General features: G+C 44.7%; 86 protein-coding genes, 2 tRNA genes, 1 rRNA gene and 1 riboswitch. Of the genes, 55 read left to right on the forward strand and 34 right to left on the reverse strand.

Translation table 11 applies throughout. From position 1 onward, the window contains the following. The first annotated feature begins 22 nt into the window (after positions 1-22). A tRNA-Asp gene (locus L3V37_RS19990) sits at positions 23-99 on the forward strand. 743 nt (positions 100-842) lie between these two features. Here the strand turns inward: L3V37_RS19990 and L3V37_RS19995 are convergent. Beyond that, positions 843-2,174, reverse strand: coding sequence for a sodium:proton antiporter (locus tag L3V37_RS19995; RefSeq protein WP_104979770.1), 1,332 nt, complete (start codon positions 2,172-2,174; stop codon positions 843-845). A gap of 191 nt (positions 2,175-2,365) precedes the next feature. Between L3V37_RS19995 and metH the strand changes: the two genes are divergently transcribed. Beyond that, positions 2,366-6,046, forward strand: coding sequence for a methionine synthase (metH, locus tag L3V37_RS20000; RefSeq protein WP_237306858.1), 3,681 nt, complete (start codon positions 2,366-2,368; stop codon positions 6,044-6,046). A gap of 86 nt (positions 6,047-6,132) precedes the next feature. Here metH and lysC read toward each other — a convergent pair whose 3' ends face one another. Next, positions 6,133-7,485, reverse strand: coding sequence for a lysine-sensitive aspartokinase 3 (gene lysC / locus L3V37_RS20005; protein ID WP_237306861.1), 1,353 nt, complete (start codon positions 7,483-7,485; stop codon positions 6,133-6,135). Positions 7,486-7,586: 101 nt separating this feature from the next. Further along, positions 7,587-7,765: riboswitch (Lysine riboswitch) on the reverse strand. Between the two features lie 220 nt (positions 7,766-7,985). Here lysC and L3V37_RS20010 point away from each other — a divergent pair. After that, positions 7,986-9,107 (forward strand): alanine--glyoxylate aminotransferase family protein, encoded by a 1,122-nt coding sequence (locus L3V37_RS20010; protein WP_017821323.1) that lies wholly within the window; start codon positions 7,986-7,988, stop codon positions 9,105-9,107. A gap of 59 nt (positions 9,108-9,166) precedes the next feature. Here the strand turns inward: L3V37_RS20010 and L3V37_RS20015 are convergent, their stop codons facing one another. The 4 genes from L3V37_RS20015 to L3V37_RS20030 all read right to left on the reverse strand — a co-directional run bounded on the left by L3V37_RS20015 (position 9,167) and on the right by L3V37_RS20030 (position 15,664). Then, positions 9,167-10,948 (reverse strand): PglL family O-oligosaccharyltransferase, encoded by a 1,782-nt coding sequence (locus L3V37_RS20015; RefSeq protein WP_237306864.1) that lies wholly within the window; start codon positions 10,946-10,948, stop codon positions 9,167-9,169. A 67-nt stretch (positions 10,949-11,015) separates the two neighbouring features. Beyond that, entirely contained in the window at positions 11,016-13,838 is a 2,823-nt protein-coding gene (uvrA, locus tag L3V37_RS20020) for an excinuclease ABC subunit UvrA (RefSeq protein WP_054575329.1), read from the reverse strand. Positions 13,839-13,987: 149 nt separating this feature from the next. Further along, on the reverse strand, positions 13,988-14,860 hold the full coding sequence (galU, locus tag L3V37_RS20025) for a UTP--glucose-1-phosphate uridylyltransferase GalU (protein WP_005381239.1): 873 nt from the start codon (positions 14,858-14,860) through the stop codon (positions 13,988-13,990). A 159-nt stretch (positions 14,861-15,019) separates the two neighbouring features. Further along, positions 15,020-15,664, reverse strand: a complete 645-nt coding sequence (locus L3V37_RS20030) for a LuxR C-terminal-related transcriptional regulator (RefSeq protein WP_237306866.1) — start codon at positions 15,662-15,664, stop codon at positions 15,020-15,022. A 277-nt stretch (positions 15,665-15,941) separates the two neighbouring features. On the opposite strand from L3V37_RS20030, the gene L3V37_RS20035 reads away from it, so the two are divergent. The 26 genes from L3V37_RS20035 to tldD all read left to right on the forward strand — a co-directional run bounded on the left by L3V37_RS20035 (position 15,942) and on the right by tldD (position 47,179). Beyond that, the gene (locus L3V37_RS20035) at positions 15,942-16,481 is read left to right on the forward strand and encodes a single-stranded DNA-binding protein (protein WP_005381235.1); all 540 of its coding nucleotides are present in this window, start codon (positions 15,942-15,944) and stop codon (positions 16,479-16,481) included. A 242-nt stretch (positions 16,482-16,723) separates the two neighbouring features. Continuing rightward, positions 16,724-18,733: an RNase E specificity factor CsrD gene (csrD, locus tag L3V37_RS20040; protein WP_237306869.1), complete on the forward strand. Its 2,010-nt coding sequence runs from the start codon at positions 16,724-16,726 to the stop codon at positions 18,731-18,733. Between the two features lie 11 nt (positions 18,734-18,744). Further along, the gene (locus tag L3V37_RS20045) at positions 18,745-20,190 is read left to right on the forward strand and encodes an MSHA biogenesis protein MshI (RefSeq protein WP_130545223.1); all 1,446 of its coding nucleotides are present in this window, start codon (positions 18,745-18,747) and stop codon (positions 20,188-20,190) included. Then, positions 20,187-20,837: a type II secretion system protein GspM gene (gene gspM, locus L3V37_RS20050; RefSeq protein ID WP_005381197.1), complete on the forward strand. Its 651-nt coding sequence runs from the start codon at positions 20,187-20,189 to the stop codon at positions 20,835-20,837. Before L3V37_RS20045 ends, gspM begins: the two co-directional genes overlap by 4 nt. Continuing rightward, the gene (locus tag L3V37_RS20055) at positions 20,830-21,162 is read left to right on the forward strand and encodes an MSHA biogenesis protein MshK (RefSeq protein WP_130545224.1); all 333 of its coding nucleotides are present in this window, start codon (positions 20,830-20,832) and stop codon (positions 21,160-21,162) included. The genes gspM and L3V37_RS20055 overlap by 8 nt, the downstream gene beginning before the upstream one ends. Positions 21,163-21,182: 20 nt before the next feature. Continuing rightward, positions 21,183-22,823, forward strand: a complete 1,641-nt coding sequence (mshL, locus tag L3V37_RS20060) for a pilus (MSHA type) biogenesis protein MshL (RefSeq protein ID WP_237306872.1) — start codon at positions 21,183-21,185, stop codon at positions 22,821-22,823. 44 nt (positions 22,824-22,867) lie between these two features. Continuing rightward, complete coding sequence (locus L3V37_RS20065) at positions 22,868-23,713, forward strand: ExeA family protein (protein ID WP_005381192.1); 846 nt, start codon at positions 22,868-22,870, stop codon at positions 23,711-23,713. After that, positions 23,710-24,804, forward strand: coding sequence for a lipopolysaccharide assembly protein LapB (locus L3V37_RS20070; RefSeq protein WP_237306875.1), 1,095 nt, complete (start codon positions 23,710-23,712; stop codon positions 24,802-24,804). The genes L3V37_RS20065 and L3V37_RS20070 overlap by 4 nt, the downstream gene beginning before the upstream one ends. After that, positions 24,801-26,525, forward strand: coding sequence for a GspE/PulE family protein (locus L3V37_RS20075; RefSeq protein WP_104979762.1), 1,725 nt, complete (start codon positions 24,801-24,803; stop codon positions 26,523-26,525). The genes L3V37_RS20070 and L3V37_RS20075 overlap by 4 nt, the downstream gene beginning before the upstream one ends. An 8-nt stretch (positions 26,526-26,533) precedes the next feature. Beyond that, positions 26,534-27,757, forward strand: coding sequence for a type II secretion system F family protein (locus L3V37_RS20080; RefSeq protein WP_005381186.1), 1,224 nt, complete (start codon positions 26,534-26,536; stop codon positions 27,755-27,757). A 3-nt stretch (positions 27,758-27,760) separates the two neighbouring features. Continuing rightward, positions 27,761-28,222 carry a hypothetical protein gene (locus tag L3V37_RS20085; RefSeq protein ID WP_031781206.1) on the forward strand — a complete coding sequence of 154 codons (462 nt, stop codon included), beginning with the start codon at positions 27,761-27,763 and terminating at the stop codon, positions 28,220-28,222. A gap of 291 nt (positions 28,223-28,513) precedes the next feature. Continuing rightward, positions 28,514-28,981, forward strand: a complete 468-nt coding sequence (locus L3V37_RS20090) for a type II secretion system protein (protein ID WP_005381181.1) — start codon at positions 28,514-28,516, stop codon at positions 28,979-28,981. Positions 28,982-29,052: 71 nt separating this feature from the next. Next, positions 29,053-29,286: a type II secretion system protein gene (locus L3V37_RS20095; protein WP_005381152.1), complete on the forward strand. Its 234-nt coding sequence runs from the start codon at positions 29,053-29,055 to the stop codon at positions 29,284-29,286. Between the two features lie 115 nt (positions 29,287-29,401). Next, positions 29,402-29,950 carry a type II secretion system protein gene (locus L3V37_RS20100; protein ID WP_237306878.1) on the forward strand — a complete coding sequence of 183 codons (549 nt, stop codon included), beginning with the start codon at positions 29,402-29,404 and terminating at the stop codon, positions 29,948-29,950. After that, positions 29,947-30,546 (forward strand): prepilin-type N-terminal cleavage/methylation domain-containing protein, encoded by a 600-nt coding sequence (locus L3V37_RS20105; protein WP_237306879.1) that lies wholly within the window; start codon positions 29,947-29,949, stop codon positions 30,544-30,546. The genes L3V37_RS20100 and L3V37_RS20105 overlap by 4 nt, the downstream gene beginning before the upstream one ends. Next, a complete protein-coding gene (locus tag L3V37_RS20110) occupies positions 30,546-31,259 on the forward strand; it encodes a PilW family protein (protein WP_237306881.1) in 714 nt (237 codons plus the stop codon). The genes L3V37_RS20105 and L3V37_RS20110 overlap by 1 nt, the downstream gene beginning before the upstream one ends. Beyond that, positions 31,249-31,683 carry an MSHA biogenesis protein MshP gene (locus L3V37_RS20115; protein WP_237306883.1) on the forward strand — a complete coding sequence of 145 codons (435 nt, stop codon included), beginning with the start codon at positions 31,249-31,251 and terminating at the stop codon, positions 31,681-31,683. Before L3V37_RS20110 ends, L3V37_RS20115 begins: the two co-directional genes overlap by 11 nt. Before the next feature lie 5 nt (positions 31,684-31,688). Then, positions 31,689-36,191, forward strand: a complete 4,503-nt coding sequence (locus tag L3V37_RS20120; RefSeq protein ID WP_237306884.1) for a DUF6701 domain-containing protein — start codon at positions 31,689-31,691, stop codon at positions 36,189-36,191. Positions 36,192-36,342: 151 nt separating this feature from the next. Continuing rightward, a complete protein-coding gene (locus L3V37_RS20125; RefSeq protein WP_005381144.1) occupies positions 36,343-37,386 on the forward strand; it encodes a rod shape-determining protein in 1,044 nt (347 codons plus the stop codon). A gap of 150 nt (positions 37,387-37,536) precedes the next feature. Further along, positions 37,537-38,433 (forward strand): rod shape-determining protein MreC, encoded by an 897-nt coding sequence (mreC, locus tag L3V37_RS20130; protein ID WP_237306885.1) that lies wholly within the window; start codon positions 37,537-37,539, stop codon positions 38,431-38,433. Then, positions 38,423-38,911: a rod shape-determining protein MreD gene (gene mreD, locus L3V37_RS20135; protein ID WP_005381141.1), complete on the forward strand. Its 489-nt coding sequence runs from the start codon at positions 38,423-38,425 to the stop codon at positions 38,909-38,911. Before mreC ends, mreD begins: the two co-directional genes overlap by 11 nt. 4 nt (positions 38,912-38,915) lie before the next feature. Beyond that, a complete protein-coding gene (locus tag L3V37_RS20140; protein ID WP_005381139.1) occupies positions 38,916-39,485 on the forward strand; it encodes a nucleoside triphosphate pyrophosphatase in 570 nt (189 codons plus the stop codon). Positions 39,486-39,503: 18 nt separating this feature from the next. Further along, positions 39,504-40,973 (forward strand): ribonuclease G, encoded by a 1,470-nt coding sequence (rng, locus tag L3V37_RS20145; RefSeq protein ID WP_005381138.1) that lies wholly within the window; start codon positions 39,504-39,506, stop codon positions 40,971-40,973. A 12-nt stretch (positions 40,974-40,985) separates the two neighbouring features. Next, positions 40,986-44,867: a YhdP family protein gene (locus L3V37_RS20150; RefSeq protein ID WP_237306886.1), complete on the forward strand. Its 3,882-nt coding sequence runs from the start codon at positions 40,986-40,988 to the stop codon at positions 44,865-44,867. Positions 44,868-44,900: 33 nt separating this feature from the next. Beyond that, positions 44,901-45,722 carry a carbon-nitrogen hydrolase family protein gene (locus tag L3V37_RS20155; RefSeq protein ID WP_053350608.1) on the forward strand — a complete coding sequence of 274 codons (822 nt, stop codon included), beginning with the start codon at positions 44,901-44,903 and terminating at the stop codon, positions 45,720-45,722. 11 nt (positions 45,723-45,733) lie between these two features. Further along, on the forward strand, positions 45,734-47,179 hold the full coding sequence (tldD, locus tag L3V37_RS20160) for a metalloprotease TldD (protein WP_005381134.1): 1,446 nt from the start codon (positions 45,734-45,736) through the stop codon (positions 47,177-47,179). 66 nt (positions 47,180-47,245) lie between these two features. Here tldD and L3V37_RS20165 read toward each other — a convergent pair whose 3' ends face one another. Beyond that, on the reverse strand, positions 47,246-48,622 hold the full coding sequence (locus L3V37_RS20165) for a PhoH family protein (RefSeq protein ID WP_005381133.1): 1,377 nt from the start codon (positions 48,620-48,622) through the stop codon (positions 47,246-47,248). Between the two features lie 561 nt (positions 48,623-49,183). Here L3V37_RS20165 and rapA point away from each other — a divergent pair. Continuing rightward, positions 49,184-52,093 (forward strand): RNA polymerase-associated protein RapA, encoded by a 2,910-nt coding sequence (rapA, locus tag L3V37_RS20170; protein WP_005381132.1) that lies wholly within the window; start codon positions 49,184-49,186, stop codon positions 52,091-52,093. A 109-nt stretch (positions 52,094-52,202) separates the two neighbouring features. On the opposite strand, the gene L3V37_RS20175 is transcribed toward rapA, so the two are convergent. Next, the gene (locus L3V37_RS20175; RefSeq protein ID WP_237306887.1) at positions 52,203-53,468 is read right to left on the reverse strand and encodes an NRAMP family divalent metal transporter; all 1,266 of its coding nucleotides are present in this window, start codon (positions 53,466-53,468) and stop codon (positions 52,203-52,205) included. 342 nt (positions 53,469-53,810) lie between these two features. Between L3V37_RS20175 and L3V37_RS20180 the strand changes: the two genes are divergently transcribed. After that, positions 53,811-54,563: a pseudouridine synthase gene (locus tag L3V37_RS20180; protein WP_237306892.1), complete on the forward strand. Its 753-nt coding sequence runs from the start codon at positions 53,811-53,813 to the stop codon at positions 54,561-54,563. Between the two features lie 103 nt (positions 54,564-54,666). Beyond that, the gene (locus L3V37_RS20185; RefSeq protein WP_130545239.1) at positions 54,667-55,629 is read left to right on the forward strand and encodes a D-2-hydroxyacid dehydrogenase; all 963 of its coding nucleotides are present in this window, start codon (positions 54,667-54,669) and stop codon (positions 55,627-55,629) included. An 89-nt stretch (positions 55,630-55,718) separates the two neighbouring features. Here the strand turns inward: L3V37_RS20185 and yjgA are convergent, their stop codons facing one another. Then, positions 55,719-56,246 carry a ribosome biogenesis factor YjgA gene (yjgA, locus tag L3V37_RS20190; protein ID WP_005381124.1) on the reverse strand — a complete coding sequence of 176 codons (528 nt, stop codon included), beginning with the start codon at positions 56,244-56,246 and terminating at the stop codon, positions 55,719-55,721. 110 nt (positions 56,247-56,356) lie between these two features. On the opposite strand from yjgA, the gene pmbA reads away from it, so the two are divergent. Beyond that, positions 56,357-57,700, forward strand: coding sequence for a metalloprotease PmbA (gene pmbA / locus L3V37_RS20195; protein ID WP_054577139.1), 1,344 nt, complete (start codon positions 56,357-56,359; stop codon positions 57,698-57,700). Between the two features lie 64 nt (positions 57,701-57,764). Here pmbA and mgtE read toward each other — a convergent pair whose 3' ends face one another. From mgtE to L3V37_RS20250, 11 genes are all read right to left on the reverse strand, one after another. Beyond that, complete coding sequence (gene mgtE / locus L3V37_RS20200) at positions 57,765-59,123, reverse strand: magnesium transporter (RefSeq protein ID WP_005381121.1); 1,359 nt, start codon at positions 59,121-59,123, stop codon at positions 57,765-57,767. 148 nt (positions 59,124-59,271) lie between these two features. Continuing rightward, a complete protein-coding gene (locus L3V37_RS20205; RefSeq protein ID WP_237306893.1) occupies positions 59,272-59,547 on the reverse strand; it encodes an HPr family phosphocarrier protein in 276 nt (91 codons plus the stop codon). A gap of 2 nt (positions 59,548-59,549) precedes the next feature. Beyond that, the gene (gene rapZ / locus L3V37_RS20210; protein ID WP_005381118.1) at positions 59,550-60,413 is read right to left on the reverse strand and encodes an RNase adapter RapZ; all 864 of its coding nucleotides are present in this window, start codon (positions 60,411-60,413) and stop codon (positions 59,550-59,552) included. A 14-nt stretch (positions 60,414-60,427) separates the two neighbouring features. Next, entirely contained in the window at positions 60,428-60,874 is a 447-nt protein-coding gene (ptsN, locus tag L3V37_RS20215) for a PTS IIA-like nitrogen regulatory protein PtsN (protein WP_005381116.1), read from the reverse strand. Between the two features lie 2 nt (positions 60,875-60,876). Continuing rightward, positions 60,877-61,164 carry a ribosome hibernation promoting factor gene (gene hpf, locus L3V37_RS20220; RefSeq protein ID WP_005381114.1) on the reverse strand — a complete coding sequence of 96 codons (288 nt, stop codon included), beginning with the start codon at positions 61,162-61,164 and terminating at the stop codon, positions 60,877-60,879. Positions 61,165-61,188: 24 nt separating this feature from the next. Further along, on the reverse strand, positions 61,189-62,658 hold the full coding sequence (locus L3V37_RS20225; RefSeq protein WP_005381112.1) for an RNA polymerase factor sigma-54: 1,470 nt from the start codon (positions 62,656-62,658) through the stop codon (positions 61,189-61,191). A 50-nt stretch (positions 62,659-62,708) separates the two neighbouring features. Next, on the reverse strand, positions 62,709-63,434 hold the full coding sequence (gene lptB / locus L3V37_RS20230) for an LPS export ABC transporter ATP-binding protein (RefSeq protein WP_005381111.1): 726 nt from the start codon (positions 63,432-63,434) through the stop codon (positions 62,709-62,711). A 1-nt stretch (position 63,435) separates the two neighbouring features. After that, positions 63,436-63,930 carry a lipopolysaccharide transport periplasmic protein LptA gene (lptA, locus tag L3V37_RS20235; RefSeq protein ID WP_005381109.1) on the reverse strand — a complete coding sequence of 165 codons (495 nt, stop codon included), beginning with the start codon at positions 63,928-63,930 and terminating at the stop codon, positions 63,436-63,438. Next, positions 63,911-64,474 (reverse strand): LPS export ABC transporter periplasmic protein LptC, encoded by a 564-nt coding sequence (gene lptC, locus L3V37_RS20240; protein WP_005381106.1) that lies wholly within the window; start codon positions 64,472-64,474, stop codon positions 63,911-63,913. Before lptC ends, lptA begins: the two co-directional genes overlap by 20 nt. 86 nt (positions 64,475-64,560) lie before the next feature. Further along, positions 64,561-65,532 (reverse strand): arabinose-5-phosphate isomerase KdsD, encoded by a 972-nt coding sequence (gene kdsD / locus L3V37_RS20245; protein ID WP_005381104.1) that lies wholly within the window; start codon positions 65,530-65,532, stop codon positions 64,561-64,563. Positions 65,533-65,561: 29 nt separating this feature from the next. Further along, on the reverse strand, positions 65,562-66,527 hold the full coding sequence (locus L3V37_RS20250) for a calcium/sodium antiporter (protein WP_005381102.1): 966 nt from the start codon (positions 66,525-66,527) through the stop codon (positions 65,562-65,564). A 374-nt stretch (positions 66,528-66,901) separates the two neighbouring features. Here L3V37_RS20250 and mlaF point away from each other — a divergent pair, with 374 nt between their 5' ends. From mlaF to L3V37_RS20290, 8 genes are all read left to right on the forward strand, one after another. Then, entirely contained in the window at positions 66,902-67,705 is an 804-nt protein-coding gene (mlaF, locus tag L3V37_RS20255) for a phospholipid ABC transporter ATP-binding protein MlaF (RefSeq protein ID WP_005388422.1), read from the forward strand. Then, positions 67,695-68,486 carry a lipid asymmetry maintenance ABC transporter permease subunit MlaE gene (mlaE, locus tag L3V37_RS20260; RefSeq protein WP_005381100.1) on the forward strand — a complete coding sequence of 264 codons (792 nt, stop codon included), beginning with the start codon at positions 67,695-67,697 and terminating at the stop codon, positions 68,484-68,486. The genes mlaF and mlaE overlap by 11 nt, the downstream gene beginning before the upstream one ends. Before the next feature lie 2 nt (positions 68,487-68,488). Beyond that, positions 68,489-68,977, forward strand: a complete 489-nt coding sequence (gene mlaD / locus L3V37_RS20265) for an outer membrane lipid asymmetry maintenance protein MlaD (RefSeq protein WP_005381099.1) — start codon at positions 68,489-68,491, stop codon at positions 68,975-68,977. A 2-nt stretch (positions 68,978-68,979) separates the two neighbouring features. Continuing rightward, positions 68,980-69,618 carry a phospholipid-binding protein MlaC gene (gene mlaC, locus L3V37_RS20270; protein WP_033907408.1) on the forward strand — a complete coding sequence of 213 codons (639 nt, stop codon included), beginning with the start codon at positions 68,980-68,982 and terminating at the stop codon, positions 69,616-69,618. After that, positions 69,618-69,938: a lipid asymmetry maintenance protein MlaB gene (locus tag L3V37_RS20275; RefSeq protein WP_005381093.1), complete on the forward strand. Its 321-nt coding sequence runs from the start codon at positions 69,618-69,620 to the stop codon at positions 69,936-69,938. Before mlaC ends, L3V37_RS20275 begins: the two co-directional genes overlap by 1 nt. A 3-nt stretch (positions 69,939-69,941) precedes the next feature. After that, positions 69,942-70,196 carry a BolA family iron metabolism protein IbaG gene (gene ibaG, locus L3V37_RS20280; protein ID WP_005381092.1) on the forward strand — a complete coding sequence of 85 codons (255 nt, stop codon included), beginning with the start codon at positions 69,942-69,944 and terminating at the stop codon, positions 70,194-70,196. Positions 70,197-70,205: 9 nt separating this feature from the next. Further along, positions 70,206-71,462, forward strand: a complete 1,257-nt coding sequence (gene murA / locus L3V37_RS20285; protein ID WP_130545244.1) for a UDP-N-acetylglucosamine 1-carboxyvinyltransferase — start codon at positions 70,206-70,208, stop codon at positions 71,460-71,462. A gap of 155 nt (positions 71,463-71,617) precedes the next feature. Next, positions 71,618-72,343 (forward strand): 1-acylglycerol-3-phosphate O-acyltransferase, encoded by a 726-nt coding sequence (locus L3V37_RS20290; protein ID WP_005381088.1) that lies wholly within the window; start codon positions 71,618-71,620, stop codon positions 72,341-72,343. An 85-nt stretch (positions 72,344-72,428) separates the two neighbouring features. Here L3V37_RS20290 and L3V37_RS20295 read toward each other — a convergent pair whose 3' ends face one another. The 6 genes from L3V37_RS20295 to arcA form a co-directional block, all read right to left on the reverse strand. After that, positions 72,429-72,818 (reverse strand): RidA family protein, encoded by a 390-nt coding sequence (locus L3V37_RS20295; protein ID WP_005381087.1) that lies wholly within the window; start codon positions 72,816-72,818, stop codon positions 72,429-72,431. 130 nt (positions 72,819-72,948) lie between these two features. Beyond that, positions 72,949-73,410 (reverse strand): aspartate carbamoyltransferase regulatory subunit, encoded by a 462-nt coding sequence (gene pyrI, locus L3V37_RS20300; protein ID WP_005381086.1) that lies wholly within the window; start codon positions 73,408-73,410, stop codon positions 72,949-72,951. Positions 73,411-73,425: 15 nt separating this feature from the next. Next, positions 73,426-74,355, reverse strand: coding sequence for an aspartate carbamoyltransferase (gene pyrB / locus L3V37_RS20305; RefSeq protein WP_137282515.1), 930 nt, complete (start codon positions 74,353-74,355; stop codon positions 73,426-73,428). Positions 74,356-74,441: 86 nt separating this feature from the next. Next, on the reverse strand, positions 74,442-74,537 hold the full coding sequence (locus tag L3V37_RS20310) for a hypothetical protein (RefSeq protein ID WP_005381084.1): 96 nt from the start codon (positions 74,535-74,537) through the stop codon (positions 74,442-74,444). 99 nt (positions 74,538-74,636) lie between these two features. Continuing rightward, positions 74,637-75,641: an ornithine carbamoyltransferase gene (locus tag L3V37_RS20315; protein ID WP_213871932.1), complete on the reverse strand. Its 1,005-nt coding sequence runs from the start codon at positions 75,639-75,641 to the stop codon at positions 74,637-74,639. Positions 75,642-75,797: 156 nt separating this feature from the next. After that, entirely contained in the window at positions 75,798-77,018 is a 1,221-nt protein-coding gene (arcA, locus tag L3V37_RS20320) for an arginine deiminase (RefSeq protein ID WP_005381082.1), read from the reverse strand. Positions 77,019-77,601: 583 nt separating this feature from the next. Here arcA and rraB point away from each other — a divergent pair. Together rraB and L3V37_RS20330 are read left to right on the forward strand one after the other, a co-directional pair. Next, the gene (rraB, locus tag L3V37_RS20325; protein WP_005385523.1) at positions 77,602-78,015 is read left to right on the forward strand and encodes a ribonuclease E inhibitor RraB; all 414 of its coding nucleotides are present in this window, start codon (positions 77,602-77,604) and stop codon (positions 78,013-78,015) included. Positions 78,016-78,169: 154 nt separating this feature from the next. Then, positions 78,170-78,970: a hypothetical protein gene (locus L3V37_RS20330; RefSeq protein ID WP_237306899.1), complete on the forward strand. Its 801-nt coding sequence runs from the start codon at positions 78,170-78,172 to the stop codon at positions 78,968-78,970. A gap of 19 nt (positions 78,971-78,989) precedes the next feature. Here L3V37_RS20330 and L3V37_RS20335 read toward each other — a convergent pair whose 3' ends face one another. From L3V37_RS20335 to pepA, 5 genes are all read right to left on the reverse strand, one after another. After that, positions 78,990-79,895, reverse strand: coding sequence for a bifunctional helix-turn-helix transcriptional regulator/GNAT family N-acetyltransferase (locus L3V37_RS20335; protein ID WP_017636182.1), 906 nt, complete (start codon positions 79,893-79,895; stop codon positions 78,990-78,992). A gap of 115 nt (positions 79,896-80,010) precedes the next feature. Next, positions 80,011-80,415, reverse strand: coding sequence for a DUF2061 domain-containing protein (locus tag L3V37_RS20340; RefSeq protein ID WP_237306902.1), 405 nt, complete (start codon positions 80,413-80,415; stop codon positions 80,011-80,013). A 202-nt stretch (positions 80,416-80,617) separates the two neighbouring features. Next, positions 80,618-83,476: a valine--tRNA ligase gene (locus L3V37_RS20345; protein WP_237306911.1), complete on the reverse strand. Its 2,859-nt coding sequence runs from the start codon at positions 83,474-83,476 to the stop codon at positions 80,618-80,620. A 96-nt stretch (positions 83,477-83,572) separates the two neighbouring features. Then, complete coding sequence (locus L3V37_RS20350; protein WP_031777270.1) at positions 83,573-84,022, reverse strand: DNA polymerase III subunit chi; 450 nt, start codon at positions 84,020-84,022, stop codon at positions 83,573-83,575. A gap of 115 nt (positions 84,023-84,137) precedes the next feature. Next, positions 84,138-85,646, reverse strand: coding sequence for a leucyl aminopeptidase (gene pepA / locus L3V37_RS20355; protein ID WP_005381073.1), 1,509 nt, complete (start codon positions 85,644-85,646; stop codon positions 84,138-84,140). 200 nt (positions 85,647-85,846) lie between these two features. Between pepA and lptF the strand changes: the two genes are divergently transcribed. Both lptF and lptG read left to right on the forward strand, forming a co-directional pair. After that, entirely contained in the window at positions 85,847-86,947 is a 1,101-nt protein-coding gene (lptF, locus tag L3V37_RS20360; protein WP_005381072.1) for an LPS export ABC transporter permease LptF, read from the forward strand. 3 nt (positions 86,948-86,950) lie between these two features. Then, entirely contained in the window at positions 86,951-88,021 is a 1,071-nt protein-coding gene (lptG, locus tag L3V37_RS20365) for an LPS export ABC transporter permease LptG (RefSeq protein WP_005381071.1), read from the forward strand. An 87-nt stretch (positions 88,022-88,108) separates the two neighbouring features. Here the strand turns inward: lptG and L3V37_RS20370 are convergent, their stop codons facing one another. Then, the gene (locus L3V37_RS20370) at positions 88,109-88,588 is read right to left on the reverse strand and encodes an RDD family protein (RefSeq protein WP_005381070.1); all 480 of its coding nucleotides are present in this window, start codon (positions 88,586-88,588) and stop codon (positions 88,109-88,111) included. A 184-nt stretch (positions 88,589-88,772) separates the two neighbouring features. Then, positions 88,773-90,041, reverse strand: coding sequence for a DUF2254 domain-containing protein (locus tag L3V37_RS20375; protein WP_005381069.1), 1,269 nt, complete (start codon positions 90,039-90,041; stop codon positions 88,773-88,775). A gap of 227 nt (positions 90,042-90,268) precedes the next feature. On the opposite strand from L3V37_RS20375, the gene L3V37_RS20380 reads away from it, so the two are divergent. Then, positions 90,269-90,934, forward strand: coding sequence for an SDR family NAD(P)-dependent oxidoreductase (locus tag L3V37_RS20380; protein WP_005381068.1), 666 nt, complete (start codon positions 90,269-90,271; stop codon positions 90,932-90,934). Positions 90,935-91,124: 190 nt separating this feature from the next. Beyond that, positions 91,125-91,209: transfer RNA gene (locus L3V37_RS20385), tRNA-Leu, on the forward strand. Positions 91,210-91,454: 245 nt separating this feature from the next. Here the strand turns inward: L3V37_RS20385 and L3V37_RS20390 are convergent. Next, a complete protein-coding gene (locus tag L3V37_RS20390; RefSeq protein ID WP_237306914.1) occupies positions 91,455-92,738 on the reverse strand; it encodes a carbohydrate-binding protein in 1,284 nt (427 codons plus the stop codon). Between the two features lie 247 nt (positions 92,739-92,985). Here L3V37_RS20390 and L3V37_RS20395 point away from each other — a divergent pair, with 247 nt between their 5' ends. The 8 genes from L3V37_RS20395 to L3V37_RS20430 form a co-directional block, all read left to right on the forward strand. Beyond that, complete coding sequence (locus L3V37_RS20395; protein ID WP_025767645.1) at positions 92,986-93,291, forward strand: PTS sugar transporter subunit IIB; 306 nt, start codon at positions 92,986-92,988, stop codon at positions 93,289-93,291. 88 nt (positions 93,292-93,379) lie between these two features. Beyond that, the gene (locus L3V37_RS20400) at positions 93,380-94,714 is read left to right on the forward strand and encodes a PTS sugar transporter subunit IIC (RefSeq protein WP_005381064.1); all 1,335 of its coding nucleotides are present in this window, start codon (positions 93,380-93,382) and stop codon (positions 94,712-94,714) included. Between the two features lie 51 nt (positions 94,715-94,765). Continuing rightward, positions 94,766-95,077 carry a PTS lactose/cellobiose transporter subunit IIA gene (locus L3V37_RS20405; RefSeq protein WP_031777269.1) on the forward strand — a complete coding sequence of 104 codons (312 nt, stop codon included), beginning with the start codon at positions 94,766-94,768 and terminating at the stop codon, positions 95,075-95,077. A 12-nt stretch (positions 95,078-95,089) separates the two neighbouring features. Beyond that, entirely contained in the window at positions 95,090-96,412 is a 1,323-nt protein-coding gene (locus tag L3V37_RS20410; protein WP_047103609.1) for a 6-phospho-beta-glucosidase, read from the forward strand. An 18-nt stretch (positions 96,413-96,430) separates the two neighbouring features. Then, entirely contained in the window at positions 96,431-97,186 is a 756-nt protein-coding gene (gene chbG / locus L3V37_RS20415) for a chitin disaccharide deacetylase (RefSeq protein WP_237306916.1), read from the forward strand. 104 nt (positions 97,187-97,290) lie between these two features. Continuing rightward, the gene (locus L3V37_RS20420) at positions 97,291-98,289 is read left to right on the forward strand and encodes a LacI family DNA-binding transcriptional regulator (protein ID WP_130545252.1); all 999 of its coding nucleotides are present in this window, start codon (positions 97,291-97,293) and stop codon (positions 98,287-98,289) included. A gap of 130 nt (positions 98,290-98,419) precedes the next feature. Continuing rightward, positions 98,420-99,673, forward strand: a complete 1,254-nt coding sequence (locus L3V37_RS20425; RefSeq protein ID WP_005381029.1) for an HD-GYP domain-containing protein — start codon at positions 98,420-98,422, stop codon at positions 99,671-99,673. A gap of 550 nt (positions 99,674-100,223) precedes the next feature. Next, a 16S ribosomal RNA gene (locus tag L3V37_RS20430) occupies positions 100,224-100,316 on the forward strand; the annotation flags it as partial.

Raw genomic sequence — 100,316 nt, forward strand, 5'->3', positions numbered from 1 at the left:
TTAAAGCGAGTGATACCACTGCGGAGTGGTAGTTCAGTTGGTTAGAATACCGGCCTGTCACGCCGGGGGTCGCGGGTTCGAGTCCCGTCCACTCCGCCACTTATATTAAGCCTCAGTCGAAAGACTGGGGCTTTTTTCGTTTTGGTTACCCGACTTACCTTAAACCCACTTTCATATTGAAACCTTGCATCTAGAGTTACACTACCCTCTTCACATGGTTTTAATATCGTCGTGAACGAGCTAGCATGTAACTCTGTGCCTTAGTCTTAGCCTTATTCCGATACCAAGCTCTAACCAAAGCTCCTTTTATTCGATATTAGAAAATCTAGTTATATGACAGAGCTTAATTGTTTGAGTTGTCGCTTGTTTCTAATTTGAAAACAGGAGGACTTTGAATACAAGTTTAGTCTCACTGAGTTCAAGAGGGAGGGATTTAAACTTCCGTTAAGGCTTTGCTACCTGGGTGCCAGCTCAGTTTTATCTCGATGAGGTTTCCAACCCGTTTGGGTTCTGAACGCACTCACCCTAAATGTCTCTTTCTCATAAAAATACAAACTCGCTCATTGCTAAGTATTGTGGAAGTTTAGCTTTGATATTTGCGAGGAGCCTATATTGCCAAGGGAAGAGAAGGATACAGATGAAAATGGGTAAATTAAAAGGCTCGTCTATGAATATTATCTATCGGCAATAGTTAGTATCTATGAAAATGTAGCGTAGCGATTCTTAGTATATTTGAAGGTATATCAAAGAATAAGGAGCATTCGTCCTTGAAGGGGAGTCTGAAAATTAGTTATGAAAAAAGCAGCTAGGTAGCTGCTTTTTATTTATTAAGTTACGTGTCTTTAAGAGTCCACTGGCTCCGTATGCTCTGGAGTGGTTATTGCTTGGTTGTCCTCTTCCATCTTCTTCTCTTCAGCTTTTGCTTTTTCAATCATTGGGGTGATTGTTGAGCCTTGAATGAGGATAGAGAAAACAACGACGGAGTAGGTCATCACAAGAATAATCTCTTTTACATCGATTAACTTATCTTGAATCACCCAAATACCAGATGGAATGGAAAGTGCCATTGCCAATGCAAGGCCCCCGCGTAAACCGCCCCACGTCAAAATACGTACTGACCATGGATTATATTTTCTGTAACGTTTAAAGCCTATGTAAGAAAGAAATACACTTAGATAGCGAGCTGCTAGTACAAGAGGGACTGAAATAGCCATCATGATCCAGTCTTCTTTGTGGAATTCAAATAGCAGCATCGACATACCGATCAGTAGGAATAACACGCCATTCAAGAATTCATCAACAAGCTCCCAAAAATGGTCAAGGTGATCTTCACTCTCTTTTGAAAAGCCAATAAAGCGTGTCCAGTTGCCAATCATAATACCGGATACAACCATTGCGAGTGGGCCTGATACATGGATGTATTCAGCAAATGCGTAACCTGCCGTTGGGACACCAATGGTAAGTAACAATTCCATTGAGTGATCATCGGTGGCACTGATCAAGTAGTGGAATAGCAAACCGAGGACGAAACCATATGTTATACCACCGATAGCTTCTTGGATGAAGAGTAAGGTGACACTACCTACAGTTGGTGCCTCAGTGCCAAATGCAATCGTAAATAGAGTGACGAAGATAACCAAACCGAAGCCATCATTGAAGAGCGATTCTCCTTCAATCTGAGTGGAGATACGTTTGGGAGCATCGAGTTTTTTAACAATAGCCAATACAGCGATTGGGTCAGTTGGCGATATTAGAGCACCAAATAGTAAGCAGTAGACCAAATCAAATTGGATGCCAATTAACTGACAAAACCCATACAGCGCAAATCCAATAAAGAACGTGGAAAACAGTGTGGCTCCAAGGGCTAAAACAGTGATCTCCCACTTTTGATCTTTAAGGTTCGGGAGTTTGATGCCTAGTCCACCAGCAAATAGTAAGAAGCCAAGAATGCCTTTGAGCAAGAAATCTTCGAAGTTAATCCTTGTGACCGTCTCCGTCGCAATTTCGGTGAGATGGAACCAGTTGTTTTGACCCGCAATTAAGATTAGAAGTGAAAGCACCATTGAACCTGCGGTAATCGCAATGGTGGTTTGCATCTTTCCTATCTTGCTGTTTACAAAAGCAATTAGCATCGCAGCTGCGGATAGAAAACATAAAGTATGATAGACCGACATAGAGCTCTCTATTTGTAACATTTTATGAATGGAATTCTCGGCTGATGCTGCTTAAATAGCAAACATTTTTTCGTGATTATTTTGCAAGTTAAGAAGGAGATAAAATAATCATTAATTCTACGTTTAGACGTCTAGACTCCTGAAGTTTGTGTGATAGGATGGAAAGATAACTAAAGGAATGAGGCTGTACTGTGGGAAGTAACGTAAGACAACAGATTGAAGCTCAATTGAAGCAACGTATTCTTTTGATTGATGGTGGTATGGGAACCATGATTCAAGGGTACAAACTTGAAGAGCAAGACTATCGAGGAACGCGCTTTGCGGATTGGCATTGTGATCTAAAAGGTAACAACGACCTGTTGGTTCTAAGTCAGCCTCAACTTATCAAGGAAATTCACGCTGCATATTTAGAAGCGGGTGCAGATATTCTCGAAACCAACACGTTTAACGCAACAACCATTGCGATGGCTGACTACGAGATGGAAAGCCTGAGTGAAGAAATTAACTTTGCAGCAGCCAATCTTGCACGTGAAGTTGCAGATGAATGGACCGCAAAAACACCCGATAAGCCGCGTTATGTCGCAGGGGTTTTAGGGCCGACGAACCGAACTTGTTCTATTTCTCCTGATGTAAATGACCCCGGATATCGAAATGTTTCTTTCGACGAGTTAGTTGAGGCTTACTCTGAATCGACTCGTGCTCTAATTAAAGGTGGTTCTGACCTTATTCTTATCGAGACCATCTTCGATACGCTTAACGCTAAGGCTTGTTCATTTGCTGTTGAAAGTGTGTTTGAAGAGATGGGTATTGAGTTACCTGTGATGATCTCGGGGACTATTACTGATGCTTCCGGTCGGACATTATCCGGGCAAACCACAGAAGCGTTTTACAACTCATTACGTCATGTTAAACCGATTTCGTTTGGTTTGAACTGTGCACTTGGCCCAGATGAACTGCGTCCTTATGTTGAAGAGCTCTCTCGTATATCAGAATCTTTTGTTTCCGCTCACCCAAATGCTGGGCTTCCGAATGCATTCGGCGAATACGATTTGTCGCCAGAAGATATGGCTAAGCACGTTAAAGAGTGGGCTCAAAGTGGCTTTTTAAACTTGATTGGTGGGTGTTGTGGTACAACTCCAGAGCACATTCGCCAAATGGCACTCGCGGTTGAAAATATCGCCCCTCGTCAATTACCTGAACTTCCCGTTGCTTGTCGCTTGTCTGGCTTAGAGCCGCTCGCGATTGATAAAGACTCTTTATTTATCAATGTCGGTGAGCGTACGAATGTAACCGGTTCTGCGCGTTTTAAGCGCTTGATTAAAGAAGAGCTGTACGATGAAGCGCTCGATGTGGCTCGTCAACAAGTTGAAAATGGCGCTCAAATTATCGATATCAACATGGATGAAGGCATGTTGGATGCACAAGCTTGTATGGTTCGCTTTTTAAACCTTTGTGCGTCAGAACCTGAAATCTCAAAAGTACCAATCATGGTTGACTCTTCCAAGTGGGAGGTTATTGAAGCCGGTCTTAAGTGCATCCAAGGCAAAGGCATTGTTAACTCGATCTCTCTCAAAGAAGGCAAAGAGAAATTCGTTGAACAAGCTAAGTTGATCCGCCGTTACGGTGCGGCTGTGATTGTGATGGCGTTTGATGAGATTGGGCAAGCAGATACACGTGAGCGCAAAGTAGAAATTTGTACCAACGCTTACCGAATTCTTGTTGATGAAGTGGGCTTTCCACCAGAAGACATCATTTTTGACCCAAACATTTTTGCCATTGCTACGGGGATCGAGGAGCATAATAACTACGCGGTGGATTTCATTGAAGCCGTTGGCGATATCAAACGTGATTTACCACACGCGATGATCTCGGGTGGTGTTTCTAACGTCTCATTCTCTTTCCGTGGCAATAACTATGTACGTGAAGCGATTCACGCGGTGTTCCTCTACCACTGTTTTAAAAATGGTATGGATATGGGGATTGTGAATGCGGGTCAGTTAGAAATCTACGATAACGTGCCTGAAAAATTGCGTGAGGCTGTGGAAGATGTCGTTCTTAACCGTCGTGATGACGCCACTGAGAGATTGTTAGATATCGCGGCGGAATATGCAGGCAAAGGGGTAGGTAAAGAGGAGGATGCCTCTGCACTTGAGTGGAGAACTTGGCCTGTTGAAAAGCGTTTAGAGCACGCGTTAGTGAAAGGAATAACTGAGTTCATCGTTGATGATACCGAAGAGGCTCGTGTCAACGCTTCAAAGCCATTAGAGGTGATTGAAGGCCCACTAATGGATGGGATGAACGTCGTCGGAGACTTGTTTGGTGAAGGTAAAATGTTCCTTCCTCAGGTCGTAAAATCTGCACGAGTGATGAAGCAAGCAGTCGCGCATCTGGAGCCCTACATCAATGCAGAAAAGCAGGTGGGACAAACAAACGGTAAGATTTTGCTAGCGACGGTCAAAGGTGATGTACATGATATCGGGAAAAATATCGTTGGCGTTGTATTGCAGTGCAATAATTATGAAATTATTGATCTTGGTGTCATGGTTCCTTGCGAAAAGATCTTAAAAGTAGCGCAAGAAGAAAACGTCGATATTATTGGTTTATCAGGGTTGATCACGCCTTCATTAGACGAAATGGTGCATGTTGCAAAAGAGATGGAGCGTCTCGACTTTAACTTACCTCTTCTCATCGGTGGCGCAACAACGTCAAAAGCCCATACAGCAGTTAAGATTGAGCAAAATTACAAGCATCCAGTGGTTTACGTGAACAACGCCTCACGTGCAGTGGGCGTATGTACTTCTCTATTGTCAGATGAACGTCGCCCTGAATTTGTTGAAAAACTTGAAGCTGATTACGAACGAGTACGTGATCAACATAATCGAAAGAAACCGAGAACCAAACCAGTGACATTAGAAGCGGCTCGAGCGAATAAAGTTGCGATCGATTGGGAAGCTTATACTCCTCCAGTGCCTGTTAAGCCTGGCATTCGTATCTTCGATGATTTTGATGTGGCTATATTACGTCAATACATCGATTGGACACCATTCTTTATGACTTGGTCACTTGTGGGTAAGTATCCAACAATTTTCCAACATGAAGAAGTTGGTGAAGAAGCAAAACGTTTATTCGAAGATGCCAACGAGTTACTTGATCGAGTTGAGCGAGAAGGCCTGTTAAAAGCGCGTGGAATGTGTGGCTTATTCCCTGCTGCGAGCGTGGGGGACGACATTGAAGTTTATGCTGATGAAACTCGTACCGACGTTGTGAAAGTATTACGTAACTTGCGACAACAGACCGAGAAACCAAAAGGATTCAACTATTGTTTATCCGACTACATCGCACCTAAAGAGTCGGGTAAGCATGATTGGATAGGGGCATTTGCTGTCACTGGTGGTATTGGTGAACGAGAGCTTGCTGATGAATACAAAGCACAGGGAGATGATTACAACGCAATTATGATTCAAGCGGTGGCGGATCGCCTAGCCGAAGCGTTTGCTGAGTATTTGCATGAGCGTGTCCGTAAAGAAATTTGGGGTTATGCAGCTGATGAAGATTTATCTAACGATGATCTCATTCGTGAAAAATACCAAGGTATTCGCCCTGCGCCAGGTTATCCAGCGTGCCCTGAGCATACTGAAAAAGGACCGCTTTGGGAGCTACTTAATGTGGAAGAGAATATTGGCATGACGCTAACCTCCAGCTATGCAATGTATCCGGGCGCGTCAGTCTCTGGTTGGTATTTCTCTCATCCTGACTCACGTTACTTTGCGATCGCACAGATCCAAGAAGATCAGCTAGAGAGTTACGCCGATCGTAAGGGGTGGGATAGGATCGAGGCTGAAAAATGGTTAGGGCCAAACATTAATGGTTAAATTGATGTTTACCTCGTCCAAATGTAACAACTATTGAAACAATAAAGGGCTGCAGATACGCAGCCTTTTGTTTTATTGAGTTGAACTTACTTCTCAAACAACTCAGTGTGGAGTTTTTGTATGGCTTGTTTCGATACCGATTCATGGAGCAAGAAGCATAAGTTGTGAGGGCTAGCGCCATAACAAATCATGCGTAGGTTAAAATCTTCTAGCGTGCCAAAAACCTGTTTCGCGTAGCCTTTACTCTCACTCATGTTGTTACCAATGAGAGCAACGAGGCATAGGTCATGTTCAACTTCTACCTTACATAACTCTTCTAACTCTTCTCGTGCAGCTTGCGGCAGCTGTGGTGCTCCGCCAGAGGTATCAGTTTGATCAAGTGTTAACGATACACTGATTTCAGATGTCGTGATCAAATCGACAGAGATCTTATGCTTTGCAAGGATCTCAAAAACCTTCGCTAAGAATCCGTATGCGTGGAACATATTGGCGCTGCGTAGCGTTACCATGGTTTGGTTACAACGCAAAGCTAGCGCACGGAATAACGGTGAGCTTTCGACTTGGTGGCGAATCCAAGTTCCCCCTTTTTCTGGCTCTTTCGATGACCCTACAAATACCGGAATGTCGTGGCGTAATGCGGGTACTAGCGTAGAAGGGTGAAGGATTTTAGCGCCAAAGTTAGCCATTTCTGAAGCTTCACTAAAGCTGATCTCAGGAATTGGTGAGGCTTTTGGCGCAATTCGCGGGTCTGTTGTGTAGATACCCGGAACATCAGTCCATATTTCTAACCCTGCCGCTTTGACGCTCTCAGCAATTAAGGCGGCGCTGTAATCGCTGCCTCCTCGACCTAGTGTTGTTGTATTACCGGCTTCATCAGATCCTATGAAGCCTTGAGTAACAACAACGGATTGTTGGCAAAGTGGTACGAGTTTATCTTGCGCAAGCGTCGAAATTGCTTCAATGTTTGGCTCCGCGCGACCAAAGTTGTCATCAGTACGCAGCACATCGCGGATATCAAAGCGCACAGCTTGAATGCCTCGCTCACACATTAACTGAGTTAGAATATGCGTCGATATGAGTTCGCCACATGCGACTAAATGATCGGTTAACTTCGCACTAGCTTGGATAGATGCAGCCTCGGCCAGGCTGGTTACGGTATCTAATATGCCATACACCTCGGCAGCAGTTTTCGTGCTGTCTTCGAGCTGAGTTAAAATGGCGTCATGAATGTTGGCCAGATTTTGCAGCAGCTCAGTACGGTGCGTTTGATCCTGAACACCGTTGGCGAGTTCTACCAATAGGTTGGTGACGCCAGAGCAAGCGCTGCTCACGACCAAGCGAGTATTTGGATTGTTTTCGATAATGGTGGCGCAACGACTCATTGCCTCAAAGTTGGCAACACTGGTTCCACCGAATTTAGCTACGTTAAATGCGCTCACTGCGTTCTCCCACGACTTCCTAAAAAATTGTACATCCAATGTTTAGTGAGAAAAGGAACAGAGCAAAAAGAGAGGTATTTAGAATGCTATTTGAAAAATTTACCCTCAGAAGCCCTTCATCAGACTGCGCTGATGACAGTTGATGGGATTCAGCCCAATTCAACCGACAAGTCAAATCCTGCAACTTTGACTTACCTCGGCACTACTCCCCCTCAATGATTGGTGTTGGAATTGCGGTTCCACAAATCATCTACCTGGGTAGCGCTCCTCTTCTACATAAAGCTCAAACATTGAACGGTTTTGAGGCCTTAATGTCAATCAATATTTCAACCTTTATGGTGTTTTTTATTAACGATTTTGTGACACTGGTTTGACCTCTATACTTACGGCTAATTGCTGATAGAGGAAAAATCTATTAGGGTGAAGAACCCTACACCTGAGCCATGTTATTGAATAGAACTTTTAGAATGCTCAGGATAAAAGATAATCAAGGAGCTGACATGTCGATCCAAAGCTTTATTCCACCTCACCGTATTTTAATGGGACCTGGTCCTTCTGATATTTATCCTCAAGTGTTACAAGCGCTAAGCCGTCCTACTGTAGGTCACCTTGACCCTCTATTTATCGGTATGATGGATGAGCTCAAGCAGCTATTGAAGTATGCCTTTCAAACTGACAATGAATTCACTATTGCGGTTTCAGCGCCAGGTAGTGCAGGGATGGAAACCTGCTTTGTAAACTTGATCGAGAAAGGTGATAAAGTGATCGTTTGCCGTAACGGTGTATTTGGTGAACGCATGCGCGAAAATGTCGTCCGTGCTGGTGGCGAAGTTGTTATCGTCGATGATGAATGGGGGACGCCTGTTTCCATTGATAAAGTCGAGCAAGCACTCGAACAGCACCCAGATACAAAAATTCTTGCTTTTGTGCATGCGGAAACCTCAACTGGTGCAGTCAGTGATGCTCAAGCATTGGGTAAGCTGGCGAAACAGCATAATGCATTATCTATTGTTGATGCGGTGACATCGCTTGGTGGTGTGCCGTTAAAAGTGGATGAATGGCAACTGGATGCGGTTTACTCTGGTAGTCAAAAATGTTTGTCATGTGTACCTGGACTCTCACCAGTGACGTTTTCTCCTGCCGCGATTGAAAAGATTCAAGCAAGAACAACACCAGTACAGAGTTGGTTCCTCGATCAGAGTTTAGTTTTGGGGTATTGGAGTGGAGAAGGCAAGCGTAGTTACCATCATACGGCGCCAGTTAATAGCTTGTATGCGCTTCATGAAGCTTTATTGATACTGAAAAATGAAGGATTAGAAAACGCTTGGGCTCGTCACCAACTGATGCATGAAAAACTCAAAAATGGCTTACAAAAGTTAGGCTTTGAATTTGTTGTGGACGAAGCCCATCGGTTGCCACAATTAAATGCGATTTACGTGCCTGAAGGAATTGATGAAGCAAAAGTTCGTGCTCACTTGCTAGAAACCTATAACCTAGAAATTGGTGCAGGCCTTGGGGCATTAGCTGGTAAAGCGTGGCGTATTGGCTTAATGGGTTACGGCGCTCGATCTGAAAACGTTGCGCTGTGCTTAAAAGCGTTAGAAGAGTCACTCACTGAATAAAATCATACAGCAATGAGATAAAGAAAAGCGAAGGCCATCCCTTCGCTTTTTGGTATTTATTACTCAGCTCCTGAAGTGGGGGCTGGTGAGGCAGAGATTGCTTGAGAAGGTGGTTGGTAATTGACGTCACTGAAATCAATCTTCGGGAACAAAAACTGCGCTTCAGCTCTAATTTGCTCCGCTTTACTTGAGTCATCTAAGCCTTGGTAGGCCAAAATCAAATTATTATAAAATGCAGGGCGAGGCTTATCTTTGATGATTTTTAGCGACCAATCGATATAAGGCTTGATCAAGGTTGCGTCTTGTTGGTACAGCCCAAGGTTTAAAAACGTGCTATAGACATCCCAATCAAATCTGTCTTTCCAAACTACAGGGTTACTGACTTGATTCAGAATATCAGGGTTAGTTGGTCTAGTGGTCTCAAACTTCGTCAATACATAGTTCGTATGTAATGCGCTTACCATGTAAAACGTAAACGCAACGGGAAGTACCAAACTAAAAACACGCAGCAAGCTTTTGGTCACATTACTAAAGCCGACTTGTCGATAACGAGAGACGCGCTGATCGACCCAGTACAGTAGGATAACGAAGATCAACCAATGCACGAGAGAGTGGTAGAAAGGGTATTCCAGTTGTGAGTGCAATACGATAGGTATAAACAAGGCCAGCAACGCAAGACGAGTTCCGCGTTTGGCTTGATAGATTCGATACAGTACCAGTGCCATCGCTAAGAAGATGCCGAGTATTGGCAGTAAGCCACCTTCTACTCCCCAGTAAAGCAGCTCGTTATGCGGATGATCCATGGCAGGCAAACCTGCTGGGTAATTCTCATTAAGGGCATGTTGACGAGCCGTATACAGCATGTACTCAGATTCAAACTTGCCATATCCATAACCAGTAAAAGGCTTTTCAATCACCATGTCTAATGTTTGCGGAAAAGTATACGCTCGAGGAGACTCCATATTTACTTTTTCTGCGGCTAACCCACCTCCATCAGGAAAGGCAAGATGCATGACAACGACTGAGAGTAAGAGCCCACTTACAAGTGACACAACCCAGCGGATAAAGCGCCCTTTGGTTGCAAAGCGGTACATGTATGGAATGACCAACAACACGGCGATGACCGAGGCTAACCAACCAGTGCGTGAAGCCAACGCCACAATTAGTGGTAAAGTTAAAACTGGTACGGCATAGAGAAGGTAAACATCGCTTAACTTACGGTCGTATTTGTAGGGCTGACGTGCAAGTAAATAGCTGGCAATCACCAACCCTGTCGCAAGAAAGCTGGCCATTACATTGGGCTGTTGGAAAATACCATAAGGACGATTGGCCACCGTGTCGTAACCAAACGGATTGCCTGGTTTGAGATACAGATATTGTGTCAAACCAAAAATGGCTTCGATAACAACCGCAAGGACAATGAACCATAATAGGCGTTGGCGATGTTTATTACTGAAATGAAATTGTTGTAAGACAATAAAGAACAGGACACCACACCACAGGCCAATGAGCTTATTGGCTGCCAAACTGCTATTCGCATTTGGGTACAGAATGGGCACCGTCATGATAAGAGCACTAATGAACAAGCCGATGGTTAGTTTTGAGTAACGTAGTACTCGATTATTCGCAAGTTGGTAACACCCAATGCCTAATGCAAAGCTAAAAGCAATCCAAGTTGTCGCATTGAACGAAAGCGAAAGCCCCGAACCGCCGGGGTTGGGCATGAAAAAGTGCATTGCCAACACAAATAGTGTTGCCAAGGCAATGAGAAACTTGCGATTGAGGGGAACCTGTACTTTTTCGGGAGAAAGCTTTGTTCCACTTACATGTATAGTAGCCATAGTTATTGCGTTGTTTTGAATGAAAAAAGACCAGCACTTGCTGGTCTCGATACTTTACCTGTTTTTTCTACTTCAACATAGGCTTGAGGAAGTGAGCTGTGTGCGAACCCTCGATTTGCGACACATCTTCCGGAGTGCCTTGAGCAATTATCTCGCCGCCACCCTGACCCCCTTCAGGACCAAGATCGATAATCCAGTCCGCAGTCTTAATGACGTCCAGGTTATGCTCGATCACCACGACAGTATTTCCGTGGTCGCGAAGTCTGTGCAGTACAGTGAGCAACTGCTGGATATCATGGAAGTGCAAGCCGGTTGTTGGTTCATCCAAAATGTACAAGGTTTTTCCTGTATCACGTTTGGATAGCTCTCGCGCCAGTTTCACACGCTGTGCTTCACCACCGGAGAGTGTTGTTGCCGCTTGACCCAATCGTATGTACGACAAACCCACATCCATCAGTGTTTGTAGTTTGCGAGCGATGGCAGGAACTGGATCGAAGAAGGTGCGTGCATCTTCGACCGTCATTTCTAGTACTTCATCAATAGTTTTACCTTTGTAACGTACTTCGAGCGTTTCACGGTTGTAGCGTTTACCTTTACACACATCACATGGCACATAAACATCTGGTAGGAAATGCATTTCTACTTTGATAACACCGTCACCCTGACAGGCCTCACAACGACCACCGCGTACGTTAAAACTAAAACGGCCCGGCTTGTAACCGCGAGAACGCGACTCCTGTGTGCCTGCAAACAGTTCACGGATTGGTGTAAAGATCCCCGTATAGGTTGCAGGGTTAGAGCGAGGTGTACGGCCAATTGGGCTTTGATCGATATCGATGACTTTATCGAAGTGCTCTAGACCTTTAATCGATTTATAAGGTGAAGGCTGAGCCGTTGTCGCTCCGTTAAGTTGGGTATGCGCAATTTTAAAGAAAGTATCATTAATCAGCGTTGATTTACCTGAGCCAGATACCCCTGTAATACAGCTGAATAACCCAACAGGAATTGAAAGGTTAACGTTTTTAAGGTTATTACCTGTTGCGCCTAATAGCTCAACCGTTTTTTTCGGATCTCGCGGCGTGCGATCTTTCGGTACTGTGATTTCTTTAACACCACTTAAGTACTGACCTGTCAGAGAATTCGGATTCGCGACTATCTCTTCCATGGTGCCTTCCGCAACAACATTACCACCATGTACGCCAGCACCAGGACCAATATCTATGACATGATCTGCACAGCGAATCGCATCTTCATCGTGTTCTACCACAAGTACGGTATTACCTAAATCGCGCAAATGAGTCAGTGTTTTTAGGAGTCGTTCGTTATCACGCTGGTGGAGGCCAATCGACGGTTCATCTAAGACGTACATGACACCAACAAGACCTGCACCAATTTGGCTTGCTAAACGAATACGTTGAGCTTCACCGCCTGATAAGGTTTCAGCACTGCGTGATAAGTTTAGGTAGTTCAAACCGACGTTAACTAAGAATTGCAGACGGTCGTTGATTTCCTTCATCACTTTTTCAGCGATTTGGGCGCGTTGACCTTCCAGTTTCAAGGAATGGAAGAATTCCAATGCATCAGCAATGCTGAGTTCAACAATCTCAGGTAGTGTCGTATCAGCAATAAACACGTTACGTGCTTCAAGGCGTAGACGAGTACCGCCACAGCTTGAACAAGATTTAGTGGAGATGTATTTTGCAAGCTCTTCACGGACAGAGTTGGATTCTGTATCACGATAGCGACGTTCTAGGGTATTCAGAATACCTTCGAATGGATGGCGTTTAACGCGAATATCGCCACGATCGTTGATGTATTTAAACTCAATCTCAGTACGACCTGAGCCCTTTAGAATGACATCTTGCGTTTTCTTTGGCAGAGAATTAAAAGGGGCATGGAGGTCAAAACCATAATGATCGGCCAATGAGGTGAGCATTTGGAAGTAGTAGTAGTTCTTTTGATCCCAACCGCGAATCGCACCTTGTGCCAAGCTTAATGAATCATCTTGAATGACTCGGCTTGGATCGAAGTATTGTTGAACACCCAAGCCATCACAAGTGCCACATGCACCAGCAGGATTGTTGAATGAGAAAAGTCGCGGCTCTAACTCTTGCATGCTGTAACCACATTGTGGACAAGCGAAGTTGGCGGAGAAAATAATCTCTTCACCGTCGCCATCCATTGGCGCGACAACCGCAATTCCGCCTGATAATTCGAGCGTGGTCTCGAAAGATTCGGCCAAGCGCTGTTGTAAGTCTGGACGAACTTTAAAGCGGTCTACCACCACTTCAATGGTGTGCTTTTTATGTAGTTCAAGGGTTGGAGGATCGGAAAGATCGCAAGTTTCTCCATCAATACGCGCACGAATAAAGCCTTGAGCCGCTAAGTTCTCAAGCGTTTTAACATGCTCACCTTTACGTTCTTTGACAATAGGCGCCAATAGCATCATTTTGCTGCCTTCCGGCATCTCTAGGACTTTGTCCACCATTTGGCTGATGGTTTGCGCGGCAAGAGGGGCATGATGCGTTGGACAGCGGGGTTCGCCCACACGAGCATACAATAGACGTAAGTAGTCGTAGACTTCGGTAATTGTACCGACGGTTGAACGCGGGTTATGAGAAGTAGATTTCTGTTCAATAGAAATCGCAGGTGATAACCCTTCAATGTGGTCGACATCGGGTTTTTCCATCAGAGACAAAAACTGACGAGCGTAGGCAGAGAGAGACTCTACGTAGCGTCGTTGGCCTTCTGCATACAATGTATCGAAAGCGAGAGAGGATTTACCGGAGCCACTTAGTCCAGTAATGACAATCAGTTTATCGCGAGGGATTGTAAGATTAATGTCTTTAAGGTTATGGGTTCGGGCACCGCGAACTTCTATTTTATCCATCGTTTTTGCTCTATGTATAACCAAGTGGGGCAAGTATTACATAGTGTGAGAAATGTGCAAAGAAAATTACTGGATAAAAAAACAGTAAAGTAAAAAGCCCAGCGTTGTGCTGGGCTTTCGATACAGTAATTTCGTACTAAGACGATGCTTTATACTGCTTTTTGTGTTGCGTGCTTACCTAGCTCAGAGGTTTTTTCATCTTTTAGATACAGGTTTTCAAAACAATAGTTAGTTGCTTCGATGTAACCTTCAACGCTACCACAGTCAAAGCGTTTGCCCTTGAATTTGTAAGCCAATACACAGCCCGCTTTTGCTTGTTTTAGCAGCGCGTCAGTGATTTGAATTTCACCACCTTTACCTGGTTCAGTGTTTTCGATCAGTTCAAAAATATCGGGAGTCAGGATGTAGCGGCCAATGATAGCAAGGTTGCTAGGCGCCGTGCCTTTCTCTGGTTTTTCTACCATGTCGTCTACGCGGTAGATGTCGTCTTTGATCATTTCACCAGAGATAACGCCGTATTTGTGCGTTTCTTCGGCTGGTACTTCTTGCACTGCAACGATAGAACAGCGGAACTGCTTAAATAGTGCCACCATCTGAGCCAGTACGCCCTCTTGCTCGTTCACACAAAGGTCATCTGCAAGAACAACAGCAAATGGCTCATCGCCTACCAATTCTCGTCCAGTTAGAATCGCGTGGCCCAAGCCTTTCATTTCGCGTTGACGTATATAAGTGAAGTTTGCAGATTCAATGATTTCACGGATATCTACCAACAGCTCTTCTTTGTTGGTACCGCTAATCTGATGTTCCAGTTCGTAGTTCTTATCAAAGTGGTCCATGATCGAGTGCTTGCCACGACCTGTCACAATACACATGCCGTTCATACCAGCTTGGATTGCTTCTTCGACACCGTATTCAATAAGCGGTTTGTTCACGACTGGCATCATCTCTTTTGGCATAGATTTCGTTGCCGGTAGGAAGCGAGTGCCATAGCCTGCAGCAGGGAACAGACATTTTTTTATCATTGGGGGAATATCCTATCTCGTTTTTATCAAGAATCTGCGCATAACTTTAACACGAGAGGTATCAATGAATCATGAATAAAGTAGGAAAAAATGTGAGACTCGGTGCGGAAAAAAGATGAGCGACTCGTCATTTCAGTTATCAGAGCCGCTCACATTGCATCATGACATTAAGTTTTGGTCTGCCCAGGCGATTGCCTGTACTCGGTTCTTTACGGATAGCTTTTTGAATATCTGATACAAGTGCGATTTGATGGTGAATTCACTGACGAATAACTCCTCGGCCATCTGACTGTTCGAGGCGCCAGCTTGTAGGCAACGCAGTACTTGTAGCTCACGAATGGTTAGGTCTACCGTAGCTGGTGCAGTATGAGTATTAATGACATTGCGGTAATAGTGTAAAAGTTGACTGGTTACATTACGCGGCAGCCAGTTTTGACCGTTAACAATGCCTTTTAACCCTTCTCCAATTTGCTCTAGCGTATCTTCAGAATAAAACACACCTTTTAATTGACCAAATGAAAGAAGTTCATCCGTGGTTAGTCTTTTAGGCACGTTGAAGACAACGGTTTCAAAGTTTTTCCATACAAGAGGCAAGTTTTTGATCGATTGAACAAGTGATTTATGTTCACTGAAGTCGATCAGTAGAATTTTATTACGGTGTTGTGGCTTGGCTTCCATGAGTGCTGCGGTTGAAATCACCGGGATGCTCATATCAACGTACTTTTCGAGTGTCGCCACTTTTTTTTGCGCATTATCTTCCATACTGATCAGAAATAGCTTTCTTGCGTAAGCCGACTTTCTCACGTGTTCCAATCTCCCTGGGTTCAATAGAAGCCATAAACTGGCATTAAAGAGAGGCCATAACCATCGCTTTACTGAATAAATGCGTTCGAATTCAAAGCTTCACGAAACGATGTCTGCAACGCGAATCAAAAATGCTACACACGTAAGTTGAAATACGATTTGGGTTCTAGAGGATGACTCAATAGATCACAATGGTATTAGACTTTAATCAAAACATTAAAGCGTGCTATTCTAATGCGCTAAAATTTTATATATCCAGAGTGAAACGGAGCACATCATGGCCAGCCGTGGAATTAACAAAGTTATTTTGGTGGGGAATCTAGGTAACGACCCTGAAATTCGTTACATGCCGAATGGCGGTGCAGTAGCAAACATTACTATTGCGACTTCTGATTCATGGCGTGATAAAGCGACTGGCGAACAGCGCGAAAAAACGGAATGGCACCGTGTTGTGTTGTTCGGCAAACTTGCGGAAGTAGCAGGTGAGTATTTGCGTAAAGGCTCTCAAGTTTACATTGAAGGGCAACTGCAAACTCGCAAATGGCAAGATCAAAGTGGTCAAGATCGCTACTCAACTGAAGTCGTTGTTCAAGGCTTCAATGGTGTGATGCAAATGCTTGGCGGTCGTGCTCAAGGTGGCGGCGCACCTATGGGCGGTCAACAGCAGCAGCAAGGTGGATGGGGTCAGCCTCAACAGCCAGCTCAGCAGCAGTACAATGCGCCTCAGCAACAGCAACCACAACAACAGGCTCCGCAGCAATCACAGCAGCAGTACAATGAGCCACCAATGGATTTTGACGACGATATCCCGTTCTAAATTCTGCTTATGCTTGAATCGAAAAGGCCGCGAATATCGCGGCCTTTTTTATTGTCGCAATCTGATGATCTCACAGGCTTATCTTGGCAAGGTTAGGCGTAACAATAAAACTTATCAATGAGTGTGATTTTCTTTATGCTCCAGCCTCTCACTATCAGACTAATCCGATTGTTTGATGAACTCTTATCAAGTATAAATATTTCAATAAGGTATATGATGAATAAAAAAGGAATTTGGTATTCATGAGGTATACCCCAACTCTTAAGTTAAGCACACGGCTGGTGGCCTTTGTCACCATGATCGTTATCTGCGCCATGTTTATCTTGTTTGTCGGTGGCACCCTCTCTTTTAAACGTCTTGGGCAGGAATATCTCACCCATTATTTAGAAGGGATCGTAGAGGTGGTCGACAAGGAGATGGAAGATCCTGACGCCGCTTATTCTATGCAGCGCTGGATGCCGAAAATGCTGCAGGCTTCCAATATTGTCGAAATGACGTTGTCGACCAACAACGCCGTTGTTTATCGCTTCAAAGATACTTCTCATCAAATGGAAGCGTCAGTCTTGTTTGAGGCTGAGTACCAGTTGACTCACAATCAAGATTACACGATTCACTTTAAAGCAATTCCCCCTTACTTAGGTTACAGCTACTCAATGCAGGCGCTTTGGTCGATCACGCTTGCCGTTGTATTGATCATCTTCTGCTTAATGCGCGGCGTGGCATGGCTTAAGGAGCAATTAGAAGGCTCCGAAATGCTCGAAGAGCGAGGCAGAATGATCCTAGCTGGTAGGGTGGAGCAGTATGCCAAAGGTGACAAAAAAGAATGGCCTTACACCGCCAGTGAAGCGCTCGATGTATTAATCGAAGAGTTACAAGATGCGCGTCAAGAGCGAAGCCGATTTGATACCTTTATTCGAACTCAAACTTTCCTTGATAAGCTAACCGGTACCGCTAACCGAGTGTTATTTGATAGCAAGTTGGAATCGGCGTTACTAGAAAGTGGGGCTCGCGGCGCCGTGTTGCTAGTGCGTATTCAAGACTGGAAACTGGTTGAAGAAGAGCAAGATAAGCAAATTACGGATGAGTTTATTGTTGAAGTTGGGAGTTTATTGTCCAATTTAGTTCAACGATACCCAGATGTTGTATTTTCCCGTTATTACGATGCTGATTTTGCGCTTTTTCTACCGCACCAAAGTGCGAAAGATGTGGCTAACCTTGCCTCGCAATGCATTCGCCAGTTAGAAAAGTTAATGCCGCCAGAGCCACTTGATCCAGACAACTGGTGCCATATTGGCATCACCATTTATAAAGAAGGTGAGCGACACAGCCAAATCATTGATGAAGCCGAGACTGCTTTGCGTAGTGCGCAACTACAAAATAACAATAATTGGAGTCGCTTCAAAAAATGGAACCACGATGAAGAAGCTCGCGGAAGTGTGAGGTGGAGAACGTTATTTGACACAGCACTTACACCTGAAAGTGTGATACTCTACGCACAATCTGTGCACCCAATAAGTGATGCGACGCATAAAAAATCATTATATGAAGAGTTAACATGTCGGATTCGCGATCCTGAGAATGGGATTGTTAAAGCGTCTCGGTTCATTTCTGCGATCAGACAGGTTGGTTATGAAGCGCAAATGGATAAGTCGGTTATTAATAAATTCTTAAGAGAGTTTAAGGATAATTTTGATAACTCAAGATCGTATGCGCTCAATTTGAATGTAACGCCATTTTCTAACCGAGAGTACTTTAAATGGTTTCGTGATGAACTCTTACAGTTGTCACGTGAGCAGAGAAAGTGTCTCAGTTTTGAGTTTGTTGAAGCACAATTTGTAAGACACTTAGACTTTATGCGACCAGTCGCTAAAATGCTGGCCGGTTTAGGGTGCCACTTAATGGTTGGGCAGGCTGGGCGTACCATCGTCAGCACTCACTATTTAAAAGAAGTGGACATTCGTTACCTTAAACTTCATCGCAGTTTAGTAGCAAAAATCGACCAACGACATGAAAACCAGCTATTTGTCCGCAGTATGCTAGGTGCGGCGGCAAACAGTAAAACTAAAATTATAGCAGTGGGAATTGAGAATCAGAACGAGCTCAACACATTAATTGAGCTCGGGGTTTATGGTGGGCAAGGGCGTTACTTTTCTGCGGAGCAGCAGTTTCTTCCTCGTCCCCAAGCGTTGCCGAATTCTCAATCAGAATCCCAAGTTAAATTGGGAAGACGAAATCGCTGGCGGAAAAAATAAAGATAATAATCATGGATTTCAAAGCACTATTCGACAAGCTTAAGCGATCATCTAGTGGTGGTCGCTCCTGCTTTTTGGTTATTCAGCCAGACGCCGTTTATTTATCATCTTCAATCAAAAGTAGTCGTCCATACCAATTTGATATTTCTGAGTCCAATTGGGAAAAAGCCGTTGAGCAAGCATTGAGCGTTGCAGCGAGTGCGTATGATTCATTAACGGTTGTTCTTTCTCATAACTATTACCAGATGTACCAAATCGACAAACCAGTCATGCCGCGTCAAGAATGGCCAGCCGCATTACCGTTTTTGTTGAAAGAACTGATCTCTGAGCGCGCCATCGACATTATTGCCGATGCGGTCGAGTTACCGAATTCAACCAAAGTGCAAGCATACGTCTTATCGCGAAAAATATTGGATAAGATTGTGTTACTGGCCAGCCGAGCCCAGTTACCATTAGAAGCCATTCTTCCTGAAGACGATATTTGGGGAGAGACTGCGGGTGAATTAGGAAATTTCCTATTATTACAACGCAGTGTGCGTGGTCATTTCCGTATAAGCGCTTTTGTCGAAAATACTATTGCGTTCCACCGCTCTATTCGCAGTGTGACGCCACCGTTAACGGGAGTTCCGTCTAGCGATTTACAGATGGACAGTCTGTCGTTAGAACTGCAACGTTCGATTGACTATCTTTCATCTCAGTTACGCCACGTGCAATTACATCAATTGAAAGTGTGCTGTGATGAAGAGGATGAGAGCGAGCTTGTTCAGGCTCTGAATTACCGTTTAAGTACTAAGGTTTCACCGTTATTACCACCAGAACATGAGCTATCAGGACATGTTTTGGCTGACACTGCGGCTACTTCAAATACTCGACGCGTCAACTTATATCCCGATTACTTAAAGCCGAAAAAAGAGCTCCTGACGCTAAAAAATATCGCGTTATCTTGGGGCGTTTCGGCGGCTGCAATTCTATTTTCTTACGGCTATGTGACTTGGCAGAGTAGCGGTTTGGAAGATGAGATTGCTATTGTAAAAAGTAAAGGCGATATCATGAAGTCAGAGCTTGAACGTTATCAAGTCAAGCTACGTAAGCATCAACCTGACAATAATAAGCTGGCAGCTAAAGCCCGCTTAGAGCGTGAAGTCAAGGCGAAGCGAGACTCGCTTAAAGCTGTCGGGAAATACGATGACTCGCAACGCACGGGTTACTCTGGCGTGATGCAATCATTAGCGAAGCTAGGAAACCAAGAAATTTCTTTGTCCGAAATTCGAATCAATACCCATACCTTAGACCTGAAGGGGCTAGCGAAAAAACCGAGCTCAGTGCCAAATTGGGTCAGCCAATTTAAAAACGAAATTAGCTTGGTTGGTCGAACGTTTGACGACGTCAAAATAGGTCGAAATGATAAGGATATTGTGACGTTTGAACTAAAAACGCGCGAGGATAAAGAGAAATGAACGAATTCTGGCTCTCATTAGAAGGGCGCTTTGGCGAAATGAGTACGCGTGAAAAAGTGCTCACTGCATTGTGCGGTTTAGTTGTCGTAATCATGTTGCTCTTTACGCTGGTATTGGAGCCAAAGCTTAACGAGATCATCAGTAATGAGAGGCAACTAAGTAATTTAAAGCAAGCCAATCAAAAGATTGAAATCGATACGCTACGTATTCAGGCGCAACTTAAGAAAGATCCAAATGCTGAGATTGATCGCGCGATATCTAATCTGTTAGCTGAGAGTCAGCATCTTTCGATGCAATTAGCGGAGATCATCGAGCATCTTATTACACCTTCGCAAATGGCTGAGCTGCTTGAAAATGTGTTGGAGCAGCAAAGTGGCATTCACCTTTTGTCTCTGCAAACCTTGCCATCTGAGCCAATAACGGAAGATAAAGAAGCATCGCAATACTCTGGTTACTACGTGCATCCTGTTCGTATGGAACTAACTGGTGACTATTTTTCTATTGCTAATTATCTGAATAAATTGGAGAGCCTTCCTGCGAGTTATTACTGGCGCAGCTTTAGTTATAAAGTCGAAGAGTACCCGAAAGCGAAGCTTGTGTTAGAAGTCTACACACTAGGATCTAGAGAGGAGTTTATTGGTGGTTAACAAACTCATCATCTCATTGCTTGTTATGGCAGCGGCAGGAACCGCTTGGGCAAACCAAGACCCAACGGCCCCACTTGGTTGGGAAAAGTCAGCGGTTGAAACGTCAGCGAAACCAAAAGTTAAACGGTATCGACTGCCTAAGCTCAACAGTATTGTGTGTAAGCCAAGTACTGATTGTATCGCGATTATGGATAACAAACTTGTCGAAAAAGGCGAGCTATTTAAGGGTTATCGCGTCGCGAGCATTAATAGTGAATTTGTAACTTTAAAGCGTGGTAACCGTCAGTGGGACCTAGAGCTTTTTGATTTAAACGTAAAACAATAATAACCAGAGCCCGATCAGATATGCGCAAATTAGTTGTAGGAATAACGATTGCTTCTTTAATGGGATGTTCAATGGGTCATCGGAATCCAGTGGAAGTTAAAGAAGCGCTCAATGAATCGATCAATCAAGCGAACAGCCGCACATTGGAAGAAATCCCTTCTTCTGTTGAGGCAGACTTGATGCCAAATTTAGACTCGAACGTTGCAGCAGAGCAAGGCACCTCGAAGCGTTTTCGTATTCAAGCGAATGCGGTCGATGCAAGAAGCTTTTTCGCCTCATTAGTGAAAGGCACAGAGTACAGTGTGGCGATTCACCCATCGGTACAAGGTAATATCACTGTCAACTTGTCAGATGTGACATTGGATGAAGTTCTGAATGTCGTACAGAATATGTATGGCTATGACGTGGTGAGGTCTGGCAAAGTTATTCAAATCTACCCAGCAGGTATGCGTACTGTGACCATTCCAGTCGATTACCTGCAGTTCAAGCGTTCTGGTCGCTCATTAACCAGCATTGTTACGGGCTCTGTAACCTCGGCTGGTACGTCTAATTCTGGTGGTAGCTCAGACAGTTCTGACTCGTCAGACTCTAACAATGGAAACAACAACGATAGCTCGACCACATCTACGGGTGGTACACGCATTGAAACCATCACTGAAAGTGACTTCTGGCCTATGCTGCAGCAAGCTGTTGCGAATCTAATTGGTTCAGGCAAAGGGCAAAGTGTGGTTGTAACGCCACAAGCGGGAGTTATTACGGTTCGAGCATTTCCAGATGATATTCGCGAAGTACGCGAGTTCTTAGGTGTATCGCAGGAGCGCATGCAGCGCCAGGTCATTCTTGAAGCTAAAATCCTAGAAGTGACGTTGAATGATGGCTACCAACAAGGCATCAACTGGTCAAACTTATCGGCGTCAATTGGTAACTCGGGTAGTATCGTAGTCAACCGCCCTGCATCGGCATTACCACCATTGGATGCGATTGGCACGCTCTTGGGCGGTCAAACCAACGTGACTATTTCGGATGGTAACTTCAATGCAGTGTTGAGCTTTATGTCTACGCAAGGTGACTTGAACGTCCTTTCGAGCCCTCGTATTACCGCTGCCAACAACCAAAAATCTGTCATCAAGGTCGGTACCGATGAGTACTTTGTTACAGAGCTATCGAGCAATGCAGGCAACGGTGAAAACTCAAATGCAGTTCCTGAAGTGGAACTGACGCCATTCTTCTCGGGTATTTCCCTCGATGTGACTCCGCAAATTGATAACAAAGGCAATGTGTTCCTGCATGTTCACCCCGCAGTTATTGAAGTTACAGAAGAAGTGAAGCAATTGAACTTGGGCGGAGATTTCCAAAACATCCAACTGCCATTAGCGAAAAGCTCTATTCGTGAATCAGACTCGGTTATTCGTGCTAAAGATGGCGATGTTGTGGTTATCGGCGGGTTGATGAAACAGCAAAATCGTGAGCTTGTTTCTAAAGTCCCATTTTTGGGCGATGTACCAGCACTGGGGCATTTGTTCCGCAACGTGAATAACGTAACTGAGAAAACAGAATTGGTCATCTTGCTAAAACCGACCGTAGTTGGCGTGAACTCTTGGCAGAAAGAGCTAGAGCGCTCTCGTGATCTGCTGCAAGAGTGGTTCCCAGATGCGCAATAAGTGCTGGGAAAGGTTCTGTTTTTCAATAGGTTTGTGATTCGAGTATGTACTTGTCACACTTTGGATTCCGAGTTCAGCCTTTTTCGTTAACCCCAAATACAGAAATGTTCTTGGGGTTAGTCCCTCACTATGAGGCGATCCAAACCATCCTAGCTGCCGTGCAAATGGGAGAAGGGGTGATTAAGGTGACGGGAGAAGTCGGCACTGGAAAAACCATGGTATGCCGTAAGCTGATCGAGCAGATTGAATCTGAAGTTGAGCTTATTTACTTACCCAATCCAGTGTTGAATGGGGAACAGTTGCAGTTTGCTGTCGCCAGAGAGTTAGGTATCGAGAACGATGATCCGCTGCGCATCGTTTCCCTCATTCAAGAGCACTTGATTCAAGTACATGCCTTGGGAAAGAAAACTGTCTTGATCGTTGATGAAGCGCAAGCTCTTTCCCCACAAGCTTTAGAAACATTGCGTCTATTTGGCAATCTAGAAACGGAACAAGATAAGCTCATTCAATTGGTGTTATTCGGACAACCTGAGTTGGATGAAAGATTGGCTAACCATGAGCTAAGGCAATTTCGTCAACGCATTACGTTTAGTTGCCAGTTACGTCCTCTCTCTATCGATGAAGGCGTGGCTTACATCAATAATCGTTTAGATAAAGCAGGCAATGGGGCGCACATTTTTTCTATTGAACAGAAAAAAGCGATTTGGCGTTCATCCATGGGGATTCCGCGCTTGATAAACCAAATTAGCCACAAGTCGTTGCTTGCTGCATTTAATGATCGTTGCACACTATTAAAAAATCATCACGTTTACGCCGCTATGCACGATACGTTTGATGCCCGTAAACCTAAGTTTAAAACACCCGTATTTTGGGGATGGAGTCAACCTTGAGTGCCATCAATAAAGCATTATCAGAACTTGCTGAAAAAACATCGCCGTCAGAGCTTACTCGTGCGGAGATTCCAAGTGTCTCACGCAGTAAACCTTGGCTTTGGCTTGTGGCCGGTTTTTCGTTAAGCCTTGCGGTCGGAAGCTGGGCGGTTTCTCGCGGTCCTGTCCCTTCAGGCGAGCTATCACAATTTCAAACCGATGCTATGCCATTGTCGTCTGTGAATGTCTCACCAATTGTTTCATCGGAGCGCACTCACTCGCCAACGAGTAAAATGACGCCCGATACAACTCAAGTGGTTTACACCAAACCAGCCACACAGCCGGTAGCGCAACAGCCTCACATGCAAGAGACTGATAGGTTCACGCCAAGATCTGAGATAAATACCGCCTCTGAAGAGGCAGTTTTACTCGCGCAGTTAGCAACGATGCCGAGCGAGGAGCAATACGATCACGTAACCCACACAACATCAGAAAACAGTTCAATGCGTATTGAGCAGGTTGAGCTTACACATCGTCAGCTTTCTCTTAAGGCAGTTAGTCGAGCGGAAAAAGCACTCGATGCTAACGATATGCAAACAGCGTTGTCGGCTTATGCCGAGGCGTTGCGTTATGAGCCAATGAATGCAGGCACGCGTCAAAAGCTATCAGCGTTGTACTTTGGTAAAGGTGACACGCGTAAAGCATATGAGATTATTCAAGAAGGTATCAACCTAGATACGAACAACCAAGTACTTCGCTTGGCCTTGTCTAAGTTGTTAGTGAAAGCTAATCAACCTGAAGCGGCGCTGAGCCCGCTTGTTCATTTGCCTCCAGTACCAAGTCGAGATTACTTGGCGATGCGTGCGGCATTGGCACAAAAACACAAGCAAAATGACATTGCGCTTGAGAGCTATCAACTCCTCACTCAGCGTGAACCGGAAAACGCGCGCTGGTGGTTAGGTTTGGCTATTCAACAAGAGCGCGCCCTGGCTTTTACTGCCGCGATTAACTCTTACAACCAAGCTCTGGGTAAAGTTGGCATTTCGAATCAATCGCAAGCATTTATCCGTGACCGTTTGAGCATCTTGAAAGAGTTGGAGAGCGCACAATGAAAATTCAGTTGAGAAAACGCTTGGGCGATCTTCTGGTTGAGGAAGGTATCGTCTCTGAAGAACAAATCCAGCAAGCACTAAACGCACAACGCAGTACCGGGCAGAAGCTAGGGGATGCGTTAATTGACCTTGGCTTTATTACCGAAAAGCAAATGTTGGACTTCTTGTCTCAGCAGCTTGGTTTGCCACTGATCGATCTTGGTCGTGCGCCTGTAGATGCCGAAGCCGTGCAGATTCTACCTGAGGTACACGCACGTCGCTTACGTGCGATGGTCGTTGCTCGAAATGGGGACACACTGCGCGTTGCTATGAGTGACCCTGCGGACTTGTTCATCCAAGAATCATTGATGAACTTGTTAGGTCAATACAACCTTGAGTTCATTGTGGCTTCAGAGCGTCAGCTTATTTCAAGCTTTGACCGTTATTACCGCCGTACTAAAGAGATAGCTTCCTTTGCTGAACAGCTGCATGAAGAGCATAAAGATGTACAAAGCTTTGATTACGGTATTGATGAGGCCGACAGTGAAGAGGTTACCGTTGTAAAGCTGGTTAATTCCATGTTTGAAGATGCGGTACAGGTTGGAGCTTCGGATATTCATATTGAGCCAGACGATCAAGTGTTGCGTTTGCGCCAGCGTATTGATGGCGTATTGCATGAAACGCTCTTAAATGAAGTGAACATTGCATCGGCTTTGGTTCTTCGACTGAAGTTGATGGCACACCTAGATATTTCTGAAAAGCGCTTGCCACAAGATGGCCGATTCAATATCAAAGTTCGTGGCCAATCAATTGATATTCGTATGTCGACGTTACCAACGCAGTACGGAGAATCTGTGGTAATGCGTCTGCTTAACCAGTCCGCTGGTTTGCGTCCGTTAGAAGAGTCAGGCTTGCCGCCAGACTTGCTTGCTCGCTTACGTCGACAACTGGCGCGTCCGCACGGCATGATTTTGGTTACCGGGCCAACAGGTTCCGGTAAAACCACCACGCTTTACGGTGCATTGAGTGAGCTCAACGAACCTGGGAAAAAGATCATTACAGCAGAGGACCCGGTTGAATATCGTCTGCCTCGCATCACTCAGGTACAGGTTAACAGCAAGATCGATCTAACTTTCTCGCGTGTTCTTAGAACCTTTTTACGTCAAGACCCAGACATCATTCTTGTTGGTGAGATGCGTGATCAAGAGACGGTAGAAATTGGTCTGCGAGCTGCACTAACGGGGCATTTAGTATTGAGCACTCTTCACACCAACGATGCTGTCGACAGTGCGTTACGTATGATCGATATGGGTGCGCCGGGTTACTTGGTTGCTAGTGCAGTCAGAGCTGTGGTGGCGCAGCGTCTTGTGCGCCGAGTTTGCCCAGATTGTAAAACAGAAGACCACTTAGATGAGTCTCGCCAACAGTGGTTAGCTGGGCGTTTCCCAAACCAAGTGGGCACCACTTTTTATAAAGGTGCAGGCTGTCAAAACTGTAACTTGACTGGCTATCGAGGCCGAATCGGTGTGTTTGAAATGCTCGAACTGGAGCAAGAAATGATGGATAAATTGCGCGCCAATGATGCGGTTGGCTTTGCCCAAGCCGCGCGCCGCTCAGAAAACTATAAGCCACTGCTTGCTTCTGCAATGGAACTGGCGCTACAAGGCACCGTCAGTTTGGACGAAGTGATGACCCTAGGTGAGGGTGATGCTTCTGGTAAGACTGATCCCATTTTCATATAGGTAAGTGAATGCCAACTTTTCGTTATCAAGGCCGCACGCTAGACGGCTCATCCACTAACGGCAAAATCGAAGCAGTGAACTCAGAAGCTGCGGCGGAAGCATTGATGAATAAAGGGGTCATCCCGCTCAATGTACGGTTAGAGAAAGAGTCGGCAAAAAGCCAAGTGAGCTTATCTAAGCTGTTTGTGCCTGCTATTCCGTTGGAAGTAATTATTCTTTTCTCTCGCCAGTTGTTTAGTTTGACTAAAGCTGGCGTACCTTTGCTGCGCTCTATGCGTGGCTTGTTGCAAAATTGCGAAAACAAACAGCTCAAAGAGGCGCTAGAAGATGTCGTTTCTGAACTGAGTAATGGCCGAGGTTTGTCTTCTGCGATGCAGCAACACAGTAAAGTATTCAGCCCACTGTTCGTTTCTATGATCAACGTCGGTGAGAATACGGGTCGGCTTGACCAAGCGCTATTGCAACTGGCGAATTACTACGAACAGGAACTTGAGACTCGCAAACGCATTAAAGCGGCGATGCGTTATCCGACGTTTGTCATTATCTTTATCACCATCGCCATGTTTGTATTGAATATCTTGGTGATCCCTGAGTTTGCATCGATGTTCACGCGCTTTGGTGTTGAGCTACCATTGCCGACGCGTATTTTGATCGCGACTTCTAATTTCTTTGTTAATTATTGGGTGTTGCTGGTTGTGGCAATGATTGGCGCGTTTACGGTGTTCAGAGCGTGGGTGGCGACGGCTGATGGTCGGGAGAAGTTCGATAAGTTTCGGCTTCGGCTGCCAATTGTAGGCGATATCGTTAATCGTGCGCAGCTTTCTCGTTTTGCCAGAACCTTTTCGTTGATGCTGAAATCAGGTGTGCCACTTAACCAGTCTTTGGCTTTGGCCGGGGAAGCCTTAGGGAACCGTTTTTTAGAAAACCGAATTCTTGAGATGAAGTCCGCAATTGAAGCGGGTAGCACCATTTCAGTGACGGCCATCAACAGTAAAATATTCACCCCATTGGTGATTCAGATGATTGCAGTAGGTGAAGAAACTGGCCGTATTGATGAGTTGCTGCTGGAGGTGTCGGACTTTTACGATCGAGAAGTCGATTACGATCTAAAAACGCTGACCGCAAGAATAGAACCATTACTTTTGGTGATTGTCGCAGGCATGGTCATGGTGCTGGCATTGGGTATCTTCTTACCAATGTGGGGAATGCTCGACATCATCAAAGGCGGCTAATAGGTGGTTGAAAATCAAAGCCGAGCAACGCTTATTGTGTTTGGGGTTATTGCTACGATTATGGCGGTGGGTTTGGCGGTCAAATTACGTCCTGTTACCGAGCAAGCACAAGTAACTGGAGCGAAGTTAGCGAGAGTTTGGATGCAAGACAGTGTTCAGCGTTATCGTCAAGCTTGGCTAGTACAAGGCGAGCCAGAACATATGCTGATGGATGGTTTTAACCTTACTATGACTGAGGACGGGTTAGTGTCTCCCTTTACTCAGCAAGGTGTATTAGATTGTGGTTATTGGCTAGCGGTGCATTACCCCCAACGTAAAATAATGACCAACAAGTTAATAGATATCAGTGGAGCCATCAAAACTGATCGTTATGTCTGTCACTACACTTATGAAAATGGTCAGTCGATTGTAGTTATCTCAACTGCTAATCAACTGAAAATAGACGTCGAAATGTCGGCGGAGTGAATTTTTTGACACCTAATCACTATAATTGGTAATGAAAGTCGGTATAATGCAATCATTACCATAAGTAACAAGCTGTAATCGTGGGTAAACAATAATGTGTTTTTCTCATTGCAGCATGAACTGAATAATGGCGAATCGTCATTCTGCTCAAGCGGTAGATACAGTATCCACTTCACGGTCAGTTTTAGTGAAGGTTGCTGCCCCAAACCGTTTTGACAATATCCAAAATGGTCGCGTGACCTAAACGAAACTTTGCAGTTGTACTGCATGCTTACATAGAGAGAGTAAACAATGAAAAGACAAGGTGGTTTCACCCTTATCGAATTGGTAGTGGTAATTGTAATCCTAGGTATTCTAGCGGTAACTGCAGCACCACGTTTCCTTAACCTGCAAGATGATGCTCGTGATTCAGCTCTTGATGGTTTGAAAGGTGCTATGACTGGTGCTGCTGGCATTACTTACGGTAAAGCTGCAATTGAAGGTCAAGAGGCAACAGCTGACGGTGCAATCAGTATCGGTACTTCAACTTTAAACCTAGAGTTTGGTTACCCAGAAGCAACTTCGGCAGCGCTATCTCTAGTTGTTGATGGTCTATCGGAAGATTGGGTTGTTAAGAAAGTAGATACTAATGCTGACCCTAAATACATTTCATACGGTTTCGATAACTACGACACGAAATGTGTTAAATACACTCAAGCTAAAGACAAAGATACTCCAGCAACAGTCGCTGTTACTAAAACTGCGAATGAGTGTAAGTAATAAATATTACTCAAAAGGCCAGCTAGTCTGGCCTTTATCTCTTTATTTTGATTAATTTCGGAATAGTTCATATGCGTAAATCATCGGGTCTTAGTGCAATAGAGTTTGTAGTTGTACTGATTATCTTAGGTATGATCGGTTATGTGGTATTACCAAGATTTATCAGCTTTGAACCAGAAACTTACGAAGCGAAGTGGGAGCAAACCAAGCAGACCGCTGAGCACGTTTCTGAGACGCTAAGCAACAAAGAAACTTACGATCGAATTGAAGAAGAGATTAGTCGTTCAAAAGGGCAAAATAACTAGATATTGGTTATTTGTTCGTCTGTTCACACTTCGAATCGAAAAATTATAAACCTATCATTAATCTCATAATTTCATCGTATACTTATCTCGCTTGTTCTAAGCCTAAGGTTGGGTTATGAAAATTCGCAGCTCTGCATTAGGGTTTACGTTAATGGAGTTAATCCTCGTGATTGTTCTCCTCTCTATCCTTTCACTTTTTGCAGCCAGCCGTTTTATGGGCTCTGGCAGTTTCTCTGCATATGCATTACAAGAACGCGTGATTTCTGTTATTCGCCAAGTGCAGGTGAATCGTATGCAGTCGAATATCAGCATCCCAAACAAGTCTTATCCTGAAAGGTGCCTACCTAGTAGCTACAAAGCTGGAGAGGACTCTAGCTACACAAACTTTTGTCTATCGATTACGAGTACTTGTATAGGATCTAGTGCAGCGTGCAATCTGGCTAGTAAGGAACGAGATGCTCGAAGCGATGTTGTTGTCGATAACTCAGCACAGTTTTCTATTATTAATGGTGCCTCTAGTCCCATTGAATTTGATCTATTGGGTAATCCTCTCAATGTTTCTTCTGCTGGTATTTCTATTCTTATTCAAGATAAAAACAGCCAAAGCCAGTGCCAAGTATTGATTAACCCTCAAGGTTATGTTTCGGAGGGAGCATGTTCATGAGAAAGCATATTGGTATGACGCTTATTGAGATGATCATTGCCATCATTCTTATGGGGATTGCGATGGTAGCATTTACGTCTTTTTTAGTTCCTCAAATTCGTGATTCAGCAATGCCTCATTATCAAATGCGTTCAGCAGCCTTAGGGCAGGGTTTTATGTCGCAAATATTGGCACGTGGCTTTGACCAGTGGAGTGATTTTGATGGTGGAGTTATTCGTTGTGAGGAGCCTAGTTTTAACCCTCATCCAGATAACCCCTCTAACGGTTGTTCGGCAACATTGGGTGTCGATACAAAATATGGCGAAATTTCTAATAATCCGAGTACTTTTAATGACGTGGATGATTACATAGGTTGTTGGAGTACACCGACGACAATAGGTCAGTGCCAAAGTGCGAAGCGTGGGAGTATTGCTGATGTATTAGGAAAGAGCGGTGAAGATAAATATCGCAATTTCCGTGTTGAGGTCGGAGTTGCGTACGACAACTTATCTGCGGCGAAAACGACAGGAATCACTAACTATAAAAAAGTCACGATTACGATTTTTGCTAGTAACACTCAACCCCTCACACTGACTGCAATAAGAGGTAACTACTGATGAAAGTTCGTGGTTTCACCTTAATGGAAATGATCGTCACCATCGTAATCGGCAGCTTCATCATGCTTGGTATTGCGGGTTACGTACAGCTAGGTATGAAGGGATACGCAGACACGATTGATCGCCAACGAATGCAAACGCAAGCGCAGTTTGTGCTAGAGAAAATGTCGCGAGAAATTCGTCACGCAGTCCCAAACAGCTTTCATGTCCCTACCGGAACTACCAATTGCTTGGAGTTTATGCCGATTGAATATTCTGGTTTTTACACGCTGACGAATAACAATTTAGAGTTTCTGTTAGGCAATGACTCTACATTGAATCCTATTCCAGCGGATCGTTGGATGGTGATCAATCCAAGTCGCTATGAAGATTTGCAATCTGCCTCTCCTCAGAGTTTGGCGATTGGCAATCTAGCGAAAACTGGTGATGTTTTTATTGTCAGTGGTGCAGCTAGTACGATTGGCGGGTCTTCCATTTCGAGCCGTCATTATATCTATCAAGATAACTCTGAAGTACGTTACTGCTTCGACAATGGTCTAATCACACGGAATGATATTACTGTCGCGGACAGTGTAGATACTTCCGTTAGCGATATGCATTACCTCGAGCCAACACTTCAACGTGGCGGTATCGTGCATATCAATTTAGAGTTCACTCAAAATGGGGAGCGTAGTGTTTACCAACAAGACGTACAGGTGCTCAATGTTCCGTAAAAAAGCTCTGCAAGGTAATGTCCTGATCGTCGTATTGTTCGTCATCATTGTGATGGGCTATCTAGCCGCATCTTTAATGAAGGTGAGTTGGTCAAACCAAAGTACGTTAACCAGAGAATTCTTAGGAACGAAAGCTTGGTTTATTGCGCAATCTGCCAATGAGTGGGCACTAACCCAGCTCTATCCTTTAAACGACACTACTCCAGATGTGGCCGATTTTTGTGCCAATACGGTAAGTGGCGCTACACCAAATGTTACACAAGGCACTAGTTGTCAATTACGTGCTATGACATGTTCAAACATTGGTACCTTTAATGCAGGTACCTCTGAAGCTGAATCTCTATTTAGGGTGCAAGCCACAGCAGTTTGTGGTTCCGGGGTTGCACAAGTACAGCGACAACAAGAGGTTTGGGTTAAGGAATGAATTATATGATTCGTAAAAAAATACTAGTGATGATTACATTGTTGCTCTTTTCTAGCATCTCTTGGGCCAGTCAAAGTTGTAACGTTAAAAGTAACAAAGATTCGTGGGACATAAAATTTAAAATAACCAATGCTGAGATGTCTGAAACCGTTACGGCAAAAAAGAAAAATGGAGCCTCGGAAACAATCGTTTTCTGGACAGATGCACTAAGTGAAAAGGCAAGCGCGATATTTGCTGATAATAAAGTGTTGAAAAACGAAGACTATGAAGTTTGGATTTTTTATGATCCTGAAAATGCTGAAGCCCACAAAGCTGGATTAGCAACGTATTACATCAAATCTGGAACCGATTGGGAGTTCGTTGAGAGTGAAGAAGCTGATTTTACGTCATTGAATGGCGCTAATATTACTCTTTCGTCATCCTCTCCGAGAATTACGTCCTTAAGTTGTCACGAAAATATAGAACATCCTAACATTATTAACCGTTCTCCTAAATTTGAATTTGGCACGATTGATTGCTCTTCTGGGACTGAATGTACAATCAAATTCGATAAAAAATTTAACACGGTACCCCTAGTCTTTGTTATGCCCGTTATTGATGCAAATTTAACGTCTAGAGATGATGGGGAAAGGATTACAGAATATCCATCTACCGTCGGAGTAAAGGACGTAACCAGATCAGAAGCCACAATTTATCAAGATTTTGCTCCGGCTGATAAAGCTGATGATGATGTTGATTTTATTGATAAGGATAAAACACCAGTAGGTAAAATTGACTACTTTGCCATTGAGCAAGGTGTCCTCGAGCTTGAAAATGGCTCGAAAATTGTGTCAGGAACCCTTCCTATTGGAGTGGGGGATGACTATATCGGGGACGGTGTGGCATCACATTATAGTTGCAAGAAGAATGGCTGTAATGAGACCGAGCAAAATGATGGCATTGAAATTAACTTTTCTAACTTTGGTTTATCAGAAGATTTTACTGAAAAGCCCGGAGTGTTAGTCCAAACTCAAACGACAAACAACAAAAATGCTGGAATTTCAGAGTATTGGGCAACCGCTTTGGCTCGTGATGTAACACTAAGGAGTGCTGTTATTGCCTTAGATAAATCCGAGGTTTATAAAACATTGCGAAACAAAAAACTAGATGCCAGTTTTAACCCTGTTTCTGAGCCCGAAGTCGTTGCTTTTGTTGCAGGACAAGGGGAGGGGTTTAAGGATGGTTTGAAGTTTTGGTTGGGGTACGGTGTGACGGAATACACTTTGAAAAAGGATGACCCAGTCATTTCTCCAGTCTTGGATGGGTGTAAGGTTTACACCGATTTTCCTGAAGGTGTAGTTTTCGATGAACCTCCTGTTCTAGTTGCCAACAAGAACTCTCGTAAAGGTAGCAATGGCGGTTGGCTGCGTCGATGCGATGTCAGAACTTCAAGTGTCGCACTTATTAATGAAGAGGATATGCAGCGAGATAAAGAGAGAGGACATACTGATGAGCAAGTTGGCTGGTTTATGTTTGAAAAGGCTAACCCTAACCCTATTTGTTCAGTTTTTACTTCCCCTTTGCAAACCTGGGCTGAGTATGATGATCAGGATAATATCATCGATGGTAACGGGACACTAAGTATTCAAAATGCAACAGTTAAAATCATAGGTACAAAAAAAAATAGTTCTGGAGAACGACTCGTTGGCTTTGAACAGAATAATATATCAGTTGCAAACCCCCAAACAATGAAAGTCTGTGATGGGCAAGCCTGTGTTGGAGATGCAGGGATGATACAGCCTAAAGAAGCATTGGGTGCTTTTTTAGGGGGGACTAATTCGCTGAATTTAGCTGGATACACCGGTTATACCCAAAGTAAGGAATTGAGCGGTAGCGCGGAATACAAAAGTGTTAATATTCAAGAAGGTGGTACCCTCATTTTAAAAAACGGAACCTACTGGTTTGAATCAATATCCATGAATGGGAAGAGCGCCATAGTGGTGCCTGAGGGTGAAGAGGTTGTCGTCCATACTAAGAAACTTTATATGACAAATACAAGTTTTATTGGCACCGTTTCTGACGATGTAATGCAAAGCAATACATCTAAAAATCCTGAAATTTATAGATCCAGTTCTCTAAACGTGGTTAAAAATGGCGGCTGGTTTGCTGATGACAGCTATCTAAGGATAAATGTACATAAAGACAGTTCGTTAAATGGTTCGGTGCCATTTAAGATGGATAGCAATGCTATTTTTATTGGTATGGTTTATAACGAAAGTAACACATACCTAACCTCTAATGTTCAGTTTTATGGGGCATTGACGACAAAGGATATTAAGCTTGATAGTCATTCCCAAATAATTCGGTCATCAGGTTGTCTAGCACCGGTTAATAGCTATGAGCTTGGTATAACGCCAAGTACTCAATTAGCGTTGATGTGTGGCGAGGATACTCCAACATTCGATATCCTTACTCAAAACAACTCTGTTGGTGAAAGTTTAGAAGTCATTATTTCTATTCCTGATGCTGATAGTGTTGCATTTATTTTAGAAGCATCAGTTGGAAGCGGGAATGCTTGTTCGATAACGAGTAGTGCAGATCGTTGTAAGTTTATAAGCAATCGTAATGGTGAGCTTACGATTAGCGCAAAGGTGGACAACTTTGATGCTAATTTGGCTAAAACACGTTATCAGCTTAAAGCCATGCTTCTAGAAGATACTGATAATTCAAAAAGTGTCGATTTTAGTTTTGTCCCTTATAAATTTGATATCAAGTCTAGCAATCAAGATGAATGGGATAACTCTGCTATTTCAATGATTGCAAACAAACCTGTTGATATAGATGTTCGAGTACTTGCGTGTCCGCCATCGTCAGATCCGTCTTCTCCGGTCGTGCTCAAATATAATCATTCATTAAAGGGTGATGATGTATCTTCTCTAATTACAATGCCATCAGCGAATCAATCCGGTTCTATCTCGCTGTCTGGTCTAGATTTTAAGGACGGCCTAGCAAAATCTTCAGTTACGTTTACGGATTCAGGGGAAGCAACGATAACCCTAAAGGATTCAGAGTTTGATTGTGATAGTTTTGATGAGCTAAAAGACCCCGATACAAAAGAATGTCAAATCGACGGCGGTATCTTAAGTGGGGAGTTTTCTGTTAAATCGCGTCCATGGAAGTTTTCTGTTTGCCCTCAGAGCACTGAAGGTGAGTATGTTTCCGCAAATGGTAACAGTAAGAGTGGTAATGCTTTTGTTGCCGCTGGTCAGCTCTTTTCTGTTCGAGTCGCACCGCTAAAATACAATAGCCCAGAGTGTAGCGAGCAAGAACAGTTAACCCACAATTACTTTTTATCTGAGGCGTCTGCTGAGTTATCGTATACGCTCGATTCTCCAGTCGGTGGTATTTTAGGCAACTTGAGTGGCACATTGGTACGCAATGTGTCTGATGATAAAAAAATGGCCTATAGCTATGTTTTTTCCGATCTAGCCTATTCAGAGGTTGGAAGCATAAATTTGTCTGCCTTGGAAACTGGGGCTTTTTATTCTTCAATAGAAGTTGATGGAGATAAAGGGGTCAAAGGTTCTCGTAAGATAGGGCGCTTTTACCCTGATAGCTTTGTGATCAATTCAACGAAATGGGATGCGCCAAAAAATCAAGGAAACATTTCGTATATGGGACAGAATTTCGATTTGGCAGAAGTATCGATACTCCCATACGGTATGGGCAGTAGTGCGCCATTGAAAAACTACCACTTAATTGATGGCGGTTATCAAGCTAAGCTTGCCGTTCTGGGGGATGGAAAAGTATCAAACAGTTTAATTCTTGATACATCGCTAGGTGATTGGCGAGAGAACCCCGATGTATCGGAGACTTCACAGTGGTATTTGCAGGACGCTTTTGCATATGTGACTAAGCCCCTTGACGAAAATGGACCTTTCAACACAAATGATCGACTCTCAAAAGCTACAGAGTTTAGTCTTGAAATATCGGGTAAAGACCCTGTTAGATTGAAAAATAGTTCTTCCGAGAGCTACAGTATATCTGCTGTACTTCCTAGCCAACCTCCCGTTAGGTTTGGGCGAATGATGTTATCTGACGTGGGGGGATATCAAGGGCAGAAGTTGACAGTTCCTCTTTCTGTGGAATTTTGGAACGGTGAGCGTTTTGTAACTAATGCAGAAGATAACAATACCTCAGTGATTAACTTCATTCAGAAACAAACACCAATTTGGCCTGATGATGGAACTGCTTGTTCAGTTCTTTTAGAGGGGAATGCTACTGTTTCTGGAGGAAAAACACGGAAAATTAAAGCCCAACAAGACTTAGCTACATGTCAATCTTCGGTTCGTCAGCAAACAGAAGTTTGGCTAGGGCTCGACTCGAATGGAAGCAATGTCCCATGGCTCAAATACGACTGGGATAAAGATGGCTCCGAAGAAAACCCATCCTCCGTCGTCACCTTTGGTATTCATCGAGGTAACGATCGCGTGATTTACCGTGGTGAGCCAGGGTTAACCGGACAGTAACAACTTAGGTTTTTGCCCTTAAGTTAGGAAACTGCAAGAAATTGAGGCTTTCTGCTCATGTTTGTGTACCAATACCTTGCTGTGACAGCGAGGCATTGGTACATTTAGAGCAATTTTTGTCTTCTATATTTTTGCAGGATGAGCGAAGAGTATGTTTAAGAAACTTCGTGGCATGTTTTCTAACGATCTATCTATCGATTTAGGTACAGCCAACACTCTAATTTACGTAAAAGGGCAAGGAATTGTCCTTGATGAACCTTCTGTAGTTGCTATTCGTCAAGATCGTGTAGGTTCTGCAAAAAGCGTTGCTGCAGTCGGTCACGCAGCAAAACAGATGCTTGGTCGTACACCTGGCAACATTTCCGCTATCCGCCCAATGAAAGACGGCGTAATTGCTGATTTCTACGTAACCGAAAAAATGCTTCAGCACTTTATCAAACAAGTGCATGACAACAGCATCCTAAAGCCAAGCCCACGTGTTCTTGTTTGTGTTCCTTGTGGTTCTACCCAAGTTGAGCGTCGCGCAATTCGTGAATCAGCACTTGGTGCTGGTGCCCGTGAAGTTTACCTAATCGACGAGCCAATGGCGGCGGCAATTGGTGCTGGTTTACGCGTATCTGAGCCGACCGGTTCAATGGTGGTCGATATCGGTGGTGGTACAACTGAAGTTGCCGTTATCTCTCTAAACGGTGTGGTTTACTCATCGTCTGTACGTATCGGTGGTGACCGCTTTGATGAAGCTGTGATCAACTACGTACGTCGTAACTACGGCAGCTTAATTGGTGAAGCAACGGCTGAAAAGATCAAACACGAAATCGGTTCTGCTTACCCAGGTGATGAAGTTCAAGAGATTGAAGTTCGCGGTCGTAACCTTGCAGAAGGTGTGCCACGAAGCTTTAGTTTGAACTCAAACGAGATCCTAGAAGCGCTTCAAGAGCCGCTATCTGGCATCGTATCAGCAGTCATGGTTGCACTAGAACAGTGCCCACCAGAGCTTGCTTCAGACATTTCTGAAAACGGTATGGTACTAACAGGTGGTGGTGCACTACTTAAAGACCTAGACCGTCTACTAATGGAAGAAACTGGTATTCCTGTGGTTATCGCGGAAGATCCACTAACGTGTGTTGCGCGTGGTGGCGGTAAAGCTCTAGAAATGATCGACATGCACGGTGGCGATCTGTTCTCTGAAGAATAAAGGTTTAGGTGAAGCTCATGTCGGGCTTCACCTTCATTTCTGCTCTCTCTGTAATTCAAACATGCTCCATACCTAAAAGTATTTATTTAAGTATTTTTAGGTTGCCAAGTAAGGCTCAATAATCATGGAAGCAATCAGGTCAAAAACAAGATGAAACCGATTTTCGGCAGAGGTCCGTCTCTGCAATTACGTCTGTTTTTTGCTGTCATCGTGTCGGCGAGCTTAATGCTGGCCGATAGTCGTCTAGATACGTTTTCCAACGTTCGATACCTACTAAACAGTATGGTTGCACCGATTCAGTACGCAGCGAATTTGCCTCGTAGTATGTTCGATGGCGTATTTGAACGTTTTAATTCTCATCAGGCATTAGTTGAAGGCAATCGCAGCTTAAAGCGAGAAGTGTTACGCCTGAAAAGCGAGCTTATCTTGCTCGACCAATATAAAGAAGAAAACCAACGCCTACGTAAGTTGTTAGGATCTTCATTTGTCCGTGATGAAAAGAAAGTCGTGACAGAAGTAATGGCGGTTGATACTTCACCTTATCGTCATCAAGTGGTGATCGATAAAGGCCGTATTGATGGTGTTTACGTTGGTCAGCCTGTTATCAACGAGAAAGGCATCGTTGGTCAGGTCACGTTTGTCGCAGCGCACAACGCACGTGTTCTGCTGCTAACGGACGCGAAAAATGCAATTCCTGTCCAGGTGATCCGCAATGATATCCGAGTGATCGCATCGGGCAATGGTGAAATGGATGAAATCCAACTGGAGCACATTCCAACCAGCACAGATATTCAGGTTGGTGATTTCTTGGTGACATCCGGTTTAGGTGGCATTTACCCTGAGGGATATCCAGTCGCGACGGTTACCAATGTGGATCACGATACGCGTCAAGAGTTCGCCTCAATCAAGGCTGAGCCGGTTGTGGAATTTGATCGCTTACGCTACCTACTGCTGATTTGGCCGAATGAAGACCGTCAACACAAAGTACTGCGGTCCAATGTAGATGAAGGGTTAGAGCAAGAACAAGAGGTAACCGATGGCCAATAATGTATTGAGTAGCCGAATGGTGATTGGCGTCAGTTTCTTCGTTGCGCTGGTACTGCAAACCATTCCATGGCCTGGTGTGTTAGATGTGTTGCGTCCTTCATGGTTGTTCCTTGTCACGTGTTATTGGGTGTTGGCACTACCGCACCGAGTAAACGTCGGAACTGCGCTAGTGTTGGGCTTATTGTGGGACATTTTGATCGGCTCAACGCTTGGAATTCGTGGCATGATGATGTCGATCGTTATCTACCTTGTGGCGCTGAATTTCCTGTTGATTCGCAACATGGCATTGTGGCAACAGTCGATTTTAATTGCCTTTTTTACTGCGTTATTGGAAGTTTTGATATTCTGTGGGGAATATTTGAACCAGGACGTAGTATTTAATCCATTATCTCTGTGGACGGCGGCAATAAACTGTATACTTTGGCCATGGATGTTTTTATTAATGCGACGAGTTCGTCGTGCATGGCACGTAAGGTAAAGCGGTGAAGAAAAGCTTATCTCTCGTTCTCGCATCGGGTTCTCCGAGAAGAAAAGAGCTGCTTGCTCAACTGGGTTATGATTTTGAGATCGTATTGCCTGATATTGAGGAAGCCAAACAGGCTCATGAGCAAGCACGAGATTACGTGTTGCGTCTTTCTTTGGAAAAAGCTCAGGCAGGCTTAGCGTTGGCTAAGCCTGATTCCGTTGTATTGGGCTCTGATACGGTCGTAGTATGCGATGACCGTGTGCTAGAAAAACCAAAAAGTTTTGAAGATTCAAAGCGTATGCTTACTGACTTATCGGGTCGTCGTCATCAAGTGATGACTGCGGTGAGCGTTGTATCATCGGAACAACAACATTCAGTGGTCGTTACCACTGACGTGTGGTTCAAACCACTGACTCACGAAGAAATCGAACAATATTGGCAGTCAGGAGAGCCATGCGATAAAGCTGGAAGTTATGGTATTCAGGGACTCGGAGGGCGATTTGTCACCCGAATCGAAGGCAGTTATCACGCTGTAGTAGGCTTACCTTTGTTCGAAACCGATCAGCTAATTCAAGAATTTTTATAATTGTTTTGAGGTGTGCACATGAGTGCAGAATTGCTGCTTAACGTGACCCCGAGTGAAACTCGTGTGGCCATGATTGAAGGTGGAGTACTACAAGAAATACATATCGAGCGCGAATCGCGTCGCGGTATTGTGGGCAATATATACAAAGGCAAAGTAAGCCGAGTGTTACCAGGCATGCAGGCGGCTTTCGTCGACATTGGTTTAGATAAAGCGGCGTTTTTACATGCGTCAGATATTGTTCCCCATACCGAATGTGTGGCAGAAAACGAAAAACAGCAGTTTCAAGTCCGTGATATCTCTGAGCTGGTACGCCAGGGACAAGACATTGTTGTTCAAGTGGTCAAAGATCCGCTCGGCACGAAAGGTGCGCGTTTAACGACGGATATCACCTTACCTTCGCGTTATCTTGTTTTTATGCCGGGGGCCAGCCATGTCGGTGTTTCGCAGCGTATTGAAAGTGAAAAAGAGCGCGAGCGTTTGAAAAAGGTGGTGAACCATTACTGCGATGAGCACGGTGGTTTTATCATTCGTACCGCGGCAGAAGGCGCTGATGAAAAAGAGCTATCTCAAGATGCGGCATTTCTAAAGCGTTTGTGGCTAAAAGTCATGGAGCGTCGCTCAAAATACAAAACGCGTTCAACACTTTACGGTGAACTCGGCTTAGCTCAACGCATTCTGCGTGACTTTGTTGGCACAGAGCTCGATAAGATCATGGTCGACTCTCGCCTTGAATACGAGAACCTGAAAGAATTCACTTCTGAGTATGTACCGGAGTTAACAGATAAGCTTGAGCTTTACGAAGGTGACAAGCCAATCTTTGACATGTACGACACCGAAAACGAAATTCAGCGTTCTTTAGAGCGCAAGGTCGAGCTAAAATCGGGCGGCTATTTGATCATCGATCAAACCGAAGCCATGACCACCATCGACATCAACACGGGTGCATTTGTCGGTCGTCGTAATCTCGAAGAGACTATCTTCAATACCAATATAGAGGCAACGCAAGCTATTGCGCGTCAGCTACGTTTACGTAACCTCGGCGGTATCATCATTATTGATTTTATCGATATGGCATCCGAAGAGCATCGTCAGCGAGTACTTACCTCACTGGAAACGGCGCTGGCGAAAGACCGAGTAAAAACCAACATCAACGGCTTTACCCAGCTTGGCTTAGTTGAAATGACGCGTAAGCGTACGCGAGAAAGTATTGAACATATCTTGTGCTCTGGCTGTCCTACTTGTGAAGGCCGTGGCAGCGTGAAAACAGTCGAAACCGTATGCTTTGAGATATTACGCGAGATTACTCGTGTGAACCGTGCTTACGACGCCGATAATTTTGTCGTGTACGCATCGCCATTTGTTGCTGAAGCACTATTGGGCGATGAGTCTCATGCGTTGGCTGAGCTCGAAGTATTTATTGGCAAGCAAGTGCGAGTTCAGGCTGAACCCCTGTACATTCAGGAACAGTTTGACGTCGTAATGATGTAATTTGGAACATTTGTGAATTCTGGTGTTAACCGTTTTGGGCGTTTTTGTGCGTGGAGTTTAGTTACTGTATTGGTGTTATTAGCCATATTAGTAACCACGCTTCGCGTCACACTGCCGCAACTTAACCATTTCCAAGATGAGATCAAAACCTGGGTCAAACAAGGCACAGGTTTTGACGTTTCTATTGCCAATGTCGCAGGGACGTGGCGCAATAATCATCCCTCAATTGCGTTACTGGGTTTAGAGGCAAATCTACCAAACGTGCAAGATGCACGCTTCGCTGTTGAAGAAGTCCAGATTGAGTTCGATCTTATTCAATCTCTTTTTCAACTTAAACCTGTAGTTGCAGACCTTACCATTCATAACCTCGCTTTAGATATTCACACTGTAGACATTCTGCCGACTTCTAATCGTCAAGAATCGAAGCCTGAAGTGGATAAGAGCGAAGTGAAACTCATTGACCAACTCGACTCACTTCTTTTACGTCAGTTCGAAGACTTCACTATTAGCGATTCACGGATTTGGTATAAGTCTGTGTCAGGTGAAACTCGCCGTTTAGATATTGAGCAGCTTCGTTGGAGCAATCAAGGGAAACGTCACGTAGCCGAAGGCACGGTTAGCATTGCCGATGTTCGCCTGAACTCATTGTTAGTAAGCGCTAACTTTAAAGATCATGGCTCGTTGCGCGATGTATCTGGTGAGTTTTACGTGAGTGCTCAAGATGTCTCGGTCACACCTTGGCTGACCACTTACATGCAAGAAGAGTCAGGAGCAGAGTCGGGTAAAGTCAGCTTAAATACTTGGCTAACGCTCAAACATAGCCAACCGCATGATGCTTATGTTGAATTGCTGCCTTCCGAGTTGGTGTGGAATGAAGATGGACATCATGAGTTGTTTATTGAGTCTGGAATTTTCAATCTTCGACCAGATAAACAAGGCTGGAAAGTAAATGGCCACTCACTTCAGATCAGAACCGATAATACCCCTTGGCCAGAGCTAGACGTCGCGTTTGATTGGCAACCAAACGGCTGGATGCTTAATCTCTCTCAACTCGACATCGAAGCACTTATTCCGCTCATCAAATTGGCTCCAGAGTCGGAATCGACCAGTGACCTTATCAACAAATTGGCACCGAAAGGCCGAGTTGAAGATGTTCGCTTGTCCATGAACGGCGGTTTAGACACCTTACGCTACTCCGCGGAACTGGATGAACTTGCAATGACGCAATGGGAACTGCTACCAGGATTCCATCATGTACAGGGCAGTGTATCTGGTGATTTAGATCAGGCAAAAGCGAAAGTAACCGTCATTGATGATGTATTTCCGTACGGCGATGTATTCCAAGCTCCGCTGAATATCAAACAAGGTGAAGTCGATATTATCTGGCAGCAAGATGAGAGCGGCTGGCGCTTGTGGTCGGATAAAGTGACGGCAGCAACGCCTGATCTTCAAGTCCTGGGGGCATTCCGTCTTGATTTTCCAAAAGAACAAAGCCCATTTTTATCGTTCTATGCCGAAGCGGATCTCTACAACGCGGGTGAGACATGGCGCTATCTACCGACTCTGGCACTTGGACAAGACTTGACCGACTATCTTTCGACCGCGATTCAGGGCGGAAAAGTGAATACAGCGAAATTGTTGTGGTATGGCGAGTTAGGTGATTTTCCTTACAAAGAACATAATGGCATGTTCCAAGCTTGGGTTGGATTAAAAGACGCGAAATTTAGCTTTGATACGGCATGGCCAACCATCACGGATTTGCAGCTAGACTTGCTGTTTGAAAATGATGCCATGTATTTGGATTCAAAATCAGCCACACTAAATGGCGTTCATGCCAAGCGTATCACTGGGCGAATCCCTGAGTTGGCAGAAGGTGGACACATCGAGATTGAAGCGAAAGCAAGCGCGCCGGGTAATGAAGTCCGTGACTACATGATGGCGACGCCATTAGTGGATTCAGTCGGTGCCGCATTGACAGCGCTGCAAGTGAGTGGTCCCGTTTACTCTGAGTTTCAACTCAACATACCGTTTGATTTTGAGAAAGAGTCTCGCGCTTGGGGTTATGCCGATTTAACAGAAAATCGTGTTGATATTGAAGCGCCGCCAATGACGCTTGAAAACGCCACAGGACGTATCACCTTCGACAATGATGTGGTTACCACATCGGGTTTGTCGGCCGAATTATTGCAACAGCCTATCTCTCTTGATTTCCATGGAGAGAGTGCGGAGCAAGGCTACAACGTGACAATTAATACACTAGGAGATTGGGATGTCGAGCCGCTCAAACCCTATGTCGGTGAGCGTTGGTTAAACCTTGTTTCTGGCCATGCGCCGTGGCAAATGGACATTGACTTGCAACTCAATGATGTTGGTTTCACTTATCAGCTTGAAGTGCTGGCGCAGCTAAATCGTCTGACTAGTCAATATCCTTATCCTTTAGCGAAACAAATTGGCGAGTCTGGGCAAGCGAAACTGCAAGCATCCGGCAACCAAGAGAGTATTTCAGCAAGACTACAGATCCCAAATGTGAAGTATCAAACTGAGATAGATATCGCTGGCGATGTCCCGGTTCTGACTGCGACTCATTTAATGGTTGGCAAAGGTGGCTTCCGGATTAGTCCTATTGTCGGGCACGATGCTTCGGTGCGTGTCGAAGAACTGAATTTAGACCAATGGGCGGAGCTTGCGCAGGTCTCTGAGAGCAAGCCTTCATCGTCTGTTTTGGCAAGCATGAAAACGCCGACCATTCCATTGCCGACACGCATTGAAGTTGAAACGCCAAACTTACAGCTCGGTGGGATTGAGTTTCATGATGTGGATTTTTCAGCAAGCAAGAAAAATTTGAGTTGGCAACTCGATGTGGACAGTCAAGAGGTTAAAGGGAAAGCTAACTATCTGAAACCCTATGATCTATCGGTCTCTCTAGAGCACTTGCATCTGTACATCCCAGGGTTTGAAGAGATGACCAAAGAGCGCAGTTCAATCTTTGCGAGTGAAGATCAAAACGCACCTTTGATTACCAATTTTGACCGCAAGTTTCACGCAGAGATGCCAAACTTAACTTTGAACATCGATGATTTTTGGCTGCAAGGCTACAAAGTGGGCAAAGTGAATGTTGATTTGCAGCGTCGCGAGAACCGCTTGGAGTGGAAAAATATCACCTTTAGTAGCGGCAAAAACCGCATTGATATGAGTGGTTGGTGGGACCTGACGAAAGAGAGTAGTCATTCCAACTTAACCATGAAAATGAAAGGTGATAACAACACCGATCTTATGGAGCGCTTTGGTATTACATCAGGCATTCAACAAGCACCATTTGAGATCAATGCCAATATGGAATGGGACGGCGCACCTTGGTCAATGAAGACACAAACCTTGCAAGGAAACGTCTCAACGGAATTTGGTAAAGGCGTGATCAGTGAAGTTAGTGGTGCGGCACGCTTGTTAGGCTTGTTCAGCTTGGATTCTATCATCCGTAAGATGCAGCTCGATTTTACCGATGTATTCGATAAAGGCATGGCATTCAACTCGATCACGGGAACGGGCAAAATCCAAGACGGTGTGTTTATCACCAATGATATCGTAATGGATGCGTTAGCAGGGGAAATGCAAATCCGCGGCATCGCTAATATGAACAGCAGAATGGTTGATGCGGAAGTGAAATTCACACCAGACATCACGTCAGGCCTACCAATGCTGACCGCGTTTGCCGTTGCGCCTCAAACTGCTTTGTATGTCTTGGCCATCTCTACGGTGATATCTCCGGTGGTTGAGGTCTTCACTCAAGTCAATTATGAAGTGAAAGGCCCACTAGATTCACCAACGGTGAAAGAAATTTCGCGAAGTAAAGGTGAATACAAGCTGCCAGAAAAACTGCGTGAACAGGCCAAATAACTCACCGAATATAATGGAATAGGGAGGAAACACATGGAGCGTGTTGGCATTATTCAAATGACTTCGGGTCCGGATATTAACGCGAATTTGGACTTCATTGAAAAACAGTGTGCTTTAGCGAGCAAGCAAGGTGCCAAACTTGTTCTTACTCCTGAAAATACAGTGCTATTTTCCAGTCGCGAAGCTTATCATCAACATGCAGAGCCACTTGGCAGTGGCATGATTCAACAGCGGCTCTGTGAAATCGCTAGAAAGAACCAGTTAACGCTAATTGTCGGAAGCATGCCCATTCAAACCGCAAAAGGTGTCACGACAACAACACTTGTATTGCCGCCGCACGGTAAATGCATTGCTCACTATGACAAACTGCATATGTTTGATGTCGACGTAGCCGATGGTTATGGTAGTTATCGTGAGTCGGATACGTTTATGGCGGGTAATCAAATAGTCGTTGCGGAAACTGATATCGGCAGTGTTGGATTGAGTATTTGTTATGATTTACGTTTCCCAGAACTTTATAAAGTATTGCGTCAAGAAGGGTCGGATATCATTGTGGTGCCCGCTGCGTTTACCGCTGTGACGGGGCAAGCTCACTGGGAAATACTATTGCGAGCTAGAGCGATTGAGACACAATGTTGGATTTTGGCAAGCGGACAAACTGGAACGCATCCATGTGGACGAAAAACATGGGGACACTCAATGGTCGTTGACCCTTGGGGACGTATCCATAAACAGCTTCAGGATGAAGTAGGTTTATTGGTGACTGAGATAGATTTGTCACAAAGCCAACAAGTAAGGCAGAATATGCCGCTGACTCAACACAGTCGCTTTCAAAATGAATTGAGACGGAAATAAAAGAGCTAACTATGAGCACAAACCAAATAGAACAGGCACTCCTTGCCCCAAATGGTCTGACAGAACAAGACATTGCTGACACGCTTGCCAGCATTGCGACGCGCCAGATCGATTATGCGGACATTTACTTTCAGTCCAGCTGGCATGAGTCTCTGGTTCTAGAAGACAGCATCATCAAAGATGGCTCTTTTAACATTGATTGTGGTGTTGGTGTCCGTGCAGTAACTGGCGAGAAAACCGGCTTTGCCTACTCTGATCAAATCCAGCCTGAAGGCCTGAAGCAGAGTGCAATGGCGGCGCGCGGTATTGCTCAGCAAGGGCAGAATGGTAAAGTCCAAGCGTTTAAACGCACCGAAAACCAAGCGTACTACGCCGCTGTGAATCCACTAGCTGAATGGGAAAAGCAGCAAAAAACAGAATTGCTCAAATCTCTAGATGCTTACATCCGCACTAAAGAACCATTGATTAAAGAAGTCTCGATCAGCATCAGCGGTGTGCATGAGCAGATGCTTGTTGCGGCAACAGACGGTACTTATGCAGGCGATATTCGTCCTTTGGTGCGTTTGTCTATTAGCGTGCTTGCACAAAAAGGTGAACGACGTGAACGCGGTAGTGCTGGTGGCGGCGGCCGTTTCGGTTACGATTTCTTTTTAACGGAAAGCAATGGAGTGAAACAAGCTTTCCATTATGCAGACGAAGCGATTCGCATGGCGTTAATCAACCTTGAAGCAGAAGCAGCACCAGCAGGCATGATGCCAGTGGTATTGGGCTCTGGCTGGCCTGGCGTGTTGCTACACGAAGCGGTAGGTCATGGACTAGAAGGTGACTTTAACCGCAAAGAGTCGTCAGTGTTCTCTGGAAAAATGGGTCAACAAGTGACGTCTTCACTGTGTACCATCGTCGATGACGGCACGTTAAAAGACCTTCGTGGTTCACTGAATGTGGATGATGAAGGGGTAAACGGTCAGTACAACACGCTTATCGAGAATGGTGTGCTGAAAGGCTATATGCAAGACAAGCTAAACGCGCGGCTAATGGGTGTAAATCCAACGGGTAACGGTCGTCGTGAATCGTATGCACACTTGCCAATGCCTCGTATGACCAACACCTACATGCTTCCAGGTGAACATACGCCAGAAGAAATCATCTCGACGGTCGAGAAAGGGTTGTATGCGCCAAACTTTGGTGGCGGCCAGGTGGACATTACTTCGGGTAAGTTTGTGTTCTCTGCATCGGAAGCGTACTTGATTGAAAACGGTAAAATTACGCGCCCTGTTAAAGGTGCGACGTTGATTGGCTCAGGTATCGAAGCAATGCAGCAAGTCTCTATGGTCGGTAACGACCTAAGTATCGACAAGGGCGTTGGCGTATGTGGTAAAGCAGGTCAAAGTGTGCCAGTTGGGGTTGGTCAGCCGACCTTGAAACTGGACTCACTGACAGTAGGTGGCACTGAGTAACTCAGTTGAATCGTTATAAAAAGAGCGCTCATTAGAGCGCTCTTTTGCTTTGTGAGTCGGTGTCAATTACAGGTTTTCTTCAGCAAATTCCGCCAAGCGGCTACGAACCACGCCGTTGAGGTGAATATTCGCGCTGCCTTCAAAGTTCTTGAAGCGTTCAACCATGTAGGTCAAACCAGAGGTCACTGGGGTGAGGTAATGGGAGTCAATCTGCGCCAAGTTACCGGAGCAGACGATTTTGGTTCCTTCACCACAGCGGGTAATGATGGTTTTGATTTGTGATGCAGTGAGGTTTTGACACTCATCAAGCAGTACAAACGCATTTTGAATCGAACGGCCACGCATAAAGTTGATGGATTTAAATTGAATGTTGGCTTTATCGCAGATGTACTTCAATGAGCCTTCAGTGCAGTGATCGTGTTTATGTAGCGCTTCCAAGGTATCGGTCACCGCCGCTAACCACGGCATCATTTTCTCCTCTTCGGAGCCGGGTAAGAAGCCGATGGATTCACCGATATCTGGCGTGTTACGTGTTACGATAATTTTATCGAACATGCTTTTTTCAATGGTTTGCTCCAATGCTGCTGCCATTGCCAGTAATGTCTTACCACTACCCGCCGCACCCGTTAGAATCACCAAGTCAATTTCTGGATCGAGTAAGGCATCTAACGCCATTCCCTGGTAGATATTTTTAGGTGTGATGTCCCAAGCCTTACGATGCATTAGACGTTCGCGGCTCAGGTCGAGAAGCGTTAGCTTGTCTTCATTGATGGTTTCTACGCGACCAGCAAAGTCACTGTCTTCATCAATAACGTATTGGTTGATAAAGGTTGGGTCGAAGGGTTCGCGACTGAGTTTGTGGTAAGTTTTTCCGCCCAGTGCATAGCTTTCTACTTCCTCAATACCGCTCCAGAAATCACCTTCACGCAATTGAAAGCCTTTGGTTAGGTATTGAATGTCGTCAATCAGTTGGTCGGTTCTATAGTCCTCAACAAAGCGTACACCAGCCCCTTTGGCTCGCAGACGCATGTTGATGTCTTTCGTGATCAGTACCACTTCACGTGGTGCACGTTTATTTTGCAGATAAAGCACCGCGTTGAGAATACGGTTGTCACCGGCTTTGTCGGCGAAGGCTTTGACGGTTTCCTGCAGTTCAAAATCCGCCAAAATGGAAATAGTACCCTGGTCGGGGTTGTCTTTAGAAACAGGAATGCCTTCAGAGATTTCATCTGGCGTTGCTTCTTTAAACAAATCTTCCAAGGTGCGAATAGCCACGCGCGCATCTCTTGCAACGTCGCGCTTACTGTCTTTGATTCGGTCGAGTTCTTCCAACACGGTCATGGGGATAACGACATCGTGTTCTTGGAAAGAGAAGATGGCAAAGGGTTCATGAAGAAGAATGTTGGTATCGAGTACAAACAGTTTCCGATCGGTATCGCCCATAGCGTCTCCTTGCCGTAGTACGGCTCTGCATGCGAGTTGTTAGGTCGTTTCCAAATAGGTGTGAAGTGACCTAACTCTGATTGCTTGCAATAGAGGTTGTCGGGCTGATGTCGGCTAGTGTGCAACCGAGTAGCAAGACAACTTACTGCAAACCCGTGTTGATCCTAATCGTGTACTAACGCGCTTAAATCATATGCAATGGTTTTAAACGCCCCTCATTAGAAGTATACGTAATATTTACGTTCTACAACTTAATAATTGGCATGAGTATTTTACAATTTGATTGCATTTAGAGTTTGGGAAAAAAAGTTTCTGCTTGGTGCGGTTTCGGCGTGACCTAAATCACAGCTTCAAGTAAGATTAGCGACCTTTTTCTGCGTATAGGCTACGTCCGATTTATCATGTTGAGCTGGCTTAAAAAATACTCAGTTCATACTGAAATGACGAATGCTATCGGCATAGCAGAAGCCAGAATCAGATCTAAACTATTATCCATGCCCACGGGCATGAGTAGACCAACAAGAAATACGAATCAAGAACTAATAACGAGGTAGTCAATTCATGACATTTGCTTTGGGGCAGCGCTGGATTAGCGATACGGAAAGCGATTTAGGTTTAGGTACCGTTGTAGCAATGGATGCTCGTACTGTGACATTGATGTTTGCAGCGTCAGAGGAAAACCGAGTTTACGCACGTAACGATGCACCTGTTACCCGAGTCACCTTTAATGTTGGGGATGTCATCGATTGCCAAGAAGGTTGGTCTCTAAAAGTAGAAGAAGTACTGGAAGATGAAGGTCTTTACACCTATTTCGGTACTCGTGAAGACACGCAAGAAACCGCTGTTGTTCTGCGTGAGATTTTTCTTAGCAACCAAATTCGTTTTAACAAACCTCAAGATAAGTTGTACGCCGGTCAAATCGACCGTATGGACAACTTTGTTCTGCGTTACCGTGCGCTAACCAACCAGTTTGAGCAGCATAAGAGCCCAATGCGTGGCCTATGTGGTATGCGTGCAGGTTTGATCCCTCATCAGCTTTACATCGCGCACGAAGTTGGCCGTCGTCACGCGCCACGCGTCTTGTTGGCGGATGAGGTAGGTTTGGGTAAAACCATCGAAGCGGGCATGATCATCCACCAACAAGTTCTGTCTGGTCGTGCCGAACGCATTTTGATTGTGGTGCCTGAAACACTGCAGCATCAATGGCTGGTTGAGATGATGCGTCGTTTCAATCTGCATTTCTCTATCTTTGACGAAGAGCGCTGTATCGAAGCTTTTGCGGATGCAGAAAACCCATTTGATACTCAGCAATATGTGCTGTGTTCTTTGGATTTCCTACGTAAGAGCCGCAAGCGTTTTGAACAAGCACTGGAAGGTGAATGGGACCTACTGGTTGTCGATGAAGCGCATCACCTTGAATGGAGCCAAGATAAACCGAGCCGTGAATACCAAGTGGTAGAAGGCTTGGCTGAACGTACTCCAGGTGTGTTGCTACTGACTGCAACGCCAGAGCAGCTTGGTCGTGAGAGTCACTTTGCTCGTCTGCGTTTGTTGGATCCAGACCGCTTCTATGATTACGAAGCATTCGTTGAGGAAGAAGAGCAATACGCGCCCGTAGCAGATGCGATTACTTCACTCTTTTCCGGTGAAAAGCTACCTAATGAAGCAAAAAACCAGATCACTGAGTTGTTGTCTGAACAAGACGTAGAACCACTTTTCCGTATTATCGAAAGTGAAGCGGACGAAGAAGCTAAAGCGTCGGCACGCCAAGAGCTAATCGATAACTTGATGGATCGTCATGGTACAGGGCGTGTTCTGTTCCGTAACACGCGCGCGGCCATCAAAGGCTTCCCTAAGCGTAACGTGCATCTGATGCCAATGGATATTCCACCGCAATACACTACATCAATGCGTGTTGCTGGGATGATTGGCGGTAAGATGAGTTCTGAAGCACGTGCGATGAAGAACCTTTACCCGGAAGAAATTTTCCAAGAATTTGAAGGCGATGACGCAAGCTGGTGGCAGTTTGACTCGCGTGTGAATTGGTTGCTTGAAAAAGTAAAAGAGAAGCGCAGCGAGAAAATCCTCGTGATTGCTTCTCGTGCGAGTACCGCACTGCAATTGGAGCAAGCACTGCGTGAGCGTGAAGGTATCCGCGCCACCGTTTTCCACGAAGGTATGTCGATTCTTGAACGTGACAAAGCGGCGGCTTACTTTGCGCAAGAAGAAGGTGGAGCACAAGTTCTTATCTGTAGCGAAATCGGCTCTGAAGGTCGTAACTTCCAGTTTGCCAACCAACTTGTCATGTTCGACTTGCCATTCAACCCAGACTTGCTTGAGCAACGTATTGGTCGTTTGGACCGTATCGGTCAAAATCGCGATATCGACATTCATGTTCCTTACCTGAAAGGCACATCGCAAGCGATCTTAGCACGTTGGTTCGATGAAGGCCTGAACGCTTTTGCGGAAACCTGCCCAACAGGCCGTGCTGTTTACGATAAGTACTCCGATGATCTGATTGAAATTCTTGCCTCTGGTGATACCAGCACGCTAGATGAGATCATTGAAGCGTCAGCAAAAATGAATAAAGAGCTGAAATCCCAATTGGAGCAAGGCCGCGATCGCCTATTAGAAATGCATTCAAATGGCGGGGAAAAAGCACAACAAATCGTTGAGAAAATTGAATCAACCGACGGCGATACCAATCTGGTCACCTTCGCACTTTCTCTTTTTGACACGATTGGCTTGAATCAAGACGATAAAGGTGAAAACGCCCTGATTGTGACCCCATCTGAGCACATGATGGTGCCAAGCTACCCAGGTCTGCCATACGAAGGAGCGACGATCACGTTTGATCGTGATACAGCGTTATCTCGTGAAGATATGCACTTTATCAGTTGGGAACACCCAATGATCCAGGGGGGTATCGATCTTCTTATGAGTGAAGGGGTGGGGACGTCTGCGGTATCTCTATTGAAAAACAAAGCGTTACCAGTCGGGACTATTCTTCTTGAGTTGATTTACGCGGTAGATGCGCAAGCGCCTAAACGCAGTGGTATCGCGCGCTTCTTACCGAAAACGCCAATCCGTTTAATGATGGACTCGCGTGGTAATGATTTGTCTGCTCAAGTGGAGTTTGAAAGCTTTAACCGCCAGCTCAGCCCTGTAAACCGTCACTTAGGTAGCAAGTTGGTTACGTCGGTACAGAAAGACGTACACCGCTTAATTGAAGCTGGTGATGTTCTTATTGAAGAGAAGGTCGAAGAAGTACGCAAACAAGCTCATCAAGATATGCAGCACAGTTTGAATGCAGAGCTTGAGCGTTTGCAAGCACTGAAAGCGGTGAACCCAAATATTCGTGACGAAGAAATTGAAGCTATCGACGCACAAATTAAAGAGCTCACTGGTTACATCAACCAAGCTCAAGTTCAGCTCGACTCGCTGCGTTTGATTGTGGTGAGCCACAACTAAGTAAGTGTTTATTGCTCATTAAAAAAAGGTCTTCAGTTGAAGACCTTTTTCTTTATTTGCGGTTTAGTTTCTTTATGCGGAATGCATTAATCACTGATAGCTACCTCATTTACATCAACCACTTCCACCAGATAAATACAGCCAAGAAGCCAAACAAGTAAATCAGGCCTGCAATCGATAACCACTTCAGTTTAGGTCCAACAGCCAAAGGCTCAGGTAACTTGGTTTTGCTCACTAATGTGTAATTTAGCAGAGCAAAGAATGGCGTGGTCATAAAGGCGAGGATCATCGCAAAGTTCAGCATAGGCAATAACGCAGAAGCCCAGAAAACCACAATACCCAATGCAAGTAAAGAGACTACCAGCATGATCGCTGAAGTGGTTTTAGGGTTAGTGTCTGGTTGCGAGCGCAGTAAGCGTTGAGAATCCGAAATAACGCGCGAATAGCCATCAATAACGGTAATCGTGCTGCCAAAGATACAGAAAAACGCAATTACCGCGATCAAGTAACGAGACCATTCGCCAATCGTTGCCGCATATAAGCCAACCAATTGGTGGGAGAAGCCAACACCAGAGCTTTCAAGCGCAACGCCAGATCCATAAAGCATCAAAGAGCCTAGCGATACAAAGATAATGGCAAGAAACGCCGTGCCAATATAACCGACATTAAAGTCAAATAGAGCAGAGCGGTATGTTACTTCTTGCTGGCTTGATTGGCGTTTTAGCCACGCTGAGGTTAAACAGGAGATCTCAATCGGTGCAGGCATCCACCCCATTGTCACGACGATAAAACCAATAGCCGCAATAGACCAAGGTGATGGCGGCTCGAAGTTGGCTACTTGCTCAACAGGGTTACCAACGGCGATAGAAACAGAGAGTAAAGTCGCGATGGTTAACACCGACATGATCACCTTAGATAGCGTATCGAGCGCTTTGTAATGGCCAGCAAATAATATGATCAGGCAGGTGACAATCACAATGATGCTGAGTGATGCCATTGATAGTGAAAACGGAATGAAGTAGCCCAGCAAGCTAGCGCTAAACATCAACAAAGCGGCGGTATTGATGACGGCCGATACCACGCTAAGAAATAGGAATAGCCATAGATAAGGCCGACCTAATTTCGCGTAGCCCTCAACCAAGGTCAGCCCTGTCCCCATGGTGTACTGTACGCCCGCTCGGAAAAAAGGGTATTTAAACAGGTTTACGAGCAGAATCAGTGCAGCCAATTGCCAACCATAAATCGCACCAGCCTTGGTTGATGCCACGAGGTGAGAGCCACCGACCGCAGCAGATGCCATTAATATGCCGGGGCCTAGCGAACGAAAAAATAAGGAAAGTTTGGATTGGGGTTTATCTATAACGGCGGAGTCCATTGCTTATTGTCCTTTTTATCTTATGTATCTTTCTAAAGAGATACATACCGCAGTACATGACAAGCTGAGCGCTCGCCCTATACTGCGCAACGGTAATGTCTTTTAAATGCTGTGTTTTGGTGTATTTATTTTAAGTATTCTTTGCGAATATCATGCTGTGTGCATCTAGCACTCTATTCAGTTATGCGTCTTGTTGTCAAACTAAATTTACAACGTGCTATTTTTAGTTTTTATGCTAAAGGATTGACTTTGTTTTATTGGGTTGAACTTTTCTTCAGAATCCTGCATCTGGGTGCTATTTGGGTATATAATCGCGGCGTTTTTATTTTGTAGAGATCTCCCATGGCAATGCTTGAATATACCCCTCCCACCGACCCTTGGGTTGATATCGTTTTTGAGGATGACGACATTCTGGCAGTGAATAAGCCATCAGGGCTGCTGTCTGTCCCTGGTCGCCTTGCAGAGCATTACGACAGCATGTGGAGCCGCCTCAAAGAGTTGCATCCAGAAATTCAAGTTGTGCATCGCTTGGATATGTCGACATCAGGGTTGATGTTGCTGGCGAAAAACAAACCCGCGGAGCGAGCATTAAAAAAGCAGTTCCAATATCGCCTCACTCACAAGGTGTATTACGCACGTGTTTGGGGGCATGTTGAGTCGCAAGAAGGGAATATTGATCTTCCATTAATTTGTGATTGGCCAAATCGTCCACGACAAAAAGTATGTTTTGACGACGGCAAACCATCTCAAACTTTATTCCAAGTAGTGAAGCGTGAAGTGCACCCTGATGGCACCCATACGACCGTTGTGCGACTACTGCCCATTACTGGTCGATCGCATCAGTTACGCGTGCATTTGATGGCGATTGGTCATGCGATTATTGGTGATGAGTTTTATGCAACTGAAGAGGCGTATCAGTTTTCAGAGCGTTTAGAGTTGCACGCTGCGGAGTTAAGTTTTTATCACCCAGTCACAGAACAGTTGAGCAGTATTTTTGTACCCTGTGACTTTTATCCTGAAGCCGAGGCGATGATCTTTAACTATTTTTCGCCAGAGCGTACATTGCCTGATTATAAAACGTTGCCACACCCTTAATGCCAATTGCACTCAACAGCGGTTCTTTCTAGTTCGCTATTTTTGGCTATTTCGTTACTGTGGTTGATGTATCCTGTCTTTCAGCCGTGAACAAGGAGTTGTTATGTCTTTGCCAAGCATCGTATTTTTAGACCGAGCGACCATCCCAGAACATATTGAGGTCCCACGACCTGGCTTTCCGCACCACTGGCGTGAGTACGACCTAACTGCGCCTGAGCAGGTAATAGAAAGGTTAGCAGATGCCGATATCGTGATTAGCAATAAAGTCCTGCTTGACCAACATGTATTAGAGCAACTACCAAAATTACGGATGATCGCGGTTGCCGCAACTGGTTTTAACAACGTCGATGTGAACTACTGTGCTAATCATGATATTGCGGTTGCTAATGTACGTGGTTACGCGACGCGTTCGGTGCCCGAGCATGTGATGGCAATGTTATTCGCTTTAAGACGGAATTTATTTGGGTACCACCAAGATATTGCCGCAGGTGAGTGGCAGCGTAACCAGCAGTTTTGTTTTTTTACGCACCCAATCGGGGATATTGGTGGTAGCACGTTAGGTGTTGTTGGTAGCGGGGCACTAGGGCAAGCGACGGCGAATCTGGCTCAAGCGTTAGGAATGACCGTGTTGTTTTCTGAGCGTAAAGGGGCGGCAGAATGTCGGCCTGGTTATGTGCCGTTTGAGGAAGTATTAAAACGCTCCGATGCGCTGACCTTGCATTGCCCGCTCAACGATCATACTCAGAATTTAATTGGTCAAGCAGAGTTGCAACAAATGAAGTCCAACTCCATTTTGATTAATACAGGGCGTGGAGGTTTGGTGGATGAGAGCGCACTGGTGGATGCCTTAAAACAGCAAGAAATTGCAGCGGCTGGTTTTGATGTTTTTACACAAGAACCGGCTGATGAGAGCAATCCGCTGATTGCCAATATGAGTTTACCTAATTTGTTACTGACACCGCATGTTGCATGGGGCAGCGACTCATCTATTCAACGTTTAGCGGAAATCTTGATTGAGAACATTAACGCTTTCGAGCGCGGAGACCGCGTTAATCGCTTAGTGTAACGCTGACTGTAAAACCAAAGATAAAAAAAGCAGACATTGACGTCTGCTTTTTGCGTTTAAATCGAATGCTCATTGCTTGAGCCGTCGAATTAAAACTCTTCTTCGTTTAGACCTTTAAGGATCTGAAAGATTTCGCGGTACGCTTTTGCTGGTTTCCCAGCTTTTTTCTCTTTCGCTGCTTGGCGAGCAAGTTGGCGTAGACGCTGACGATCCGCTTCTGGGTACATTTCCATTACGTCATCAATGGCTTTGTCACCTTCTTCCACTACGCGATCACGCAACGCTTCAAGTTTGTGGAATACCGCCGTTAATTGAGAGTGCTTATTACGAATTTTATCCAGTGCGGCTTGGATTGGCTCTGGATCTTCGTAACGCATCAATTTACCGATACGTTGTAATTGGCGACGACGCGCTTCATTTTTAAAGCGTTGCGCGTCAGCAATTGCTTCTCGCAAATCTTCGCTCAATGGAAACTTTTCTAGAACTGAAGGTTTGAGGCCGACAAGCTCCTCACCTAGCTTTTGCAGTTCTTCCATGTCTCGCTTCATCTCGGATTTACTTACCCAGATGATCTCTTCTTCTGGTTCCCATGGCGCTTTTTGATTCTTACGTGCCATTTCAGTTGCCTGTGTTTTGATTAATATTATGACTATTTTAACAAGAATCATGGGGAGAAAGCGAAATTCTTGTTATCCTATTGTTCATCAAAGACAAGATGTGAAAGACAATGGATATTAAACAGCAGGTTGCTGAGCAACGTACCGAGCTAGAGCAAGCCGTCGCAAGAGCCTTAAAGCTTGCATCGGCAAAATCTGACGCCGCCGAAGTCGCAATTACTAAAAGCACTGGTTTAAGTGTTTCAACTCGTATGGGTGAAGTAGAAAATGTCGAGTTCAACAGCGATGGTGCGCTGGGCATTACCGTTTACCGAGGTCAACGCAAAGGCAGTGCTTCCACGTCTGATTTAAGTGAAGCTGCAATCGAGCAAACCGTTATAGCGGCGCTAGATATTGCACATTACACATCTGAAGACCCATTTGCAGGCCCTGCAGCAAAAGAATACATGGTGCAAGAGATCCCTGAGCTTGATCTTTTCCACCCAGACGCACCCGATCCAGACTATGCTGCCAATGTGGCGATTGCAGCAGAAAAAGAGGCGCTAAGTTATAACAATGCAATCAAGCAAAGTGATGGCGCGAGTTATGATAGTCATTACGGCGTGAAAGTGTATGGCAATAGCCATGGCTTATTAGCTAGTTATGCGTCTAGCCGCCATAGTACTAGCTGTTGTGTAATTGGCGTTGGTCAAAACGGCGAGATGGAACGTGATTACAGCTACACCGTGGCACGTCATCGTGATGACTTATGGACCCCAGAAACGGTGGGTCGTAAGGCGGCAGAGAATACGGTTAACCGCTTAGATGCGCAGCGTCTAAAAACAGGTCAATACCCAATCATGTTTGCGGCTGATGTTGCGACAGGCTTGATTGGCCATCTCGTTATGGCGATCAGCGGTGGTAACCTGTACCGAAAATCTTCTTTCTTACTTGACCATCTAGGCAAACAAGTGCTTCCTGAATGGTTCAATATCTCAGAACGTCCGCATGTATTGCGTGGTTTGGCATCAAGTCCATTCGATAGTGAAGGTGTGTACACTCAAGACCGTGAGATCATTACCGACGGTGTGCTAGCAACTTATCTGTTAACCAGTTATGCCGCACGTAAAATGAAGATGACGCCGACAGGTCACGCTGGTGGGATTCATAACTGGTACGTGAAGTCGACAGGCCAAAACTTCGAACAAATGCTTAAAGAGCTCGGTACTGGTCTTCTAGTGACTGAAGTCATGGGACAAGGTGTGAACGTGGTAACGGGTGATTACTCTCGCGGTGCCGCAGGCTTCTGGGTTGAGAATGGCGAAATCCAATACCCAGTATCAGAAATTACCATCGCAGGTAATCTAAAAGACATGTTCACCAAGATTGTGGCGGTTGGTAGTGATATTGAAACGCGCTCACAAATCCAAACGGGCTCTATCCTACTGGATACCATGAAAGTGGCGGGTGAATAAGCTTTTCTAGCCATTCAGAATCAAAAAAGCCTGATGTGTTCATCAGGCTTTTTCGTTTTTTCTGTTAGGTAATCAGTATTGTGGCAAGCCCTAAGAAGACAGATAAACCAATCACATCCGTCACCGTTGTTAATGCCATACCACCAGCTAAAGCAGGGTCGATGTTCATTTTTTTCAATAGGATTGGAATCGTTACTCCGGCAATACCTGCGACCAATAAGTTGGTCAGCATGGCGGCGGAAATGATTCCTCCGAGCATCCAGTTACCTTTCCAAGCAACAACAATACCACCAATAATCAGCGCCCACATGATGCCGTTAAGTAAGCCGATCGAGGCTTCTTTCATTAACAGTTCGCGTTTGTTTGAGTCACCGATATGACCAAGAGCAAGACCACGGATCACTAGTGCGACGGTTTGGTTACCAGCGACACCACCCATGGACGGAACAATCGTCATCAATACCGCAATGGCCGCCATTTGATCTAATGTGGCCTCAAACATGTTAGAAACGGAAGCAGCAGCAAGGGCGGCTAATACGTTAGCGCCAAGCCAGATACTGCGTTTGCGAGCTGATTTTACAACAGGCGCAAAAGTATCTTCATCATCGTCCATACCCGCCATACTCATCATCGAGTGTTCCGCGTCTTCACGAATAACGTCAACCACGTCATCGATGGTGATACGACCGACCAAATGCAAGTTTTCATCAACAACAGGTGCAGATACCCAATTACGGCGTTCGAACAGACTCGCAACATCTGAGTCGCTAGTATCGACGGTGATGGCCTCGTCCGCGTCTTCCATTACATCAATGATTTTTACGTCTGGCTGAGTGGTAATAAGCGTCGTGATCGGCAGTTCACCGATGAGCTTACTCTCTTCATCGATCACATACAGGGCATCCGTAGCTTCTGGAAGCTCGCCTTTCATACGTAGATAACGCAAAACTACGTCCACATCTACGTCACCACGAATTGTGATGACGTCGGTGTTCATCAGTCCACCCGCGGTGTCTTCTGGGTAGGATAGGGCGGTTTCGACCCGTAGACGGTCAGAGGAGTCCATTTGCGACAGGACTTCGCGTGACAGGTTGTCAGGCAAGCTACGCAGTACGTAAGCCACGTCATCGGTATCCATGCCTTCTGTCGCTTCTGCAAGCGCTTCTGGTGCCATTTTGGATACGAGGCTGTCTTTGACGTCTTCGTTCAGCTCGTCAAGGATTTCACCATAATCTTCAGGGTCGGTGAGTTGCCAAAGAACTTCACGGCTCTTCCGTGGGGAGGCTTCTAAAAGGTGAGCGATATCCTCAGGTTCCATGTCCTGTAATTGACGACGAACATGGACGAAGCGGCCATTTTCTAGCGCTTCTGTGACTTCTTGGAGGGCTTGGTGAGCTTGGTCGAATTCAATTTGCTCTGCCATTCATTCCTCCCAATTCCTGATATTTACAATGCGTTGAATAATAACTTAATTCTAGGCGCCTTTTAATAACAACTTATGATACTAAGCAAATTTATTTATTAGGTCAGGGAAGAGAAAGATAATGGGAGGTAAGAAAAAAGCGAGTAAACTACTCGCCTTCGTCAAATTTATCTTCGATCAAGTGGCAAACGGCATCCAGTGCTTCTTCCGCTTGCCCACCCGTTGCGTGGATCGTAACGTATTGCCCTTGAGCGGACTCTAGCATTAACAGGCCCATTACGCTGTCTGCTGTGGCGGTTTTGTCTTCTTCATTGTCGATGGTGATGACCGCTTCAAAGCTCTGTGCCAGTTCGACCAGTTTGACTGCTGCACGAGCATGTAAGCCAAGGCGGTTTTGAATCAATACTTTACGATTTAACTCCACGGCTACTCCTTAGCGTTTTTCTCTAGTGAGGTATGGCGAATTTGTACTTGGTGTCCTTTGTTGGCGAAGTATTCACCGATTTGCTGGGTTAAGTACACCGAGCGGTGCTTACCACCAGTACAACCGATTGCAACGGTCAGGTAGCTGCGGTTGTTTTTCTCAAGCAGAGGTAACCAATTCTCTATGAAGCTTTCAATTTGATATTTCAAACTTAACACCGATTGGTGTTGCTCTAAAAATGCGGCGATAGGAGCATCCAGACCTGTAAGCGGGCGTAGTGCTGGTTCCCAATGTGGGTTAGGTAAGAAGCGAACGTCGAATACGTAATCGGCATCGGAAGGCAGGCCGTATTTAAAACCAAAAGACTCAAATACCATAACGAGCCCTTTGCGATCTCTGCCTTCAACGCGCATACGCACGGTTTCACTCAATTCATGCAAAGACTGCCCACTACTATTTAGGACTAGATCTGCATGCGCTTTGAGTGGCGTCAAAATTTGTTTCTCACGCTCGATGGCTTGATCGAGCGAGAGGGAGGTGCCACCTAAAGATAACGGGTGAATTCGGCGTGTTTCGCTGTAGCGTTTGAGTAGCGTTTCTTTATTGGCGTCCAAGAAAAGCACGGTCACATCAAGCTCAGTTTTTAACTGTTCTAGTGTACTCGTCAGTTCTTTTAGCTTTTTAGGAATATTACGAATATCAATGCTGACTGCAACATTCTGTTTGCTGTCAGCAACAGAATGAACAAATGCGTCCAGCAAGTTAACTGGCAGGTTATCAACACAGTAGTAACCTAAGTCTTCCAGTACACGAAGCGCAATACTTTTACCGGCACCTGAGTGCCCGCTAACAACGATTAGTCGCATGGAGTTAGTCCTGCTTATTGGTGAATCATGATGTCGTAAAGTTCTTCATCACTCTGAGCATTACGCAGTAGTTTCAATACTTGCTTATCGCTCAGACGTTCTGCCATAGAGGATAGAGTCTTGAGGTGCTCTTTGCACTGTTCTTCTGGTACAAGGAGCGCAAAAAGAAGATCGACAGGTCGATTGTCAATCGCATCAAATTCGATTGCTTCATCACATTGCAGTAAGACAGCAATGGCCTTGTCGCTTGATTGCATTCTCGCGTGAGGGATCGCAATACCGTTTCCGATACCGGTACTGCCCATTTTTTCTCTATTGAGCATGCATTCGAACAGCTCGGTAGAATCTTGGCCCGTTTGATCAGCCACGATACGGCTGATCATTTCAAGGGCGCGTTTTTTACTCGTGCAGTGGACCGCACTTTTGGTGCAGTCCAATGACAGTATTTCGCTCAGTTGCATGATTAATGACTGTTTAGTTTTTCTTTGTGCTTATTAAGTTGGCGAACCAATTTATCTACCAGCGAATCGATCGCGGCATACATATTTTCGTCATCGGCTGATGCGTGGATTTCGCCTTGATTTATGTGAAGCGTAGCTTCCGCGATTTGAGTAATTTTTTCAACTTTTAGTACAACATGCACTTGATTGATATGGTCGAAGAACCTTTCGAGCTTCTGAAACTTAGAATTTACATAGTCTTGCATTGAATCGGTAAGATCAACGTGATGGCCTTGAATATTGATTTGCATAGACTTTCCTTTTCAGTTAGTGCCTTATAATAGGCGTTTACGCTGACTTGAAGGGGCAATTCCCAAGGATTCGCGATATTTGGCTATCGTACGTCTTGCGACCTGAATCCCTTGGTCAGCCAGAAGAGCAGCAATCTTGCTATCACTCAGTGGTTTGGCAGTATTCTCTGCTGCGACCAGTTTTTTAATGAGTGCACGAATTGCTGTTGACGAACATTCTCCGCCGTTGTCAGTACTAACATGGCTAGAGAAGAAGTACTTCAATTCAAAAATACCACGTGGTGTATGCATAAACTTTTGCGTTGTTACACGAGAAATCGTGGATTCATGCATGTCCACAGCCAAAGCGACATCATTGAGTACCATTGGCTTCATGGCTTCCTCACCATACTCGAAGAAATCTTGTTGATGTTCAACAATACATCTTGCAACTTTGAGTAGCGTCTCGTTTCTACTCTCTAAGCTCTTAATTAACCATTTTGCCTCTTGCAAATTGCTGCGGATGTACTGGCTATCCGCGCTATTACCTTTGCCTAATTGAGCATATTGTTGATTTACTTTTAATTTTGGCACGCTATCCGGGTTTATAGAAACGGTCCATTTGCCATTGTCTTTAAAAACGGATACGTCTGGAATTACGTACTCGGTATCATCAGGAGTGATGCGACTACCTGGACGAGGATCTAACTGTTGGATAAGCTTTAAGACTTCACGAAGATCGGCTTCTTTCAGCTTAGTCTCTTTGATGACGAGCTTGTAGTCACGGTTGCCTAGGTGATCAATATGATCCGCAAGTATCATTTTGGCTTCAGCAAGCCACGGCGTGTCTTCTGGGAAGGTCGTCAGTTGCAGTAACAAACATTCTTGTAAGTTACGCGATGCAACGCCAAGAGGATCGAATTGTTGAATGCGTTTACGAACAGCTTCTACTTCGTCTAACTCTATCTCTTCATTATCGAAGCTCTCATGAATCTCTTCAGGCGACAAAGTTAAATAGCCGTAGTCGTCAACAGCGTCAATAATCGCTAATGCAATCGTGCGGTCGGTTTCACTGAATGGTGTTAGGTCAAGTTGCCACATGAGGTAATCATGTAATGATTCCGTGGTTTCGCCCTGGTAGACGGGCATATCATCATCAAGAGCTAAGCCAGTGCTACCAGTATTCGCGCTGTAGACGTCATCCCAAGTCGTGTCGATTTCAAGTTCAGAGCTAATTTCTGATTTCTCTATCACATCGGAGCTATCTGGAACGTCAATTTCTGTTGGTTCGCTAGCACTGTTGCTATCAGCAGCCTCGACCGCTGACTTATCTTCACCGTTTGCTAGAGGCTCGTCTTGGCCTTCTTCAACTTCCAATAATGGGTTTGAGTCCAACGCTTCTTGGATTTCTTGTTGAAGATCGAGTGTCGACAATTGCAATAAGCGAATCGCTTGCTGCAACTGTGGCGTCATGGCTAACTGCTGACCTAGCTTGAGTTGTAATGAAGGTTTCATTCAGTGTTACTTACCTTGTAATGCTCAGAATCTTACCGTTCCTAATATAATCATAGACGGAATTGTTCGCCGAGATAAACTTGTTTCACCTGTTCATTATTGAGAACTTCTGCCGGAGTTCCCGATGCAATTAGGTGCCCTTGGCTCACGATATAGGCTTTTTCACATACGTCCAGTGTTTCACGTACATTATGGTCAGTGATTAACACTCCGAGACCACGATCGCGCAGATGCTCAATGATTTTCTTGATGTCATTAACCGAAATTGGGTCAACACCAGCGAATGGTTCATCCAATAAAATGAACTGAGGGTTGGCCGCTAAAGCTCGAGCGATTTCCACCCTGCGTCGCTCACCCCCTGATAGTGCCATACCAGCACTGGTTCTGATGTGCTGGATGTGGAATTCTTCCAACAAATCTTCCAGTTTATCTTGGCGCTCTTCCCTCGTCATTTCTTGACGAGTTTCAAGTACGGCCATGATGTTATCTTCTACTGAAAGCTTACGGAAAATCGACGCTTCTTGCGGAAGATAGCCAATGCCAAGTCGTGAACGGCTATGCATCGGCAAAATACTGATGTCATTGTCGTCAATGGTAATGGTGCCTTCATCGCGAGGTACTAAGCCGACAATCATGTAAAACGAGGTGGTTTTACCCGCACCGTTTGGACCGAGCAGCCCAACAATCTGACCAGATTCAACTTCTAAGCTAACATCAGTGACGACTTTGCGTTTTTTGTAGCTTTTCGCCAAGTTTTTCGCACTCAGTACTGCCATATTAGTTCTCTATCTGATTGGGTTGCAAAATGGTCGTAACGCGCTCTTCCTTAGAGCTATCTGCGACTAGCTTTTGTTTACCAATTTGGTAACGAATCGAAGAACCTTTGATGGTGTTGTTGTCTTGCGCCAGCTGCGCTTGACCTTTCATGGTCAGTTCGTCTGTAGAAATACGGTAATCCAACTCCGTAGCTTGACCGCTAAGTGTTTTACCATCGTCCATCAGCTGAGAAAACTTCGCAGGTTTACCAAATGCTTGAATCTGTTTAATTGCTTCGGTTTTAGGATCGCGAGTTACCACGATTCTATCAGCATCGATATTGATGCTCCCTTGCTTAAGAGATACATCGCCTTCAAAAACAACCTGGTTACTCTTCATATCCACCTGTTGGGTGTCAGAGTTTATGTAAACCGGCTGTTGAGTATCCGACTTGAGTGCCAGCGCTTGAGGCGCCGCCAATACCAGTGCCAGTAGGCTAAGGTGTAACGGTTTCATATCGACCTTGAACTTCATCTGTCAGAGTCGCGGTATGCTGTTTTAAGTTGCCTTGCATTGCGCCTCCAGTAGTTTCAAATTGTGGCCCAACCAACATCACTTGTTGGTCAGCTTTAAAATCACGATTGGTTAGATTAATGACCAATTTGTCTGTTGCCATGGTATCAAAACTCGCACCAGGCAGAAGATTTTGCATTAAGACTTTGTCATATAAAGTCAAAACTTGGTCTTCATCTAACACTGCTCTTGTGGCAGTCACCTTCCATTCAATGACGCTACCTTCACGGTAAACCATCAAAGTCGGGTTATTAAAAATAGTATCTCCACTCTTAGCATAATGGTCTAAGTTAGTGGAGCGAATGATGTAACTGCGGACACCATCTTCACCGTAGGTGATGTTTTCTAATCCAGAACCACTGAACATGGGCAGCTCAGAATCTGGTGCTACTTGAATTGCGTCGTTGCCTTTAGGGGTTAGTAGGTAATAACCGCACCACGCTACAACGAAGATCAAGAGCAAATAAATAAGGCGAGTAAAACTCATATAATGAAGGCCTATCGTTTAGCTCAGTACTTCCCTGACCATTGCCTTTATTCGTCTAATAAATGATTTAAATGTTTGTGCTGATATTACATCACGCCAGCTTTTAGTAAATCGTGCATGTTCAGTGCACCCACAATTTTTTCGTCTTTACATAAAATCAGAGCGTTAATGTTTTTATTCTGCATCAAGTTCAAACCTTCAACCGCCAGCATATCAGGGTGTGCTGTGGTTGGGTTTGTCGTCATGACCTCGCCAATTGCCGTCGTATGAATATCGATACGCTTGTCTAAGGTACGACGTAAATCACCATCGGTGAATATACCAAGCATAGCATCGTGCTCATCGACGATGGCTGTCATGCCTAACCCCTTTTCTGAAATTTCAAGCAGGGCATCGCGAATTAATGCGTCAGGAGAAACTTTAGGTAACGCTTCTCCAAAGTGCATAATATCAGACAACTTAAGTAGCAGTTTTCTCCCCAGTGCACCACCTGGGTGAGACAGGGCAAAATCTTCGGCAGAAAAACCACGAGCTTGAAGCAGAGCTACGGCTAATGCATCTCCCATCACTAATGTGGCAGTCGTACTGCTAGTTGGCGCCAGGCCTAACGGACAAGCTTCTTGAGGTACCGTGATTTGCAGGTGTAAGTCAGACAGCTTGGCCATATTTGATTCTGGCTTACCTGTCATGCTGATGATCTTAATATTCAGGCGCTTTAATACTGGAAATAGAGACAGAATTTCGTTTGATTCACCAGAGTTAGAAATTGCCAGCACGATGTCACCAGGGCTGATCATACCCAAGTCACCATGTGCGGCTTCGCCTGGATGAACGAAAAACGCCGAAGTCCCAGTGCTTGCCAGAGTGGCGGCAATCTTGTTACCAATATGGCCTGACTTGCCAATACCCATAACGACAACTTTGCCGTTGTTGGAAAGGATAAGTTCACACGCTTTTTCAAATTGATCATCAAAGTAGGTATCTAGCTCTTGCAGAGCAGCAACTTCGATATCAAGAACTTGTTTAGCAGCAGCGCGAAAATCAAATTGATTGGACATATCAGATCTCTACTTATTGATCGTGGTAATTAAGCGGTCATGTTTGCGAATAAGTACACTTGGTAACCTAAGAAGCACACAAACAAGATGGCACCTTCAATACGGTTAATACTGCGTGATTTACCCAAACACATCGCGACAAGTAACAATGAAACGCCTAACATGACCCAGAAGTCACGTCCCATCGCGTACTCACTGAGCACTGATGGATTAATGATGCCAGGAATCCCCATTACCGCCAGAATGTTAAACACATTCGAACCGATAATGTTTCCGACAGCCATGTCGTCTTCACCCTTTAAAACTCCCGCAAGTGATGCGGCCAGTTCAGGCAGGCTAGTGCCAATGGCGATAATAGTTAGACCGATAACAAGGTCGCTCATACCAAAGTGTTTAGCAATAATTACCGCGTTATCAACCAGCATGCTGGCTGCCAAAGGAAGCAGTATCAAGCCAATAACCACCCACATGATTGCTTTAGGGTTACTGACGCCTTCTGGGATCTCTGACTCTTGGTCATCAAGAAAAACATCACCTGATTTTTGCTCTTTGCGGCTGATTTGCAACATAGCAAATAAAAATGCCCCAAAGAGTACAAACAATAAGACACCCTCATAAAAACCGAGATGGCTATTCCAAAGCAGAATACCAGCGAGTACGGTTACGGCTATCATGAGTGGAAGTTCTCGGCGGATGACGGCGGAGCTAATCGACAAAGGCTTGATCAGCGCTGTAATACCTAGGATTAACGCAATGTTCGCTATGTTTGAGCCTAATACGTTACCCACCGCTGTATCTGTTTTACCATCCCAAGCAGCGGTTGCAGATACCATCATCTCAGGGGCGGATGAGCCCATCGCAAGGATTGTCATGCCGATGACAAGCGGGGAAATACCGACGTTGCGGGCTATCGCTGCAGAGCCAAAAACAAGTTTATCTGCACTCCAAACAAGCAAAACAAGACCGACTATAAGCAACGCAACGGCTTCGAGCATGAGAATTCCTAAGTATTAAATAAGTAAAATGAATAACCGCTAATTTTGACCTTTTGCGGCCTAAAATGGAAGATAAACGAAGAATAAATTAAAGGTTAGTAACGAAAATGTATGTAAATCTCACTCATTTAAATGAGCAATTCTGGTCTAGGATTTAAACACTTCGTGCTAATTCGGTCATAAACCATGAGAAATTGCAGGGATATACTCGACTTTATTTAATTGAACAGTGCTTTAAATTCAACGCCAATGTGCTTATGATTGCAGCCTAATAAATGTACCGACGTTACTTTATTAAACGTAGAATTCAACTCCGATGAGTATCTGCTTGATGATTCCGTGAGTTGCAACGCTCCTACAGTAGAAGAGATGATATGTCGAACAACGATTTAGTCACCGTGAACAACCTCACTTTTTCACGGGGAGAACGCATGATCTTTGATGATATTGATCTGCATGTTCCTGAAGGCAAAGTGACGGCCATTATGGGACCATCGGGAATTGGTAAAACAACACTGCTGCGTTTGATTGGTGGTCAGTTGTATCCCGAGCAAGGAGAGATCTGGTTTGATGGCGACAATATTCCCTCTCTCTCGCGTAAAAAACTCTACCATGCTCGAAAGAAAATGAGCATGTTGTTCCAGTCAGGGGCTTTATTCACTGATTTGAATGTTTTTGATAATGTCGCCTTTCCATTGAGAGAGCATACCGATTTATCGGAAGATTTGATTCGCACCATGGTGTTACTCAAGCTCGAAGCTGTCGGTCTACGCGGCGCGGCGCAATTAATGCCGAGTGAGCTTTCAGGTGGTATGGCAAGACGCGCTGCTTTGGCTCGTGCAATCGCACTTGACCCTGACTTGATCATGTACGATGAGCCGTTTGTGGGGCAAGACCCAATCACTATGGGCGTTTTGGTTGAGCTAATTAGCAATCTAAACCAAGCGTTAGGTTTGACCTCTATTGTGGTTTCTCACGACGTACCTGAAGTCATGAGTATTGCTGACTGGGTATACCTGATGGCCGATGGAAAAATCATCGCCTATGGTACGCCAGAAGAGCTGACTCAAAACTCTGATCCTCGTGTCCAGCAGTTCTTACAAGGTGATGCCGACGGTCCTGTACCGTTTCGTTTCCCTTCTCAAAGTATCGAAAAGGACTTATTTGATGGTCGATAACTTCATTCACTTTGTCGCCTCGCTGGGTCGACGCACGCTTTCTATTTGCGGAGCATTTGGTCGTGCGACTTTCATGTTGATTGGGGCGCTATTTTCTAAGCCACAACCGATCAGAAGCTTTCCTCTGCTTGTTAAGCAACTTTATTCTGTTGGTGTTCAGTCGCTGGCGATCATCGTCGTATCTGGTCTGTTCATTGGAATGGTTTTGAGTCTACAAGGCTATGTTGTGTTGGTGGATTACGGCGCAGAAGGCAGTTTGGGGCAAATGGTAGCGCTTTCGTTACTCCGTGAATTAGGACCCGTTGTTACTGCACTTTTGTTTGCTGGTCGTGCCGGTTCTGCGTTAACCGCAGAGATAGGTCTAATGAAAGCAACGGAACAACTGTCTAGCCTTGAAATGATGGCGGTAGACCCATTGAAACGAGTGATTGCACCACGGTTTTGGGCTGGGGTTATCTCAATGCCTTTACTGGCTATGATTTTCATGGCTGTGGGAATTTGGGGCGCTCAGCTTGTTGGTGTTGACTGGAAAGGCGTTGATCACGGCAGTTTTTGGTCAGCGATGCAGTCCTCTGTTGAGCTAGGGCAAGACATTGGTAACAGTATGATCAAATGTTTTGCGTTTGCAATTACGGTTACTTGGGTCGCTCTATTTAACGGTTATGATGCTATTCCAACATCGGAAGGGATCAGCCGAGCAACTACGCGCACTGTTGTGCATTCTTCTTTAGCAGTACTAGGATTAGACTTTGTACTGACCGCATTGATGTTTGGGAATTAATCATGCAACAAACACGTAAAACTGAATTATGGGTTGGCAGCTTTGTATTAGCGGGAATTTGCGCGATTCTTGTGATGATTTTTCAAGTTGCTGACGTAAAAAGCATTGGCTCTGGTGATACTTATACCCTCAAAGCCGAGTTCGACAATATTGGCAGTTTAAAAGTTCGTTCTCCCGTAAAAGTGGGGGGCGTTGTGATTGGTCGAGTAAGTAGTATTTCGCTTAACCCAGACAACTTATTGCCAGTTGTAACACTATCTATCAATAGCAAATACAATCAGTTCCCAGAAACGTCGAGCGTACAAATTTTGACATCTGGCCTGATTGGTGAGCAATACATTGGTTTAGTACCTGGCTTCGTTTTTGATGATGAAGTCATGCTGGTGGATGGTGATACCATCGAAGACACCAAATCGGCGCTTGTGCTTGAAGACTTAATTGGTCAAGTACTATACAGCGTAGGTGGTTCAGACGACTCAAGTAAGGAATAACTATGTTAGCGAGATTACTACTTTCAGTTTGTGCTGTGTTTAGCGTCTTTGGAACAACAGCAGCAGAGGTGGATAAAACTGAACCTTATAAGATGATGAAGCAGGTAGCTGAAGTCACGTTCGAAAGATTGAAAGCCGAACAGCCGAAAATCAAACAAGATCCAAATTTACTTAAAGTGATCGTTGAAGAAGAGCTAATGCCTTACGTCAACTACCGCTATGCAGGGTTAAAACTTCTTGGTCCAAACTTAAAAGGTGCTAAGCGTGAAGATGTACTTGAGTTTATCGATGCATTTCGTGCGTACCTAATTGCGTCTTATGCACAAGTGTTGACGCAATACTCTGACCAAAAAATTGAGTTTGGTCCTGAGCCTAGCATTGATGACTCTAAGCGTATTACAAGCATTAAAGTTGATATCATCGATACTCCGCGTCCAAACATCAAACTTGAGTTTAAACTGCGTAAAGACAACCAGTCTGGTGAGTGGGAAGCATTCGATATGATTGCAGAGGGCATTAGTTTGCTTTCTAGTAAACAATCCGAATGGAACAGTAAAATTCGTCAAGAAGGTATTCTATCTGTTGCTAAAGACCTAGAAAAATTGGCCGCAGAACCGATCCGCTTCGAGGCGAAGAAATAATGGCCCAGACTCCCGCTCAGTGGCAATTGGATCAAAACATTCTTAAGCTAACAGGGGCACTTGATAGAGATACAGTGCCTTCATTGTGGGCGTATGCACAGCAATGGCAACCTGCTCAATCGGAGCTGGAATGCTCGCTAAAAGAGATAGAGCGCGTCGACTCTGCAGGAATGGTGATGTTAATCCACTTATTAGAGCATGCAAAAAAGCAAAACTGTCATATAATGCTCAGTTTCGTGCCGGCGCAACTGCGCACTTTGTTTCAACTGAGCAATGTTGAATCTTTAGTGGCCAAACACATACAGAATTATCAGGGGTAAATTGTGGATAGCGCAAAAGTACAACAGTTATTAGAAGAAGCACTAAACCTTCAAGAAGTGCATGTGAAAGGTGAAGGTAGCCACTATGAAGTGGTTGCTGTTGATGCTTGTTTCGATGGAATGAGCCGCGTTAAGAAGCAGCAGCTAATTTATGCTCCTCTGATGGAATACATCCAGCGTAACGACATTCACGCATTATCAATCAAAGCGTTCACACCAGAAGAGTGGGCTCGTGATAAGAAATTGATGTCGCTTTAAGGTTTATTGATGGAAAAGTTTCGAGTTATTGGGTCAGATAAACCACTAGTTGGTGAAGTGACCATTTCAGGTGCAAAAAACGCAGCACTGCCGATTTTATTTGCGTCTATCTTGGCGGAAGAGCCAGTAGAAGTGGCAAACGTACCACACCTTCGTGATATCGACACAACCATGGAATTGCTTAAGCGTTTAGGCGCGAAAGTAAGCCGCAATGGCTCTGTTCATGTTGATCCAAGCAGTATTACAGAATACTGCGCGCCTTATGATTTAGTGAAAACCATGCGTGCTTCTATTTGGGCTTTAGGTCCTTTGGTGGCGCGCTTTGGTCAAGGTCAGGTTTCTTTACCAGGCGGTTGTGCCATCGGTGCCCGTCCTGTGGATCTGCATATTTCTGGTTTAGAGCAGCTTGGCGCAACCATTACATTAGAAGATGGTTATGTGAAAGCAGAAGTGGATGGTCGTCTAAAAGGCGCGCACATCGTGATGGATAAAGTCAGCGTAGGCGCGACGATCACCATCATGTGTGCCGCAGCGCTGGCGGAAGGCACAACAACACTAGATAACGCTGCGCGTGAGCCTGAAATCGTCGATACCGCTGATTTCCTAAATAAGCTTGGCGCAAAAATCTCTGGCGCTGGCACAGATACCATTACGATTGAAGGTGTTGAGCGCCTAGGCGGTTGTAAACACAACGTGGTTGCTGACCGTATTGAGACGGGAACATTCCTTGTCGCAGCAGCAGTATCTGGCGGTAAAGTGCTATGTCGCAACACTAATGCTCATTTGCTTGAAGCGGTTCTCGCCAAGCTGGAAGAAGCTGGCGCGCTTGTCGAAACGGGTGAAGATTGGATCTCCGTTGATATGACCGACCGCGAGCTAAAAGCGGTAAGTGTACGTACTGCGCCACATCCTGGTTTCCCGACGGATATGCAAGCTCAATTTACGCTTCTGAACATGATGGCTAAAGGTGGCGGCGTGATCACAGAGACTATCTTTGAAAACCGCTTTATGCACGTACCAGAACTCATGCGTATGGGCGCTAAAGCTGAGATCGAAGGCAATACGGTTATCTGTGGTGATGTTGAGTCACTCAGCGGTGCGCAAGTGATGGCAACCGATCTACGAGCTTCGGCTAGTTTGGTTATTGCAGGTTGCATTGCTAAAGGCGAAACCGTCGTTGATCGTATTTACCATATCGACCGTGGTTACGACAAAATCGAAAATAAACTGGCTGCACTTGGCGCAAATATTGAGCGAGTGAGCTAGGCAAGTTAAACTGCACCGCAGGTAACTTGGATATCAAGAGAGCCGAAACCTGAGTTTCGGCTTTTTTATATCACTCTCATGACCATATTTTCCCTTTATGGAAAGAGAGATATTAATAGCTGTATCTGGCAAAAGCCGGTTCCTGGAGAACAAGAATGATTGCACTGTTACGTGTATTTGCTGTCGCTATCTTTGCGATTGTTATGTTTATTGGTGGTTGTGGTTACTGCCTATTAAGCCCTAGAAACCCTAAGCACGTTTTCACTTTTGGCCGTTTGTTTGCCAAGATGTCTCGTGTGTTTGGGATTAAGTTAGAGTTACGTATCCCTGAAGATGCGTATTCACGCGGCCAACATGTTTACATTGCTAACCACCAGAACAACTGGGACATGTTTACTGTTTCTGCGGCTGTGACTCCGAAAGTTGTGACAGTAGGTAAAAAGAGCTTGGCTTGGATGCCACTGTTTGGTCAGCTTTACTGGCTTACGGGTAACATTCTGATTGACCGTGCGAATCGCTCTAAAGCAAAAGGTACTATCGATCAGGTCGTGAGCAGCATGAAAGAAAGTGATGTTTCGGTGTGGATGTTCCCAGAAGGCACGCGTTCTCGTGGTCGTGGTTTGCTGCCATTCAAAACAGGTGCTTTTCATGCGGCAATTGGTGCAGGTGTGCCAATCATTCCTATCGTATGTAGCTCGACGAATAAAATTAAGCTGAACCGTTGGAACAATGGTCATGTGATTGTTGAAATGCTACCTCCAATCAGCACTGAAGGCTATGGTAAAGAGGGCATTCGCGAGTTAGCGAATATCTGTCGTGAACAGATGAAAGAGAAGCTTGAATCGTTAGATGAAGAAGTCAAACAGCGCAACGCTGCTTAAGTTTTACTGCGATATCATCACGAAAAGACAATAAAAAACGGGTAGCCTGAGCTACCCGTTTTTTTATGTTTGTCAGCAAGTGCAATTATTTGCGAACAGCGATTGCTTCAATCTCGATGCCAACATCTTTTGGTAGGCGAGCCACTTCTACACAAGAGCGTGCAGGGTAGTTTGCTACGCCGTGCTCATCAAAGAACTTGCCGTAAACTTCGTTCACTGTGCCAAAGTCATTTAGGTCTTTAACAAAAACCGTTAGCTTTACAATATCAGATACTTTAAGACCTGAAGATTCAACTACAGCCTTTACGTTTTCTAGAGACTGACGAGCTTGTTCTGCGATATCAGCAGACACTTCACCTGTCGCTGGGTTTACTGGGATTTGGCCTGAAGTAAGAACCATGTTACCTAGATCTACGCCTTGAACGTAAGGACCGATTGCTGCTGGTGCAGACTCAGTGTGAAGTACTTTCGTCATTTGATTTTTTCCATCAGTTGTAGGGAATAAAGATTCTCAGTTTGCCTCTAAACCCTCGGTAGGTAAAGAGCAAAATACCCTGACATTACAGGGTATTTTAAACGTATCACAGCCTAGTCGTGCGGCGTGTTTATCGCTCGGTTACGATCTCGCGTGAGAACACTTTCTCGCAGTATTTACACTTTAGGCGGATTTCTTGTTTCTTCTCGAACACGCTAAAGCTGCTTTCTACTGGTTCATTATGAGAAATACAGTTTGAATTCGGGCATTCAAATACATCATTGATGCGCTCAGGAAGCTCTAACGCGAGCTTTTTCACCACTTCATAATTCTCGATTTGATTCACGGTCGCGTGAGGAGCATACAACGCTAGCTTGCTCGCTTGCTCTTCATTGATAAACACATTTTCGATTTTGAGTAGATCTTTATGACCGAGTGCTGATGATGGCAAGTTCAGTCCAATCGTTACGCGTTGTGATGAATTGTGCATATCGAACAGTCTTAATACTTTGATGCCGATTTGCGCAGGGATGTGGTCGATGACCGTACCATTTTTGATTGCTTCTACCTGCAATTGAGTTTCTTTAGCCATGATTTTTCCCCTCGATTACAGTGTTTCGTTTAGAACAAGCGCCAGCAGTGCTTGGCGAGCATACACGCCATTTTGAGCTTGCTGGAAGAAGTAAGCATGAGGCGTTTTATCAACATCAGTTGTGATTTCATCCACACGTGGTAGTGGGTGCAGCACTTTCAAGTTCTCACGCGCGCCTTCTAGTAGTGCCGCCGTTAGGATGTAAGCCGACTTAATATGTGCGTATTCCGATTCGTCAAAACGTTCTTTCTGTACGCGTGTCATGTACAGAATATCCAGTTCAGGAATCACACTTTCCATGTCTGTGTGTAGGCTATATTGAATGCCAGATTCGTCTAATTCTTCGCAGATGTAATCTGGCATTGCCAGCGCATCTGGTGCAACAAAGAAGAAGCGGATGTTGTTAAACTTTGCTAAGGCTTGAGTCAGTGAGTGCACTGTGCGGCCATATTTTAGGTCACCTACGAATGCGACGTTCAGGTTGTCTAGACGCCCTTGTGTTTCCGCGATGGTGTATAGGTCGAGTAGCGTTTGAGTTGGGTGTTGGTTTGCACCGTCGCCCGCGTTGATCACTGGCACGCCATTTGAAAATTCAGAGGCCAAGCGAGCGGCGCCTTCTTGTGGATGACGCATCACAAAGGCATCGACGTAAGAAGAGATGACTTGTACTGAATCTGCGAGTGTTTCGCCTTTTTTCGCCAGAGAGGTATTACCATCATTATCAAAGCCAATCACGTCACCACCAATGCGCTGAATCGCTGTTTCAAACGATAAACGTGTACGTGTTGATGGTTCAAAGAAACAACTTGCAACGACTTTGTTTTTAATCAGTTCTGGTCGAGGTGCTTTTTTAAGGCTACCTGCTGTTTCTACGATAAGTTCCAGTTCTTCGCGTGAAAGCTCTGGAATAGAGATGATGTGCTTCTGGTAAAGCGAGTTCGCCATGATCTTCTTCCCTATAACATTGATGACTACATCCAAATAACCGAAAGGAATTTTGGACATAAAAAAACCTCCCCAATGGGGAGGTTTTAAAATTCAATAGAATTAACGAAAATAACACCACGTAAGCGTAGTCGCTTAGCGAGAGCAAATCGCGTTTTTACGTCAGCAATCAGCGTGGTCATTTCATAATCCTCAGACAAATTGCCGAGCATTATACGCTTAACTTTCGTGAGCGCAAGCGATTACATCATGGTTTTTAGCGGCTGTTTTTGCGCGCTGGTTTAGCTTCCTAGCGTCGCAACCATCACGGCTTTGATGGTATGCATACGGTTTTCAGCTTCGTCGAATACGATGGAGTATTCCGATTCAAATACCTCTTCTGTTACTTCAAGGCCTTTCATACCGTATTTTTCAGCGACTTCTTTGCCGACGGTGGTTTCATCATTATGGAAAGCTGGAAGGCAGTGCATGAATTTCACATGTGGATTACCCGTTTGCTTAATCACGTCCATATTGATTTGATAAGGTGTCATTAACGCTACACGTTCATCCCATGCCTCGGCAGACTCACCCATAGACACCCAAACGTCGGTGTATAGGAAGTCACAACCTTTCACACCTTCCTCAACGCTTTCTGTTAACGTGATTTTTGCTCCGGTTTGTTGCGCGATAGTTTGACAAGTTGCCACGAGCTCTTCTTCAGGCCAGAACGCTTTTGGCGCGACAAGGCGAATATCCATGCCCATTTTCGCTGCGCCCACCATAAGTGAGTTACCCATGTTGTTGCGTGCATCACCTAGGTAAGCGAAGGTTATTTCATGTAGCTGTTTACCACGGCCGTGCTCTTGCATGGTCAGGAAGTCAGCAAGGATCTGGGTTGGGTGGAACTCATCCGTTAAACCATTCCACACTGGAACACCAGCATAAGTACCAAGCTCTTCAACAATGGATTGGCCAAAGCCTCGGTATTCAATCCCGTCGTACATACGACCAAGAACACGAGCGGTGTCTTTCATCGATTCCTTATGACCAATCTGCGAGCCAGAAGGGCCGATGTAAGAGACTTGAGCACCTTGGTCAAAGGCAGCGACTTCAAACGCACATCGGGTACGAGTCGAAGATTTCTCAAAGATTAGTGCGATGTTTTTACCTTGAAGTTTCTTCTGCTCTGTTCCTGCATATTTAGCTTTTTTCAGCTCTGCAGACAGTTCGAGCAAAAACTGGATTTCTTTGGTTGAGAAGTCCAATAGCTTCAAAAAGTTGCGGTTACGTAAATTGAAAGCCATAGCTCGTCCCTTAGTACATGTGATTAGATTAATAGAATTCATTAAAACATATAAATGTTTTTATTGTGAATAATTATTTTTAATTGAAGCTAAAAAAGGTTGATGTACTCACATCAACCTTAGTTTTGATTCACCTAATGTAAAGGGACGAGTAAGTTATATATCGTCTCGTTCTATTGGACAGCTCATACAGCGAGCGCCACCGCGACCACGACCAAGCTCATTACCGGGTACTGTCAGTACTTTGATGCCAGCTTTATCGTATTTTTCGTTCGTGTATACGTTGCGTTCGTAACCAATTACTACGCCCGGTTTTACAGTTAGAACGTTATTGGCGTCATTCCATTGTTCGCGTTCCGCTTCATAGCTGTCGCCACCAGTGGTGATGATTTTCAGCTGATCTAAGCCAAGAGCGGACTCAATCGCGTGCAGATAGTTATGTGAGGCTTCAACATGCATTTCACCGTTGCCTTTTGGTGTTAAGCGCCATGTGTCGAGATCTTTGCGCATGATCTCTGGGTAGACAGAGAAAGTATCTACATCCATATGGGTCATCACAGTGTCTAAATGCATACATGAGCGGTGTTTAGGCAGATCAATTGCAATCACCTCGGTAGCTTGGCCTGCTTTAAATAGGCTCGCTGCAAGGTTCTCTACACCTTGAGCAGTTGTACGCTCAGACATACCGATAAGAACTGCACCTTTACCAATAACCAACACATCACCGCCTTCGACATTCGCATTATCATAATGCAGATCATCGTCACCGAAGTATTTGATAAAATCTTGGCCAGCAAAAATTGGGTGCCAACGATAAATCGCACGTAAGTGGTTTGTTTCACGTTGGCGTGCAGGCATCATCATTGGGTTGAGCGATACACCACCATAAACCCAACATGAGGTATCACGAGTGAATAGGTGATTAGGCAGTGGCTCAATAACAAAGTCGAGAGGACGCTTCATTTTTGGCAGCATAGAAGATGAGGAGATCGGTAGCTCTGAGTAAGCTAAGCCACCTAAAAATATGCAGGCAAGATGTTCATCATCCATTTCTGAAAAGTATTGGCGCAGGTCTCGCGCAAATGTTGGCCCGTAGCGAAAGTCAGAAATCTGAGTGTTCAGCAGCCATTGTTTTGCTTCTGGAACAGCGAGGGTTTCGACCAGTAAATCGTGGAGGAGAAGCACTTCAACGTCTTGCTCGCGCAGCGTACGTGCGAATGCATCGTGCTCTTCACCTGCCGCTTCTACAGCAAGAACGTCATCAAATAGCAACTCATGACAGTTTGACGGAGTTAAGTGGGTTAGGGCGCGTTCAGGGCGATTTAATAGAACTCGTCGAAGTTGACCAACTTCTGATCCAACGTACAGCTTGCTCATTTTGTATCCTTACAAATTTTCCAGCCATTAGTTATGACAAGCTTCCTAGAAAGATGCAAGTTATCAAGCTTTGTTTATATTCTGATGTTTTTGACTTTGTGAGTTTTTTATTTTTATTTTGATTCTTATTAAATTTATTATTAGATATAAATACTATTTTACTAAAATTAGAATGCGTGCGTTTTTATTCTAATTTTCCCGTTGAGAAAGAATACACGCACAGTGCATAAAACGTGCATTTTTATTCTAAATTATGCATTATTAAAGTGAATTTATTCGTTATGCTTCTTCGTTTTACACGTGAGTGTATTCAAGAAAGCATCATAAACACGCATAGAAAGAGAAAATAACCACATTAAGTGTCAATTAGGATGTTCTGAATATTAAAAAATGCCATTCTTTGTTAATTTTTTGTTTCTTTGTGTGGTCGGTTTAATATTTAGATTCAAATAACCGATAAGAATCGCAGTGGTATGATGTTTGTTTGTGGCTTTTCATCGCAATCCATGCCATATTTCACCGGATCAGCATACTCAGTATCGGGTATTGTGTTTCCATCAAGTAACTAATCTGGAGCCAAAACATGTCTCACGAAGATGAATATCTATCAGTAGAAGAATTAATTGAGATTCAAAAGGAAGAGACTCGCGATATCATTGCAGCATTGCTAGAAGATGGCAGCGATCCAGATTCGCTATACGAAATTGAGCACCACCTGTTTGCAGAAGATTTTGACACTCTGGAAAAAGCGGTAGTTGAAGCATTCAAGATGGGCTTTGAAGTTCTTGAAGCAGAAGAAACTGAAGATGAAGATGGTAACAAGTTGCTTTGCTGTGATGCGACTATGGAGTCCGCACTAGACGCAGAAGCGATTGATGCGCAAGTTGAAAAACTGATTCACTTGGCAGAAAAATACGACATCATCTATGACGGTTGGGGTACGTACTACGAAGGCGAAGATGCGCTTTACCCTGAAGAAGATGAAGACGGCGAGTAATCAAAGCTCACTACTTTTGGAAAAACCAGCGTTTAACGCTGGTTTTTTTATACCTTGAAAAACTGACGAATGTGGAGACGATAAATAATTCACATTGAGTTTATAGGGGATTTCTCCCTATAATGCGTGAAAATTGATCTAGCTCAAGGTGTATATGCAACTCTCACTCGCCGGTTTATGGCAAGTCTCTCCACTGACGGACCTTTCTATCCCACAGGATGACATTACTTTCCCTGCTCCTTTGAGTCAGGTATTGCCAGCTGAACTGACAGAAGAAGCAATTCGTCAGCAAGAGTGGCACCTGATGCATGACATTGAAGTGGACGAATCCATGATGGCATTCCCAGCGGTAGAAATGGTGTTGGGTGGTGTGGATTACCATGCAGAAGTGCGTTTGAACGGAGTAGCATTGTTTGACTGTGACGGTTCTCAAAATGTCTACAAGAAAGACATTCGCCCGTTCATGCAGATGGGGCGCAACCGTTTTGAGATCCTATTCCTTGAGGAAGAAGAAGATCTTCTGTTGGATGAGGATAAACCGGAGTTGTGTTCACTTGCAGATCATGAATACCAAAAGAGTGACGAGCGCTTAGGGGTATGGCAAGAGCCGTATCTGCAGTTTATTCGCAATGTGCGTTTAGACCGCGTGGCAACCGAGCAGATTTGGCACCACGGTGGTGGTTGCGAGTTTAAAGTAGACTTGTACTACCAAACTTTTGCGCCGGGTTTAGTATCGGCATCGGTTAAGTTCAATGGCATGACTTACCATATTCCTATTGATGTCCGAGCGGAGCATGCGAGCGCTTTATTCCAGATCGAAGCGCCAAAGTATGCCGATCTTACTGATCCTGAGCCAAGTGATCTCTACCAGTTGTCTGTTGAGTTGGATGGGCAGCACCAAAACTTCACTGTTGCCTTGAGCCAGGAGCTTTGTGTTACCCATGTTGTGCTTTAACGTCTAATAATATTATCTATTACAGCATCTTAAGCATTACGACTTCACATGCATCATGCCCTGTTTGTCCAAGCGGGGCATCGAGATGCTCAAAGCCTAGCTTTTCATACAAGCTTACCGCTTCTCTCAGACATTCAGTTGTCTCTAAATAGCACTGCTGATACCCAAATTGTTTCGCCAATTGTAAGCTCAATGCGACGATGCGTTTGGCTAAACCGTGTCCTCGTGTTTGAGGTAAGAAGTACATCTTTTGTAGTTCACACACATTTGGCTCGCCAGCTAAAGGGGCAAAGCCACCGCCACCAACGATCTCTCCGCGATGTTCAATGACCCAATAGGCGGCCCTGTTTTGATTGTAAACCGAATACATATCATCAAGCGTTGGATCGGCCACACCATAACCTTTGTCTGCGGTTAAGCCGTATTCTGCAGAGACTTTACGAATCACATCTGCGACTTGCGGGTTGTCTGCTTTAGTAAGAGGTCGAAGAACGTATTCCTCAGCCTGACACACTTTTGTTAGCCCTTTTAGGTAAGTCTCTAGACCAAGTTTGAGTTGCTCTTGCTCGCTGTCATCGAGCTGGGTAAGCAGTTGTTCAAAGAAGTGGTTTTGCTGTTGGTCCAGTTGCGATAACGCCTGTTGGCCTTGCTCTGTAATCGCGACGAGTTGACTACGTTTGTCTTTTGGGTTTTCGATGCTCTCGACCAAACCTAATTTAATCAAACCAGTAACGGTTCGGCTCGCGTTGGACTTGTCGACATTAAGCTGCTGTGCCAGCTGATTGATGGTCAATGGCTGCAATTGGATTTCACCCAATGCGTGCGCTTGCACTGGAGTGAGAGCGACATCGCCGCATTGTTTATCAAGCATACCAAGCAATCGGACGGCTTGACGGGAGTAGTGTCGAAGTTGACGAGCGTTCATTATCACTTACCTCTAAAAATAAAGTTGCGCACCGCAATTAAATTAATTGCGGTGCGCAACCTTGTCAATGGTAAATGTCATTTTTCTCGTTAGGAGACGTAGTGAGCCTCCATGTTTAAGCGTGGTGATGTAAACAAAACTGCGGTGCTGGAGCTTTTTCTGATGATTTACGCATCCATACTTTCTCGTGGAAGTAGTAAGCCACCGTGTTCAAACTCGGCTCTAGCATCGCCATTACGCCGCCGACGAATGCATCACCTGTTAGTAAGTAAACCACGGTAAAAGCGACGCTGAAGTGCACGGTCGCAAAGCTTGCGGTTTTTAATTTGGTCATCCACTGACGATCTTTAAGTGCTGGGACTTTTGCCCATGCCTTTTCATGAAAGTAGAAGGCTACGGTGTTCACTGAAGGCTCAATCATGGCAATTAAACTACCAATTAGAATGTCGCCTGTGAGTACGTAAGCGACACTAAATGCGATAGTAAAATGCAGTGCTGCGAAAGTTAGTGTCTTTTTCATGATAATTACTCAATCGTGTTTGTTTCGATGAGTTCATTATCGATAATAATTCTCATTAATGCTAATGGGTAATGAGTATTGTTGTGATAGGGGGAAGCTATTGATGATGGTTTTGGTGAAATGTATACAAAAAAGGTTGGCCATGATGACCAACCTTTTGAACCAAAAGTGAGAAGTGTTAATTCTTCTCTTTCACTGAGGCTTAAAGCGCAGCGATCGTTGTCTTCTGCTCTTCTAGCTTAGCTAGCGTTTCTTTGTAGCCTTCAAGCTTCTCACGCTCTTTAGCAACAACTGCTTCAGGAGCTTTCGCTACGAAGCCTTCGTTACCTAGTTTGCCTTCGATACGCTTGATTTCGCCGTGAGTTTTCTTGATTTCGCCATCCAGACGAGCAAGCTCAGCGTCTTTGTCGATCAGACCTGCCATTGGGATCATCAACTCAGACTTACCAACCAGTGCTGTCGCACATGCAGGAGTTTGTTCGCCAGTTTCAAGGACGCGTACTGCTTCTAGTTTCGCTAGTGACATCAGCACTTGCTTGCTTGCTTCTAGACGAGAGGCATCTTCTGCATTTGCTGCTTTCAGCATAACGTCAAGCGGCTTACCAGGGTTGATGTCGTATTCAGCACGTAGGTTACGGATGCTGGTAATGAACGCTTTCACCCATTCAATGTCGTCTAGCGCTTCTTGGTTGAAGTTTGCTTTGTCGAATTGAGGCAGTGCTTGCAGCATGATTGTCTCGCCTTCTACACCTTCAACTAATGGCTTGATGCTTTGCCAGATAGTTTCAGTGATGTAAGGAATCACTGGGTGAGCTAGACGTAGCGTCTTCTCAAGAACCGTGATGAGTGTACGGCGAGTACCACGCTGTTGTGCTTCAGTACCTTTCCATAGAACTGGCTTAGTAAGCTCTAGGTACCAGTCACAGAATTGGTTCCAGATGAATTCGTAAAGCGTGTTCGCAGCCATATCTAGACGGAAGTTGTCGATATGGTTGTTGAACGCTTTCGCTGCAAGTTCAAACTGAGACTCGATCCACTTGTCTGCTAGTGAGTATTCAATCTCACCACCGTTGAAGCCACAATCTTGCTCTTCTGTGTTCATCATTACGTAACGGCTTGCGTTCCATAGTTTGTTACAGAAGTTACGGTAACCCTCAAGACGCTTCATATCCCAGTTGATATCACGACCTGTTGATGCCATTGCTGCAAGAGTGAAACGCAGTGCATCTGTACCGTATGCTTCGATACCGTTTTCAAACGTCTTACGAGTGTTCTTCTCGATCTTCTTCGCTAGTTGAGGCTGCATCATGTTGCCACAACGCTTCTCTACGAGAGACTCTAGGTCGATACCATCGATCATGTCGATTGGATCAAGGACGTTACCTTTCGACTTAGACATCTTGTCGCCGTTTTCGTCACGGATTAGACCAGTAACGTAAACCGTCTTAAATGGTACTTGTGGCTTGCCGTTTTCGTCTTTCACGAAGTGCATGGTCATCATGATCATGCGCGCAACCCAGAAGAAGATGATGTCGAAACCAGTTACTAGTACGTCTGAAGGGTGGAATACTTTCAGATCGTCAGTTTGCTCTGGCCAACCTTGAGTACCGAACGTCCAGAGTGCAGAAGAGAACCACGTATCCAGTACGTCTTCGTCTTGGTGCAGTTCAATGACTGACTCTAGGTTGTTGTTCTTACGAACTTCTTCTTCAGTGCGACCTACGTAAACATTACCTTGGTTGTCGTACCAAGCTGGGATGCGGTGCCCCCACCATAGCTGACGAGAGATACACCAGTCTTGAACGTCACGCATCCAAGAGAAGTACATGTTTTCGTACTGCTTAGGAACGAATTGGATGTCGCCGTTTTCTACTGCTTCAACTGCAGTTTTCGCTAGAGGCGCAGTACGTACGTACCATTGGTCAGTTAGCATTGGTTCGATAACCACGCCACCACGGTCGCCGTAAGGAACTTGTAGATCGTGATCTTTCACTTCTTCAAGTAGACCTAGCTCGTCGAATTCAGCAACGATAGCTTTACGAGCGGCAAAACGCTCCATACCGTGGTATTTAGCTGGTAGTTCAGTGCTGTAAGCTTCGCTTGCTTCGCCGTTAGTGTTGAATACTTCTGCTGAGTCGCGGATGTTCGCGTCGAAAGTCAGAATGTTGATCATTGGTAGCTGGTGGCGCTTACCTACTTCGTAGTCGTTGAAGTCGTGCGCAGGTGTGATTTTCACACAGCCAGTCCCTTTTTCCATATCTGCGTGCTCATCGCCCACGATTGGGATGCGACGATCAACGATAGGAAGGATGATTTCTTTACCGATAAGATCTTTGTAACGTGGATCTTCTGGGTTAACTGCAACACCCGTATCGCCTAGCACGGTCTCTGGACGAGTCGTTGCAACAACGATGTAGTCTTTGCCATCCGCTGTTTTAGCGCCATCTGCTAGTGGGTAGCGGAAGTGCCACATGTGGCCTTTAGTGTCTTTGTTTTCTACTTCTAGATCTGAAATCGCGGTGTGTAGCTTTGGATCCCAGTTAACTAGACGCTTACCGCGGTAGATTAGATCGTCTTCGTATAGACGTACGAACACTTCTTGAACGGCGTTAGATAGACCATCGTCCATCGTGAAGCGTTCACGATCCCAGTCTACAGATGCGCCAAGACGACGAAGCTGCTTAGTGATAGTGCCGCCAGATTCGCCTTTCCATTCCCAGATTTTGTCGATGAAAGCTTCACGACCGTAATCGTGTTTTGTTTTGCCTTCTTCTGCAGCGATCTTACGCTCAACAACCATCTGAGTTGCGATACCAGCGTGGTCAGTACCTACTTGCCAAAGGGTGTTTTTACCCTTCATACGTTCACAACGGATAAGCGTATCCATGATCGTATCTTGGAACGCGTGGCCCATGTGTAGGCTACCAGTGACGTTCGGTGGCGGGATCATGATGCTGTATGATTCTTTAGTAGTGTCACCGTGTGGCTTAAAGTAGCCTTTCTCTTCCCAAGTCTGATACAGAGCTTGTTCGATTGAAGTTGGGTTGTATGTCTTTTCCATAGCGCTCTTTTAATGGATACGTTGATGGTTGAATCTTAGTCAATCTTTATAAGTGAGGGATCTTAACAAGATCGCCTTAACTATAAGGATTGACCGTTAAGGATATTGAATTTCGATCGTTTGCAGCTGGTAACCTGCTTGACGGTAAATTTTATATCTTTCTCTTGCGAGTTGTTTAGCTTTTTCTTCGCAGGGCACGAAGTCTACCACTTGAGCAAACTTGTTCGCAAAGGTTGTCTCATTTTCCGCCAAATTAATTACCAGCTGACGGTTCCAATTAGGTTTTACACCTTCATGGCCGATTTCAATGTTGGTGGCGTATTTCGGTCCCTCGCCTACGAGGTTATGTGCCATGAACTTGTCTGCATCAACTTGCCAAAAGGCTTCAGCGAGCTGCTCGGCGTGTGGTTTGTCTTGGCAGTTTAAATACACTTTAGCGCCTTGGCGAGCAAAGTGCTGAGCCAAAAACACGATGTACTCTTCAAAGCCAGCCACCGTTGCTTGCGGGCTCTCTTCGTTAATGATGTAGAAGGTTGCAGTTTGCATCATTCTCTCACTTGCCTTGGGTCTCTTCCTAAGACCATCTTAAGCCCCACTTTCATTTTAGAAAATTAGGATAATAAAAAAGGGCCTTGCGGCCCTTTTAGATTCTGTTCAGAAATTACTCTTCTGTCTCTTGGCCGCTGCGGTTCAAAAGGAATTGGACAAGCATTGAGACAGGACGGCCCGTTGAGCCTTTCGCTGCGCCTGATTTCCACGCGGTACCTGCGATATCGACGTGTGCCCAGTTGTACTTCTTCGCGAACTTAGATAAGAAGCAACCCGCAGTAATTGTGCCACCAGGGCGACCACCAATGTTTGCCATATCCGCAAACGGGCTCTTCAACTGTTCGTGGTACTCGTCTGCCATTGGTAGACGCCATGCACGGTCACTCGCTTGCTCAGAAGCGTTTACTAGCTCATGAGAAAGAGGGTTGTGGTTAGAGATTACGCCGCTGATATGGTGGCCTAGTGCGATAACACAAGCACCAGTTAGCGTTGCAACGTCAACCACGCAGTCTGGTTCGAAACGCTCTACGTAAGTCAGTGCGTCACAAAGAACAAGACGGCCTTCAGCATCCGTGTTCAGAACTTCTACAGTTTGACCAGACATGGTCGTTAGGATGTCACCTGGACGGTAAGCGTTGCTGCCAGGCATGTTTTCACAGCCCGCTAGAACACCAATAACGTTGATTGGTAGGTTTAGCTTCGCTAGCGCTTTCATTGTACCGAATACCGATGCCGCACCACACATGTCGTACTTCATCTCATCCATACCTTCGCCCGGCTTTAGAGAGATACCGCCTGAGTCGAAGGTTAGACCTTTACCTACGAGCACAATCGGTTTTGCATCTGAGTCAGGGTTACCTTTGTACTCGATGATAGACATCATAGATTCGTTTTTAGAACCACGGCCTACTGCTAGGTAAGAGGTCATACCCAGTTTTTCCATCTCTTGCTCACCAATAATTTTGGTGGTTACGGTTTCGTAATCGTCCGCTAGACGACGAGCTTGAGAAGCAAGGTAAGCTGGATTAGCTACGTTTGGCGGCATGTTGCCAAGGTCTTTTGAGGCTTTGACACCTGATGCGATAGCAAGACCATGAGTGATTGCTTTTTCACCCAAGTTCAATTCACGACGCGTTGGTACGTTGAAAACAAGCTTGCGCAGTGGGCGGCGAGTCTCAGGTTTCACGCTCTTGAATTGATTAAATGTGTATAGACCATCTTTAGTCGCTTCTACAGCCTGGCGCACTTTCCAGTATGTATCACGACCCTTAACATGCAGTTCAGTTAGGAAACATACCGCTTCCATTGAGCCTGTCTCGTTAAGTGTGCTGATCGTCTTTTGAATGATTTCCTTGTACTGGCGCTCGCCAAGTTCACGCTCTTTGCCGCAACCGACAAGTAAAACGCGCTCTGACAAAACACCTGGTACTTGATGCAGTAGCAGCATCTGACCAGGTTTACCCTCTAGATCACCACGGCGAAGTAGTGAACTGATGTAACCGTCACTGATTTTATCAAGTTGTTCGGCTACTGGAGAAAGGCGACGTGGTTCAAACACACCAACAACGATACATGCGCTACGTTGTTTCTCTGGACTGCCACTTTTTACACTGAACTCCATGCGTACTCCTACATCCTGAAGACAAATTGCTCTAAATGTTAGATAATGATCGCTTACTTGTTGAATTTTAGCTCCAGGCTTACATGCAGAGCTGATTAAGCGACTAACATCTAGTTTATAATTTTTAAAAAAATAAATGGTTCAACGGGAAACTATAGTGATTCGACCAAAAAAACAAGTTTTGTATAGGTAATTTCAGCGTGATTATTGTTAGATATTTGATCCGCGAAACACTCAAGAGCCAATTTGCGATTTTTTTCGTACTTTTTTTGGTGTTTGTAAGCCAGAAATTCATAAGTGTTCTTGCTGATGCTTCTGATGGGGATATTCCTGCTGGATTGATTTTCTCGATTGTTGGTTTGAACATGCCAGCAATGGGTCTGTTAATGCTGCCTTTAAGTCTGTATATCGGCATATTGATCACATTTGGTCGTCTGTATGCAGAGAGCGAAATTGTCGTAATGAACGCGACAGGTATTGGTAATAAATTCTTGGTTCAAGCGGCCTTATACCTAGCGTTGATTACTTCAGCGGTGGCGGCTTTCAATGCGTTGTGGCTATCGCCGTGGTCTCAAGACCGCGTTGAGCAGCTTTATGAGCAGGTAGCGTCAGAAAACAGCGTTGACCTACTTAAAAAAGGTCAGTTCCAAGGTACACCAGACGGTTCATCGGTTGTGTTCATCGATGACATTAAAGACAATACCTTGAGCAACGTTTTTGTTGCGCAGATGCGCCCTCGAGATTCAGTGTTACCGAGTGTGATGTTCTCATCTTCTGGTGAAGTAAAAGAGCTTTCGGACGGTCGTCAGATCATCACTATGAAAGAAGGTACGCGTTATGAAGGTGTGCCTACTCGCGTTGAATATATGATCACGAAATTCGATGAATACGAAGGTGTTATCGGCCAACGTGAGGTCAAAAAGAAAGGGCGAGACTGGGAAGCATACCCAACGGTTGACTTGATAGGTCACCCAGATCCAGAGGCGCAAGCGGAGCTACAATGGCGAATTTCGTTATTTGTGTGTATTCCACTCTTAACGATGCTCGTTATTCCTTTGTCTGCGGTGAATCCGCGTCAGGGACGGTTTGCCAAAATGGGGCCTGCGATTCTGATCTATCTAGCGTATTTCTTGGCGATCAGTGCAACCAAATCTGCATTAGAAGATGGTGATATCCCGGCTGCTATTGGTATGTGGCCAATCAATGCGATGTTGCTGATTGTTGCTATCATGGCGAATATGATGGACAGCGTTGCTGCTAGACGAATAAAAGACAAATTCCGCAAGAAGAGGCTCGCGTAAGCTGTGTTCAAAATCTTAGACCTTTACATCGGTAGAACCATCATCTCTACCACTGCCTTGGTTTTAGCGACGTTTGTTGGCTTATCGGGCATCATCAAATATGTAGAACAGCTACGTAAAGTAGGGCGAGGTGTGTACGACCTCACTCATGCGTTGTACTTTGTGTTACTCAGTGTGCCGCGTGATATCGAAATGTTCTTTCCAATGGCGGCATTACTCGGTGCCCTGATCGGCTTAGGTATGTTGGCTTCAAGCTCTGAGCTGGTGGTGATGCAAGCTGCTGGTTTCTCTAAGCTGGATATCGGGTTATCGGTACTAAAAACGGCCGTCCCGCTCATGATTGTCGTTATGGCGTTAGGTCAATGGGGCGCTCCTGAGGCCCAGAAGATGGCCCGTGACTTACGTGCGTTTGCGATATCAGGTGGTAGCATTGTGTCTGTGCGCTCAGGTGTGTGGGCTCGTGACGCAAACGACTTTATCTTTATCGGTAAAGTCGAAGACGACAAGCTTTATGCTTTAAATATGTGGCGTTTTGATGATGATAAGAATCTACAAAAAGTTATTTTTGCCGAAGAAGTCGACTACCAACAAGATAACAACTGGCTGATGCGCTACGTACAAATTACGGACATGGAAAATGAAAACGTAATTTCGAAGCAAGACATCGAACAGATGGAGTGGCACACCTCTTTGGCACCAGATAAGCTAGCAGTAGTGACCGTGAAGCCAGAAGAACTGTCATTGAGCGGTTTGTATGATTATGTGACTTACCTAAAAGCATCGGAACAAGATGCATCTCGCTATGAGTTGGCGTTTTGGCGTAAGTTGACTCAGCCGCTTTCAATTGCTGTGATGATGTTAATGGCGCTATCTTTTGTTTTCGGTCCACTCAGAAGCGTGACCATGGGGGCAAGGGTATTGTCGGGCGTGGTTGCCGGGTTTACTTTTTACATATCCAGTGAGTTCTTTGGGCCATTAAGCTTGGTGTATGGCATATCCCCAGTGTTTGGTGCTTTGGCCCCGAGTTTGGTGTTCTTAGCTATTGCGATTGCATTGCTACGAAGAAAGCTATAACTGAAGCATCATCGAATAAACCAAGTTTTACCGAACCAAATGTAAAAGGAAGGCGTTACGCCTTCCTTTTTTGTGTTCCTAGACAAGTTAGTTTGCCTTAGGTAATACAACAACCTCTGTTTTGGCCCAAATGTCGTGGAAACCACGTTTCTTCGGATCTATCGGCACAGTCAGATTTGCCAAGCCAAAGCCAGATGTCGAAATACGAATCAGAGCTTGAGTTACCGTAATTGGTGCTCCGTCTTTGGCGTTGCGAACTCGAAGCTTCCAAGCGCGCATCCCAAGAGTTTGTCCTGCTCGCGTCCAGAAGAACACAAAGAAATATATCCACACACCCGCAAGATAAAGTGTAAATAGAGGGCTCAATACAGGGTGCTTTCCGAGCATATCTGCGGCATCAGCGTACTCGCCATAGCTCAACAATCCTGCTGCATTTAGTGCAAACACAACGGCCATAACAATACCTGCGGCCATCATTTCAATTGCGATAATAATCAATGTGTCGTAAATCAACGCTGCAAGTCGACGAAAGAGACCAGCAGGTGGAAGAGTTGTAGACGTTGTCATTATTCCATCACTTACCTTAAAAATTGTGCGTCAGAATATAGATTCCCTCACCAAGAGAAAAGAGACCTAACGCACAGAGTCTTTAATTGTGTATAAACTAAGTGACTTTTCTGCCCTACGTTATCAGCACATGTCATGATACACGAGGCCGTGCAGCAATATGTTTCAACTGAATTCGATTCTCTTAACCATTGGCTCTTTGGTCTGTGACCAGATTAGATAGCTGAGAGAGTTGGTGTTTCTCATCTTCGGTATAATGTTGGCTTAATGAAAGCTCTAAAGCTTTTTCTGACAGCTTGATTGCTGGTGACAAAAATAACTTAGGGTGCATACTAGAGAGAGCTAGCAAGGCCTTTTGTAGGCGAATCTGTATTTGGAGTTGCGCTGCACCATCGTGTGCTATCGGCAAAAAGACATCATCAAACAAATCCTGGCAGCTCAATGCGGGCACAAATAGTCTAGGATATCGAGTTTTGGTAGGCGGCTCACTGAGTAGGTCTCCCCATAATGAAAGTGCTCGTACAGAACGCCCAAGAACGTCAATTGCGGTGCCATTATCATTTACAGCCGGAGATAGTGCTCGTGAGGCGATTTCCGCCATAACGACTAAACCAAAGCGAGGGTCCTGATCATATGAACGCTCTGTTCGAATCGTGAAGGCTGCCGTTACTTCGCTTTCGTCTGGCAATTCTCCACAAACACAAGCCAATGGTTGACCTACGTACACAAAACTTCCCGGTTGTCGCTCAAGGTAGATGGTGCATTGGTTTGCTTCAGCAATACTATCGAGATGATGCATATCAACATGCTGTAAGTAGCCAATTTCTTGGCTCAAAATAGGTTTACTTCCTCTGGGTTTATGTTCTGGGTGGCTCCACGGGTGAGCACCTAGCCAACGCTCTTTGCCCCGTTTTCTTATCGCATCTAACAAGGCTTGCTCCACGTATGAAGTGGTTTCACTGACCCTTCCTAGTACGGAAAGGTGCTGAATCCAACGTAGCAGAGTGAGTATGATCATCACGATTACGGCGATAGTTACGATGAACAGATAAATTTGTGCTTGTTGATGATAGGCCCCAATACCTAGCGCGATAATTCCTACCAAACTAAATAGAAAAGAGCCAAGAAAGGTTGCTAAGGCATTTTGTGTTGTGCTGTCTTCCATCAACAGTTTTGTCGCTCGCGGCGTTACCCCTGCACTAGCGGCACTGTACGCTGAGACCATAATATTGAGAGAGAATGTAGTCACTGCAAGCATGGAGGTTGCGAGGATATTTAATATGTTGTTCAACAAATCCTTGCTGACGTTGATGGCAGGGGGCAGAGTAATGAACTGGTTTAAAACAATCGACATTAAGGCGGTAGCAACAGCAAGTAATGCGTAGAGTGACGTCCGGACCCACAGTTTTCGCGTCATCTGTTTCAGTAACCACTGCCATTTTGACCCAGTCATTCTTTGCTCCTATTCAGTTCTCACTAGAAAGTCGATAGAAAATTCAGAAAGTTATTCTTGCTTAAGCATAGGTTAAATGCCCGTCGTTCTGCTTGATATTTCATGCATCACGAAAGTAAGAAAGCTGCTTGCTTCAAAGAATGGTGCTCTTGAGGTGTGAATTACCACGATTCTGTTACCTTAATTGATAGATGAATTAAAAGTATGTGGTTGAAAAGAGGTAGCGCATGATTGTAATTACAGGTGCAAGTAGCGGTTTAGGGGCGGAACTAGCAAAGCGTTATGATGCGGAAGGCAAAGAGACGTATGTAATAGGAAGAAATACAGAAAAACTATCCGCACTAGCAAAACAACTCTCTCATAACGTTGGTTATCAAGCTTGCAACCTCTCATCGCACCAAAATGTGAAACAGCTCTTTGATGGGGTGAAACAGTCCCCTGAAATGGTCATTCATAGTGCGGGAAGTGGTTATTTTGGCTTACTGGAAGAGCAGGAGCCGGAAGAGATTCAAAAGTTGATTGATAACAACCTGAATTCTGCGATTCATGTGTTAAGAGAGTTAGTAAAGCGTTACAAAGATCATCCAATAAAAGTGGTCATGATCATGTCCACAGCCGCGCAACAACCTAAAGCGCAAGAGTCTACGTATTGTGCAGTGAAATGGGCCATCAAAGGATTAATTGAGTCGGTTCGTTTGGAGCTAAAAGGAAAACCTATGAAAATTATCGCGGTTTATCCTGGTGGAATGGATACGGAATTCTGGAAAACAAGCGGCAATACGATGGACACGAGTCACTTCATGCAAGCAGAAGATACCGCAGAGATGCTCCATAATGCGTTGTCGAGCATTGGGAATGGTTATGTTTCTGATATTACAGTGAATAGAACTTAAAAAGAGTTTCGTATACTCATTTTCATCTGGAAGAGTAGTAGAAAATGGAGCGTACGTTTCTTATGAGTACAGCTTTGTCACACTTTGTGGCGAAATTATCAGCAAACGATAGTTATTTAAGGTATTTCTGCTTGCGCAGGTCAAAAGCTTACGTATAATGCCAACCATCAAAGGGCAATAGCCCAAAGATGCCGGTGTGGTGAAATTGGTATACACGACGGATTCAAAATCCGTTGCCTTCGGGCGTGGCGGTTCAAGTCCGCCCACCGGTACCATACATAGAAAGGTCGCTTTTATAGCGGCCTTTCGTCGTTTTAGGTGTTCGTAAATATCAAAAGAAAGTTAGCGTTGCCTTCGCGGTGGCGTCAGGAGTGCCTGCCAGTCAAGTCACTCGCAGGTACCATATTTTAAGACAGAGCCTCGATGAAAGTCGGGGCTTTGTTGTATCTTGATCTTCAAAACAAAAAAGCGCGAGGGGTATGCCTCGCGCAAACTACTACATGGTGATAGTAGGAACAGCCTATAGAGCTGTGAACAAGGTATTTTGAGTGTTCGGAGTCCAGTCTGCTTGGGACACGTGCGGTACATCAACTAGATAACGCAAACCTTGATAAGTCACCACATCACCTTGTTTATAGGAAACATTCTGAGTCCAGTTAGTGGCTGGGTCTGCATTTGTCCAAAGGCTAGAGGTTGGAGACGGTGCCCAATCTTGTTGCGCAGTATGGTTTGTTACAGCCTGGTATACAGTACCTAGGTGTAAGACGTAATCGCCAGCGTCGTAGTTATGACCAACTTGCCAGTTCGGTGTGTAGTTATCCATTGTGTCGAAGTCATAACCCGCTTGTTTTGCTAACTGTATAAACTTAGCGAGCTTAGGTAGGTTTTGCGTTGCACCCATGCCACGCTTACCATCTTCAAATAGGAACTCGTGAGTTAATACGATAACTTTATCGGCGTGTAAAGGTGTACCACATGGGAACTCTTGAGCTTTGGAGTTGATCGGGTTAATCGTTGTTGGTGCACAAGTGTTTAACGCGGAATCCACATATCCAAGAAATGCTTCTGCTTCTGTAAGGCTGTTTGCTGGCATTTCAATGCCCCAATTTTCGGGTGCCCAGTCCACATCCCAACCGTGAGTTTGATAGCCGTTATTCGCTAGGATACTTTGAACCTCGATAGCTGCTTTTACACTGTTGGATGGGTTGGATGTATCGCATACATATCCTGGTTCCCAAGGTTTCAGGTCATCAGACGTGGCACATAACCCATCTGCTTTGAAGTCTTTCGTCACGCGCCAACCGTTGGTGTAGGGCAGTCTAGCAAACTCTGTTGCCTTGTAGTTCGGGTAGCTTGTAATGTTCGGCAAATACTTTGCTAACACAGATAAGTTTTCCGTAAACATTGAGGCATCGTAAACAGGGTCTTGATACGAGTTAAGCTGGTGGTCCCCGGTCGCATTACACTCCGCAGCACTGTTCGGTCCAAACTCATCCACGCAGTTGTGCACCATGTGATCGTAACTGTGGTTCGCAACAATATGACCAGTGTCTAATGCGAGCTTTAAGGCTTCTAGGGAACGGTCTTCATTCTCATCACCAATTCCATCTAAATGCCAAGCATTAAAGTAAAACGTCGCTTTGATATCTTCCTGGTTAAGTACTTGAATAACGTCAATAGATGCATTGATTGGTCCATCATCAAACGTTAGATAAATTGTGCCTTTAGAGTCGGTTTGAGCAAATGAGTGTTGTGATAGTGCGGCACTTACAAGCGTTGCAATAGCCAATTTATTAAATTTCATTCTCTATTCCTTTTAAGAAATTAATAACGACGTTGTCAGTAGTAAAATATTGATAATTTGAAACTTAATGTGATGTCTTAAATTATTTTATGACTTTTATCCTAGACCTAAATAATTACAAAAAAATAGGTGGTATTTTCTAAATTGGGATTGTGTTCACGAATAATGCAACCGGTTGCGCTTTTTTGTCTTGGTTATTTTTGCTACAGTTTTTGCAGGTTGAAATTTACACAACGGGAGTAAGGCTATGAAAAAGATCCTTTTATGCTGTAGCGCAGGGATGTCCACCAGTATGCTTGTTAAGAAAATGGAGCAAGCTGCTGAAAATAAAGGAATTGAATGCAAAATTGATGCGATGTCAGTGAATGCATTTGAAGATGCAATTAAAGAGTACGATGTTTGTCTTCTCGGGCCTCAAGTACGTTTTCAGCTAGAAGAGCTAAGAAAAACGGCGCAAGAGCATGGTAAAAACATTGACGCGATTTCTCCTCAGCATTATGGAATGATGAAGGGAGAGGAAGTACTAGAGCAAGCATTAGAATTAATTAACTAAACCATAGTTTTAAATTAAAAAAGATAACTGTACATCAAATATAAATATTTGATGCGGGATTCTTTTGCCTAAAATAAGGATGGATTCTATGAAGCTTTATGACGCAATTATAGGCGCAGTCGAAAAGCATATAGCCCCTATAGCAGCTAAAGTGGGGAATCAGCCCCATGTTCGCGCAATGAGAGACGGTTTTATTGTCGCAATGCCGTTTATTATTGTTGGTAGTTTCATTTTGATTTTTGCATTCCCCCCATTTGCCGAAGATACAACCTTTACTTTTGGTCGAATTTGGCTCGATTTCGCCACTACACATTTTGATACCATAATGATGCCCTACAACATGTCGATGGGGATCATGACCATTTTTGTTTCGCTGGGCGTTGCTTATAGTTTAGCGAAGGCTTACAAGATGGATGGGATCACGAGTGCTGTATTGTCACTAATGTCTTTTTTACTCATTGCGGCCCCAGCTAAAGATGGCGCGTTGTCTATGTCTCACATGGGCGGAACCGGGATCTTCACCGCAGTGATGTGTGCATTTTTCTCGGTGGAGCTCTACCGTTTTATGAAAAAGCACAATATTACGATTCGCATGCCAGAGCAGGTGCCACCGGCGATTGCGCGATCATTTGAAGTATTGCTACCAGTCTTAGCGATATTCATTACCTTATATCCACTTAGCCTTTTCGTACAAACCCAGTACGACATGCTGATTCCAGATGCTGTTATGGCTATCTTTAAACCGCTAATCAGTGCGTCTAACTCATTGCCTGCCATTATTGGCGCTTTATTGCTTTGCCAGCTACTTTGGTTTGCGGGTATTCATGGTGCTGCAATTGTTGTTGGACTGCTTTCTCCAATCTTTTTGACCAACATTGGTGCCAACATTGAAGCCTTTGTTGCAGGTGAACCGATTCCAAACGTATTTACTCAACCGTTCTGGGATTTTTACATCTTTATTGGCGGCTCTGGTGCAACACTTGCTCTTGTTATGCTGATGTCGTTTAGCCGTTCTGTTCACCTTAAGAGCATTGGTCGAATGAGTGCGGTGCCTGGCTTTTTCCAAATCAACGAACCAGTGATCTTCGGTAGCCCAGTTGTGATGAACCCGACCTTGTTTATCCCGTTCGTCTTCGCTCCAGTCATCAACGCTACGATTGCGTATTTTGCTGTGCATGTCGGCTTTGTGGGTATGGGGGTCGCTACAACACCTTGGACAACACCGGCACTGATAGGTGCTTCGTGGGGTAGCGGTTGGACCTTTGCGCCAGTATTGCTCGTCATTGGTTTATTAATTCTTGATCTAATCATCTACTTCCCATTCTTCAAAATGTTTGAGAAGCAAATGTTGGAGCAAGAACTACCAACGACGAAGGAAACTAAAGGTGATACGCAGCCGTCAGGCGAAGGCGTTACTGCTTAACTGTGCTTAATGGGCCGCAATTACCGCGGCCCGATTTTCGGAGAGAAAATGATGGAACAAGAATTGGTTGTAATGGAGATCATTTGCAATGCTGGTGAAGCCAGAAGTTTAAGCTACGAGGCATTGCGTTTATCTCGAGAACAAGATTTTGAAGCGGCTGATGAGAAGCTCTCTCAAGCAAGAGAGTGCATTAATAAAGCCCACTTAATACAGACTCAGCTTATTGAAGAAGATCAGGGAGAAGGGAAAGTCCCGATGACGTTAGTGATGGTGCATGCTCAAGATCACCTAATGACTACGATTTTGGCTCAAGAGATGGCTGTAGAAATCGTCGCACTGAACAAAAAAATCTCGAACAAGTAAAGGGGGATGAAAATGTCTAGAGAGGCGATCAAACTTGCCATTATTGGCGGTGGTAGTAGCTATACCCCGGAATTGGTTGAAGGGGTTATTAAGCGCTTAGAATATTTACCCGTTAAGAAGATTCATTTTGTGGACATTGAGTCAGGAGCTGAGAAGCTTGAGATCATCAAAGGATTGGCTCAGCGAATGGTCGATAAAGCCGGAGCAAAAATTGAGATAAAAGCCAGTTTCGATCGCCGTGCTGCGATAAAAGATGCGGATTTTGTGATGACGCAGTTTCGTGTTGGTGGCCTTGCTGCACGCGCTAACGATGAGCGAATCCCAATCAAGTACGACGTCATCGGCCAAGAAACAACGGGCCCTGGTGGTTTTGCTAAAGCACTGCGAACCATTCCGGTCATTCTTGATATCTGTAAAGACATTGAAGAGTTGGCTCCAAACGCATGGATGCTCAATTTCACCAACCCAGCGGGTTTAGTTTCCGAAGCGGTCAGTAAGTACACCAAAGTAAAGAGTATTGGTTTATGCAATGTGCCCGTTTCAATGGAAATGATGATTGCAGAAATGATGGAGTGCGAGCCAAAAGAGCTACAACTTGAGTTTGCTGGGTTAAACCATCTCGTGTGGGTACACAAAGCATGGCTCAATGGGGAAGATATTACTCAAACGGTATTAGAGAAAGTCGGTGATGGTGCCAACTTCAGTATGAAGAATATCTGGGAAGAGCCGTGGGATCCGGCATTTCTAAAAGCACTGGGGGCGATACCATGTCCTTATCATCGTTACTTCTACCAAACTGATGCCATGCTTGCTGAAGAGAAACAAAGTGCCGATGAAAAAGGCACTCGTGCTGAGCAGGTAATGGAAACAGAAAATGCGCTGTTTAAGCTCTATCAAGATCCTACCCTCGATCATAAGCCGAAAGAGTTAGAGGAGCGGGGTGGTGCTTATTATTCTGATGCATCACTGAACCTAGTTGATTCAATTTATAACAATCGTAATAGTATTCATGTTGTTAACGTTTTAAATAATGGAGCGATCAACGGCCTACCTGACGATGCTGTGATTGAATGTAGTGCGGTGATTGGTAGCTGGGGGGCGAAACCTCTTGCGGTTGGCGAGTTGTCAAACAATATCAAAGGATTACTCCATCAAGTTAAAGCGTATGAGCAGCTAACAATAGAAGCTGCTGTCGAAGGTAATTATGACAAGGCGCTTATGGCATTAACCAATAACCCATTGGTGCCTGACATTGGCCGCGCCAAGTCAATCCTGGATGATATCCTAGCGGTGAACGCTCCGTATTTACCTCAATTTAAACTAACGACGTTGTAGTACTAAGGAAGGACGCCAATGAAAGTCATTTTTAATGCTGATGATTTTGGTTTAACGAGAGGTGTAAATAACGGCATCGTTAAAGCTCATCAGCAAGGTGTGGTTCATTCAACCACCATGATGGTGGGTATGGATGCTGAGCAACATGCCTTAGAACTAGCTCGCCATAATCCAGGCTTGAAAGTTGGCGTTCATCTTAGGTTTACAGCAGGTGTGCCTATAACGAAGCATCCTAACTTGACCAACGGCCGAGCGCACTTTATCAACTATGACGAACTTTGGAGTAAGCAGGACTTCGAAACTCAGGTCGTTTATGATGAAGCAAAAGCTCAGGTGGAACATTTTTTATCGCTTGGGTTAGAGCTAAGCCACTTAGATAGCCATCATCACGCGCATACACACCCTCAAATTTTGCCCGTTATTAAAGAAGTAGCGAATGAATACCGAATGCCACTGCGGGGCACTGGCTTGTGTCAAGAATCGATGACAATCAGGTATATCTTTACTGATGAGTTTTATGATCAAAAAGTGAGCTTGGATGGCTTAATGGCACATCTATTGAGTTTAAAAGCTGACTATGACTTGGTTGAGGTGATGTGCCACCCGGCAGAGGCCGATCAGGCGCTTATCTTAAAGAGTGGTTATGCGCTTCAGCGAGAGCTAGAGTTACAAGTTCTTACCTCTCCCATTTTAAAAGAACAGTTAGCTCATCATGGTATAACTGTCACGGATTACTCTGAGCTTGTTTCTACCAATCAAATGGTCAGTGTATGATTAAAGGCTGCCAGCTTCGCCCCCTATAGCACCTTACGAATTGCTGGCAGCCGTTCTATACAAACGAATATTTAATAACAATTGCAGTTGGACCCAATAGCATTATGGCAAGGATTAAAGATGTAGCCGAACTCGCCGGTGTAAATCGCTCTACCGTTTCTCGAATTATTAATGGAGAGGGGAAATTTCGTGAGGAAACTCGAAAAAAAGTAGAGCAGGCTATGGCGCAATTGAATTATCGTCCCAGTGCAATTGCTCGTTCACTCGCAACCTCATCCAGTAATATGGTTGGGTTATTGGTGACTTACTATACGGGGGGCTTCTTTGGCGAGATGATGGAGCAGGTTCAGACCGAGCTGGATATTCATAAGAAGTTTTTGATTACAGCTCAAGGCCATCATTCTGCACAAGGTGAAAAAGAGGCAATTCAGCGTTTTAATGATTTACGTTGTGACGGCTATGTACTTCATAGTCGTTATTTGTCAGATGATGACTTACGTGAACTAGCTAAACAGCCAACACCTTTCGTTCTCCTGGATCGCTACGTGGAAGGAATAGAAGAGCGTTGTGTTACCTTTAACCATCATCATGCAAGCCGTATTGCCGTTGAGCACCTTTTAGCTGGTGGTCATCGAAAGATTGCTTGTATTGCCGGTCCATCCCAACGTCATAACAGTGTATTGAGAAAGCTTGGGTATATTGATGCAATGAAGGATGCTGGTATAGATGTTGATGAAAGCTGGTGTGAAGAAGGGAATTATGGCCGGCAAAGTGGTTATGATGCAATGGCTGCAATTTTACAACGACACCCTGATGTGACGGCTGTCTTTTCGTGCAGTGAAGAAATGACGGTTGGCGCAATGCAGTACTTACACGAGCACAGTATTTCTGTACCAGAGCAAATCTCATTAACTAGCTTTGACAGTGTTGATCTTTGTGAAAGTCTTTACCCTACAGTATCAGCAGTGCACTTTCCTATCAGTGACATGGCCCGTGTAGCGGTACAAACGTTAATGGGGCTAGTCAAAGATCAAGAAGTAATAGACAAGCCAGTGTTCGAGGCCAAGCTTAAAATACGCAAAGCAGATCGCTCCTTAAAGTAGCTTACTTCTATCTAATTAAGTGAGTCGCTTAGAAATAACGGTTTGATGTTTTGATAGTTACTGATGAATTTATTCACAAAATTTACTAGTATTCTAACTCTCTTAAGAAATATAAATCAGTAGTGAATAAGTGGCAGCCATTAAACTAACGGTCGATCGTATTCAACCCGGATTACATATCCGTCTTCCGCTAAAGTGGAACGATCACCCCTTTCTACTCAATAGCTTTAAGATTAAAGACCAAGAGCAAGTCGAGATGATCCGCCACCTCGGCGTAAAGTTCGTTTACTTTAATCCAGAGCAAAGCGATGCCGTTCCACTCCCTGTTGATCAAAGACAAGCTGACAGAGTAACAAATGAAGCGTCGTTAGATCATGAAACTCAAAAAATGTGGCAAGAAAAACAGAACCGCATAGAAAAGTTAAGTGCATACCGTCGACGCGTGATTCAGTGTGAAAAAGAGTTTGAGCGCTCTCTGGCACGTATGCGTTCAGTCATGACTAAAATCCGTAACCGTCCGACAGCAGCAGTTGATGAAGCAAAGCTTCTTATTGAAGATATCGTCGAGAAGTTAATGTGCGATGATAATGTTACGTTACATCTGATGAACGGAAAAAATGAGTTTGAAGATATTTATTTCCACTCATTGAACGTGGCTGTTATCTCGATGATGATTGGCCGTGCTAAAGGGTACTCAGCAGCACAGTTGAAAGAGCTTTCCTTCTCCGCACTATTCCATGATATCGGGAAAATAAAAATCCCGACTGCAATATTAAGAAAGCAACTACCTCTAACAGAGCCAGAAACCAACTACTTAAAGTTGCATACTAAATATGGCGTCGATCTTGCGAGTCAAATCGAGGCTTTTCCCGAAGTCGCGAGAATTGTGATTGCGCAGCACCATGAGCTAAGAGATGGGTCTGGTTATCCTAAAGGCCTGAAAGGAGATGAGATCAACGAGTTTGCTCAAATTATTGCTGTAGCCAATGCGTTTGATAACTTGTGTCATACACCGATAGTCTCAGATCAAAAGATTCCTTATACCGCACTCTCTCATTTATATAAGAACTGTAAACACCTATATAAAGAAGAGAACCTGAACATCCTAATTAAGTTTATGGGCGTGTTTCCTCCGGGTACCGTAGTTCAGCTTTCTAATAATATGGTCGGCCTGGTTATCTCAGTGAATGCATCGCATTTATTATTCCCGAATGTCTTGGTTTACGATCCATCAGTACCAAGGACGCAAGCGCCAATCATTGATCTTGCCTCAAAAGATATAAAGATAGTTAACGCGATTCATCCGTCAAAATTACCGGATAAAGTAAAAGAGTATCTAAATCCGCGTTCGCGTATTTCTTATTTCTTTGATAGTGATGAGTAGTTATCCACAGCTTTTTGTGGGTAAATTGTATAAATCCTGAGTGTTATTTCTGGGTAATTTTAGGGTTGGATGGAAAGTATCCATTTGGCATGTTTTTTTAGAAAAAATGCACTTTTAGTATTGCCAAAGAAAATCTTCTCCCTATAATGCGCATCCATCGACACGGCAGACGCCACAAGGCTTTAGTAGGGTCGAAGAGGTAAAAAGCTTCTACAAAAAATTAGTTTAAAAAAGTGTTTGACACTAACAACTAAATCGCTAGAATGCACCTCCGCTTTGAGAGAAAAACTTCTCGCAAAGCAAGCTCTTTAACAATATAGACCTATCAATCTGTGTGGGCACTCGTTGATGATGATCCAAATAGTTTCTTCGGAAACAATTTAGGTTTCAATGAAACGAAGTGACCATTCGAATTGGGAAGCAGCCTTGAGCTGTTTTGTTTTACTTTTTCAAAAGTAAAAACCAATAAGAGCACAGTCAATTCAAACATTACTTCTGCTATTTATTAGCGAAAGGAATGTTCAGTATTCATTGAGCCGAACAAAATCTTAAATTGAAGAGTTTGATCATGGCTCAGATTGAACGCTGGCGGCAGGCCTAACACATGCAAGTCGAGCGGAAACGAGTTATCTGAACCTTCGGG

It is taken from the genome of Vibrio sp. D54, assembly GCF_021728075.1.
GTDB classification, from domain to species: domain Bacteria; phylum Pseudomonadota; class Gammaproteobacteria; order Enterobacterales; family Vibrionaceae; genus Vibrio; species Vibrio alginolyticus.

Coding starts and splice junctions, on each gene's coding strand:
- L3V37_RS20375 (WP_005381069.1), bottom strand. CDS start 90,041: ATGACTGGGTCAAAATGGCAGTGGTTACTGAAACAGATGACGCGAAAA.
- L3V37_RS20275 (WP_005381093.1), top strand. CDS start 69,618: ATGGCCCAGACTCCCGCTCAGTGGCAATTGGATCAAAACATTCTTAAG.
- rapA (WP_005381132.1), top strand. CDS start 49,184: ATGACATTTGCTTTGGGGCAGCGCTGGATTAGCGATACGGAAAGCGAT.
- uvrA (WP_054575329.1), bottom strand. CDS start 13,838: ATGGATAAAATAGAAGTTCGCGGTGCCCGAACCCATAACCTTAAAGAC.
- L3V37_RS20345 (WP_237306911.1), bottom strand. CDS start 83,476: ATGGAAAAGACATACAACCCAACTTCAATCGAACAAGCTCTGTATCAG.
- rraB (WP_005385523.1), top strand. CDS start 77,602: ATGTCTCACGAAGATGAATATCTATCAGTAGAAGAATTAATTGAGATT.
- arcA (WP_005381082.1), bottom strand. CDS start 77,018: ATGAGCAAGCTGTACGTTGGATCAGAAGTTGGTCAACTTCGACGAGTT.
- L3V37_RS20390 (WP_237306914.1), bottom strand. CDS start 92,738: ATGAAATTTAATAAATTGGCTATTGCAACGCTTGTAAGTGCCGCACTA.
- L3V37_RS20105 (WP_237306879.1), top strand. CDS start 29,947: ATGAGAAAGCATATTGGTATGACGCTTATTGAGATGATCATTGCCATC.
- L3V37_RS20250 (WP_005381102.1), bottom strand. CDS start 66,527: ATGCTCGAAGCCGTTGCGTTGCTTATAGTCGGTCTTGTTTTGCTTGTT.
- L3V37_RS20295 (WP_005381087.1), bottom strand. CDS start 72,818: ATGACGAAAGTACTTCACACTGAGTCTGCACCAGCAGCAATCGGTCCT.
- L3V37_RS20310 (WP_005381084.1), bottom strand. CDS start 74,537: ATGACCACGCTGATTGCTGACGTAAAAACGCGATTTGCTCTCGCTAAG.
- mshL (WP_237306872.1), top strand. CDS start 21,183: ATGCGCAAATTAGTTGTAGGAATAACGATTGCTTCTTTAATGGGATGT.
- hpf (WP_005381114.1), bottom strand. CDS start 61,164: ATGCAAATCAATATTCAAGGCCATCACGTTGATCTTACCGATTCAATG.
- L3V37_RS20065 (WP_005381192.1), top strand. CDS start 22,868: ATGTACTTGTCACACTTTGGATTCCGAGTTCAGCCTTTTTCGTTAACC.
- L3V37_RS19995 (WP_104979770.1), bottom strand. CDS start 2,174: ATGTCGGTCTATCATACTTTATGTTTTCTATCCGCAGCTGCGATGCTA.
- L3V37_RS20350 (WP_031777270.1), bottom strand. CDS start 84,022: ATGCAAACTGCAACCTTCTACATCATTAACGAAGAGAGCCCGCAAGCA.
- mreC (WP_237306885.1), top strand. CDS start 37,537: ATGAAACCGATTTTCGGCAGAGGTCCGTCTCTGCAATTACGTCTGTTT.
- csrD (WP_237306869.1), top strand. CDS start 16,724: ATGAGGTATACCCCAACTCTTAAGTTAAGCACACGGCTGGTGGCCTTT.
- yjgA (WP_005381124.1), bottom strand. CDS start 56,246: ATGGCACGTAAGAATCAAAAAGCGCCATGGGAACCAGAAGAAGAGATC.
- L3V37_RS20225 (WP_005381112.1), bottom strand. CDS start 62,658: ATGAAACCTTCATTACAACTCAAGCTAGGTCAGCAGTTAGCCATGACG.
- L3V37_RS20100 (WP_237306878.1), top strand. CDS start 29,402: ATGAAAATTCGCAGCTCTGCATTAGGGTTTACGTTAATGGAGTTAATC.
- lptB (WP_005381111.1), bottom strand. CDS start 63,434: ATGGCAGTACTGAGTGCGAAAAACTTGGCGAAAAGCTACAAAAAACGC.
- L3V37_RS20045 (WP_130545223.1), top strand. CDS start 18,745: ATGGATTTCAAAGCACTATTCGACAAGCTTAAGCGATCATCTAGTGGT.
- rng (WP_005381138.1), top strand. CDS start 39,504: ATGAGTGCAGAATTGCTGCTTAACGTGACCCCGAGTGAAACTCGTGTG.
- L3V37_RS20420 (WP_130545252.1), top strand. CDS start 97,291: ATGGCAAGGATTAAAGATGTAGCCGAACTCGCCGGTGTAAATCGCTCT.
- L3V37_RS20090 (WP_005381181.1), top strand. CDS start 28,514: ATGAAAAGACAAGGTGGTTTCACCCTTATCGAATTGGTAGTGGTAATT.
- L3V37_RS20290 (WP_005381088.1), top strand. CDS start 71,618: ATGATTGCACTGTTACGTGTATTTGCTGTCGCTATCTTTGCGATTGTT.
- L3V37_RS20035 (WP_005381235.1), top strand. CDS start 15,942: ATGGCCAGCCGTGGAATTAACAAAGTTATTTTGGTGGGGAATCTAGGT.
- pyrI (WP_005381086.1), bottom strand. CDS start 73,410: ATGGCTAAAGAAACTCAATTGCAGGTAGAAGCAATCAAAAATGGTACG.
- mlaC (WP_033907408.1), top strand. CDS start 68,980: ATGTTAGCGAGATTACTACTTTCAGTTTGTGCTGTGTTTAGCGTCTTT.
- L3V37_RS20380 (WP_005381068.1), top strand. CDS start 90,269: ATGATTGTAATTACAGGTGCAAGTAGCGGTTTAGGGGCGGAACTAGCA.
- L3V37_RS20395 (WP_025767645.1), top strand. CDS start 92,986: ATGAAAAAGATCCTTTTATGCTGTAGCGCAGGGATGTCCACCAGTATG.
- galU (WP_005381239.1), bottom strand. CDS start 14,860: ATGATAAAAAAATGTCTGTTCCCTGCTGCAGGCTATGGCACTCGCTTC.
- mlaD (WP_005381099.1), top strand. CDS start 68,489: ATGCAACAAACACGTAAAACTGAATTATGGGTTGGCAGCTTTGTATTA.
- L3V37_RS20165 (WP_005381133.1), bottom strand. CDS start 48,622: ATGGGCGATACCGATCGGAAACTGTTTGTACTCGATACCAACATTCTT.
- L3V37_RS20335 (WP_017636182.1), bottom strand. CDS start 79,895: ATGAACGCTCGTCAACTTCGACACTACTCCCGTCAAGCCGTCCGATTG.
- L3V37_RS20405 (WP_031777269.1), top strand. CDS start 94,766: ATGGAACAAGAATTGGTTGTAATGGAGATCATTTGCAATGCTGGTGAA.
- L3V37_RS20015 (WP_237306864.1), bottom strand. CDS start 10,948: ATGGCTACTATACATGTAAGTGGAACAAAGCTTTCTCCCGAAAAAGTA.
- L3V37_RS20095 (WP_005381152.1), top strand. CDS start 29,053: ATGCGTAAATCATCGGGTCTTAGTGCAATAGAGTTTGTAGTTGTACTG.
- L3V37_RS20315 (WP_213871932.1), bottom strand. CDS start 75,641: ATGGCTTTCAATTTACGTAACCGCAACTTTTTGAAGCTATTGGACTTC.
- pyrB (WP_137282515.1), bottom strand. CDS start 74,355: ATGGCGAACTCGCTTTACCAGAAGCACATCATCTCTATTCCAGAGCTT.
- L3V37_RS20410 (WP_047103609.1), top strand. CDS start 95,090: ATGTCTAGAGAGGCGATCAAACTTGCCATTATTGGCGGTGGTAGTAGC.
- L3V37_RS20370 (WP_005381070.1), bottom strand. CDS start 88,588: ATGACAACGTCTACAACTCTTCCACCTGCTGGTCTCTTTCGTCGACTT.
- L3V37_RS20155 (WP_053350608.1), top strand. CDS start 44,901: ATGGAGCGTGTTGGCATTATTCAAATGACTTCGGGTCCGGATATTAAC.
- L3V37_RS20185 (WP_130545239.1), top strand. CDS start 54,667: ATGTCTTTGCCAAGCATCGTATTTTTAGACCGAGCGACCATCCCAGAA.
- L3V37_RS20400 (WP_005381064.1), top strand. CDS start 93,380: ATGAAGCTTTATGACGCAATTATAGGCGCAGTCGAAAAGCATATAGCC.
- pmbA (WP_054577139.1), top strand. CDS start 56,357: ATGGATATTAAACAGCAGGTTGCTGAGCAACGTACCGAGCTAGAGCAA.
- gspM (WP_005381197.1), top strand. CDS start 20,187: ATGAACGAATTCTGGCTCTCATTAGAAGGGCGCTTTGGCGAAATGAGT.
- L3V37_RS20120 (WP_237306884.1), top strand. CDS start 31,689: ATGATTCGTAAAAAAATACTAGTGATGATTACATTGTTGCTCTTTTCT.
- lptC (WP_005381106.1), bottom strand. CDS start 64,474: ATGAGTTTTACTCGCCTTATTTATTTGCTCTTGATCTTCGTTGTAGCG.
- L3V37_RS20125 (WP_005381144.1), top strand. CDS start 36,343: ATGTTTAAGAAACTTCGTGGCATGTTTTCTAACGATCTATCTATCGAT.
- murA (WP_130545244.1), top strand. CDS start 70,206: ATGGAAAAGTTTCGAGTTATTGGGTCAGATAAACCACTAGTTGGTGAA.
- mreD (WP_005381141.1), top strand. CDS start 38,423: ATGGCCAATAATGTATTGAGTAGCCGAATGGTGATTGGCGTCAGTTTC.
- L3V37_RS20115 (WP_237306883.1), top strand. CDS start 31,249: ATGTTCCGTAAAAAAGCTCTGCAAGGTAATGTCCTGATCGTCGTATTG.
- rapZ (WP_005381118.1), bottom strand. CDS start 60,413: ATGCGACTAATCGTTGTTAGCGGGCACTCAGGTGCCGGTAAAAGTATT.
- L3V37_RS20330 (WP_237306899.1), top strand. CDS start 78,170: ATGCAACTCTCACTCGCCGGTTTATGGCAAGTCTCTCCACTGACGGAC.
- L3V37_RS20340 (WP_237306902.1), bottom strand. CDS start 80,415: ATGAAAAAGACACTAACTTTCGCAGCACTGCATTTTACTATCGCATTT.
- mlaF (WP_005388422.1), top strand. CDS start 66,902: ATGTCGAACAACGATTTAGTCACCGTGAACAACCTCACTTTTTCACGG.
- ptsN (WP_005381116.1), bottom strand. CDS start 60,874: ATGCAACTGAGCGAAATACTGTCATTGGACTGCACCAAAAGTGCGGTC.
- L3V37_RS20110 (WP_237306881.1), top strand. CDS start 30,546: ATGAAAGTTCGTGGTTTCACCTTAATGGAAATGATCGTCACCATCGTA.
- mlaE (WP_005381100.1), top strand. CDS start 67,695: ATGGTCGATAACTTCATTCACTTTGTCGCCTCGCTGGGTCGACGCACG.
- L3V37_RS20180 (WP_237306892.1), top strand. CDS start 53,811: ATGGCAATGCTTGAATATACCCCTCCCACCGACCCTTGGGTTGATATC.
- L3V37_RS20175 (WP_237306887.1), bottom strand. CDS start 53,468: ATGGACTCCGCCGTTATAGATAAACCCCAATCCAAACTTTCCTTATTT.
- lptA (WP_005381109.1), bottom strand. CDS start 63,930: ATGAAACCGTTACACCTTAGCCTACTGGCACTGGTATTGGCGGCGCCT.
- chbG (WP_237306916.1), top strand. CDS start 96,431: ATGAAAGTCATTTTTAATGCTGATGATTTTGGTTTAACGAGAGGTGTA.
- L3V37_RS20080 (WP_005381186.1), top strand. CDS start 26,534: ATGCCAACTTTTCGTTATCAAGGCCGCACGCTAGACGGCTCATCCACT.
- L3V37_RS20010 (WP_017821323.1), top strand. CDS start 7,986: ATGTCGATCCAAAGCTTTATTCCACCTCACCGTATTTTAATGGGACCT.
- tldD (WP_005381134.1), top strand. CDS start 45,734: ATGAGCACAAACCAAATAGAACAGGCACTCCTTGCCCCAAATGGTCTG.
- pepA (WP_005381073.1), bottom strand. CDS start 85,646: ATGGAGTTCAGTGTAAAAAGTGGCAGTCCAGAGAAACAACGTAGCGCA.
- L3V37_RS20075 (WP_104979762.1), top strand. CDS start 24,801: ATGAAAATTCAGTTGAGAAAACGCTTGGGCGATCTTCTGGTTGAGGAA.
- kdsD (WP_005381104.1), bottom strand. CDS start 65,532: ATGTCCAATCAATTTGATTTTCGCGCTGCTGCTAAACAAGTTCTTGAT.
- mgtE (WP_005381121.1), bottom strand. CDS start 59,123: ATGGCAGAGCAAATTGAATTCGACCAAGCTCACCAAGCCCTCCAAGAA.